Here is a 115,343-nt window from a genome sequence, read left to right as displayed (position 1 = left end):
TTACCCAAATGGGAAAATTGCAAGCTGACGTGCATGATGTTGTCGAGCAAACGCTGTACGCGATAGGGGGCGATTTGGCTGGTTTGTGGGTGGGTGGCGTAATATTGTAGGGATTGTTCGGCACCCAAAGTGGCGCGTTGCAATTTGGGGGCGTATTGGTAATGGTCGTTGTTTTGACGCAGGCTGGCTGAAAAGTCGGCACAGGCTTGGGCTTGCAAACGCAGCAATCTTTGTATGCGAAAAATCAAATCGGTGTGGCGCATTTGTTCGGCAAAGGCTTGATAATGCACATGGCTGGAACTAATCCGCTCGTGTATGTCTTGGGCGATGAAATAGTAGCGCAACATTTTGGTGGTGCGTGGGTGGCGGTGTTGTCCGCGCATACGGTAAAACAGGGCGTTGCGGCAGGTGTTGAAGGCGTTAATCACTTGCGTGTTTTTCATGGCAAGATTGATTTGTTGCTGTTCCAGATTGTCGGCTTCATCGGGGTCAAAAAAATCGGCTTTGGTGTTGAGATAATGCGACAGGGCTTGATAGGCATTTGCCATGCCGTCTTGCACGGGGCGATTGGGAAACAAAACGTGGGTCAGCAAACTGGACGCGCTGTACAGTAAAGTGCCACACAGCAACAATAAGGTATTGAAATAATTGCTGCTATTGGGTTGATGAGACAAACAGGTGTACACCGCCACCACCAAAGTGGCAAAGGCGATGGTGCGGTAGCGGTTGCCCGCCGCGCCAAAAATCGTAAAAATAAACGCCAAGGCGGTAAAGGTGCTGGTGAGCAAAATGGGCTGGTTGAAGGTGATTTGTACCGACAGCGATGAAATGCTGAATGCAATCACGGTAAACAAGATGTTTTTCAGCCTGCCTGTTAAGCCGTTGTCCAAATCTGCCAAACCGCCTGCAATCACGCCCAAAATGAGCGGCGATAAATAAGACAACCACGCACCATGATAATCCACCGCAAAAGCCACCAAACCTGTACTTAACATCACAGGCAGGGTGGCAATGATTTTGGGATTGATGGCTGGTGTACGCATGATGGGTGAGCTGAAAAATGAATTTCAGAACCTGTGTTTATAAGATTAATAGCTTGATTTTGTTGGTTATTTTTGCGAATACAAGGCGACTTTTCATGCCAATATGTCAATATTGGCTTGGAAAGCCAACGCAGTAGGCGCATGAAGTAGCGATAAAAGCAAGCTGTTAAGATTATGAACACAGGTTCTGGGGCAGCCTGAAAACGCAATCGCTGCCTGAAAACAGAAAAATGAACAATGCCATTTTAACGCAAAAATGGCTTTCAGGCAGCCTTTTTAGAAACAACGTTGTGTTGTTTTCAGGCTGCCTGAAACAATATTACACCACAATCACATCTTTATCGGTGGCGGTAATGATGCCGCCGCCCAAACAAATTTCGCCATCATACAATACTGCCGATTGCCCATGCGTTACCGCCCATTGTGGCGCGTCAAACCGCAATTCGGCAACATCATCAGACAGATAACGCAATTCACAAGCCGCATCTGCCATGCGATAGCGCGTTTTGCAAGTGTAGCGACCTTCGCGTGGTTTTTCAGGCAGCGTCCAGCTCAAATCGTGCATTTTCAGCGATTGGGTAAACAGCAAAGGGTGGTCATGACCTTGCACCACAATCAATTCATTTTTCGGCAGATTTTTGCCTACCACAAACCAAGGTTCGCCCGCCCCGCCTATTCCCAAGCCTTTGCGTTGCCCAATCGTGTAAAAGGTCAAGCCCAAATGTTTGCCCACGATTTTGCCTTCGGGGGTGAGCATATTGCCTTCGTGGGTGGGCAGGTATTTTTGCAAAAATTCGCGGAAAGGGCGTTCGCCAATAAAACAAATGCCTGTGCTGTCTTTTTTGGTGGCGGTGGGCAGCCTGAATTGTTCTGCCAAGCGGCGCACTTCGGGCTTTTCCAAATCGCCCAATGGAAATAAGGCTTTTTCCAACTGATGTGGCTGTAAGCGATAGAGAAAATAGCTTTGGTCTTTGTTGCCGTCCACGCCGCGCAGCAGGTGGTGTATGCCATCGCGCACGTCTTTACGCGCATAGTGTCCTGTGGCAATGGCTTCTGCACCTTGTTCAATCGCATAATCCAAAAAACATTTGAATTTGATTTCGGCATTGCACAACACATCGGGATTGGGCGTTCTGCCTGCCTGATATTCTTGCAAAAAATAGGCAAACACCTTGTCTTTGTATTGCGCGGCAAAATTGACGATGTCCATGTCTATGCCAATGATGTCGGCAACCGCCATCGCGTCCAGCGAATCCTGTTTGATGCTGCAATATTGGTCGTTGTTGTCGTCTTCCCAGTTTTGCATGAATACGCCGTGTACGTTTGCGCCTTGCTGTTTGAGCAGGGCGGCGGTTACCGAGCTGTCCACACCGCCCGACAAGCCGACAATAATATTTTGATTTTGATACATTTTTGGATTGACCTTCTTGAATTTAATCTGGGGGATTTTAGCATAATTGGCTTTTCAGGCTGCCTGAAAAAATGTGTTATCATGCACATTTGATTATTTTAAAAGGAAAAAACCATGTTGGGTGCAGCGATTGGCGACATCATCGGGTCGCGTTTTGAATTTAAAAATTATCGCGGTAAAGATTTTGAATTGTTTACCAGCGCAAGCCATTTTACCGATGACACCATTTGCACCGTTGCCGTAAGCGAGTGGGTGGTGGGCGGTTGCCGCTACGATTTGAACACGATTATGCAAAAATGGTGCAGACGCTACCCCAGCCCAATGGGTGCATACGGTGTGCGTTTCAATGAATGGATTTGGTCGGAAAATCCACAGCCTTATTTATCGTGGGGCAACGGTTCGGCAATGCGCGTGTCGGCAATCGGCTGGGCATTTGACAAATTAACCGATGTGCTGAATTTCGCCCATGATTCTGCTGCCATTACCCACAACCACCCCGAAGGCATTAAAGGCGCACAAGCCACCGCCGCCGCCATTTTTTGGGCGCGAACGGGCGAAAGCAAAACCTTTATCCGCCAAAACATTGCCGATTATTTTGAATACGATTTGAGTGCGACCTGCGATGAAATCCGCCCCAATTATGCCTTTGATGAAAGCTGTCAAGGTACGGTGCCGCAAGCAATAACCGCTTTTTTGGAAAGCGAAAATTTTGAAGATGCGATTCGTTTGGCGGTGTCGCTGGGCGGCGATTCCGATACGCTGACGGCAATTACAGGCAGCATTGCCGAAGCATATTATCGCGGTATTCCGCAACGTATTCTTGAACCAACGCTGCAAATTTTGCCCGATGAAATGGTGGAAATGTTATTGAAAATCAATACTTCATCACGTTATTAAAATAATGTGAACTCGGGATAAGTAACTGTCAATTTGCCAATAAAACAGCCCTCTTTCCTTGTGGGAAAGCGTTGGAGAGCGGGTTTGTTGAGCAGCATACCCTCTCCCCAGCCCTCTCCCACAGGGAGAGGGGGTAAAGTTACTTAAATTTATCAATCACTTTTATCTCGAACTCGCGTTAAAATATGGTATTAGGGTACAACAAGTTGCACTCTGCATCTTAAAAATATTTTCAGGCAGCCTGAAAACACAATTTTGATACAAATCCCAACATTTCTTTACATTTGCCGTATAATCGCATTTTGGTTTCATGATTGCCTTTGGAGAAAAATATGAAAAAAATCTTAAAAATGAGCGGTTTGATTTTGGGATTGAGCCTGTTGCCTCACGCGCAAGCCTATGAAAAAAACAAAACTTACCGTTTTACCGTTTTGCATGTGAACGACACGCACGGTCGTTTTTGGCACAACGATAAGGGCGAATATGGCTTTCCTGCCCAAAAAACCGTTATTGAACAAATCAAAAAAGAAGTGAAAAAACAAGGCGGCAGCGTGATTCTGTTGCATGCAGGCGATGTGAACACGGGCGTGCCAGAATCCGATATTCAAAATGCCCGCCCCGATATTGAAGCCCTGAACAATATGGGCTATGAAGCCATGACGGTGGGCAATCACGAATTTGATAACCCCTTTTCGGCTTTGAAAAATCAGCAGAAATGGGCAAAATTTCCGTTTTTGTCTGCCAATGTGGTGTGGCAAAATTCAGGTAAATTTGTGGCGCAACCCTACACCATTTTGCACAAAAATGGCTTGAAAATTGCCGTGGTCGGCTTGACCACCGAAGAAACCGCCACCGCAGGCAATCCTTTGCACACCAATGGCGTGGTGTTTAAAAATGTCCCCGAATCTGCCCAAAAAATCTTGGCAAAAATCCGCAAGCAACACGCGCCCGATGTCAAAATCGCTTTAACGCATTTGGGCTATGAAAATGCCAATCCCAACAGCCCTGCCACCAGCGATGTGCAACTGGCACAAAGGCTGCCTGCAAAATCGTTTGACATGATTATTGGTGGGCATTCGCACACTTTGGTTTGCATGGAAAATGGCAAATTGAAAACCCCATTTCAGGCAGGCGACAAATGTCAGCCCGATTTGAAAAACGGCACATGGATTATGCAAGCAGGTGAATGGGGCAAATATTTGGGTCGCGCCGATTTTGAATTTAAAAATGGCAAAACCAAATTGTTGAATTACCAGTTGATTCCCATTAACTTAAAGAAAAAAATCACAAGCGATGATGGCAAAACGCAATATCAATTCCATCAAAGCGAAATTGCGCCCGAACCCAAATTGCGCCAATTATTGCAACATTATCAAGACAAAGCCAATGCGCAATTATCAGAATCGGTGGCACAAATTCAAGGCGAATTTGACGGCAAACGCGAGACGGTACGCCATCAACAAAGTGCTTTGGCGCATTTGATTGCCCAAGCGCAAAAAGAACGTGTGAATGCCGATTTGGTGGTGGTGAATGGCGGTGGCATTCGTGCCTCTTTGCCCAATGGCACCATCAGCTACAAAGACATTTTGACCGTGCAGCCTTTTGGTAATGTGGTGTCGTATGTGGATTTGACGGGCGCGGAATTGCACGCCTATTTGCAAGAAGTGGCGCAATATCAAGCTGGCGAAGGTGGCTACGCCCAATTTTCCGCCAATGTGAGCATGACCGTTAAACGTGCTGAAAAAACCATTGACCATGTGCAAATTGACGGCAAACCACTTGATTTACAAAAAACTTACCGTTTGGCGGTGGTGGATTTTCTGGCTTTGGGTGGCGATGGTTATCCCAAACTCAATCAGCACCCCAGCTACATCAACACAGGTTTGGTGGACGCGGACACTTTGAAACACTTTTTGCAGCAACGCAAAACGGTAGATGTGCGCGATTTTGAACCGAAAAATGAAATTGTGTATCAATAAAATGGCTTTTCAGGCAGCCTGAAACCTTTGTCAAACCTTTTCAGGCTGAAACTTTTGCAAAACCCATTGTGAAACAGACGTAGGGGCGGATTTCATATCCGCCCTTTCCACAAATATTTGATAAAGTTAAAAATATTGACACATCAAAACAGGGCGGATATGAAATCCGCCCCTACGAATACAGTTTTGCAAAGGTTTCAGGCTGCCTGAAATTCAATCTTTCACATAAACCACTTGTACATCGTAATCGTCTTCGTTCCAATCGTCTTCATCGTCTTCAAATTGGTTTTGCCATTCTACTTCGTGGCTCAACGATGAATGCAAGCCGCTTTCCAAGCGCAACACCGACAACAAATGGTACATATCGGCAGGAATGGGCGTTTCAAATGCCACTTCTTCGCCCGATTTGGGGTGGATAAAGCGCAAACGATAGGCATGCAAAGCCTGACGTGCCAAGCCTTTTACCGCATCTTTCACAGGCTGCGAACAAACATGACGCGGATTGCCATAAACAGGGTCGCCAGCCAAAGGGTGTCGCGCCTCTTTCATGTGAACGCGAATTTGGTGGGTGCGCCCCGTTTCCAGTTCGCATTCAATGTAGCTGTGGGCGTGGTAGCGTTCCAGCACTTTAACGTGGGTAATTGCCTCTTTGCCGCCAAATTTCACGACAGCCATTTTCAGGCGATTGTGTGGGTCGCGCCCAATCAGCGTTTCAATTTTGCCATCAAATGGCACCACGCCATCTGCCACCGCACGATAAATCCGCTTGACCGTGCGATTTTGCAGTTGATTGACCAAATGCAGTTGTGCAGGCAGCGTTTTTGCCACCACCATCAAGCCACTGGTGTCTTTGTCCAAACGATGCACAATGCCCGCGCGTGGCACTTGCGCCAATTCGGGGCAATGCGCGAGCAAGCCATTGAGCAGCGTGCCCGTCCAATTACCCGCAGCAGGGTGTACCACCAAGCCAGCAGGTTTGTTCAACACCAGCACGGTGTCGTCTTCAAACACGATGTCCAAATCCATGGTTTCGGGTTCAAATGCCAGATTTTCTTGGCTTTCTTGAATTTGCACTTGCACCGTTTCGCCGCCAATCAGTTTGTCTTTTGGGGTGGTGATTTTGCCGTTGCACAACACGCCGCCGTCTTTAATCCAACTGCTGATGCGGCTGCGTGAATAATCGGGCAACAATTTTGCCAATGCCGCGTCCAAGCGCGAACCTGCCAAATCGTTGGGAATGGTCAGTTGGATATTTTCAGATGTTAAGGCTGCCTGAAAAGACAAATCTTCGCTATAATCATCGTTTTCAAAAATTTGAGTTGGGTTTTCCATGAAAAATTTTCTGTTGGTGATTTCGGTTGCGGCAGCTTTATCGGCGTGCGCAGCCAAAGGTACGGTTGATAAAGAAGCGCAAAAAACGCAAAACTGGACAATAGACCAGCTTTACAATGAAGCGCGTAACGAACTCAATGGCAACAATTATACGCGAGCCGTTACATTATATGAACTGTTGCGTTCACGCGAACCCGATGGGCGTTACGCCGAACAAGCAGGCATTGAAACCGCCTATGCCCATTACAAAAATGAAGAAAAAGAAAAAGCCTTGGCAGCCATTGCCCGATTCCAACAGCATTTTCCAGCCAGCGTGGACATGGATTATGCTTTATATTTGAAAGGCTTGGTGCTGTTTGATGAAGACCAATCATTTTTAAACCGTTTGGCATCGCAAGACTGGTCAGACCGCGACCCAGCAGCCAATCGCCAAGCGTTTTACGCCTTTGAAGAATTGGTCAAAAAATACCCACAAAGCAAATATGCCGATGACAGCCGCAAACGCATGTCGCAGTTGGTGGACGCGCTGGGCGGACACGAAATTGCCATTGCCCGATATTATGCCAAACGCGGCGCATGGGTTGCCGCCAACAATCGCGCCCAACGTGTGATTGAACAATTCCAAAACACCCGCTATGTGGAAGAAGCCTTGGCAATCATGGTGTTCAGCTACAAAAAAATGGACAAACCCCAGTTGGCAGAAGATGCCGAGCGTGTGTTGCAGAAAAATTTCCCACAAAGCCCCTATTTGCAAAAAGATTGGGTGCCTGATGATATGCCTTGGTGGCGTTATTGGAAATAATTGTTTGAATAATCCGCTTTCAGGCAGCCTGAGCAGCTTTCAGGCTGCCTGAAAATTTGGAAATGAAAGTGAAATCATGAAATTGAAAACATTTTTTTTGGCTGTGTTGTTGGCGAGTGGCATGGCACAAGCACAATCGTTCAGCGAAAAACAGGTTTACGATTACCGTGTGAATATGGCGCAGGCAGGCGAATTGTTGAAACAAAATCAATCGCAACAAGCCTTTGCCAAAATTTTGCCGTTTGCCCAACAAGGCTTTGCCGAAGCGCAATATGTGCTTGCCACGATGTATCACGATGGCGAGGGCGTGGCGCAAGATTTGGCGCAAGCCAAACATTGGTACACGTTGGCGGCACAGCAACAAGACAATCAAGCGGTGGCAGATTTGGCGCGTGAAGGTTTGTCGGATTTGCCATAAATCAATCGCACAAATGTTTTTCAGGCAGCCTTTCAGTACACGACATTTTTTGATATTACCACAAACCTGCCCCCTCCCCCTATGCAAGGGGGAGGGCTGGGGTGGGGGTTAGAAACGCAACGAGCCACCCCCACCCTAACCCTCCCCCGCCAGCAGGGGAGGGGACAGGTTGCAGACAGCCTGAAAGATTTGTGTCGTGTACTGTAAGGCTGCCTGAAAATGTTTTACAGCAAAAACACGGTCGCCAATCCCAAAAAGATTAAAAATCCACCCGAATCGGTAACGGCAGTAATCATCACCGAGCTGCCCAAAGCGGGGTCTTTGCCAAAACGCTCCATGGTTACGGGAATCATGACCCCCAAAACGGCTGCCAACAGCAAATTCAAAGTCATGGCAGCCACCATCACCAAGCCTATGCCCAAGCTGCCATAGAGCAACCACGCCACCAAACCCATTGCGCTGCCCCAAATAATGCCATTGACCAAAGCCACGCCCAATTCTTTTTTCAGCAAACGAATGGCTTGGGATTTGGAAATTTGGCTGTTTGCCAAGGCGCGTACTATCATGGTAATGGTTTGGTTGCCCGAATTGCCGCCTATGCCCGCCACAATCGGCATTAAGGCTGCCAACGCCACAATTTGTGAAATGGAATCTTCAAAAAAACCAATCACGCGGCTTGCCACAAACGCGGTAAACAAATTGATTGCCAACCAAACCCAACGGTTTTTCACCGAATCCCACACGGGGGCAAACAGGTCTTCGTCTTCTTGCAAACCTGCCATGTTCAGCATATCGGCTTCGGTTTCTTCGCGAATCACGTCCACCATTTCATCTACGGTAAGGCGGGCGATGAGTTTGCGGTTTTCGTCCACCACAGGGGCGGTTACCAAGTCGTAGCGTTCAAATGCGGCGGCGGCATCGGCAACATCGTCCAAAGGGCTAAATTGCACCACTTCTTTTGCCATCACGTTTTCAACCAGCTCTTCGGGGGCGGCAACGAGCAGTTTGCGTATGGGCAACACGCCTTGCAAAATGTCGTTTTCATCTACCACAAAAATTTTATCGGTGTGATTGGGCAGGCTATCAAAACGGCGCAAATAGCGCAACACCACTTCGCACGACACATCGGCACGCACGCTGACAATCTCAAAATCCATGACCGCGCCCACTTGCTCATCTTGGTAAGACATGGCTGCCTGAACTTGGGCGCGTTCTTCTTCATTCAAATCTTTCATCACTTCGGCGACCACGTTTTCAGGCAGCGTGTCGGCGAGTTCAGCCAATTCGTCCACGTCCAGATTTTCCACGGCGGCGACCAGCTCTTGGGTATCCATGTGTTCAATCAGGCTTTCGCGCACGGTGTCGGAAACTTCCAGCAGCACATCGCCATCGTCTTCGGGGGTGGCGAGCAGCCACACCAGTTCACGTTCTTTGGGCGGCAAGTTTTCCAGCACGGCTGCCATGTCGGCAGGGTGCAATTCTTGAATGATGCCCATCAGCATTTGCAGTTGGGCGTGAATGCGCGGTTCGGGCAGCGAAAATTGATGATTGGCTTCGGCTTGAATGTCGTGGCGAAACGGCAGTAATTGTTCTGCCAAAAATTGCACATCGGCGATGTCGTTTTCCAACTGTTCGGTTACATTGAGGTTTTCGTTTGTGTTTGCCATAAAAATGCGCTCCGCCTGCCTGAAAGGGGCAGGGCGCACATTTCAGACAGGATTAGATGTGTTTGTATTTAAATGAAAAATTGTTTATGGGGGAACTGGGGTGTTCGTCCATTTTGCAGAAAAACGGTTGTGAATAAAGAAACGTATTTTACACCGAATTGGCACGAAATTGGGGGAAATGCCATTTTCAGGCAGCTTTTTTTGCATTAAAAATCAACGATGTTATGGTGTAACATTTTGATTCAAAACAAAATATGTATCAAATTCGTTTGACGATTGGCAAGGTTGAGAGAATAATCACACCCAAGTTGATTTTTTCACAAACACAAAGGAATAGATAAATGAAAGCAATGGTTTACTACGGCGAAAACGACATTCGTTTTGAAGAACACGCCAAACCCACCATCATTGACCCCACCGATGCCATCATCCGCATTACCAAAACCACCATTTGTGGCACAGATTTGGGCATTTGGAAAGGCAAAAACCCCGAAATTGCCGCAGGTCGCATTTTGGGACACGAAGGCGTGGGCATTGTGGAAGAAATCGGCTCTGGCGTGAAAAACATCAAAGTGGGCGACAAAGTGATTATTTCTTGTGTATCAAAATGTTGCACTTGTGATAATTGCAAAACCCAGTTGTATTCACATTGCAGCAACGGCGGCGGCTGGATTTTGGGCTACATGATTGACGGCACACAAGCCGAATTTGTGCGTACCCCATTTGCCGACAACAGCTTAATCAAGCTGCCTGAAAATGTGAACGAAGAAGTGGCATTGTTGCTGTCGGACGCATTGCCCACCGCCCACGAAATTGGCGTGCAATACGGCGATGTGCAACCAGGCGACACCGTGTTTATTGCAGGTGCAGGCCCAGTGGGCATGGCGGCTTTGCTGACCGCGCAGTTGTACAGCCCATCAGCCATCATCGTGTGCGATATGGACGAAAATCGCCTGAAAATGGCAAAAGAATTGGGCGCAACCCACACCATCAGCCCCACAACAGGCGATGTGGCAACACAAGTTTTTGAGATTGTGGGTAAAAATGGCGTTGATGTGGCGATTGAAGCGGTAGGCATTCCTGCCACTTGGGATATGTGCCAAGACATCGTAAAAGCAGGCGGCAACATTGCTGTGGTAGGCGTTCACGGTAAACCTGTTGATTTTAAATTGGAAAAATTGTGGATTAAAAACCTGAAAATCACCACAGGTTTGGTTAATGCCAACACCACCGAAATGTTGATGAAAGCCATTTCCACCAGCAGCGTGGACTACACCAAAATGCTGACCCACCATTTCAAATTCAGCGAGTTGGAACAAGCCTATGATGTGTTCAAACACGCGGCTGAAAACAATGCGATGAAAGTGGTTTTGACTGCGGACTAATCGCCTAACAAAGCATTCAGGCAGCCTGAAACCTTCGCAAAACTCGGTTCGTAGGGGCAGATTTCATATCTGCCCTTTTTTCAATTTATTGATAACGCGATTTCGGGATAAAAGTGATTGATAAATTTAAGTCACTTTGCTCCCTCTCCCTTTGGGAGAGGGCTGGGGAGAGGGTATGCTGCTCAACAAGCCCTCTCTCCAACTCTCTCCCATAGGGAGAGAGGGCAGGTTTGTTGGCAAATTGACAGTGACTTATCCCGAGTTCACGTTATTGATAAAAATAAAAATTTCTGCAAGTCTAAACAAGGCAGATGTGAAATTTGCCCCTATAAACTGAGTTTTGCAAAGGTTTCAGCCTTGTTTTTTACAAATACACAATTTCCCCAGTTCTGCCACGACTTTGTGCGCTCAACCACCACACAAAATCGGGTGTGATGTCGCTCATATTGCGGCGTTCAGTTGCGGTTTCCCCAGGGTGGGTTTTGATGCGTTGGGGCGAATTGATTTTACCAGGTATCAACACATTGGCGCGCAAATGTGCAAACCGCGACCATTCATCGGCAATCACTTGGCACAAATAATTCATGCCCGCTTTGGACGCGCCAAATCCGCCCCAATAGGCTTGCGGCTGTGCGCCATGGCTTTCGCCCACCAAAATCACGGAAGCATCTGCCGATTCTTTGAGCATGGGCAAAACGGCGCGTGTTAAAGCCATGGGCGCGACCGCATTCACGCGATATTGTTTGACCCAATCTTCCACCGTTTGAAAATCCAATGGCGACAATGCGGCAAAATAACTGGCGCAATGCACGATGCCGTCCAATTTGCCTTGTGTTGCCAAGGCAATGGTGTCGGCGAGTTGGGCAAATTCTTTTTCTTCGGCAGTCATCAAATCAAAGCAAATGGCGTAGGGTTCGGGTGCGCCACTTGCCACGATTTCATCGTACACCTTTTCCAATTTTTTTTGGCTGCGCGACAGCAAAATGACGGTTGCGCCTGCTGTTGCTGCGGCTTGGGCAACTTGTTCGCCCAAGCCTTGCGATGCGCCTGTGATGAGAATGTATTTGTTTTCCAAAGGTTTGTTCATGAAAATCCTTTCAGGCTGCCTGAAAAATGGCAATAATAAAAAGCAGAGAAAATCACGCCAAAGTTTTTAAAATTTGCCGTGCTGCGTTCATGCCGCTTTGCACCGCCGTTTCCAGCGTGGCAGGATAGCGCGCACTGAAATAATCGCCCGCCAACAGCACGCCATATTGGGCAAATTCACGCGGATTGGGAATGGGGCGTTGCACATCGGCGGCAATGGTGGCGCGTTTTTCGGTAATCGTTTGCACGGCAATGGGCGCGGGCAAATCGGGCAATATGCGCTGCAAATCGGCTTGTACACGCTGCACCCATTGTTCGGGCGACAAGGCACCGTGCTGGTCGGACACGCTAATCACGGCAGCGATTTCATTTGCACCGTTGATTTGGCTGCGGTCTATCAACCATTGTGTGGTGCCGTCTGCAAAACCTGTGATGGCGGCTGGCAGGGCAACGGGGCGGTTGTAGCGCAAATAAACCGTTGTAATGGCGTGGTATTTAATCTGCGAAATGGCTGCCTGAAAGCTGGGGGTAAGCCAATTTTCAGGCAGCACATTCAACAAATGATAAGGCGCAACCGCCACAATCGCACGGTCAAAAGTTTCGCCAAACAATGCCAACTGTTGATTTTGATAAACCATTTTTTGAACGCGATGTTCAGGCAAATAACGCACGCCACGCGCCTGAACATACGACAAAGCAGGATTTGCCAACACCGCGCCCAAATCCACTTTGGGCAAACAATAGTTGCTGTTTTCTCGGCTGTGCCAAATGCCGTCTGCCAGCACATTTGCCAGCACGCGCAAACTTGCCGATTGCATGGGCGTGTTCAATGCGCCCCACACCAAAGGTTGCCAAAATTGGGCTTGCCATTTTTGGGAAACGTGTTGTTTTTCAAGCCATTGTGCCACCGATACATCGGGCAAATGCTGTTTTTTGTGCCACAAGGTCAAAGCCGTGATTTGGTGCAACAGCCGCAATTTTTCAGGCAGCCGTGCGCCTTTGGCTTGCAAAATGGCGGTCAATAAATGAAACGGTGCGGGCAACAATCGCCGCGCCCGAAATTGTACGCCATCGTGCAAATGCCATTGCATGGGTTGGCGCAGAAAAATTTCATGGTGGTTTACGCCAATTTTATCCAATAATTCAAAAACATGGCGGTATGCCCCAATCAACAAATGTTGCCCATTGTCCAAAAATGAAAAACCTTTGTCTGCCACGCCACGCGCTCTGCCGCCTGCCACGCGGCTGGCTTCAAACAGGGTAACATCGGCTTTGCCAGCCAATTCCACCGCCGCCGCCAAACCCGCCCAGCCTGCACCGATAATGGCAATTTTGCCGCGTTTCAGGCTGCCTGAACGCGCCATCATGGTTGAAAACCCAGCAGCCAAACACGCAGCGCAATGCGGATTTTGCGCGGATTGGGGATTTTGATTTTGTAGCGCAACACATTTGCCACACCGTCTGCCGCAATTTCGTGCAACAGCGCGTGGTAAATGCCGCCCATAATCAAGCCGACTTTTTGCGCTTTTTTATCGCATTCAGGCAGCAAATCAATGGCTTGGCGATAAGTTTCTTGGGCGCGTTGCACTTGAAATTGCATCAATTTTTCAAACTCGGGCGTGAGCGTGTACGACAAAATGCTTTGTGCTGGCACATTAAATTGCGCCAACTCATTGATGGGCAAATAAATTCGCCCCATACGCGCATCTTCGCCCACATCGCGTATGATGTTGGTCAGTTGTAAAGCCAAGCCCAATTTTTCGGCATATTCAAGCGTTTGCGCGTTTTGAAATCCCAAAATCCGCGCAATCAAACGCCCCACCACGCCCGCCACGCGATAGCAATAATATTGCAAATCGGCAAAACTGTTGTAGCGCACATGGTGCAAATCCATTTCCATGCCGTTAATCAGCTCTTCCAACTCATTGTGGGGTAAGGAAAATTTTGGCACGATTTGGCGCAGGGCTTGTTGAACAGGGTGTTCAGGCAGCCCGTTTGCGTCAAACACTTTTTGCAAATCGGCTCGCCACCAAGCCAGCGTGGTTTTGGCGACTTGTGGGTCGGTGCAATCGTCCACCACATCGTCCAGCTCGCGGCAAAAGGCGTATAAAACGGTAATGGCTTGACGTTTTTCGGTGGGCAAAAAACGAAATCCAGCCAAAAAACTGGACTGGCTTTCACGCGCTTTGTGTTCGCAATAATCAAAAGGGGTCATGGGATTGTGTTGAGTTGATTTTGTGGGGATATTGTAGCGGAAATTGCGTTATGCTGCCTGAAAAGGCGTTAAACCCTTATTTTTACAAAAAAAGGGCAGATGAAAAATCTGCCCCAGTTGCGTTTCAGGCTGCCTGAAAAATCAAATGCCGCCTTGTGCCTTAATTTTGTCCACACCGCTTGCCAGCTTGGACAATGCCGACAAATACGCCTTGCTGGTTGCCACCAACACATCAGTATCCGCGCCCTGACCGTTTACCACGCGACCGTCTTTTGCCAAACGCACGCTGGTTTCGCCTTGGCTTTCCGTGCCTTTGGTAACGGCGTTTACCGAATAAATTTCCAAAATTGCGCCCGATTGCGCCACGCTTTCAATCGCTTTGAAAATCGCGTCCACAGGGCCCGAACCCGTTGATTCGGCACGGTGTTCCACACCATCTATGCTGAACACGATTTCCGCGCGTGGCGATTCGCCCGTTTCCGTAACAATGTGTTGCGACACAAATTTGTAGGTTTCCGACAAATTGGACATTTCGTCCGACACCAGCGCGTGCAAATCTTCATCAAAGATTTCGCGTTTTTTGTCTGCCAATTCTTTGAAACGCGCAAAGGCGGCATTTAAGGCTTCTTCGCTGTCCAATTCAATGCCCAGTTCAGCCAGCTTGGTTTTGAAGGCATTGCGACCCGATAATTTGCCCAAAGTCAAACGGTTTGCCGCCCAACCCACTGATTCAGCAGACATAATCTCATAAGTTTCACGGTGTTTCAACACGCCATCTTGATGAATGCCGCTTTCGTGTGAGAACGCGTTTGCGCCCACTACCGCTTTGTTGGGCTGAACAGGGTAGCCCGTTACGGTGGAAACCAGTTTGGACGCGGTAACGATTTGTGTGGCATCAATGCCTGTTTCATAGCCAAACACATCGTGGCGCACTTTCAAAGCCATCACGATTTCTTCAATCGCCGCATTGCCCGCGCGTTCGCCCAAGCCATTGACGGTACATTCAATTTGACGCGCACCGCCTTGCAATGCCGCCAAAGAATTGGCAACCGCCAAGCCCAAATCGTTGTGGCAATGGGTGGACCAAATCACTTTGTCGCTGTTTGGCGTTTGTGCAATCACATCGCGGAAGAATTTTTCGGTTAAATGTGGCACCGAATAGCCCACCGTGTCGGGCAAGTTGATGGTGGTTGCGCCTGCTTCAATGACCGCGCCACAAATTTGTGCCAAAAAGCCGACTTCTGAACGCAGCGCGTCTTCGCAAGAAAATTCCACATCATCGGTGTATTCTTTGGCGATTTTCACGGCTTTCACGGCTGCCTGAATCACTTGTTCAGGCAGCATTTTGAGTTTGTGTTCCATGTGAATGGGGCTGGTGGCGATGAAAGTGTGAATGCGGCGTTTTTCGGCAGGGGCAAGGGCTTCCCCAGCGCGGCGAATGTCGCGTTCCACCGCGCGGCTCAAAGAGCAAATGGTTGAATTTTTAACGGTTTTGGCAATTTCGTTTACCGCAGCCCAATCGCCTTCGCTGGCGGCGGCAAAGCCTGCCTCAATCACGTCCACGCCCATTTTTTCCAGTTGGCGGGCAATGCGGACTTTTTCTTCTTTGCTCATGGCGGCACCAGGGGATTGCTCGCCATCGCGCAGGGTGGTGTCAAAAATGATGACGCGGTTGTTTGTGTTCATAATGGGGTGTTCCGATTCGTTTTGGGGTTGAATAAAATGGTTTAAATCCAATGTTTTGCCTTGATTTTGTGCCAGTTCGGTCAATTTGTTCAGTTGCGCCAAGGGCAAAGAGCCGCGCGTGCGCCATTTGTAAATGGCGGCGGTGCTGGGGGCGTTGTTGGGGTCGTGTTGTTTGAGGGCTTCGGCGAGGGCGTTTACGCCGCCAAAGTGGGCGATTAAGCGGTCAATGTCCAGTTGCATGATGGGTGTCTAAAAAAAATGAATTTGGCTGTGATTATACGGATTTTGGACATTTTGACAATATCTGTGTCGTAATTTTGTCTAAAAATTTTTTCAGGCTGCCTGTTGTGGACATTTTGTCTAATTTTGAGGTGTGAAAAACGGTTTCAGGCAGCCTGAAACCGTTTTGATGAAGGTCAATGGGTTTATTTCTCTTGTTTTTTTGCACCAAATGAACCGACTATATTGTTGCCATTGGCGAGTACATTGATATTATTGAATGTGCCACCCAATTCTTGGGCTTTATCGCCATAAAAATGCCCTTGCATTCTCATGTTGTTGTGGTCGCCTTTGAATGAATTGCCTGAAATGGTGCCGCGCAAATGGATGTTGTTGTTGATGTTGCCCACAATGGATTTGTTGGCGTAATTGACGGTAAAGTAAGACGTACCGCGAATGGAATTGGTAATGGAATCGCCTGTGTAAGTTGCGCTGCCTGTGGGGGGGACGCTACGGAGAGGGGTAATTTGTCCGTAGGAAACGGTGTAAGTGTTGATGATGTTGTCTTTTTGTGTTCGGTAAGTGCCAAAGCGCATATAGCTGAAATCATTGTTGATGATTTGACGGTTGTTTTCCGAAAACAATGAATTTTGTTTTAAATCAATGGCATGACCATCAACCACCACGCTGCTCAAATTGCTGCCTGAAATGTTGTTGATTTGTTTGCCCATTTCGGTGGTTTGTTGGCTTTGTGTGTTGTAGGTTGATTTTGTGGCAACACCGCCAAATGTGGTGGTGGTGTCGGTGCGCGATGAACTGTAACCGCCACCAGAATTGATGGGCAAATGTTTAAATTCATCTCGGCTTGCACCGCAAGCGGTTAAGGCAATGGCACAAGCGCATACGCTTAATTTGAAAAAAATGGGTTTTATCATGATTGGGGTTCCATGTTGTTGAGTGGGGCGGCAATAGGGGCTAATGACAATTCGTTTCGCGATTGTTTTTTCATCAAAATCGCCAACTTCTGCGTCAAAAATACGCGCCAATGGGTGGCATTGACTCGCATTTTTTCCTTGAATTTGACAGCGAAGCGGTGTTTGTCTGAAAAACCAACTTCGCACCCAAATTGTCATTAGCCCCTAATGTGCCACAGAATGTTATTCTGTCAATAAGTGTAAAGAATTGAAAATCAAATGTCAATTACACAAACAAATCTCCCTGAATTTGTGTGAGCCATTCGTTTAATGCGCTGCGGCGTTTGTCGGGGGTGTTGCAGGCTTTTTGAAAGCTGCTTTTGTTGCCACAATAAACAAATTTTTCTTTGGCGCGTGTGATGGCGGTGTAGAGCAGGGCGCGGCTGAAATCATCGTCTTGGCGTTGAGTGGGGGGCAGAAACCAAATTTCGCGGTATTCTGAACCTTGGCTTTTGTGTACGGTTAGGGTAAAGGCGTTTTCGTGTTCAGGCAGCCTGCTCAATGCGATGGGGCGAAAACGGTATGCGGTGTCGGGAAACCACGCTGCCAAACCGTATTCGTGTGGCAACACGATGCCCACATCGCCATTGTAAAGTTGGGTGCTGGGGTCGTTGCGCGTGATGATGAGCATTTGTCCTTTGAACCACGGCTGGTCGGGGTGGGCACGGCGGTGTTGATGCAGTTGTTGCAAATAGGCTTGATTGAGTGCGTGGGCATCGGCGCGTTGTGCGCTCAACACCAACACATCGGCTTGATGGGCAAAGGCGCGGTCAAGGTGGTTGTCGTCTATTGCTTGCCAATAGGCTTGGTGGGCGCGATAAAGCTGTTGGGCGATGTGGGCGATGTCGTGCTGATGGTGCGACAGGGTTTGTGGAAATTGGGTAAATTGCTGCCAAGCCTGTTCCGCCTCGCCTGAAACCACCGCGCGTGCCAAGCAACCTATGCCACTTTCTGCGCCAAAACGGTGGCTGATGGTCAATTTGGCGGTGCCTTGACGCAAATGGCGCAACTGAATTGATGGCAATAATTGCTGTAATTCGCGCACCATCGGTTCAGGCAGCGCGGCACTGCTTTGCATTAAAGCCGACAACACCGCCCCTGCGCTGACCGAAGGCAGTTGGTTTTCATCGCCCAACAAAATCACGCGACAGGAGTTGGGCAGGGCTTGCAATAATTGGTGCAGCAAATACAAATCCAACATACTGGCTTCGTCCACAATCAGAATGTCCAAAGGCAGGCGGTTGTCGGCATCGTATTCGGGCAGCATTTGGGGTGGCGTGAGTGCCAGCAGACGGTGTACCGTTTGCCCATTTAATTGGCGCAAATGTGCGGCGGTGGATTCAGGCAGCCCATCAATGCGTGTAACCGCATTTTTTAAGGCTTCCGACATACGCGCAGCCGCTTTGCCTGTTGGGGCTGCCAAAGCAATGCGCGGCAAGGTGTCGTGGCAGAGCAAAGCCAGCAATTTGGCAACGGTGGTGGTTTTGCCTGTTCCCGGCCCCCCACTGATGAGCATGAAATTGTGCAATAAAGTTAAAGCGGCGGCGGCTTGTTGGTCTTGGCTGCCTGAATCGGCAAACCACGCCTGTAATTGTTGTTGGATAAAATCCCAGCGTTCAGGCAGCCTGCGGTAATGCGACAGGCGATGAATTTCACGCGCCAAATGTTGTTCTAATTGCCAAAATTTGGCTAAAAACAAACGATTGCGATACAAAACCAAAGGCGATTGCGCGTCTGCCCCCACAATCGGTTGAGCGCGTGCCAACTGGGCGGTTTCTTCTTTATTTAAATAGATAAAGGTGTGTCCATCAGCCAAAGCCGCAAACAAGCGCGGCAAAAATGGCGCAACACAATCGGCGGCTGGCGCGTGCACATGGTGCAGTAAAGATAAAACATTATCGGCAATGTGGGCGGTGTCAGACATGATTTTACAAAACCATTGAACAAAACCCCATTATACTGGCGAACGCAGGGAGAAATTTCAGGCAGCCGAAAGTTTTTTGCTATAATCAAAAATTATTTAATTGAGCAGACTGTTTTCAGGCAGCCTTACCGTACACGACACAAATCTTTCAGGCTGTTTGCAACCTGTTCCCTCCCCTGCTGGCGGGGGAGGGTTAGGGTGGGGGTGGCTCTTTGCGTTTCTAACCCCCACCCCAGCCCTCCCCCTTACATAGGGGGAGGGGGCAGGTTTGTGGCAATATCAAAAAATGTCGTGTACTGAAAGACAGCCTGAAAACAGGGAGATTTATTTTTATGGATAAAATTTGGTTCAACAGCTACGAACAAGGCGTAAACCACGAAATTGACCCCAACCGCTACGAATCCATTATTCAAGTATTTGAACAAAGTGTAAAAAAATTCAGTCATTTAACCGCTTATTACAACGCAGCCCACCCCCTTATCAGCGAAGAATTGACCTATGGCGAAATTGGCGAGCTGGCGCGGGATTTTGCCGCCTATTTGCAAAACGAATTGCAACTGCAACGCGGCGAACGCATTGCCATTATGATGCCCAATGTATTGCAATACCCCATTGCCGTGTTTGGCGCACTCAAAGCAGGTTTGGTGGTGGTCAATACCAATCCACTCTACACCCCACGCGAATTGGAACATCAACTCAACGACAGTGGCGCAAGCACCATTGTGGTGCTGGAAAATTTTGCCAATACCTTGGAGCTGGTGTTGCCACGCACCCAAATCAAAAACGTGATTGTTGCCAATATTGGCGAAATGTTTGGCATGATTAAAGGCAGCGTACTGAATTTTATGGTACGCAAAGTCAAAAAACTCGTGCCCAATTACCAAATTGCCTCTGCCATTTCATTTAAAGACGCGCTGCACAAAGGCGCAAAACACAGCCTGAAAACGGTTAAATTGAACCGCAGCGATTTGGCATTTTTGCAATACACAGGTGGCACCACAGGCGTTGCCAAAGGTGCCATGCTGACCCACGGCAACATTTGCGCCAATATGTCGCAAGCCGCCGAGTGGATTAAAAACAAATTGCGCGATGGCGAAGAAGTGGTCATTACCGCTTTGCCTTTGTATCACATTTTTGCTTTAACCGTGAATTTGATGGTGTTTTTCAACGTGGGCGCGAAAAACATTTTGATTACTAACCCACGCGATTTTGATGGCTTTATTGAAGAACTGAAAAAACACCGTGCCACCGCCTTCATTGGTGTCAATACCCTGTTCAATGCGCTGTTGAACAAGCCCGAATTTGCCAAATTGGATTTTTCCACTTGGAATTTGAGCTTGGGCGGCGGCATGGCAACCCAACGCGCGGTGGCAGAAAAATGGGCAAAAACCACAGGCACACCCATTGTGGAAGCCTATGGTTTAACCGAAGCCAGCCCTGGTGTGTGTGTGAATCCGCTCAACATCAGCAATTATACAGGCAGCATTGGTTTGCCCATTCCCAGCACCGATGTGCAATTACGCGATGGTCAGGGCAATTTGGTGCCTGTGGGCGAAGCAGGCGAATTGTGGATTAAAGGACCGCAAATCATGAAAGGCTATTGGAATCGCCCCGATGAAACCGCCAAAGTCATGGACGCAAACGGTTGGCTGGAAACGGGCGACATTGCCGTGATGAACGAACAAGGCTGGCTGAAAATCGTGGACAGAAAAAAAGACCTGATTGTGGTGTCGGGTTTCAATGTGTACCCCAACGAAGTGGAAGACGTGGTTTCGCGCCACCCCAAAGTGCAAGAAGTGGCGTGCATAGGCGTGGAAAGCGCACAAACGGGCGAGGCACTCAAATTGTTTGTGGTGAAAAAAGATGCCAGCCTGAACAAAGATGAATTGATTGAATATTGTCGCACCCAGCTCACAGGCTACAAAGTGCCGCGTGAAATTGAGTTTCGCGATGAATTGCCCAAATCCAATGTGGGCAAAATCTTGCGCCGCGAATTGCGCGAAAAGAAAAATTGACCGCATTCAGGCAGCCTGAAACAATCGATACATGATTTTACAAAAAAGGCAAGTATTTTTTTTGTAATGGTGCTACAATGCAACACGTTATAAGAATAAATTTTGCAAGGTGGCGTGATTTTGCCCATTCAGGCAGCCTGAATCGCACAATCCGCCCCACATCATGATTGGGATAAAAAATGAACGCGATTGCATTACCCGTTTTAAGTGGACACGGCAGTTTGGAACAATACATTCACACCGTAAACAACATACCCATGCTGTCTTTGGAAGAAGAAAGCAGCTTGGCAGAACGCCAAATCAAAGGCGATTTGGAAGCCGCCAAAAAGCTGATTTTGTCGCATTTGCGCGTGGTGGTTTCCATTGCGCGTGGCTACGATGGTTATGGTTTGAACCAAGCCGACTTGATTCAAGAAGGCAACATTGGCTTGATGAAAGCCGTGAAACGCTTTGAACCCAACCACGGTGCGCGTTTGTTTTCCTTTGCCGTGCATTGGATTAAAGCCGAAATTCACGAATTTATTTTGCGAAACTGGCGTTTGGTGCGCATTGCCACCACCAAACCGCAGCGCAAACTGTTTTTCAATTTACGCAGTATGCGCAGCAGCCTGAACGCACTTTCTCCCAAAGAAGCGCAAGTGATTGCCGATGATTTGGGCGTGAAATTGTCGGAAGTCATGGAAATGGAACAGCGCATGACTGGGCATGACATTGCATTGCTGGCTGAAAACAACGATGACGATGACAACCAATTTGCCCCCATTGATTGGTTGAGCGACACCCACCACGAACCCAGCCAACAACTCATGCAAAAAGCCCACCACGCATTGCAAACCGAAGGTTTACAAAACGCTTTGGCGCAACTTGATGAGCGCAGTCGCCGCATTGTGGAAACGCGCTGGTTGCAAGACGATGGCGGCATGACCTTGCACGAATTGGCGGCAGAATATGGCGTATCAGCCGAACGCATTCGCCAAATTGAAGCGAAAGCCATGCAAAAATTGCGCGGATTTTTGGCAAATCAAGCCGATGATTTGGTTGTGGAATAAATTGATTTAAAAAACAATTCAGGCTGCCTGAAAAGCATTTCGCGCTTTTTCAGGCAGCTTTTTGTTGTTTTATCAAAAATGGTTTTGCTTTCGGCGACTACTTACTTTTTCAAAAAGTAAGCCAAATACATGAAAGCAGAACGGATTGTGTTTCAAAAAACATTTCAGGCTGAAACTTTTGCAAAACCTACTTTTAAACTGATGTAGAGGCGGATTTCATATCCGCCTCTTTTCAATTTATGTATATTCAGTTAAAATAAGAATAGGACACTAACGTATCAGTAAAATGCCTTCCACTAGGTAAAATGGCTCGCATATATCTCTTGATGTTTGCCCATGTCCGTTCTATGGGATTAAGCTCTGGTGAATAAGGTGCAAGCGGCAAGATTTTATGCCCCCATTTGTGCGCCATTTCACGCAAAATACCCATACGATGAAATCGTGCATTATCCAAAATAATGACAGATTTTTTATTTAAAATAGGCAATAAACATTGCTCAAACCATGTTTCAAAAAAAGCACTGGTCATTGTGTTTTGATAAATCATAGGGGCAATCAGTTTGTTGCCGACTTGTGCGGCAACAAGCGATAAGCGTTGGTACTTTTTACCACTGATTTGGGCTTTGATGACCTGCCCCTTTGGGCTACGCGCATAAGGACGAAATAAGTAAGTATCAAATCCCGTTTCATCCAAATAAACACGCTGATAGTCAAAAAATTCAGCCAGTTGATTTAAATAATCTTTTACTTTATTTGGGTCTTGTTCTTTGTATGTGGTGGTCTTTTTTTACGCGTGATACCCATTCTTTTGAGTGCATAAAAAATGGCTGATTTTGAACAATTAAAATGTTCAGCTATTTCATGCAAATAAGCATCAGGGTGTTGTTGTATATGTTCAGCCAATTTTTGGCTGTTCAATTTATTGGCATTTTGCCCCTTTACTTGATGATTTAAGCTGCCTGTTTGCGCTTTCAAGCGTATCCATAGGTAAAGCGTATTTCTGGATATTTGGTAAGCTTGGGCGACTTTACTGATATTTTTGCATTGTTCATAATAGCTTAATGCTTTATTTCGCAGTTCTGTTGAATGTGCCATTTTTTAATCCTAAAAATTAGGGTATTGTACTATTTTATTTTGAATTGACTATAAAAATAGGACAAGTGTAGGGTGCAACTTGTTGCACCATTTTCCTGATAAAACATGGATTTGGTGCAACAAGTTGCACCCTACATGGCGTCCCAAAAATAAAAATTTCTGCAAGTCTAAACAGGGCAGATATGAAATCTGCCCCTACGAATTGAGTTTTGCAAAAGTTTCAGGCTGCCTGAAATCATTTTTCCCTATTGTGATGATGTTGCACAATATGGTGGGCGAATGGTGTCCATTTGACCGCAGGTAATTGGCTGTTTTTCAGCCGAGCGTTTGTCCATGTGTTGCAAGTGTTCAACAGGCTGTAACGCCCATTGGCTTCGTAAAACGCATCGTTTGAACCGTAGTGGTGGTGGGCAATCAGTCGTGTTTTGCCGTGTTCATCGCGTTGAAATGTGGGCAAAATTTCGTTGAGTAATTGCCGATATTCCGTTTCGCTGATGTGCAACTGGACAACGTGTTCACTGGGTGTGGGGGCTTGGGCGTGGTAGCTGATGTGCAATGCGCTGCCGTTTAATCCGAATGCGGCTTTGAGTGCGGTGCTGGCGGTTAAATCTGCCCATGTGGGGGTGTTGAGATAAAAACCACGGTCGCCCCAGCCTATGCCAATGTATTGGGCTTGGGTTTGCGTGCCGCCTGCTGTGTCTTGCGGATTGACTTGGCTGTGCCAGTCAAACACGTCATGGCGCATGGGCAGGACGATGTCGGAATGCACCCCATTGCTGACGATGAAAATGGCGATGTTTTGCTTGTGGCTGGGGGTGCGTGTTTCGTTGGCGGTGGTGTTGCCCAAAAGCCAAGCGGCACCCAAATACAAGGCGGCAAACAGCGCAAAATTTGCCAAAATCAATAAGAGAAAGCGTGCGAAACGTTTGAAAATGGGTGGCATATTCTTGATTTCAGAAAATTCAGGCAGCCTGAAATTTGCGGTTCAGGCTGCCTGAAATGGGTTTTAGGCTTGCTGTTTGGCAGCCCATTCGGCTGGTGTGGCGGCTACGCTGATGGACAGGGCGTGCAATTCATTGCTGGCGAGCTGCTCTGCCAAACCGTCTTTGATTAAACGATGACGCGCCAAACGCATTTTGCCTTCAAATGCCGATGACACGATGATGGCAAAAAAGTGATGTCCATCGCCTTCCACTTCAATGTGTTGGCAGGGAACGATGTTTTCAATCAGGGCTTGGACTTGTTGGGGGTGTAACATGGTGGTTCCTTATTTTATTGAAAATCAATGGGATTGGGGTTTCAGGCTGTTTTTCATTGCCCTAAAAAAGTTTTTGCCTTCGGCGATTTACTTTTAAACAAGTAAGCCAAATAAATTCAAGCTGAACGGTTTGTGTTTCAAAAAACATTTCAGGCTGACTGAAAACTCATTTTTTCAAAATGTATTTGCGAACGGCTTCATTGTGTTCGCTCAAAGTTTTGCTGAATTGGCTGCGACCTGTGTTGTCCATGCGTGAAACGAAATAGATGTATTCCGCATCGCTGGGGTGGGCGGCGGCTTCCAAAGCGGCACGGCTGGGCAGGGCAATGGGGGTGGGGGTGAGACCTGCGCGTGTGTAGGTGTTGTAGGGGGTATCGCGTTCCAAATCGGCGCGGCGGATTTTGCCTTGATAGGCATCGCCCATGCCGTAAATCACGGTGGGGTCGGTTTGCAAGCGCATACCGATAATCAGGCGATTGCGGAACACGGCTGCCACGTCTTTGCGGTCATCGGGGTGTCCTGTTTCTTTTTCCACAATGCTTGCCATGGTCAGCAGTTCATAGGGGTTTTGATAGGGCAAATTGGGGGCGCGATTTTCCCAAACCTGATTGAGCTGCTTTTGCATATTGCGGTAGGCTGCCTGAAAAATCTGCAAATCGCTGCTGCCCACATCGGCTTCGTAGCTATCGGGAAAAAACAAGCCTTCGGGGTGAGACGATGGCGCGTTGGCATCAAGGGTTTGCAACAATTTTTCATCAGACCAATTCAGCGTTTCATGGCGCAAATTGGGGTTTTCGTTTACGGCTTGGCGCAAATCTTTAAAACGTTTGCCTTCCACCACGCGCACCACGGTGGTGTCGGGGCGTTGTTGTAAATGTTGCAACAAATCCCAAGTGGAAATTTGTGCAGGCAGCTTGTAATTGCCCACGCGCATTTTGTTTTGCATATTTTGTGCATAAGCCGCCACGCGCATGGCTAACGCGCTGTGTATCACTTTATCTTGTGCCAAACGCTGGCTCACTTGCGCCAAACCTTGACCTTTTTCAATGCGAACGCGGTAATTTTCAGGCACGGCAACGGGCGCAAACATCGCCCACGACAACATCGCCGCCATCACAATAAAAGGTATCACAAAGCCCAATAAAACTTTTTTAAACATAATCGCTCGTTGTAACCGAAAGCGCGAAGTATAACAAATTTTGGGTTTTTTGGATTCAGGCTGCCTTACCGTACGCGACAAAAAATAAAAAGTAAGCCAAATCAACCAAAAAACGAGGTTTACTTCCATTTCATTTAACGTGAACTCGGGATAAGTCACTGTCAATTTGCCAACAAACCTGCCCTCTCTCCCTATGGGAGAGAGTTGGAGAGAGGGCTTGTTGAGCAGCATACCCTCTCCCCAGCCCTCTCCCACAGGGAGAGGGAGCAAAGTTACTTCCATTTATCAATCACTTTTATACCGAAACCGCGTTATTTAAATGACTTCATCTTTTCAGGCAGCCTGAAATGTTTTTTGAACCACAAACCGTTCCGCTTTAATTTATTTGGCTTACTTTTTTAAAAAGTAAGTCGCCGAAGGCAAAACCGTTTGTTATCGCGTACTTGAATAAGGCTGCCTGAAATATGAAATCGGTTTCTTTTTTCAGACAGGCTTTTTTTGCTACAATTCGCCCAAATTCAATCACACAACAGGTCATCAATCATGAGCATTTTGGCATTGGAAAACGCCAGTTTCGCGGTCGGACACGTTCCGCTTTTGGACAAAACCTCGTTTCAACTCAATCAGGGTGAAAAAGTCGGCTTGATTGGGCGCAATGGCGCGGGCAAATCATCGCTGCTGAAAATTTTGGCAGGCGTGCAAAAATTGGACGATGGGCAAATCATTGTGCAAAACGGACTGAAAATCGTTTATGTGCCGCAAGAAAGTTTCTTTGAAAATCAAGATACTGTGTTTGATGTGGTGTCGGCGGGATTGGGCGAGTTGCGCGATGTGTTGCGCGAATATCATCGCGTGAGTTTGGCTTTGGAACAAAACCACGATGAAAATTTAATCAGCCAACTCAACGATTTGCAAAACCAAATTGAGGCGCAAAACGGTTGGCAATTTGACGCGGCAATCAAGCAAACAATCGGCGAACTTGGGCTGCCTGAAAATGAATTGATTGGGAATTTGTCGGGCGGACAAAAAAAGCGCGTGGCTTTGGCGCAAGCGTGGGTGCAAAAACCCGATATTTTGCTGCTGGACGAACCGACCAACCATTTGGACATTAACGCGATTATTTGGCTGGAAAACCTGTTGCAAGGCTTTTCAGGCAGCATGGTGGTGATTACCCACGACCGCCGTTTTTTGGACAACATTGCCAAGCGCATTGTGGAATTGGACAGGGGCATTTTGCGTTCGTACGAAGGCAGTTTCCGCCAATATTCGGAAAAAAAAGCGCAAGAATTGGCGGTGGAAGCCGAACACAATCGCCTGTTTGACAAATTCCACGCCCAAGAAGAAGTGTGGATACGCAAAGGCATTGAAGCGCGGCGCACCCGCAATGAAGGGCGCGTTCGCCGTTTGGAAGAATTGCGTAAACAACGTGCCGCGCGGCGTGAGCGCGTGGGGCAAGTCAATTTCAAACTGGACGCAGGCGAAAAAAGCGGCAAAATCATTGCCGAATTGGAAGACGCGAGTTTCCATTATCCCAACAAAAAAATCATGGAACGTTTCACGACCGTGATTCAGCGTGGCGACAAAATCGGCTTAATCGGTGCAAATGGTGTGGGCAAAACCACGTTTTTAAAGCTGATTTTGGGCGAATTGCAGCCGACTTTCGGCAAAATCCGCTTGGGCAGCAAGCAGGAAGTGGCGTATTTTGACCAATTCCGCAGCGCGTTGAATGAAAACGACACGGTGTTTTACACCTTGGGGCAGGGCAACGATTTTGTGGAAGTGGGCGGCAAGAAAAAACACGTCATGAGTTATTTGGAGGATTTTTTGTTCCACCCAGCGCGGGCGCAATCGCCTGTGTCATCGCTGTCGGGCGGTGAGCGCAATCGTTTGCTGTTGGCAAAATTGTTCACGCGCCCCGCCAATATTTTGGTGTTGGACGAGCCGACCAATGATTTGGACATTGACACGCAAGAATTATTGGAAGAATTGTTGCGCGATTACGCTGGCACGGTGTTTTTGGTGTCGCACGACCGCGAATTTTTGGACAATGTGATTACGCAAAGCATTGTGTTTGACGGTTCAGGCAGCCTGAAAGAATATGTGGGCGGCTATCAGGATTATGTGGACGCCAAACAGCGCGAAGACAAAATTCAGGCAGCCGTGTTGCCCAAAAATCAAACTGAAAATCAAGAAATTAAGGAAAAGCCGAAAGCCAATCGCACGGTCAAATTGTCATACAAAGAGCAACGTGAATTGGACGCGCTGCCCGATGAAATTGCGGCTTTGGAGGCGGAGCAAGCCGCATTAGCCGAACAGTTGTCCAATCCCGATATTTTCAAAGATTACGAAAAAGCTGGCAGCCTGCAAAGTCGTGCCGAAGAAATTGAATTGATTTTATTGGAAAAATTGGAACGTTGGGAAGTGTTGGAACAGAAACAAAATGGGGTGGTGTGATTTTCAGGCTGCCTGACAGTACACGACATTTTTTTGCCTTTTAAAAAAATATTTCAGGCAGCCTGAAAACTCAATAGCCCAAACGCTGACAAATGGTGGAAACCAAACCTGCCTGATTGAGCGTATAAAAATGCAAGCTGGGCGCACCTTCGCGCAACAAACGTTCACACATATCCGTTACCACGTCCAAAGCCAAGGCTTTAATCGCCGCCGTGTCATCGGCATACGATTGCAATTTCAGGCGCAACCAGCGCGGAATTTCCGCACCACAGGTATCGGAAAAACGCGCCAATTTGGTAAAGCTGGCAATCGGCATAATCCCTGGTACGATGGGAATGTCCACACCGCGCCCTTGCACATCGTCCACAAAACGGAAATAGGCATCGGCATTGAAAAAATATTGTGTTAAAGCCGAATCCGCGCCCGCTTTCACTTTGCGAACAAAGTGGTTCAAATCGTCTTCCGCGCTGCGGGCTTGTGGGTGAAATTCGGGATACGCCGCCACTTCCACATGAAAATCATTGCCGTGTTCGTTTTTGATTAACTCAACCAATTCATTGGCATAGCGCAAGCCATCGCCACCAAAACCAATGCCCGATGGAATGTCGCCACGCAATGCCACAATGTGTTTTACGCCCATGGCTTTGTATTCATTCAATAAAACTTTGATTTCATCTGCCGTCATGCCAATGCAAGGCAAATGCGGTGCGGCGGCAATGCCTTCTGACAAAATGTCTTGAATGGTTTGCAGCGTGCCTTCGCGCGTGGTGCCACCTGCGCCCGATGTGCATGAAAAAAAAGCAGGATTAAACTGGCTTAATTGTTTGCGCGTGATAACTTGTTTGGCGCGTCCTTGCTCGGTGCGGGTGGGGAAAAATTCAAAGCTCAGTTTTTTTTGATGTTGATGTGGGGCGTTCATGGTGTTTTTCTTTCTGATGATGTGGTTGCTTGCGATTGTACAAGCAGAGTGTGCATGAAATAAATTGAAAAATCTTGCCAATTTGTATCAAAATAATTCATGTTTCAAAAACAAAACACGCATGAACAATGAGATGGTGTTCATGCGTGTTTTTCAGGCTGCCTGAAATCAGAATTTCACAAAACGACTTGGGTCCACAGGCGTACCGTTTTCGCGTACTTCAAAATGCAGTTTCACGCCATTGCTGGAATCGGTTTGACCCATTTTCGCAATCACTTGACCGCGTTTAACCGATTCGCCCTCGCGCACCAACAAAGAATCGTTGTGTCCGTAAGCGGTTAAGTAGGCAGGCGTGTGCTGAATGATGACCAAATTGCCATAGCCACGCAAACCTGAACCACTGTACACCACTTGACCAGCCGCCGCCGCTACCACGTCTTGACCGCGTGTGCCAGCAATGTCCACGCCTTTGTTGTCGCCACCAAATGAGCGGGCAATTTTACCTGCCGTTGGTGCTTGCCATGTGATGTTGGCAACATTTTGCGTGGGCAAAAAGCTGTCGGTGTTGGGTTTCGTGGTGGGCGTGTTGTTTGCCGCAGGTGGGGTAACAACAGGCGCAGTAGGTGTAGGTGCAACAGCCACCACAGGTGCGCTTGTTGTTGCAGTTTGGGTTGTTGTTACCGCAGGGGGTGGGGTAACAACAGGTGCAGTGGCTGTTGGAACAGGCGCAGTTGGCACAACAGGTGCCGTAACCGCATTCACAACAGGCGCAGTCGGCACTGTTACAGGCGTGGTATTGCCGACTGTTTTACCACTCCCCGACTTTACGCGTAAAGTCTGACCAATGCTGATTGTGTTGCCCGATAAGCCATTTAATGAGCGCAAAGTGTCTTGGCTGATGCCATAGCGTTTGGCAATATTGTAAACCGTATCGCCTGCCTGAACGATGTGTGTGGCAGCAGATGTGTCCACAGGTGAATAGTTGGGCACATATTGACCGCCCACGCGACCGTATTGACCATTACCCACAGCCGCAGTGGGAACGTAAGGTGCAGGGGGTGGGGTGTAGGTGGCAGGTGCGCTTGGGGTGTAGGTGGTGCCGTAGGGATTGCCTGCAATCGCGCCATTCACGGCATTGTTCACATCATTGATGCCTGTGTTCAATGCGCCTGTTACTTGATTGTAAGCACCTGTTCCTGTGTTTACAGGCGCGGCGGCTTGTTGAGCAGCACAGGCACTCAATGCCAGCGCGGCAGAAATTGCCAGCAGTCGTGCATTCCATTGTTTAAACATGATATTTGAGCCTTAATTATGAGAGTGAAAAAAACGATGTAAAAAACAGGCGCAATCATAATCAAAATAAATCGGTTAGACAAGTTTTCCGCATACGCGCGGTGGTGTTCAGGCTGCCTGAAAACAACAGTACCTCATCTTTATTTTAAAAAATGTAAAATTGCTTTAAATCTTGACTTTTTTTGTCATGGTGTTTAAGGTTTGCGTTTTCTTTTGTATTGATTTCGGATTTGACGATGAGCGGAACACAAAATTTACGCAACAATCCTTATAAAGTTGCCATCGCGTCCATGATAGGCACGGCGATTGAATTTTACGATTATTACATTTACGCGGCGGCGGCGGTGTTGGTGTTCAACAGCCAATTTTTTCCCAAAGATGATGATGGTGCAGCCATGTTGTTGTCTTTGTCCACGTTGGCGTTGGCGTTTTTTGCGCGACCTGTGGGTTCGGCATTGTTTGGGCATTTTGGCGACAAAATTGGGCGCAAAAAAACCTTGGTTGCCTCATTATTGACCATGGGTTTATCTACGGTGGCGATTGGTTTGCTGCCCAATTATGAGCAAATTGGTTTGCTTGCGCCCATTTTGTTGTGCATTTTCCGTTTTGGACAAGGCTTGGGCTTGGGCGGCGAATGGGGCGGTGCGGCTTTGGTTGCCACCGAAAACGCGCCCGAAGGCAAACGCGCTTGGTTTGGTACGTTTCCGCAGTTGGGTGCGCCCATTGGTTTGTTTACGGCAAATGGCGTGTTTTTTATCATCAGCTCTGTGATTGGTCATGACGCGCTGGTGGCGTGGGGTTGGCGCATTCCGTTTGTGGCATCGTTGATTTTGGTGATTGTGGGCTTGTGGATGCGCATGACTTTGCACGAAAGCCACGTTTACAAAGAAGCCGAACAACAAGGCAAAACCAAAGATGCGCCTGTTAAAGAAGTGTTTAAAAACCACATGAAGCCGATTTTGCAAGGCACTTTCATTATGGTGGCAACTTATGTGTTGTTTTATTTGATGACGGCATTTGCCCAAGTTTATTCGCGTGGCAAACCTGTGCTGTCTGAATATGGACACGCCATGGGTTTGGGCATTCAACCCAATACGTTTACGGGCTTTTTGTTGATTGGTGCGGTGGTGTTTGGCATTTTTACCAGCGTATCGGGGGTGTATGCCGATAAAATGGGTCGCCGCAAATTTTTGATTATTGTAACCAGCGCGATTATTGTGTTTGGTTTGTGCATGCCGCTTTTCTTGCAAAACGGTACGCCAATGAGCGTGTTGGCATTTTTAATCATTGGTTTGGCGTTGATGGGTTTGACCTTTGGCCCGATGGCGGCATTGCTGCCTGAACTGTTCCCCACCGAAGTGCGCTATTCGGGCGCATCGTTGGCATACAATTTGTCGTCTATTGTGGGTGCGTCCATTGCCACTTTGGTGGCGATGAAGTTGAATCAGCATTATGGCATTATTGGCGTGGGGATTTATTTGGCGGTAAACGGTGTTTTAACCTTAATCGCTTTGATTTCCACCCACGAAACCAAAAATGTGGATTTGATTGCCATGAAATGATGTTTTTTTCAGGCAGCCTTTCAGTACACGACATTTTTTGATATTGCCACAAACCTGCCCCCTCCCCCTATGTAAGGGGGAGGGCTGGGGTGGGGGTTAGAAACGCAAAGAGCCACCCCCACCCTAACCCTCCCCCGCCAGCAGGGGAGGGGACAGGTTGCAGACAGCCTGAAAGATTTTTGTCGTGTACTGTAAGGCAGCCTGAAAACGGCTGCCTGAATCCCCCTTGTTTTTATTCAACCCCATTTTCATCTGATGATACGCGCATTTACCATTATTTTTGCTTGCTTGGCATCTGCCGAATTGCTGATTCACATGACCGCAATCAAGCTGCCGCCGAGCATTTTGGGTTTACTGTTTTTGTTTACGCTGCTGCAAACGGGCAAAGTGAAGGCCGAATGGTTCAAACCCATTACCGATTTTTTGATGCAAAATCTGATGTTGTTCATCATTCCACCCTGTGTGGCATTGGTACAATATCTTGATTTATTGGCAAAAGACGCTTGGGTGATTGTCATTTCATCGTTCACAAGCAGCCTGTTGGTGTTGTTTGCCACCGCCAAAACCCACGAATGGCTGCGTAAACGCCAAGCCCATTCACAAGCCAATAAGGAATCAAAATGAGTTCAAACACTTATGTGGCAGCCAGCCCTTTTTTGATTTTATTGCTGCTGGTGTGTGTGTATTGGCTGACCGTTACCATACGCAAACGCACAGGCAATCCCTTTGTCAATCCCATGCTGTTTGGCACGATTTTTTTCATTGTTTACCTGAAATTAACCGACACCCCATACAGCGAATTTGAAAAAACAGGCAAACTCATCGGCTTTTGGTTGCAGCCTGCTGTGGTGTGTTTGGCGATACCGCTTTATTTGCAATGGCAAAAAATCCGCGCCCAATGGCTGCCGATTATCGCCTCGCAAGTGGTGGGTTGTGTGGTGGGCATCGTGTCGGGCGTATGGATTGCCAACGCCTTGGGCGCAAGCCGCGAAGTGAGCGTGGCACTGGTTGCCAAATCCGTAACCTTACCCATTGCCTTGGAGGTTACCCAAGTTTTGGGTGGTGTGCCAGCCGTGAGCGCGGCAGGCGTGATTGTGGCAGGCTTAACAGGACAAATGGTCGGATTTGCCGCCATGAAATACGGCATACACAATCCCATATCCAAATCGGTGGCGCAAGGCACGGCATCGCACGCCATAGGCATCGCCACCTGCTTGGAAAAAAGCGGACGTTTTGCCGCCTACGCCACATTGGGCTTGATTTTAAATGGCGTAATGACCGCCTTTCTCGCACCGTTGATTGTGCCATTTTTAGCCATTTGAGCCATTTTCAGGCAGCCTGAAAGCGCAAGCTGCCTGAAAACAAAGTCCTTTAATTGTTCTGAACGTGGCGTTGCGCCGCCACACCCACGCTTTTCGGTGCTTGGCACATCACATTTTGCAGCCAGCATTTTCTTGATAAAATTTCCATTGCATTTTTGATTTGCCGCACCCCGTCCCCTCTCTCAATGGGAGAGGGTTAGGGAGAGGGTAAACCGTTCAGTTTCTGGCACGTTTTGCCCTCACCCCAGCCCTCTCCCACAGGGAGAAGGGGTAAATGTGGTGGCACGTTTTATTTTCAGGCAGCCTGAAACCCCATTTCCCATTCCATTCCCCTTATCCGAAAGGAACAAAATATGCAAAACTACCAAGCCCCCAATGAACAAGGCTTTTTTGGCGAACACGGTGGCGTGTACGTTGCCGAAACCCTTATCCCCGCCTTGCAAGAACTCGCGCAAGCCTACCAAGAAGCCAAACAAGACCCCGAATTTTGGGCAGAATTTCACCGCGATTTGGCAAACTATGTCGGTCGCCCCAGCCCCGTTTACCATGCGGCAAGGCTGTCTGAAAAATTGGGTGGCGCACAAATCTGGCTCAAACGCGAAGATTTGAACCACACAGGCGCACACAAAGTGAACAACACCATCGGTCAAGCCTTGCTCGCCAAACGCATGGGCAAAAAGCGCGTCATCGCTGAAACAGGGGCAGGACAACACGGCGTGGCAAGCGCAACCGTAGCCGCCCGTTTTGGCATGGAATGCCACGTTTACATGGGCGCGGACGACATTCAACGCCAAGCCCCCAACGTGTTCCGCATGAAATTATTGGGTGCGAACGTGGTCAGCGTGGACAGTGGCAGCCGCACGCTCAAAGACGCGATGAACGAAGCCATGCGCGAATGGGTGGCGCGTGTGGACGACACCTTTTACATCATCGGCACAGCAGCAGGTCCTGCGCCTTATCCCGAAATGGTGCGCGATTTCCAATGCGTGATTGGCAACGAAGCCAAAGAACAAATGCTCAAAGCCATAGGCAGGCAGCCCGATGTGGCGGTGGCTTGCGTGGGTGGCGGTTCAAACGCGATTGGTTTATTTTACCCATATATTTCAGAAACTTCGGTGCGTTTGATTGGCGTGGAAGCAGGCGGACACGGTGTACACACCCCCGACCATGCCGCGCCCATTACATCGGGCGCACCGATTGGCGTGTTGCACGGTTTCCGCAGCTATTTGATGCAAGACGAAAACGGTCAAGTATTGGGAACGCATTCGGTTTCCGCAGGTTTGGATTACCCTGGTATTGGACCCGAACACAGCCATTTGCACGATATTGGGCGCGTGGAATACCATGCCGCCAATGATGAAGCCGCTTTGCAAGCCTTTGATTTATTGTGCCAATATGAAGGCATTATTCCTGCGTTGGAAAGTTCACACGCGCTGGCGTGGGCGGTGGAAAATGCCCCGAAAATGGGCAAAGACCAAGTGATTTTGGTCAATTTGTCGGGGCGTGGCGATAAGGACATCAACACCGTTGCCAAATTGAAAAACATTGCGTTGTAAAAATAGTCAGGCAGCCTGAAATGTGTTTGAGCGCATTTTCAGGCTGCCTGAAATCCATTTTTACGAAAGGAAAAGCCATGAATAAAATACAAAAAATCGCTTGCTTGATTGGCATGATGGTTTTGCCAATGGGTTTGGCGGTAGCTGCACTTGATACAGCCACAGACCCCATACCCATTAGATTTGTCAATATGTTCAAGCTCACACTTTCGATTGCCGCAATTTATTTTATATTGCGCTTTGCTTATTTCAGACACAGTCTACGCTTGCATCACAATAATCAAATCACTTGGTTTACAATTCTTTGTAATTTTTTCTTATTGTTTGTGGACTTTTTCTTTCTCGCATCGACATACCTCGCTGTATCTTCATTTAGAGAAGAAGTTAAAAAACGCCAATCTCAAAACACCACGCCAGAAAACCGAATTATCCTTAATCAAGCACAACAAATTGCGGGCATTACCATGCCAGCAGGAACAGTACTGGAAACTGACACCAACATAAAACGCACACAATCTGACCCCAATCGGTTTATTTATGCCACATTTCCACAACCCGTAATTTGGCATGGTATCCCGATAAAAAGCATAAAACGACAACTGTATCTGAATCAAAAATGGGCAAATGCCCCTATGATTGAAACCCAGCCCGCTCAAACTATGGCAATAGGAAAATGGCTGTGCGATGAATTAAAATGGCAATTTCAACAAGAAAGCGTAAACAAAATTCCCTACACGCAATCGGCTGAACCTTATGTTTATTTACATACTTGTTTCTTAAAACAAGGGCAAACTGTTTCACTGCCTGCTTTTCAAACCACTTTCTCCGTAAAAAGCATTGAAAGACCAAATGACACATTCACAGGTGTCAAACAAGGCTTATGGCTAGCAACATTATCAAGAAACCCAGACCATTCACAAAATGACGATATGGATTTTTATCCGTTCAATGTTATGGTGGACAGTAATCAAGTGATACATTATTTTTTCATTGAATTAAAAAATGCACCTGATAAATATTGTGGCTTACCCGAAGGTACACTATTGGCATGGCGAAAATCTGAACCAGATGTCATTCAAGTGGTCAGTAACCCGCAATACATTCCACAAGCTTGTTGGGGTAAAAAATTGCAAGTGGTTTCCGTTGATGAAATGCAAAAAATCTTGCCACAATACGATTCATACCATTTCAAATATGCGAAAAGGCGTTTTAAACAAACATCAACACAATAAAAATTGGGGTTCAGGCAGCCTGAACCCCATTTCTCACAAATGCGGCAAAATGCGTGGCACGATTTTATCGGGTGTTGAACCATGGCTGTTTTCGCCAATCGCGTGCATTTTCCATTCCCCATTGTGGCGATACACTTTTGCCATGATTTGCGCGGTGTGGTTGCCCTGTGCCGACAAATTGTAACGCGCAATTTCTTGCCCATTTTCGCCATTGAGCAGGCGACAATAGGCATTTTCCACGCTGCTGAAATCCTGTCCTGTGTAATTGCTGACCGTAAACACCAGCGATTTGATGTTGTCGGGAACGCGATTCAATGCCACGGTAATTTGCTCATCATCGCCATCGCCAGCACCTGTGCGGTTGTCGCCACTGTGTTGGATTGAACCATCGTTGCTGTGTAAATGATTGAAATACACGATGTCTTGCAGTTCGCCTTTCTCATCAAACATCAGGCAAGATGCGTCCAAATCAATGGCTTTTTCACCGCCACCAAACAAGCCGCTTAAAAATCCACCTGATTTTTTTGCTGCGTCCCAACCCAAACCCATGATAACGGTATTGAGTTTGCTGCCTGCTTCTTTTTCCAAAGAAATTTTTTGACCTTTTTGCAAATTGACTGCCATGATTTTGCTCCTAAAAGATTATTTGCTGATTTGATTGCGAATTTCGGCAATGAAACTGTTCATGTTGCGCGAACAAATCACCACTTTGCCCACCCCTGAAAACCGCAATACCACACCTTCGCCACTGGTTATGCTGTTGATGATGTTGCCCAATACACTGCGATTTTGCCCTGTGCTTAATGAGATTTGGTAATTCAGGCTGCTGTCCCATGCCACCACATGACCGTTGTCTATGGTAATGGGGTTGTTGGGGGTAACGTCCAGCGTAAACAATGAGCCAAAACCGCATACCGCCACTTGCCCAGCCCCCGAAGTTTGCCCAACAAAAAAGCCACCCGTTTCGGCAAAAATGGCGGCACCCACGCGCTGTAATTGTGCGGTTAAACCCACACCTGATGTGGCTGCCAAATAGGCGGTGTCGGCAATTTTGTATTGCACCGCGCCCACGTCCAGCACTTCAATGTCGCCTGAAAATGGGGGCGCAAGCAAGCAATCGCCTGCACCGCGTGTGGCTTGAATGTGTTGCTGAAAAAAACTTTCGCCATTGACCAAACGCCGTGCCAATGCACCCAGCAAACCGCCTTGCATGTGGGCGGTTAAATCCAAATTGCTTTCCATCATGACCATGGCATCGCTTTCGCAAGAAATGGATTCGCCTTGCTGTAAACTGATGTGCAAAAAGGGGTCGTGTTCGCCTGTTACGGTTAAGGTGGGCATGGTTTGCTCCTTGTGTTTGGGGTGTGGTTTTCAGGCTGCCTGAAAATGTTTTTGACAATTCAGGCAGCCTGAAAAACGCATCACACGTTCACGCCAAAATGTTGTGCCAAAGCCGCTAAGCCGCCTTTGAAACCTTGACCAATGGCTTTGAATTTCCATTCGCCATTGTGGCGGTAAATTTCGCCAAAAATCATCGCGGTTTCCACCGATGCGTCTTCGGACAAATCAAAACGTGCCACTTCCACATTATTGTCGGCATTGACGCAACGAATGAACGCGCTGGCAACTTGTCCAAAATTTTGTTTACGCGCCTCCGCATCGTGAATGGTTACGGCAATGGCGATTTTTTCCACATTGGCAGGGACTTTGCTCAAATCCACCAAAATCACTTCATCATCGCCATCGCCTGCGCCTGTGCGGTTGTCGCCCAAGTGTTTGACTGCGCCCGTGTCGGACTGGCTTTGGTTGTAGAAAATGAAATCGGCATCGGAGCGTACTTTGCTTGTGTTGTTCAACAAAAACGCGCTGCCGTCCAAATCAAAACTTTCGCCATCGGTGGCACGAACGTCCCAGCCCAAACCAATGTGCATTTGGGTTAAGGTGGGGGCTTCTTTGCTCAAATTGATGTTGCCACCTTTTTGTAAACTGATTGCCATAATTGAACTCCTGATTTTGATAAAAAGACGCTTTCAGGCTGCCTGAAAGCCCTATGCCACATTCACACCATATTGTTGGCACAAACTCAACAATCCGCCTGAATAGCCTTGACCAATGGCGCGGAATTTCCAATCCCCATTGTGGCGATACACTTCGCCAAACACCATGGCGGTTTCCGTGCTGTAATCTTCCGACAAATCAAAGCGCAACACTTCCTGTCCCGTTTCGTGATTGACCAAACGCACAAAGGCATTGCTCACTTGCCCAAAATTTTGTTTACGCAAATCCGCATCGTGAATGGTAACGGTAACAAACAAAGATTTGATGTTGGCAGGCACTTTATCCAATTCAACCAAGACGCTTTCGTCATCGCCATCGCCGTCTCCCGTTAAATTGTCGCCCGTGTGTTGCACCGAAGCGCATGGCGAAACCAGTTGATTGTAAAACACAAAACATTCATCAGATGGCACTTTGCCCTGTTCATTGGTCATGAACACGCTCGCGTCCAAATCAAATGCCTGACCATCGCTGCTGCGCGCGTCCCAGCCCAAGCCGATTAAAATGTGTTTCAACAAGGGGTCGGTTTTGCTCAAAGAAACATTTTGACCTTTGCTTAATGTTACTGCCATAAATCAATACTCCCTGTTTGATTGTGAAGAAAAAAGCCGCCTGAAAACGCATTTTGCCGTGCATTTTCAGGCAGCTTACCCATTTTTTCAGGCTGCCTGAAAAAAGATTTTCAATATTATTCAGATGAATTCGGTTGGTTGTCGTTTTTTTCGGGGAAGACAAACGATGCCACCACGCCCAAAATCAACACCACCGCCACCACCACCAAAGACGCATTGGGCGAAATTTCAAACCCATGATGAAACAAATGATTGGTTGCCGCCAAACCCAGCTTAAATGCAATGAAAAACAGCAACACAATGACCGCCTTTTCCAAATGCACCAAATAGCCTTTTAAGGCTTCCAGCACAAAATACAAAGTTCGCAAACCCAAAATCGCAAACATCATTGCGCTGTACACAATCAATGGCTCTTTGGAAACCGCAATCACAGCAGGCACGCTGTCAAACGCAAACATCACATCAGACAATTCAATCACCGCCAAGCACAAAAACAAAGGTGTCGCAACCCATTGACCTGCCTTCATTGGGGTAGGGTGGCTGTTTTCAGGGTGATGCACATCTTCGCCAGCCAATTCCAGTTTCACATCGGGGTGGGCTTCACGCGCTTGTTGCAATTCTGCCGCGTTCAAGAAAAAATGGTGTCCATGCAAACGCGGAAACACAGGGAAAAATTTGTGTACCCAACGATAAGCCAAATGTTCCGAATAATCTTCGTTTTCATCTGCTTCATCGCCTTGTTTGAGCATCATCACGGCAGTCCAGCCCACAATCAGGGCAAAAATCAGCTCCACATAAGGACCCAAAGCCAACAATCCCGTGCCAATCGCCACAAAAATCATGCGGAACACAATCGCCCCAATAATGCCCCAATACAACACGCGATGGCGCAAACCCTCTGGTACTTTAAACCACGCAAACACCGCCATCATCAAAAACAGATTGTCCACCGACAGCACTTTTTCCAAAGCATAGCCCGTGAAAAACAGGCTAGCCATTTCGCTGCCGTGATGCACCCACAAAAACACACCAAATGCCACCGACACCAAAACCCAAAACAGCGACCACAAAGACGCGCTTTTTAAGCTCATGGGTTTGTTGTCTTTGTGGGCGAACAGGTCAATGGCAATTGCACCCACAGATAAAATCACAAAAACCGCCACGGTTTCTGCTGGAAAGCCCAAATGTTCATTCATCAAATCAAGTCCTTATTTTTCATTTCAATCAAATTAAACCACAAAAGTGATTGTAAATGATTTTGCCGAGTTTTGGGGAATTTTTTGATAAAAAAATTCATGGGTCAATCAGAATGTGGCTTTTTTTGCCAAATGGGTCTTGTAAAATCAAGGCAGTTATTCTAAAATCAAAAACGCGTTGCAATACTTTACTTTTTTTCAACAAAATCAACACAAAGGAAAGCAATCATGCGCCGCTTACCCGTTTATTTATTGGTGGATACTTCTGGTTCTATGCACGGCGAAGCCATTGAAGCCGTTCGCAATGGTTTGCAGGTTTTGGTATCCGCATTGCGTCAAGACCCTTATGCTTTGGAAACGGCTTATTTGTCTGTGATTACGTTCAGCAGCAATGCCCAGCAAGTTACGCCCTTAACCGAATTGATGAATTTTCAAGTGCCGCACATTGAAGCCAATGGCACCACCGCCATGGGCGAAGCATTGAGCTTGCTTGCCGATTGCATTAACCGTGAAGTGGTTAAAGGCAGCGCAGAAGTTAAAGGCGATTGGAAACCTGTGGTGTTTTTACTGTCTGACGGTTCGCCCACCGACAGTTTGAGCAAGGGCTTGAATGCGATGAAAGGCGTGAAAACAGGCACTTTTGTGGCGTGTGCCGCAGGTTCGTCTGCCGATACCGCCACTTTGAAACAAATCACGGAAACGGTGGTGTCTTTGGATACGGCTGATGCCACGTCCATTAAAGCCTTTTTCAAATGGGTGTCAGCTTCCATTTCGGTGTCCAGTCAAAAAGTGGAAAACGGTAAGGAAGTGAGTGGCTTGGACGAATTGCCACCGCCGCCACCTGAAATCAATGTGGTGATGTAATTCAATTTGAGGGGGAGGTAAAATATGGCAATTTCCTTGCGTAAAGGTCAAGGCGTGAATTTGCGTAAAGACACGGGTTTTGATTTGTCGCGTTTGAGTGTGGGTTTGAGCTGGGAAGTGATTAACAGCCAGCCTGAATACGATTTGGACGCGATTGCGCTGGTGTTGGACGAGCAGGATAAAGTCCGCAGTTTGGGTAAATTGAATGAAAATGGTCGCCCCACTTTGGTGGGTGGCGATGTGGTTTTTTACAATTCGCTGGTGCACCCAAGCGGCAAAATCCGTTTGAGTGGCGACAATCGCACGGGTTCCAGCCACGATATGGACGATGAAACGATTGAAGTGGATTTGGACAGTTTGCCCGCGCAATTTCATGCCATTGTGTTTTTGGTGGTGATTTTTAAGGGCAAGGAACGCGGTCAGTCGTTTGCGGGGGTGAATCGGGCGCGGATTTTGGCGCGTGATGCAAAAGGGCGCGAAATTTGTCGCTACGAAATTGGCGGCAATGCCGAAAATGCCCAACATTGTGCCATGACTTTTGCCCGTGCCGAACGCGATGGGCAGGGCGGCTGGGTGTTTCGCGCTTTGGGCGAATTTGCGCAAACCGACCGTTTTGTGGATTTGCTCAAAGCCAATCACATGCCGTATTGAGCATTTTCAAGTTGTGTAGGACTGTAAAAGGCTGCCTGAAAAGTGTTTTTTGTGTGTTTTCAGGCAGCCTTTTTGATAAGGAAAAACCATGTCGCGCCGATTGCTTACCTATATTTGCATAGACACTTCTGGCTCCATGCGGGGCGAACCGATTGAGGCGGTAAACACGGGTTTACGCGCACTCATGGCTTCATTGCGCCAAAATCCGTATGCGCTGGAAAGTGTGCATTTGAGTCTCATCACATTTGACAGCCAAATCAAAACTTTGCTTGCACCCACGCCTTTGGAGCAGGTAACGTTGCCTGAAATCGTGTGTCCTGAAAGTGGCGCAACGTTTTTGGGGGCGGCATTGGAACACGTTGTGCAAGCGGTGCAACGCGACCGCATTTTGGGCAATGCCCAGCAAAAAGGCGATTGGCGACCGATACTCATTATTTTAACAGACGGCAAACCCACCGATTTATTGGTGTACAGCGAAACCATTCCCAAAATCAAGCAGTTGGGCTTTGGCAACATTGTGGCGTGTGCCGCAGGCCCCAAGGCAGACGCGAGCTATTTAAAGCAACTGTGCGACAATGTGGTGGCTTTGGATACCATGGATGCGGTATCGTTTTCCCAATTTTTTCAATGGGTTTCGGCGGCGGTGGCGCAAAGCAGCGTGAGTATAGGCAACCCTTCTTTGCGTACACAATTGCCACCGCCACCTGCTGAAATCAATGTGGTTTTATAGGGATTTGATATGACAAAAGTTTTATCTGAATGGCAAAGCGTTTGGGCGCAATGTGCGGAAAATGAAACGCGATTTGCCGAATTTGTGGCGCAAAATCCCGAATTGGCGCAAACTTTTTGGCAAAAATGGCGGGATTTTTGTGAAAACGATACCACGGCGGCGTTTGAGGTGGCAAAACGCCTGAACGATGATGATGTACCGTTCAGGCAGCCTGAAAATGACCCCGATTCACCCGATTCAAATGAAATGGTGCATGAAAATGCCATTCAATCCACCCAATCCACCCCAACGCCACCTGAAACAACGATGACCAACCCAACCTTACCCAATGCGCGCAAAGGCGAAGTGTATTGCGTGGATTTGCCCGAAACCGCGCTTGATGTTCACATTACACCCGAATGCGGCTTGCAATGGGACAAAACCGCGCAACGCATATCGGGCATACCCACGCATTCGGGCGATGTGGAAATTCGCTATTATGTGCAAAGTGAAAGCACTTTCCGCCCCGTGTATCACAAAATTTACATCAATCCCGACCCCAAAGATTTGTGGACGAATATCCCAACCGACCCCAATATCCCCTTTTATAAGCCCGATAATCACAGTGAAATGCTTACCACCACGCATGGGGCATTGTTGGCGGCGCGTGTTCGGGGGCGTTCGCACGCGCACACGGGTAAACCTTGTGATGATGATTTTGCGATTCGCCATCATGAACAAACGGGTTTGCATTTGATGGCGGTGTCGGACGGTGCAGGCAGTGCGGCATTTTCGCGTTTGGGTTCACAGGTGGCGGTGGCGGCAGTAGCCGATTGCGTGTGGCAATTACTGAACAGCCAACAAGACAACTACACCCTTGCGCCACAGCAAACTTTGGCACACCAACAAAAAGTCTTGCTCAATTTGACCAATCAGGCAGCATATCAGGCAATGGTGGCTTTGCACCAAACCGCCAAAACAAACAACATTGAACTCAAACAGTTGTCGTGTACTTTATTGTTTGTATTGAGTTTGCCGCTTGAAAATGGCGTTTGGCTACACACCACCTATGGTGTGGGTGATGGCGCATTGGCAATTTGGCAGCCTGAAACGCAACACCTTCATTTTGTTGCCGAAAGCGACAGTGGCAGCTATTCGGGCGAAACGCGCTTTTTAACCGCCGATGAAACCACGGTGGCGGCACTCAAACAGCGAACGCGCATTCATATGAATGAACACGCCCCCATTTTGTTTGTCATGACCGATGGCGTGTCCGACCCCAAATTTGAAACCGATTTGCAGTTGAAAAATCCGCAAAAATGGCAGGATTTGTGTGCCGATTTGCAAGCGGTTTGGCAAAATGAGCAGCCTGAAATGGCTTTGCAAGAATGGTTGAACTTTTGGTCGGCAGGCAATCACGATGACCGCACTTTGGCGATGTTTGTGCCGCAAGCGCATTTCAGGCAGCCTGAAAATGCGGTTTCAGATGAAAATATTGCCGATTTGCCTGAAAATGCGCCTGAAAAAACCGATTTCAGGCAGCCTGAAAGCCCCAATCCCAGCCCCGAAAGTGAAACACCATGAGCCAAATCATCACACTCACCGCAAGCAATGGCGAAACCATACAATTTGTTAATGAAATCAAAGCACAAGGCGGCATGAAAGATGTGATGTTTTCGCCCAATAAAGATTATGTGGTGGCATTTTTCCGCGAACCTGCCAATGCTGCCACGCGCGACCGTTTGGAGCAAATCACAGGCTTGTATCGCCAACGCATTTTTGAACAAGAAGGCGGCGAATACCTGAAAAAATTGTATTGCTGGCCGACTGCCGTGGTGGAATACGATGGCAAATTGGGGGTGGTTGCGCCTTTTTATCGCGATTGTTTTTTCTTTGAACACGGCAGCCGCAACAACGATATGCTCAACATTAAGGGCAAAGACAAAGACGGCAAATGGTTTGCCAGCGCGTCCAACCGCAATCGTTTTCTTGACCCCAAAGAATTGGGCGATTGGATGACGCATTTGAAAATTTGCATTATGTTGGCGCGTGCGGTACGGCGTATGCACATGGCGGGTTTGAGCCACAGCGATTTGGGTTACAAAAATTGTTTGATAGACCCCGTAACAGGGCAAGCCTGCCTGATAGACATTGATGGTTTGGTTGTACCAGGTAAACACCCGCCCAGCGTGGTGGGTACGCCCGATTTTATTGCGCCCGAGGTGGTTGCCAGCGCACATTTGCCCAGCGATGACCCACAGCGCAAATTGCCCAGTCGCACCACCGATTTGCACGCTTTGGCGGTGTTGATTTACATGTATTTGCTGTATCGCCACCCCTTGCGCGGCGACAAAATCCACGACCCCAACGACCCACAACGCGATGAAGAATTGGGCATGGGCAGCCAAGCATTGTTTATTGAACACCCCACCGACACCAGCAATCGCATTAAAATCGCCAACTGCAAAAACAGCGATTTGCCATGGAAAGACACCCAAAAAATCCCCTATACCGTGTGTGGCAGCTACATCGCCGATTTGTTTAAACGCGCTTTTGTGGACGCGCTGCATCAACCGCAGTTGCGCCCCACCGCCGATGAGTGGGAACGTGCTTTGGTCAAAACGGTGGATTTGCTGCAACCGTGTGCCAATGCCAGTTGCGAGCAAAAGTGGTACGCTTTTGACAATTCGCGCCACCCTGTTTGCCCGTTTTGCGGTACGCCGCATTCAGGCAGCCTGCCTGTATTGAATTTGTATTCTGCCGCGCCCAATGGCAGCTATTTGCCTGATAATCATCGGATTATGGTGTACAGTGGACAATCGCTGTTTGCGTGGCATGCCAACAAAAATGTGTTCCCCAACGAACGCTTGTCTGCCGAAGATGCCAAGCGCGTGGGCTATTTTGTGCAACATCAGGGTAATTGGTGGCTGGTAAACGAAAGATTGCCTGAAATGTATGATGTGCAAAGCAAAACCGCCATTGGCGTGGGCGGTAAAATTCAGTTGCGTGAAGGCAGCCAAATTTTGTTGCAAAAAGGTCAAGGCGGTCGTTTGTTGATGGTGCAAATGGCAGGGCAGTAGTGCGGTTTCAGGCTGCCTGAAACGCCAATCGCCGCGCCCACAAAAACAGCAGCGCAAACGGCAAACTAATCAGCAGCAAACCCACCCCAAATTCGCGCCACACAGTCCGTTCCCTGTGCTGATACCACGCCAAAGTCTGTTCGGGCGACCAAAGTGTTTGATTGTCCACGCGCAGGGAAACGAGACGGGCTTTTTTTTGATTTTCAAAAATGTATTGGGCGGTGGCGATTTTGCCAGCGTGTTGGTAAATGTCTTGGCAGATGAATGTGTCCATTGTCTTTTTTGAATGCAGGTCGCATTGAAATTTCACGCCAGCCAAGTCCAAAAAATAAAATGTGCAACGTCCCCCTTTACCACATGGCTTGGTAAAACTGGATTTGCTTTTGGGAATGCTGCCTGAAAGGGTCTGGGTGGAATGATGGATAATGGCTTGTTTTGCCGTATCATATTTCACATAAACGACCATCGGTGCTACCAATAAAGCCATCGCCACCAATACATAAAGCCATTTGAGATGACGGTGTAAATCAGCAAAAATATAACAAGCCAGCAATGGTATCAACAAAGACCAAGATGAAAATTCTTTAAATATAACCATATAAGGCAAGATAATCATGCCAAAAAAGAACACGCGCCCAAAAGCAATGATGTGAGAAGTGGCTTGTTGTTTGAGCAAAGCAAACAAGGAAAACATCACGGTTAAAGCAGCAATCACTGCCAACATCATCCAAACTTCTGCACCCAACCATTTTTTAAAAAACAATGGCACAATGCTTGCTAAAAATAGGGCTAATAAAAACAATGGGTTTTCTTTCATTTTAGTCATTTTCCTACCTTTCAGGCTGCCTGAACATTCAAGCAGCCTGAAAAATGAAATCATTGAAATTATTTTAAATATCCCCTTCCGCCTTATCCCCTTCGGCTTCCATCCACGCGCGGCGACTTGCCGCTTCGCCCTTGCCCATCAGTTTCAGGAACACGGTTTCGGTGTGCGCTGTGTCTTGTGTGGGAATTTGCACTTGCAGCAGCCTGCGTGTGTCGGGGTGCAAGGTGGTGTCTTTCAGTTGGTCGGGATTCATCTCGCCCAAACCTTTGAATCGGCTGATGGAAAAACCATTTTCGCGGATTTTTTCGCTGCTCAATCGTTCCAAAATGGCTTTCAATTCGTTTTCGTCCAGCGCGTACAATTTGCGAGCGGGTTTGTTTTTGCCTTGCGCGTTCACGTCCACGCGGAAAAGCGGTGGTTGTGCCACATAAATGTTGCCATTTGCCACCAATTTCGGAAAATGACGGTAAAAAAGCGTCAAAAGCAACACTTGAATGTGTGCGCCGTCCACGTCTGCATCGGACAAAATGGCGATTTTGCCGTAACGCAAACCGCTCAAATCCACATCGTCATCGGCACCGTGTGGGTCCACGCCAATGGCGACTGAAATGTCGTGGATTTCGGCATTGCCAAACAGTTGGTCTTTGTGAATTTCAAAGCTGTTCAACACCTTACCGCGCAAAGGCAAGACTGCCTGAAAGCGTTTGTCGCGCGCCAATTTGGCTGAACCGCCAGCCGAATCGCCCTCTACCAAAAACAATTCGTTTTCGCGTACGTCTTCGCTTTCGCAATCGGTCAATTTGCCTGGTAAAACCGCCACGCCAGAGCCTTTTTTCTTTTCCACTTTTTTCACGGAACGCATACGCGCTTGGGCTTGTTTGATGGCTAGCTCGGCGATTTTTTTGCCCATTTCCACGTTTTGATTGAGCCACAATTCCAATGGGTCGGCACACACGGTGGCAACCAGTTTGAGCGCGTCTCGGTTGGTGAGTTTGTCTTTGGTTTGCCCTTGGAATTGGGGGTCAAGTACGCGCGCGGACAGCACAAACGCCACGCGGCTGAACACGTCATCGCTTTGCAATTTGATGCCACGCGGTAACAGGTTGTGGTGATTGATGAAATTGTTTACGGCATTGAACGTGGCTTGTTTTAAACCTGCTTCGTGCGTGCCGCCCAATGGCGTGGGAATGAGATTGACGTAGCTTTCGTTGGCGCAACTGCCTTCTTCCAGCCATGTGAGCGCGAATGCCGCGCCTTCGCCTTCGCGGAAATCTTCGTGGCTGCCTGAAATGTGGTTTTCGCTGGCGAAAATGGGGGCGATTTCTTGTGCGTTTACCAATAAATCGGCAAGATAGCTGCGTAAACCTTGCGGATAATGCCATGTTTGGGTGTGGGCGGTATTTTCAGGCTGCCCTTTGATGTGGCGCGTTAGCGACACGCTCACGCCTTGTAATAACACGGCTTTGGCGCGGAGCAGGCGTTCTAATTCGGTTAAATTGTAGTTGGCTTGTTCAAAGTATTTGGGGTCGGGGTAAACGCGGATTTCGGTGCCTGTGTCTTTGGGGCTGCATTTGCCGATTTCGTGTAGCGGTTCAAGCACTTCGCCATGCGCGAACACGATGCGTGAGATTTTGCCTTCGCGTTTGACGCTGACTTCTAAGCGCGTGGACAGGGCGTTGGTTACGGACACGCCCACGCCGTGCAAACCGCCTGAAAAGGCGTATGCGCCATTGCCGTCTTTTTTGTTGAATTTGCCGCCTGCGTGGAGCTGGGTAAACACCAGTTCCACAACGGGAATTTGCTCAATGGGGTGCAAGCCTGTGGGAATGCCGCGCCCGTTGTCGCGCACGGTAATGGAATGGTCGGGGTGGATTTGTACGTCAATTTGTGTGGCGTGTCCGCCCAATGCTTCGTCTGCGGCATTGTCTATCACTTCTTGAATGATGTGGGTGGGCGAATCGGTGCGGGTGTACATACCAGGGCGTTCTTTGACAGGCTCTAAACCTTTGAGAACTTTAATGCTTTCTTCGGAATAAGATGGATTTTTTGCCATTGTGTTTGGGTTTTGCAAAATAAAATAAAATGGGATTGTAAAGGAAAATGGGGTTTTCAGGCTGCCTGAAACCGTTTTTGTCCCTATAATTTTGCTTTTTTGAAAGCAAACGGTTCCACCATGCAAAGTTTACAAACCATTATGACGATATTATTGCCTTTATTTATTGGATTTTGCTTTAAAGTGCCAAAAGGCTGCCTGAAAAGGCTGGAACAGTTTTTGAATTATTTGGTTTACGCCATTTTGTTGCTCATCGGCATGGGTTTGGCGCAAACGGAAAATCTGTTTCAAGAATTGAATAACATTGTTTTTTATGCGCTTTTTTTGTTTGTTTTGTTGATGTTGTGCAATGTGGCTGCGTTGTGGGCGTTTGATGTTTACACGCGCCAACGCCACGTTCAGGCAGCCCAAAACGTGCAAGGCAAATTCAATTTTGCCGACAGCGCAAAACAAATTGCCATTTTGATTTTGGGCGTGATTTTGGGTTTCAGGCTGCCTGAAAACGCATTGCCACCGCATGATGCGGGTTTGTATGCGTTGATGATGTTGATTTTTGTGGTGGGGATTTTGTTGCGTGGCAACGGCATTTCACTCAAACAAGTGATTTTAAATCAATATGGTATGCAAATCAGTGTGGTGATGATGTTGTCTAGCGCATTGGCAGGGGCAATTTTTGCTGCGGTGTTGGACGATGTTTCGTGGAGCAAAGGTTTGGCGTTGGCATCGGGTTATGGTTGGTATTCGCTGTCGGGCATTGTGATGACGCAAGCCTATGGCGCAACGTGGGGCAGCGTGGCTTTGCTCAATGATTTGTTGCGCGAATTTTTTGCTTTGGCGTTTATCCCTTTGTTGATGAGGCGTTCGGCGGCTGCTGCGATTGGCGTGGGCGGCGCAACCAGTTTGGATTTTACCTTGCCGATTATTCAAAAATCGGGCGGATTGGCGGTGGTGCCTGTTGCCATCAGTTTTGGCTTTATTGTGAATGTGGCTGCGCCTTTGTTGATGGTGGTGTGGGTGGCGATGTGATTTCAGGCAGTTTAAACCACAATCACATCAGCCCCTGCCGCTTGCGCCAATTTCAGCAACACTTCATGTGGCATTTGCCGATGTGCCAACTGGCTGATGTTTGCCAACACGGGTAAATGGCTCAACTGCTTGGCGGCGGCAATCGCGTCCACGTCCAAACGCAAAGGTGCGCCGTGCCACGACAGTGTGCCTGATTCGCCCAAAATAACGTGTTGATTGCCGTGCAACACGATTTGTTCTGCCGCCATCAGCCAATCGCGCCAACTGTGGTGTGGGCTTTTGCACACCACCACGGGCGTGTTCAGGCAGCCTACGGTGTGCAAAATGTGCCGATTTGCCAACAATTCGCCACCCAAATACAGCACATCGGCTTGTGATGACAATGCCGCCTCCAAATGGCTGCTGTCGCGTACGCGAACCCATGCGATTTGTTGATTTTGATGTAAATGTTGAATATCGCTTTGCAATTTTTTGCTGGCGGCTTTTTCGTTCAGGCTGCCTGAAAGGGCGTAGGGATTGGCAGGGGCGTTGAATGGGTCAAGCAAAATCATCGCCAAATCGGACGAAACATCGCTTGCCACAAACTGTGTTTCGCCACCGCCCAAAGCCACACCGCGCACGGTAATCACGGTGTCTTGCGCCCATGCTTCGCGGCTGATGATGCGCCAATCGTGCATGATTTTCATGGCGCGTTCCACTTGTGGCAGGCGTTCAAATTCTGTCACGTCAAACACGCGCTCATCGCCCACCGCGCCAATGATGGTACGCTCTTTGCCGCGTGAAATGTGTTCGCTCAAACCGCGCTGGCGTATGGTTGCCACCACGCGCTCAATCGCGCTTTCATCGGCTTGGTTTTGCATGACGATAATCATGGTTTATCCTTATATGACATACGGTGTAGGGAGTAACTTGTTGCACCAAATCCATGTTTTGTCAGGAAAAATGGTGCAATGAATTGCACCTTAGGGGCTAATGACAATTTGGGCGCGAAGTTGGTTTTTCAGGCAAACACCGCTTCGCTGTCAAATTCAAGGAGAAAATGCGAGTCAATGCCACCCATTGGCGCGTATTTTTGACGCAGAAGTTGGCAATTTTGATGAAAAAACAATCGCGAAACGAATTGTCATTAGCCCCTACGCTTGTTCTACTGAAAAATCATTCCTCTTCGGGAATGCGTTCAATTTTCACGCGCTCAATTTTGTGTCCGTCTTTTTCCAACACGCTAAATCGCCAACCGTGAAATTCAATCGCATCGCCCACTTCGGGTAAATCGCCCATTTCTTCCATAATCAATCCTGCTACGGTGTGAAATTGGGTATCGTCTGTTTGCGGTGGCAAAGCCAGTTGCGGAGCGAGTTCCACATATTCCAATGCGCCATCAACGGTCAGGCTGTTGTCGGTGTGTTCTTGCAACATGGGTTCGTCTTGGCGTTCAAATTCTTCGGGAAATTCGCCTGCAATGGTTTCCAGCAAATCTTTCATCGTAACCATGCCCAGCACCGCGCCAAATTCGTCCACCACCAAAGCATAATCTGCGCTGTGTTGGCGAAACAGTTCAATTGCCATCAGTGCCGTTGCGCTTTCAGGCAGCATGAGCGGCTGTTTTAAGGCTGCCTGAATGTTGATTTCGCCCGTTTCCAACACATTGGCGAGTAAATCTTTTTTGTTGATGTAGCCCAAAGGTTCGTCCACGCCCGCCTTGCCCACCACCAGCATACGCGCATAGGGGCTGCTGATGAGTTTGTGTTTTTGTTCATCTTTGCTTTGCGAAATGTCCAAGCGTTCAATATCGCTGCGCGGAATCATCACGCCAAAAATGGGGCGTTCAGCCAGCGTCAGCACGCTGCGTATCATGGCTTTTTCGTTGTCCTCAAAGCGGGTTTGGTCGGGCGATTGTTCTTTTGCCAACAGCGTTTCGCGTATGCCCATCATGCCCAACACATTTTCAGCCGTGCGTTGTCGCCACGAGCTGCCAATGTATTCTTTTTTCTTGGTGTTTTTTTGCGAAATTTGGTTAAAAATCTCAATCAAAATGGAAAAGCCGATTGCCGCATACAAATAACCTTTCGGAATGTGGAAATGAAAGGCTTCGGCAATCAAGCTGAATCCAATCATCAGCAAAAAGCCCAAACACAACATCACCACTGTGGGGTGTCTGTCCACAAAATCGGTAAGCGGTTTGCTGGCTGAAATCATGACCGCCATTGCCACCACCACCGCCGCCATTGCCACCACAATGTGTTCCACCATTGCCACGGCGGTAATCACGCTGTCTATGGAGAATACCGCGTCCAGCACCAAAATTTGCGCCACCACGCCCCAAAAAGCCGCGTGTTTTTTGTGGTGGTCGGCAACGTGAAATTGGTTTGCGCCTTCCAAGCGTTCGTGCAATTCGGTGGTGGCTTTATACAGCAAAAACACGCCACCGCAGAGCATAATCAAATCCTTGCCCGACACATTTTGCCCCCACGCGCTGAACAAAGGTTCGGTGAGCGTGATGATTTTCGCCATAAAAGCCAACATCACCAGCCGAATCGCCACCGCCAAGCCCAAGCCCGTCATACGCGCCTTATCGCGCAAAGACGGTTTGACCTTATTTGCCAAAATCGCCACAAAAACGAGATTGTCTATGCCCAACACCACTTCCAAAATCAACAAAGTGGCAAAACCTATCCAAGTTTGCGGCTCGGCAAGCCAGCTTAAATCCATGATTGCAGGTATCCTTCAAATAAAATAATAAAAAAACAACAACAAAAAGCTGCCTGAATCAACGTCAAAGTGGCGTTTCAGGCAGCCTGAAAAAAACAAATTGTGATAAAGCCGAAGTGTCAGCGTTTTGCATAACAGCCAAATCAAAATGAAAACCTTGCAAGTTTAACAGCTTGCCCCCAAAATGTAAAATTTCAGCCAGCCTGAAAATCATGTTAAAATGCAAACATGATTGACTGCTACCCTGCGGGGTAATGTTTGTGATGACAACACGTTTTACAACCAAAATGCTGCCCTTGTGTGTTGCAGTAACCGTATTATTGTCTGCCTGTGGCGCGTATTTGCCAGCGTCAGGTCCCACCGCAAAAGGCGTGAACGAAATCAATGTTTCAGCCAGCGAAAACCCAGCCGCTTTACCCAAAGTGGAAATCATTGATGTTGATGATGCCCTGTCTCAACAACTCTACTTATCGCAACCCAAACAAAGTTTAGCCGATTTGGGCAACGCCACCGTGGGGTCAGCCGATGTGGTCAATGCAGGCGATGTGTTGGAGATTGGCATTTGGGAATCGCCACCTGCTTTGTTGTTTGGCGGTGCGCTCAATTCCATGGGTTCGGGTACGGCGCAACACATCAATTTGCCACCGCAAATGGTCAGCGAAAGCGGCAAAGTTTCCGTTCCCTTTTTGGGCGCGATTGTGGTGCGCGGCAAAACCCCAGAGCAAATCCAAAAAGACATCGTATCACGCCTCAAACGCATGGCAAATCAACCACAAGCCTTGGTGCGCGTGGCACAAAACCATTCAGCCAATGTTACCGTGATTGGTGCAGGCAAAAGCGTACGCATGCCACTGACCCCACACCGCGAGCGCGTTTTGGACGCGATTGCCGCCGTGGGTGGCACCAACAGCGATGTGCGCGATGTGTCGGTGCAATTCACACGCCAAAATCAGGTTCGCACCGTTTCTTTGGAAGATTTAACCGAAAGCCCTTCGCAAAACATCTATTTGCGCCCCAATGATGTGATTACGCTCAAAACCAATCCATTGAGTTTTACCGCATTTGGCGCATTGGGCAGAAATCAACAATTCCGCTTTTCCGCCAAAGGCTTGAATTTGGGCGAGGCATTGAGTACCGCAGGCGGCTTGCTCGATAATCGTGCCGATGCCAGTGGTGTGTTTGTGTTCCGTCATCAGCCGCTTTATGCCTTGCCGCAGCAGGCGCAACAAAATTGGCTGGCACAAGGCTATCGCGCCAATATGGAAGTGCCTGTGGTGTATCGCCTGAATTTGCGCAATGCCCAATCGCTGTTTTGGTTGCAACGTTTTCCCATTCAAGACAAAGACATGATTTACGTTGCCAACGCGCCCGCGTCTGAATTGCAAAAATTCTTGCATTTGATTTTCTCGCCCATTGTGGGTGGCGCAAACAGCGTACAAAATTTGAGTCATTAAACATTTTTTCAGGCAGCCTGTTTGGATTTTTCTGCTGCCTGAAAAGTTGTTTTTCATCAAAAAATCTTTTTCAGGCAGCCTGAAAAACCCAAACCGAAAGTTTCATTCAAATGGCAGAAACCGAAAACAAAGACACGCAAATTGACGTGGTTACCCAAGCACAACAGCGCATTCAAAAAAAACGCAAACGCCGCAGCCGATTGTTCAATCCCTTGTTGTGGCTGTGTGTGATTTTGCCCACTTTTTCAGCCAGCATTTATTTTGGCGGCATCGCGTCCGACCAATACATTTCCGAATCCAGTTTTGTGGTGCGTTCGCCTTCTGGCTCATCATCGGGCATGGGTGGTTTGGGTGTGCTGTTTCAAGGTTTGGGCGGCATGTCTCGCGCCCAAGATGATAACTACACCGTGCAAGAATACATGCGTTCACGCACCGCTTTGGACGCACTGATTGCCGAAAAAATGCCTGTTCGCAGCTTTTATGAGCAAAAAGGCGATGTATTCAGCCGTTTTAACGGTTTTGGTTGGGAAAATTCACACGAAGCCTTTTACCAATATTATCGCCAAAAAGTGGGCATCAGCTTTGACGCGGTTTCAGGCATTGCCACTTTGCGTGTTCGCGCGTTTGACCCCAAAGAAGCCAATCAAATCAACCAAGCCCTGTTGCAAAAAGGCGAAACCCTGATTAACCAACTCAATCAACGCGCCCGCAGCGACACCATCGCCTTTGCACAAGAAAACGTCAAACAAGCCGAAGAGCAAGTGAAACAAATTGCCGATAAATTGATGACTTATCGCATACAACACGGCATTTTTGATTTGAAAGAGCAATCATCGGCACAATTAAGTTTGGTTTCCAAATTGCAAGATGAATTGATTGTGATTCAAACCCAGCTAGACCAAGTTCGCGCCATCACGCCCGATAATCCCCAAATTTCAGGTTTGGAAACCCGCGAAAAAAGTTTACGCGCCGAAATCAAAAAACAAAGCGATTTGATTGCAGGCAGAAACAACGCATCCATGGCAAGCCGCGCCGCCGAATACCAACGCCTGATGTTGGAAAACGAGCTGGCTGAAAAACAAATGGCAGCCGCCATGACTTCCTTGGAAAGCGCAAAAGCCGAAGCCGACCGCCAACAACTTTATTTGGAAGTGGTTGCCCTGCCCAATGTTCCCGATATGGCACAAGAACCCAAACGCCTTTACAACACTTTGGCAACTTTTGTGATTGGCTTGATGTTGTATGGCGTATTGAGCTTGCTGCTTGCCAGCGTGCGCGAACACAAAAACTAAAATGGGTATGGCGATGAAAAATTTGCATGAAACCAGTTTGCGCGAATCGTGGCAGATTCAAAAGCGCGTGATTGGCGCATTGCTGATGCGCGAAATCATCACACGCTATGGTCGCAGAAACATCGGTTTTTTGTGGCTGTTTGTGGAGCCTTTGCTCATGACTTTATTTATGGTCATGATGTGGAAATTTATGCGTGCCGACAAATTTTCCAGCCTGAACATGGTGGCTTTTGTGGCAACAGGTTATCCTTTGGCGATGATGTGGCGCAATGCTTCCAACCGTGCCATTGGTGCGATTGCGGGCAATATTGGTTTGCTTTACCACCGCAATGTGCGTGTGTTGGACACGATTTTTGCCCGCATGATTTTGGAAATTGGCGGTGCAACCATTGCCCAAATTGTCATCATGACGCTTTTGATTGTGATTGGTTGGATTGATTTGCCTGCCGACCCCATGTACATGATATTTGCGTGGTTGTTGATGGCGATGTTTGCGGTGGGATTTGGCTTAATCATTTGCTCGGTTGCCTTTCATTTTGAAGTGTTTGGCAAAATATGGAGTGTGTTGAGTTTTGTGTTGTTTCCCATTTCTGGGGTGTTTTTCTTTGTGAATTCGCTGCCTGCACCTGTTCAGGAGCTGGCTTTACGCATTCCCATGATACACGGCACGGAAATGTTTCGGCACGGCTATTTTGGCAGCAGCGTCATTACCTTGGAACAACCGTGGTTTTTGTTTTTGTGCAATTTGGCTTTGCTGCTTTTGGGCTTGTTGATGGTACGCGCATTCAGCGATGGAGTTGAACCCGAATGATTTCCGTAGAACACGTTTACAAACGCTATAAAACCAATTCAGGCTGGCGCATGGTGTTGGACGACATCAATTTTAAATTGCAAAAAGGCGAAAAAATTGGCATTTTGGGGCGCAATGGCGCAGGCAAATCCACCCTGATTCGCCTGTTGAGTGGCGTTGAAGCCCCCACCGCAGGACAAATCAAACGCCAAATGAGCATTTCTTGGCCTTTGGCGTTTTCGGGCGCATTTCAAGGCAGCCTGACGGGTATGGACAATTTGCGTTTCATTTGTCGCGTTTACGATGCAGATGAAGATTATGTCCATGATTTTACTGAAAGTTTTTCAGAGTTGGGGCGTTATTTGTACGAGCCCGTCAAACGCTATTCATCGGGCATGAAGGCGCGTTTGGCGTTTGCCTTGTCGCTGGCGGTGGAATTTGACTGCTATTTGATTGATGAAGTGATTGCGGTGGGCGATTCGCGTTTTGCCGATAAATGCAAATATGAGCTTTTTGAACGCCGTCAAGACCGCTCCATCATTTTGGTGTCGCACAGCCACAGCGCGATGAAGGAATATTGCGACAATGCCATGGTTTTGGACGAAGGCAAAATGCACCAATTTGAAAACATGGAATTGGCGTATCAATATTACAATTCACGGTTGTGAATGAATCAAAAGCTGCCTGAAAACCGATTCCAGGCAGCTTTGGTTTCAGTGGGTGCTGTTGATTTTGATTTCATTCAAAACATCATCGCGCGTTTGTTTCACTTGGCTCAAATGCTGTTTCAAAGTTGCTGCCCGATTGGCGGTAATGGGTGTGCCGTCTTTGTCCCAAGCGGAGATTTGGTTGTCCACCAATTCCAAAGCCGTTTGCCCATTTTCGTGGAAAAACGCGATTTTGTTTTCCGTATTTTGGTAGTAAAGCTGACCGTTTTCGTGCCAAATTTGGCTGTCGCCATTTTGTTGTGAGAGCAGGCGCATTTGCCCGTTGTTGTACCACGCTTGCAAGTTTAAGCCGCTCACATGAATTTTGGGCGAACCGCCTTCATAAAACAGTCACATGGATAAATTATCTGAAAAATCAAGCATTTTGCTTAATGAACCTGTTTCATCAAAATGATAGACCTTGTTTATGCGTTGGTTTTCGTCAAACAGCATGACTTTTTCAGGCAGCCCTGTTTCACGATACCACGCCAACGCCGCAGCCTGAACGCGCCCCATAATCGCCTTGCGTTTGGGATTTTGCTTTTTGGGCAAAATGTAAGCCGATGTCATGGGCTGATTGTCGTTGTCATCGTGCAGATAAAAATCTTGCAAAATGAAATCGCCATTGGCATTTTTGCCCCATAATTTGCGTACAAATTGGCTGTTTTGCCGTGGTTTGGTGTGGATTTTTGCGGTTTTTGCATCAAAATAGCCGATGATTTGCATTTCGGGTTCGCCATCTATTTGGCTCAGAACCTCATTTTCGCTTTGTTTGATGTTGATGCTCAAATCGGTTAGGGTGGGTGCGTGTGTTTCAACATCGTCCGCATAAACCGTCAGCGACCAGCCCAATAATGCCAGCCACAAATAATGCCAAAATTTCAAAACATTACCCCTTATGGTATTGAAAGGCAGCCTGAAAAAATTTTCGGGCTGCCTGTTTTTGTTCAATCAGAATGTGCGACCGCTTTCCACGCCGCCTTTGATTTCGCCATACATTTGGCTGCTGCCTGAACCTGTGCCAGAACAAGCCGCCAATGCACTGGCGAATAAAATTGCCAAAATCATGTTTTTCATCATGTTTTCCTTATTTAACCAATTTGAGATTTTTCTTTTTGGGTGTGTCTGTGGTGGGTTCGGTGGCAGGGTTTGGGCTGCCTGAATCGGCTGGTTGATGGGGTTCCACCTCAAAACCCATGCCTTCGCCCGTTTCTTTGCTAAACAGGCTCATCACATGACCAACAGGTACCCAAATTTCGTGCGACACACCACCAAATCGCGCATGAAAATTAACCCATTCATTGTCAATCAACAAATCTTTGGTGGCGGTGGGGCTGATGCTCAACACAATTTGCTCATCTTTCACAAATTGTGCTGGCACGCGCGTATGCTCGTTTACCCACACGGCAATGTAGGGCGTGTAGGCATTGTCCAAACACCACTCATACAAAGCGCGGAGCAAATACGGTTTTTGTGAACTTGCCATGGTTATTTTCTCATTGCTTTTTCGGCTGGGGTCAGCGCGTCAATAAAGGCTTGGCGTTGGAAAATGCGTTCAGCAGATTTCAAAATGGGCGCGGCGGATTTGGGCAATTTGATGTCGTAATGGTCAAGTCGCCACAACAATGGGGCAAGTGCCACATCAATCATGGAAAAATCATCGCCCAAAACGTATTTGTTTTTGGCAAAAGCAGGCGCAATCATGGTTAAACCGTTGGCAATGGCTTCACGCGCTTTGCTTTGTTCTTTGCTGCTGGCGTTGGTGTTTTCCAAAGTTTGCACATGAATGAACAATTCTTTTTCCAAACGATGCAGCACCAAGCGTCCGCGACCGCGCATAACAGGGTCGGCGGGCATCAGTTGGGGGTGGGGAAAACGCTCGTCAATGTATTCGTTGATGATGTTGGATTCGTACAAAATCAAATCGCGTTCCACCAACACAGGCACTTGGTTGTAGGGGTTCATGACCGCCAAATCTTCGGGTTTGTTGAACACGTCAATGTCTTTGATTTCAAAGTCCATGCCTTTTTCAAACAACACAAAACGGCAACGGTGGCTAAATGGGCAAGTAATGCCTGAATAAAGTACCATCATAATGGGCGTATCCTTTTGAAAAAATGCGTTCAGGCTGCCTGAACAAAAAAACAAAGCCAAATCATAGCCGATTTTGCTGCGTTTGGCTAGAAAATCAATATAATGATTTGATTTTAAAATGCTTTATCCAGTTCCACAAACACCTGCTGTTTGCGATAGCGATACAAAACATGGTTGCTGTTTTGCTTGCTGGCGCGCCACGCCAATTTGGGCATGAAACCGCGCCATTGGATTTTGTTGTGGGCAAGGGTCAGGTAGCTGCTGTATTCGCGGTCTTTGCGGCGTTGGTTGAGAAACCAGTCTGCGCTGTCGTAGCGGCGTGTGGACGCGGTTAAATGCACCGAAGTTTCCAAGCCTTTCCAACGGTTTACCCAACCCACACGCGCTGCTTGGCGAAAGCTGGCTGAACTTTTGTCTCGCGCATTTTCGCGCAACAAATCTGCGCCCACAATCAAAGTGTTGCGCGGATTGACTTGATACTGAAAACTTTGTGAGGCGGAAAAGCTGCTGCCGTCCAAAAAATCGCGGTGCTTGTGTTGGGTGTAGGCGGCGCGGACGCTGCTGAAACTGTGCCATTTGCGATTTAAGGCGCGGTTGTGTTGCACGCGCAAGCCGTATTGTTGCGAATAGGGTTTGCCGCCAAACCAGCGTTTTTCGGCAAGGGGGGTAATGCGCCATTCGCGTTTGATGTTGCGGTGCGATACGCCTGCGCTCACGCCCAAGTTCAAATCGTTGTAGCTGTGTTTTTGCGGATAATGCTTGCCGTAAGCCTGTACGCCCAGTTGTGCCGACCAGTTGCCTTTGAGCGGGATTTTTTTGTCGGCGGCAAAATCGTAGGACACGCCACGCGCTTTTTCGGGTGGGGAAAACCGCCAAGTGCCTGTTTCGGTTTCCAAAACGGATTGTTTGGGGGCGTTGTTGATGTTGTCTTCTTGAATGTAATTCAGGCTGCCTGAAAGCCGCCATTTGTGCTGCTGACGCAAATAAGCCTGTTGTTCTATCAATACATTGTTGATTTCTTGGGGTAAATTTTCGTCTTTTTGCAAAAGGGCGATGTGTTTTTTCGCATCATGATGGCGCGAATCTTGCAACAAGGTTTGCACCAAATCAAAACGAACGGGAGCAGCCTCTGGTTTTTGGGCAACAATATTTTCATACAAAGCAATGGCTTGTTGGGTTTTGCCATCGGCTTGCGCCACACGCGCTTGGGCGTATTGTGCCAAAATTTCGTCTTTATCATCAAGCTCATTGTAAATGGGCGCGAGCAAGCGCACCGCATCTTCATTGCGCGTCATGATGGCGGAATCCAGAGCGTGTTGCAGCAATTCGGGATTGTGGCGCAAATCTTGTGAGCTGATGTGGCGCACACTTGGGTCATTGCTGGGCTGGGCAGGGGCTTGGGGTGGCGCAATATTGGGGTGTTTTTCAGGCAGGGCGGTGTCAAAATGTTCGCTGGGTTGCGCGGGCAAATCAATGGGGGTTTGTGCCGCCACCACACCGCAGCTTGCCGACCACACCAAACACGATAACATTTTTATTTTCATGATGATTTTCCACAAAAGAAAACGATTTCAAGCAGCCACGTTGTGCCACGCTGCCTGAAACCGTTTTTAAATGAAAAGCAAATTATTTCGCTTTTTTTGCGCCAAATGCACCCAAGATGTCGTCATTTTCACGGCTGTTGAATACGCCACCCAATTCAGCAGCATTAGGACCAAAGAAACGACCTTTCATTTCCACGTTCACATCTTTGCCATTGTATTTTTGGGCTTTTGAGCCTTCAAAGCTGTTGCCATCAATTTTACCTTGCAAAGCAATATCAGCAGCTTCTTTGGCATCGTCTTTAATCGTACCTGTGATGGTTTTTTCACCATAATTCACATCAAATTGGGTGGTACCCAATTTTTTATCGGGGTCGATTGGTAAAATGCGATTTGATTTATCTGTTGCAGGGAAACTGGGTACACCATTGGTATAGTAAATGGCATGACCATTGTATTTGGCAGTGCCTGTGGTAGGGACTTCTTCTTTGGGTGTCAATTTACCGTGGGCAATCATGGTATCAATGTGTTCGGTTGTGCCATCCTCCCATTTCACATCTTCGCGAGGTTTATTGATGATACCGAACCAAGTGTAGCTGTAACCACCGCGTGTGGATTGGTGAACCGCATTGCTGTATTTGCGAATTATTTGACCATCTACTTCTTCATCTTTGATACCACCACTGGTCATCACATTGATGCGTGGTGTGTGCGTGGCTTTAAACAACATGATTTCTTCGCCATCAACCACCACTTTATCCAATTGACCACCACTCAAAACGTGTTTGGTATCACGCAAATGGGGTTGTTGGGTTGCTACACCGCCCCATTGGAAACCATCGTCAAAAGTCATGTTTTTGCTGAATGGTGTATCTTGATATTGAATAATTGTTTCTGTTTTGTTTTCAGAAGTGTTGCCTGTTGTGTTACCAGTTGAACCTGTGTTGCTGGTATCGGTACTGTTATTGCTGCTGTTGGTATCTGTTGTGCTGGTATTATCTGTGGTTGTGCCAGCATTGTCTGTGGTTGTGCTGACGCTGTCTGCCGTGGCTGTGCTGGTGCTGTCGGTTTTTTCTGTTGTGTTGGTGCTGCTGATGGCAACATTAACAGGCAAATCTTTGGGGGCGCTGCTGCTGCCGCAGGCTGCCAACAATACCGCGCAAGCACATGCGCTCAACTGCCAAGTGAATGGTTTTGTCATGATGTTTCGTCCTATTTTATGTTAATGGAAAAAAATGGGCATGGGCAATTGTCCTGCCCACGATTTTCATGTTGTAAACTGCTGTGCCGATTATAGCGTGAAATTTTGTGAAATCCAAATGTTTGCCTTGACAATGTGCAATTTTGCGACATTTTTGTTTCAGGCTGCCTGAAAATCAGGCGCGTGGGTGAAATTGTAACACCACATTTTTCAAGCGTTCATTGGCAACGTGGGTGTAAATTTGCGTGGTGGAAATATCGGCATGCCCCAACAGCATTTGTACCGTACGCAAATCTGCCCCGTGATTGACCAAATGGGTGGCAAAAGCGTGGCGCAAACTGTGGGGCGACAAATGGTTAATGCCCACTTGTTGCGCATAATTTTTCACAATCAACCAAGCCAGTTGGCGCGTCATGCCGCCCTTTTTTTGGCTGACAAACAACTCATCACACGGCACATCTTTCAATAATTGTGGACGCGATTGTTGCACATATTTGTCTATCCAATATGCGGCTTCTTCGCCCAAAGGCACGATGCGCTGCTTGTTGCCCTTGCCGATGGTATTGACCAAACCATTGTTTAAATGGATTTCATTCAGGCGCACACCCACGGCTTCGCTGACGCGTAAACCTGTGGCATACATCAATTCCAACAAGGCTTTATCGCGTAAACCATGTGTGCTGCTGGTGTCGGGGGCGTTGAGCAAATCGTCAATTTGCGTTTCGGTGATGATTTGTGGCAGCGTTTGCCCTGTTTGAATGGTTTTGAGTTCACGGGTGGGGTTGTCGTGGCGTTGGGCGGTTTCAGCCAGCCAGCGATACAGGCGCTTGCAGGCGGATAGGGCGCGACTTTGCGAACGGGCTTCTTCGTGGGGCGTGTAAATGGCGGCTGCCAGTTGCTGACGATTGGCGGTGAGAAAATGCAATTGTTCGGCGTGCAAGCGTTGGGCGATTTTGTGTAAATCGCGGCGGTATGCGTCCAGCGTGTTTTGCGACAGGCGTTCTTGCAGCCACAAATGTTCCAATAATAAATCAATGAGGTCATGGTCGTTCATATTGAATTGATGTGGATGGGTAATGTGGATATGAAATAGTTTTTTGCTATAAATTAATTTGTTTTTCAAAATGAAAAGGGGTTTTTTAGAGCGCGGTATTTAAATTTTTATTTATTTTTGTTAAAATTTGTTTTCCATGCCAACATTATTTTTTAAACAAAAAGGTGCTCTTATGAAAAAACATTTGACATTTTTGACCGCCATTGCCGCAAGTTTGATTTTGGTAGCGTGTGGTGAATCCAACACAACAGGTACTCGTAAAGCATCAGAGCCAACGCCAACGTCCGAAGTAACCACCACCAAACCCACAACGCCTGTGGCACCTACTGTGGCTGCTGCAAGCAATCCCGATTATCCCACTTATTTGGTGGGTTCGGAAATCAACTATGAACCTTTTGAGTTTAAACAGGAAAATGGTATGCCAACTGGCTTTGAAGTGGAATTGCTTCAAGCGATTGCTGAAAAAGCCAAATTTAATGTAACGTTTATTCACACGCCGCGCAAGGATTTGGTGGATACTTTGAATAACGGTAAGTTTGTCATTTGGGCTTCTGCCATTTCCATTACGCCCGAGCGCATGGAACAAATGGATTTCAGCCAACCATTTTTGGATTTTAGCCGTGAAATTTACATTTTGGATAAACCTGAAAACGCCAATCTGAAAACCGCACAGGATTTTAAAGGCAAAAAAATTGCTGTCAATGGCAGCAGCAAAAGCAATGTTACCACAGCGCAAGAGTTGACAGGCGCACCTGAAAATGTGATTGCAGCAAACAGTTTTTATTTGTCGCTGGCAGAAATGTATAAAGGCAGTGCTGATGGCACTTTGGGCGACAGCCGCATTTTGCAATATTATCAGTTGAAACAAAAAGACATCAAAACCCGTGTGGTACCAATTGGTGATAAGAAAAAAGATTTGGCGTTTGCGGTGAGAAAAGGCAATACGCAAGTGTTGAAACAAATCAACGATGGTTTGGCTGCGGTTAAGGCAGATGGCACTTACGATAAATTGTTGGAAAAATGGTTTGGTCAAGTGAAATAATTGTGAACCTGTATTCAGGCAGCCTGTTGTGTGTGGGCTGCCTGAATTTTTTATGGTTGCTAGGGGCTAATGACAATTCGTTTCGCGATTGTTTTTTCATCAAAATCGCCAACTTCTGCGTCAAAAATACGCGCCAATGGGTGGCATTGACGCGCATTTTTTCCTTGAATTTGACTATTTTGCCTGAAAAACCAACTTCCCGCCCAAATTGTCATTAGCCCCTATCAAAACGGTTTGCGTTGCCACCATTTGCGTGATGTGATTTGGGCTGCCTGAAACCACGCGCAATACGCAACTTTTTTCGTTGTCATCATCGCCCATTTGTTCGGGTGGGGGTGTGAGCCATTCAAAAATCACGTTGTCCATTTTGAAATGGGTGCCGCCTGTGCAATGTTGGGCGTGGCGGTAAAATTCGGGTTGCCCTGCGTACAGGTTTTTGATGGGAAGTTGTTTTTGCACGATGGGCAAGCCGCCTGCGTGGTCGTCATCGTGGTGGGAAACGATGAGCGCGTCCAAGCGTTTGACACCCAAAGCGTGCAAATTGGGCAAAAGTTGCGTGCTGGCTGCTGCGGCGGTGGCGGTATCAAACAACACATTGTGCTGCGGTGTTTGCAGCAGCACCGCCAAACCTTGCCCCACATCAAAAACGTGCATTTTCAGGCTGCCTGAAACGGGCGGACGATAAACCGCAAACGCAATAATCGCCACCACCGCCAAAGGTTTCAAACGCAAACCCTGCGGCAACAGCAACACCAATGTTGCCAAAATCGCCAACAAAAACAAGGGAAACGGTGCATGAGCAAAATACCATTCAGGCAGCCTGAAACCCAGCCACATTAAAGCATTCATGACCCATTCGCCCAAAGCCGCCGCCGCATGAATCGCCCATTCAAATGGCAACACCGAAACCCCCAAGGCAATCGGCACCAGCAGCCACGAAAACACAGGAATCGCCACCGCATTCACAAGCGGGCTGTACACCGCCAAGGCGCCAAATCCATAAATCGTCATGATGCCGCCCAGCAAAGTGGCTGCCCATTGTGCAATAATGGCTTGTTTTAAAGCATGAATTTTGTTTTTAAGACGCGATTGTCGCTGCGGCTGCAAACGCGCCACAAAAGTCCAAAGCAAACCGCCCACCAAACCAAACGACAACCAAAATCCCACCGACAACACGGCGGCTGGCTGAAACAACAATACCCCAGTGAGTGCCAACCACCAAATCCGCCACGCCCCCCAATCGCTGCGAAACGCCCAAGCCCACGCAAACAGCGACAACATCAACAAACTGCGTAAAGCAGGCACTTCAAATCCCGCCAAACCTGTGTAAACAAAAGCAAAAAATCCACCCACAGCCAGCACCAACACGCGCGGTCGCGCCACGCGCACAGGCAAATAAAACGCAATTTTGCTGGCAAGCCATGCCGCCAGCAGCCCCACCATGCTGATGTGCAAACCCGAAATGCTGATTAAATGATTCAAACCCAAAGGGCGAAATGCCGCCCAATGTTCAGGCTGCAAACCGCCACGATTGCCCACCGCCAAGGCTTGCATGAGTGCCACACCTTGTGGATAGGGCTTGCTGGCACTTTGCCAATTTTGTGAAATTTTGGCGCGTAAAACATTGAAATTGAACCACGAAAAGCGATTTTCAGGCAGCTTTTGCGCGTTTTTGGGGACATTTGCCAAGCCGTCAATGCCATTTGCCAAAGCCCATGCTTCGCGGTCAAATCCCACCGCATTGTGTGCGCCAATGCTGGGGCGGATTTTGGTTTGCATTTGCCACACATCGCCCACTTGCCAAGTGCGCTGCGCGTTGTAATCGCGAAATTGCAAGCGATGGGTTTTGCCCGATTCGGTTTGAGCCACGCCAATGAATTGGGTGCGACCGTGTTCATCGCGTTCAGGCAGCCCCACCACGGTAACGCGCAAACGGACAGATTCGCCCATTTTGCTGGCTTGCCATTGTTGATTGAGGGCGATTTGGGTGCGTGCCACGCCATAAGTCGCCCCAAATAAAGCACAAATCAAATAAAAAGCCGCTTGAAAAAGCCATTTTCGGCACGAAAAATGCGCGAAAACCGCCAATCCAAGCAGCACAATCCAAAGTGAAATCCACAACCACACATCGCCACGTTGCGGCAGGGCAAAGCTCAACATCACGCCCAATGAAAACAAAGCCAATGGCATAATCCGCAACATTTTTCAGGCAGCCTTTTTTGTGGAAAAAGGGGCATTTTAACGTATGTTTGCCTTCGGCGATTGATTTTTTTAAAAAAAGTAAGCCAAATACATTAACGTGAATTGGGGATAAGTAACTGTAAATGGGAAAGCGTTGGAGAGAGGGGTTGTTGAGCAGCATACCCTCTCCCCAGCCCTCTCCCAAAGGGAGAGGGAGTAAAGTTACTTAAATTTATCAACAACTTTTATTCCGAATTCACGTTGCATTAAATATCAACAGGGCAGATATGAAATCTGCCCCTGCGAACCGAGTTTTGCAAAAATCAAATGATTATGCTGGTTTGCGCCCATTGCGCGGTTTGCCACCTTCTTTGCGGAAACCGCCATCGCGTCCACCTTCACGTTTGCCGCCAAACGATTTTTTCTCGCCATACGGTTTGCGTTCGCCCGAACCATTGCGGTTGGACCAACGGTCGCCCTCGCGTTTGCCACCGAAACCGCCTTTACCGCGCGGTTTGCGGTCGGCATTTTTGTTGCGTTTGCGCGTGGGTTCCAAGCCTTCAATCACGGTTTCAGGCAGCTTGCGTTCAATGTAACGCTCAATTTTATGCACCGCCATGTATTCGTTCACTTCGGCAAAGGAAATTGCCAAGCCCGTGCGTCCCGCGCGTCCTGTGCGCCCAATGCGATGCACATAATCTTCCGCTTGTTTGGGCAAATCGTAATTGATGACGTGGGTGATTGTGGGAATGTCAATGCCACGCGCTGCCACATCGGTTGCCACCAAAATTTTGCAACGCCCTTTACGCAAATCCATCAGCGTGCGATTGCGCCAACCTTGCGGCATATCGCCATGCAAGCAATTTGCGGCAAAGCCTTTTTCGTACAATTCATCTGCCAGCACTTCGGTCATGGCTTTGGTGGACGTGAAAATCACGCATTGGTCAATGTTCGCATCGCGCAAAATGTGGTCAAGCAGACGGTTTTTGTGATTTTTGTCATCGCAATACAAAAGTTGCTCTTCAATTTTGCCTTGTTTGTCTTCGCGTTCAATGTCAATGATTTCAGGGTTTTGCGTTAATTTACGCGCCAATTTGCCCACTGCACCGTCCCAAGTGGCGGAAAACAGCAAAGTTTGGCGGTCGGCAGGTGTGGCGGCAACAATGGTTTCAATATCATCAATGAAACCCATGTCCAACATGCGGTCGGCTTCGTCCAACACCAGCACTTCCAAGCGGTCAAAATCAATGCGACCACTGCGCATGTGGTCCATCAAGCGACCTGGGGTTGCCACAATCACGTCAATGGGGCGACTCAAAGCCTTGATTTGCTGACCAAAAGATGAACCACCCACCAAAGTGACGGTGCGTACCCATTTCATGTTTTGCGCGTAAATTTGTGCGTTTTTTTCCACTTGGGCGGCGAGTTCGCGTGTGGGGGTCAGCACCAAAACGCGAGGACCTTTGCCTGATTTTTCGCTGCGTTTGGTGATTTTTTGCAAACTGGGCAACAAGAATGCGGCGGTTTTGCCTGAACCTGTTTGGGCGGAAGCCATGATGTCTTTGTCTTGCAAAGCGGCGGGAATGGCTTGCATTTGAATGGGGGTGGGGCTGTCGTAGCCTGCTGATTTTAATGCGGAAAGAATGTTTTTATCTAAATTTAAATCGGCGAATTGAATCGTCATGTTTTTGCCTAATGGGGAAACAACAACATTCTGCCTGATGGGGTTGCAGGCAGCCGCAGAAGCATGGGAACTTGGGAAATTTGTGGGCGAAAATGCGTTCAGGCAGCCTGAATGTTTCGCGCAAAATTGAGCAGTAAAGTTGTCGCAGCGAATACGCTGTAAATTACATCGCGGACAACCTGCAAAAAGAAAATGCCCTGATTGAATTGGGGCATCATGTGTTTTGGTTGAAAACGATGGCTTCAATAAAACACGGAATTGTAAACCATTTTTGCATTTTGTCAAGCACAACCGTTTAAAATCCAAATGGCGCAGCGTTCACAAAAAGGCTGCCTGAACGGGCATTTTGCCATTTTCAGGCAGCTTTGGCTTTTTACAGCAACATTTCTTGCAACAAAATGCGTCCCCATTCAAAATTGGGGTCGGTGTGCAGCCGATGTTGGGCATGGGAAATGGGAAAGGGGCGCGCTTGCCACACAAGGGCTTGATTTTGCGCCCAATCGGGTGGGCAAGATGGGTTGTCATCGCGGTTGAAAATCAGCGCGGTTTTGGGTGTGAAACGTGTGCGTTGTGCCACTTCTGCCATTTTGCCGTGCATCAAATCCGCGTAAATGGGCGCAATCAGCAATATGGCTGCCACTTTGCGGTGTTGCGCCATGTGCAGTTGGTCGTACCACGCCAGCGTGGCGGCAACGCCTTTGCCGTGTGCAATCAGGGCGATTTGGTCGGTGGGCAACTGCGTGCAGGCAGCCTGAATTTGCTGTTGCCATTGCGTGTAAACCGCCTCATCGTGTGCCGCAGGTGTCAGCACATCAACTTGCACCGTTTCAGGATAGCCATGCGCCCAAGTGTGCAGCCACGGGGTGTTTTGTTGGGGGTCGTGAACCAGCAGCAAACCCACATCTTGCATTACCACCACCCCCACGGACGATGAAAACCACGCCACGCATACCAATCGTCGTAATAATCGCGCATTTGACGTAATTGTTGTTGCGAAACATGGGCTTGCCAAGCCATTTTGTAGCACGATTGAAAAATGGGGTCGTTTACCTTGTCCAAATATTTCAGGTTAAAATCTTGACGTGCTTTTTCATTGGCAAATTCAGGCTGCCTGAATTTTTGTGCCATTAAATCAGCCGTTTCTTTGTCGCATTGTTGTGCCAACATGATTTGCAGATTTTGTTGATAGGCGATTTGGGCGGCGTGTTGTTTGGCTTGTTGTTCGGGCGTGAGCGCACAGGCTGCCAAAGCGCAACTTGCGATGACAATGATGATTTTGTTCATGATTGCCCCATCAGCCAAGTTTGCAAAGCGATGAGCGTTTTGGCATCGCAAATTTCATTGTTGGCAATGGCTTGACGCACCTGTTCGGCGGAATACAGCACCGTTTCCACAAATTCATCGGCATCGGGTTGCAAAGTGCTGTTGGCTTGCACATTGATGGCGCGATAAACGTGCAGCACTTCATCGCAAAACCCCGGTGCGCTGTAAAAATGCAAAATCTTTTCAACACGTTCGGCAGAATAGGGGGTTTCTTCGGCTAATTCGCGCAGGGCGCATTGGGCGGGGTCTTCGCCCTCGTCCAGTTTGCCAGCAGGAATTTCCAGCAGAGCCTGACCTGTGGCATAACGCCATTGGCGCACCAAAACCACCTGATTTTCAGGCGTGATTGCCAACACACACGCCGCACCAGGGTGGCGAATGACCAAACGCTGGCTGCTGTTGCCATTGGGCAGGCGGATTTGGTCTTGGTACACTTTTAAAAAGCTGGCATCGTGAATGGCGGTGCTGCTGATTTGGGTTTCGGTTAAATCCATGTTTTTGTGCCTTGAAAAGGGGAGAAAATCGCAATATAGCGCGTTTTCAGGCAGCCTGAAAGGGCAAAATGGAAAATAATGCTTGCGGTTTAAAAAAATGTGCTATATTGCCAGTTTGTAATAAATTTACATTTTTTGGCAACATCACTTTAAGGACAAACACCATGTCATACCAACCAGTCAAAAATCAAGCCATGCTCATTACCTATTCCGACAGCTTGGGCAACAATTTAAAAGATTTAAAACACGTTTTGGAAAAACATTTACAAGGCGTGATTGGCGGCGTACACATTTTGCCGTTTTTCCCATCATCGGGCGACCGTGGCTTTGCGCCCATGGACTACACCAAAGTGGACCCAGCCTTTGGCGATTGGAATGACATTCAGGCTTTGGCAAAAGATTATTACCTGATGTTTGATTTTATGGTGAACCACATTTCCGCCCAATCGCCTTATTTTAAAGACTTTTTGGCAAAAAAAGACGCATCCGAATACCGCGATTTGTTCATTCGCTACAAAGATTTTTGGAAAGATTTTGGCGGCGAACCCACCGAAGAACAAGTGGATTTAATCTACAAACGCAAACCCCGCGCCCCTTATCGCATGGCAGAATTTGCCGATGGCACATCAGAAAAAGTATGGTGTACCTTTGACGAGCAACAAGTGGATTTGGACGTAACCACCGCCACCACCAAAAAATTCATCAAAGACAATCTGGAATTTTTGAGCAAACAAGGCGCAGCCATTATCCGTTTGGACGCTTTTGCCTATGCCAACAAACGCATTGGCACAAATTGTTTCTTTGTTGAACCCGATATTTGGGAAACGCTGAAAGAATGCACCGATGTGTTGGACGCGCACAATGTTACCGTGCTGCCTGAAATCCACGAACACTACACAATCCAGTTGAAAATTGCCGAACACGATTATTATGTTTACGATTTTGCCTTGCCCATGCTGGTGTTGCACACCCTGTTTAGCGGCAATGTAGACCGTTTGGTAAACTGGATGGCAATCTGCCCACGCAAACAATTCACCACATTGGACACCCATGACGGCATTGGCGTGGTGGACGTGAAAGATTTGATGACAGACGAAGAATGCGAAGCCACACGCGAAGCCCTGTACGCACAAGGCGCAAACGTGAAGAAGAAATACAGCTCCGCCGAATACAACAATTTGGACATTTATCAAATCAACTGTACCTATTATTCGGCTTTGGGCAACAACGACCAAGCCTATATTTTGGCGCGTGTGTTGCAATGTTTCGCACCGGGGATTCCGCAAATTTACTATGTGGGCTTGCTGGCTGGCGAAAACGACATTGAATTGCTGGAACGCACCAAAGAAGGTCGCAACATCAACCGCCATTACTATTCTTTGGCAGAAATTGATGAAACGGTACAACGCCCAGTGGTGCAACAACTGTTCAATTTGCTGAAATTCCGCAACACTTCTGCCGCGTTTGATGGCGCATTCAGCGTGAAAGCCTTGGGCGCGAAAGAGTTGGAAATCGTGTGGGACAATCAAGCCGCAGGCGTATCCGCCAAATTGGTGGCAAACACCGAAAACCGCACCTTCCAAATTACCGAAACGGCAAATGGTGTAACGCGCGAAATCACGTTGTAATGTGATTTGATTCAATTCAGGCAGCCTGAAAAGTCTTGGATAGGGGTTTTCAGGCTGCCTTTTATCGTTGATGGCATTTTTAATGTTAAAATGCGCCCATTTTGGTACTTTTGAAAGCAAAAGCATGAAAATCGCCACTTGGAACGTCAATTCGTTCAACGTTCGCCACGAGCAAGTGATGGACTGGCTGCACACCCATTCGCCAGATGTCCTTGTTTTGCAAGAATTAAAAATGGAGCAAGACAAATTTCCAGCCGCCGCGCTCAACATGATGGGCTGGCAAACCGCGTGGAGCGGACAAAAAACCTACAACGGCGTGGCAATCATCAGCCGCCACGCCATTGAAAATGTGCAAATGGGGCTGCCGCAAATGCCCGATGACCCCCAACGCCGCGTGATTGCCGCCACCATCAATGGCGTACGCGTGATAGACGTGTATTGCGTGAATGGCGAGGCTTTGGACAGCGAAAAATTTGTTTATAAAAGACAATGGTTTGCCGCATTAACCCATTTTGTGCGCGAACAAATGGCGCAGTATCCCGAATTGGTTTTATTGGGCGATTTCAACATTGCGCCTGCCGATGATGATGTGTACGACCCCGTGAAATGGCACGAAAAAATCCATTGTTCCAGCGAAGAACGCAGTTGGTTCAAAGCCTTATTGGATTTGGGCTTGTGCGACAGTTTGCGCCAAATCCACCCCACAGGCGCACACTACACATGGTTTGACTATCGTGGCGGCATGTTCCCCAAAGGTTTGGGCTTACGCATTGACCACATTTTGGTGTCGGCAGCCTTAAAAGCGCGTTTGCGCGATGTACAGGTGGATTTGAAAACCCGCGCCAACGAACGCCCCAGCGACCACGCGCCCGTGTTTGCGCTGTTTGATTGATTGGCGTATCATTTCGTGGCTTTCAGGCTGCCTTTCAGTACACGACAATTTTGGACGTTGCCACCCATCTAACCCCCTCCCCCTATGCAAGGGGGAGGGAACAGATTTCAGGCAACCCAAAAGTTTTTGTCGTGTACTGTAAGGCTGCCTGAAAAATGAAACTTTTGACCCATAAAAATTGAAGGATTGCATTATGGCAAACATTTTAATTATCCCAACTTGCGCCCATGTGAACGTGGCAGAAGTGGCACAAAGCGTGGCATTGGCATTGCCCGATGCCAAAGTGTTCAACCCATTGGCAAATTTGGAACGTGCCGAAAACCTGATTGCCGCAGGCAAAGCCGATGATTGGTTGGACGCTCTGGTGGGCGAAGTGGCTGAAATTCAAAGCCAAAATGTGGTGATTCAAGGCATTCCAGCCGATGCCGAGCGCGTGTTTTTGGCGGCATACAATGTGGCATTGGCAACATCGTTCAACGCCCAAGTGATTTTTGCCGTGTCTAATGAAAAAGGGGCGGAGAAACATTTGTCTTTGGCAAAACAAGCCTTTGCCAATGCCAGCGTGAATTTGGTGGGCGTGGTGGGCAACGAGGCTGCCGCTTTGTTGAACGATTTGCCCGTGTTGGGCAAAGCCAGCGATTTGAACACAGGCGCATTGGCACAAATTGCCGAGTTCAAAACCGACCGCATTTCGCCCGCGCAATTCCGTTTCAACATGATTGATTTGGCGAAAAAAGCCAATAAACGCATTGTTTTGCCCGAGGGCGCAGAGCCACGCACCGTTCGCGCAGCCGTGATTTGCCACGAAAAAAACATTGCGCGTTGCGTGTTGCTTGCGCCACGCGATGAAGTGGAGGAGGTTGCCAAAGCCCACAATTTAAAGCTGCCTGAAAGTTTGGAAATCATTGACCCAGCCACTTTGGTGGAACAATACGTTGCGCCCATGTGCGAATTGCGTAAATCCAAAGGCTTAACCCCCGAGCAAGCGCGTGAGCAATTACAAGACACCGTAGTTTTGGGCACCATGATGATGGCACAAAACGATGTGGACGGCTTGGTTTCAGGTGCGGTACACACCACCGCCAACACGATTCGCCCTGCTTTGCAACTGATTAAAACCGCGCCCAATGCCAGCATTGTGTCCAGCATTTTCTTTATGCTTCTGCAAGGTCAGGTGGTGGTGTATGGCGATTGTGCCGTGAACCCCAATCCCAATGCGGAACAGTTGGCGGAAATTGCGATTCAGTCTGCCGACAGCGCAAAAGCCTTTGGCATTGAGCCGCGTGTGGCAATGATTTCTTATTCCACCATTGATTCAGGCAGTGGCGTGGACGTGGATTTGGTGATTGACGCCACCAAATTGGTGCGCGAAAAACGCCCCGATTTGGCGGTAGATGGACCTTTGCAATACGATGCGGCAGTGGTGGAAAGCGTTGCCAAATCCAAAGCGCCCAATAGCCCTGTGGCTGGCAAAGCCAATGTGTTCATTTTCCCGAATTTGAGTACGGGCAACTGCACCTATAAAGCGGTGCAACGCAATGCGAATGTGTTGAGCGTGGGCCCGATGTTGCAAGGTTTGCGTAAACCCGTGAATGATTTGTCGCGTGGTGCTTTGGTGGAAGACATTGTGTACACCATTGCTTTAACCGCCATTCAAGCAACGCAAATTTAATCGGTAAGAATGTTTTCAGGCAGCCCAATTCAGATTTTGGCTGCCTGAAATTTTTGATTTGTGGGATTTAGAACCTGTATTCATAATCTGAAACCTTTGCAAAACTCGGTTTGTAGGGGCAGATTTCATATCTGCCCCGTTTAGGTTCGCAGAAATTTTCATTCTTATCAATAAATTGAAAAAAGGCGGATATGAAATCCGCCCCTACGTCAGTTTATAAAGTAGGTTTTGCAAAGGTTTCAATCTTATATCGCTTGCTTTTATCGCTACTTCACAAGAATTATCCATCAAATCAAGCCATCAATCTGATGAACACAGGTTCTTATTCGCCTGCCACCGTCATGTTCCCCACATAAATTGAACCGATTTTGCTGGACGCGCGGCGCAGGCTGTCGTTGGCAATGCCGCGAATATTCAATAACATATCACGCAAATTGCCTGCCACGGTAATCTCGTTTACGGGGTGGGCAATCACGCCATTTTCCACCCAAAATCCTGCCGCGCCACGCGAATAATCGCCTGTGAGCATGTTCACGCCTTGCCCCAAAAATTCGGTTATCAGCAAGCCTGTTCCCATTTCGCGCAACAAGTCGGCTTGGCTTTCGTGCGTGTGCGACAAGTGCAAATTGTGTGCGCCACCTGCATTGCCTGTGCTTTTCATGCCCAATTTTCTTGCGCTGTAACTGCTTAAAAAGTAGCCTTGCACCACGCCTTTTTCAATCACAAAACGCGGTTGGGTTGCCACGCCTTCGCTGTCAAAATAGGTGCTGCCCAAGGTGCGCGGTATGTGTGGCTCTTCGCGTAAATCCACAAAATCGGGCAAAATGCGTTTACCTAAACTGTTGAGCAAAAAGCTGTTTTCGCGATACAACGCGCCGCCGCTTAATCCGCCCACAATATGCCCAATCAGGCTGCCTGCAACCATGCGGTCAAAAATCACGGGATAGCTGCCTGTGGCAATGGGTTTTGCGCCCAATCGTGCCACGGTGCGTTGTGCGGCGGTTTGTCCGATTTGTTGGGGCGAATCCAATTGTGCGGCATCGCAAGACACATCGTACCAATAATCGCGTTCCATGCCTTTGCTGTCGCTGGCGACCACGCTGCACGATAGGCTGTGGCGTGTGCCTTGTTGGTGTTGCAAAAAGCCGTGCGTGTTGCCATAAACATATTGAAAATGGCTGGTTTGAATGCCTGCGCCTTCGGAATTTTGTACGCGCGGGTCAAAATCCAATGCGGATTTTTCACATTGTTTTGCCAAATCAATGGCTTGTTGGGTGGTTAAATCCCATTGGTGGTATTTGTCCAAATCGGCAACGTGTTTTGCCATCAAATCGGCATCGGCAAGCCCTGCAAATTCGTCTTGCGCGGTGTAACGGGCAATGTTTAGGGCTGCCTGAACGGTGTCTTCAATGGCGCGTGGCGAAAAATCGGCGGTGCTGGCTCTGCCTTTGCGTTGCCCCACATACACGGTGATGTCCAGCGATTTGTCTTGTTGATGTTCAATTTGTTCAATGTCTTGCAAACGGATTTGGACGTTTTGTCCAATGGATTCGCTCACGTCCACTTCGGCTGCGCTTGCGCCTTTTTGTTGGGCAAGATGCAGGGTGTGGGCTGCCAATTCGGATAAATCTGCGGCTGGGTGTTGAAACATGATTTTGGCTCAAAAATAAAAAAGAAAAGCATTCTACCTTTTTTCAGGCTGCCTGAAAGCGATTTTTGCGTTAAAATCTGCGCCAATTTTGTTGATTTTTCACATTTGGGGGGATTTGATGGACATTTCTTTAAACAAAATTTATTCGGGCAAAGTGCGCGATTTGTACGAAATTGACGCAAAAACCATGCTGATTGTCGCCAGCGACCGCCTTTCTGCGTTTGATGTGATTTTAGACCAACCCATTGTGGGCAAAGGCGAAATTTTGACGCAAATTTCCAATTTTTGGTTTAATAAATTGTCGCACATCATGCCCAATCATTTTACGGGGCAAACCGTGTTTGACGTGCTGCCTGAAAACCAAGCCGCGTCCATTGAAAAACGCGCGGTGGTTACCAAACGCCTGACGCCTGTGAAAGTAGAGGCGGTGGTGCGCGGCTATTTGAGCGGAAGTGGCTGGAAAGAATACCAAAAAACGGGCGCGGTTTGCGGTATCAGGCTGCCTGAAAATCTGCGCGAAGCGGAAAAATTGCCCCAAGCCATTTTCACGCCCTCAACCAAAGCCGAAGTGGGCGACCACGATGAAAACATCACATTTGAACAATGCGTTGAAATCATCGGCAAAGATTTGGCAGAACAAGTCCGCGCCAAAGCCATTCAACTCTACACCGAAGCGGCTGAATACGCGCTCACTCGCGGCATCATCATTGCCGACACCAAATTTGAATTTGGGCTAGACGAAAATGGCGTTTTAACCTTGATGGACGAAGTTTTGACCCCCGATTCCAGCCGTTTTTGGGCGGTGGCAACTTATGAAGTGGGCAAAAATCCCCCATCTTTTGACAAGCAATTTGTGCGCGATTGGCTGGAACAAAGCGGTTGGAACAAACAGCCACCTGCACCCCAAGTGCCAGATGATGTGTTGGCAAAAACGGTTGAAAAATATCAGGAAGCGTTGGCTATTTTAACAAAGTAAATGCTTATTATTAAAAAGGAATACATCATGAAAAACATATTCGTACTCTACACAGGCGGCAGCATTGGCATGACCGAAAGCCCCGAAGGTTTGCAACCCGATACCGCGATTGTGGACACCGCCCTCGCGCCGTTTTCAGGCAGCCTGAATTTCACTTGGCACGTTTGTCAGCCTTTGATTGACAGCTCTGCCGTGTCGCCCCAACATTGGGCAGAGTGGCTGGACATTTTGCAAACCGAATTGCCCAAATACGATGGCGTGCTGGTGTTGCACGGCACCGACACGCTCGCCTACACCGCCAATGTGCTGGCTTTGACGCTGAACACGCAAGGCAAACCCGTGATTTTAACAGGCGCACAAAAACCATTTGGCACACCCAATAGCGATGCGCCCTTAAATTTGGCAACCGCCGTGAATGCCTTGCAACGCGATGATGTGAAAGAAGTTTTGTTGTCGTTCAATGGCGATTTGTTTCCAGCCATTGGCACGACCAAATGCAGCACCATGGTGGACGCGGGTTTTGCCAATCATCATTTTGGCACTTGGCAGCCTGAAAAAGCCGCCCCCGCGTTCAACCATTTGCCACGCCGTTTTGACCCCGACCAGCGCGTAGGCACATTTTTCCTTACCCCTGGTATTGGCGTAAAAGCCGCAGCGCATACTTTACAAACTTTTCCATTAAACGCTGCCATTTTAATGACTTACGGACACGGCAATGCACCAGCCGACATTGAATTGATGGGCGCAATCCACCAATTCACCCAAAATGGCAAACGCCACATTTTGAACATCAGCCAAGTACCAGAGGGCGAGGCAGCCGCGATTTACGCGCAAGGCAGCCGTTTACGCGCATCAGGCGCAATCAACGGTGGCAAATGCAATGTGGAAACGGCAAGTGCGCTGTTGCGTTTGGCAGCAAGCAACGATTGGACGGTTGATGATTTGCAAAGCGAATTGCAACGTTTGCGTTTGATTTAAAAGGAAAATGGGCGCATCGGATAAATGGAAATCGCGATGCGCCCCCATTTTTTCAGGACTTCGCGGATTCAAAATATTCAGGCAGCCTGACCCTGAATTTATGCGGTAATTTTCAGGCTGCCTGAAAATATGAAATAAATAAAAGGATTTTCTATGCTATCCGCAATTTTACACGGCAAAAAAACAGGAACAGGCTTTGCAGGTGTACGCCTAAAAATCGGCGAAACACAAGGTGCAGAAGATGTACTGACTGCCAGCGTTTTTGAACGCATTGCTTACTTACCTGATGAAATATTCATTCAATTTATCAAAAATTTAATCTGTCAAGACGATAATATTAAAGAATTGGCAGAAATAGAGTTTTGGACAACATGGACACTCAATCACGAAAGCAGAGTTGAGCCTGATGTTGTTTTAAAAATGAATAATGGGCAAACCATTATCGTAGAAGCCAAACGTTATGATTTTTTGCAACAACAATATAGGGCTCAGCTTGCTAACCAAATTATCGCTGCATACGAAAATGATATTATCAATCCTATCATGCTGACCGTAGGCGGTTTAAATGATTACACCGCAAAAACGCGCCAAATATTACAAGACGGTATCAATGTAATTTTAGAAAAAACAGATTTACAACTGGAATATCAGTTATATAGCGTCAGTTGGCAGCAAATTTATTTAGCATTGGAAAAAGCCATACAAATACATAACGGGCAATATTTGCAACGAATGTTGAGCGATATTCGTCAAGCCTATGATTGGCATGGTATTCGCTACCAGCCTTATCGTTGGTTGGAGGAATTAACGCCACAATCTATTGCCCATACACAATTACCGACAATTTTTAAACACAAAAATTCTTGGACAGCGTTACAACCAGTCGGTTTAATTCATCAACATTTTCCATCATTTTTAGGAAGATAAAATGCAAAAAGAAGAAATGAATTTGGTCTTGCAAGATGTGCGTAAAGCATATCGTTTATTGGCGGACTATCAACAAAGAATTATTGAACTGCTTGATTTTATGAAAAATGAATTAGGTGCGGAGCATTATTATCACTATAGACCTCATAATTATGATTCACGCTCAATTCATAAAATTTATACCGATTTAAATGCAGGTAAAAATTTTTTGCCCATGTTGGATTTTCATTTGTTATGGCATAGAACTAAAAATATTCCTGAAAATGAAGAATGGCAAAATAATCTGATGCAAGGAGATTTAGTATTCCACATTCTCATTCCAGACAATCAAGAAGATATTCATAGTGAATTGCATATCTATGTTTATCAGTGTGTTAAGTATAAAAGAAAGAATAATTGGTTTGCTGATGTTTGGTGGCAGTCTGAATATCCTGAATTTAAAAAAGTCGGCAAATTTAAAGATAATACAGGAAAAATTGAATATAACATCTATGGCGAAGCTCTTGATTTATCAGATTTATACAACGAAGCAGCAGTCAGAAAAGTATTAAATGCGTTTAGAAAACGTGCGAGTAAAGCATTAAATCAGGAAATTTAACGATTATTCTATTTTCAGGCAGCCTGAAACCCCATTTATTTTTTAATTTTTACGAGAAAAAAACATGAACATCTCCCAAATCATCGCCACCGAACTTGGCGCACAAGAAACCCAAATCCAAGCCGCGATTACCCTGCTGGACGAAGGCGCGACCGTCCCCTTTATCGCGCGTTACCGCAAAGAAATGACGGGCGGTTTGGACGACACCCAGCTCCGCACCCTTGCCGACCGCCTGCAATATCTGCGCGAACTGCTGGAACGCAAAGCCACCGTGCTCAAAAGCATTGAAGAACAAGGCAAACTCACGCCCGAACTCGCCCAGCAAATTGAAGATTGCGACAACAAAACCGCGCTGGAAGACCTGTATTTACCCTACAAACCCAAACGCCGCACCAAAGCCCAAATCGCGCGCGAAAACGGTTTGCAGGATTTGGCAGACACGCTTTTCAGGCAGCCTGAAACCGACCCAGAAACCTTCGCCCAATCATTTTTAAACGAGCAAGTTCCTGATATTAAAAGCGCATTGGACGGTGCGCGCGCCATTCTCATGGAACAATTTGCCGAAGACGCGGAACTGATTGGGCGTTTGCGCGAAAAATTGTGGCACGAAGCCGAAATCCACGCCCAAGTGATTGATGGACAACAAGAAACAGGCGAAAAATTCAAAGATTATTTTGACCACCGCGAAGCCATCGCGCGTATGCCCAGCCATCGTGCGCTGGCGATTTTGCGCGGTCGCAACGAGGGCGTTTTGCAGGCAGCCTTAAAATATCAGCCAGACGAAACGCCCATTACCGAGCAATCCGAATACGAAAAAATCATCGCACAACACTTTGGTTTGCAAGACAAAAATCGCCCAGCCGACAAATGGTTGCGCGACACCGTGCGCCTGACTTGGCGCGCCAAAATTTTCCTGTCGCTGGAATTGGAAGCCTTTTCCAAGCTCAAAGAATTGGCAGACACGGACGCGATTACCGTTTTCGCCAAAAATCTCAAAGACTTATTACTTGCCGCGCCTGCTGGTCGTTTGCCGACTTTGGGTTTAGACCCTGGTTACCGCAATGGCGTGAAATGCGCGGTGGTCAGCGACACGGGCAAATTGCTGGATACCGTGATTGTGTATTTACATCAAGAAAACAATATGTTGCAAACCTTGTCTGCCCTGATTAAAAAACACAGTGTGAAACTCATCGCCATCGGCAACGGCACCGCCAGCCGCGAAACCGATAAAGTGGCAGGCGAATTGTTAAAACTGTTGCCGAACATGGGCTTACATAAAATTGTGGTGTCGGAGGCGGGCGCGTCCATTTATTCCGCGTCCGAGCTGGCGGCGGCGGAGTTCCCCGATTTGGACGTGAGTTTGCGTGGCGCGGTGTCCATTGCGCGGCGTTTGCAAGACCCGCTTGCCGAGCTGGTCAAAATTGACCCCAAATCCATCGGCGTGGGGCAATATCAGCACGATGTGAACCAAAGCGCATTGGCAAAATCGCTGGACGCGGTGGTGGAAGATTGCGTGAACGCGGTGGGCGTGGACGTGAACACGGCTTCCGCGCCTTTGTTGGCAAGAATTTCTGGTTTAAATCAAACGCTTGCAAAAAATATTGTCGCCTATCGTGATGAACATGGCGCGTTTCCCAATCGCAAAACTTTGTTGAAAGTGCCGCGTTTGGGCGAAAAAACCTTTGAGCAAGCGGCAGGTTTCTTGCGCGTTTTGGGCGGCACCGAGCCTTTGGACGCGAGCGCGGTTCACCCCGAAGCCTATCCTGTTGTTGCCAAAATGTTGGCAAAACAAGGCATTACCGCCCAAGAATTGATTGGCAAACGCGAGCTGATTTCGCAAATTAAAGCCGTTGATTTTATTGATGAACGATTTGGCTTGCCGACCATTATGGACATTTTGGCGGAATTGGAAAAACCCAACCGCGACCCACGCGGCGAGTTCAAAATCGCCAGCTTTGCAGAAGGTGTGAATGAAATCAGTGATTTAGAGGTGGGCATGATTTTGGAAGGCGTGGTGTCCAACGTGGCGAATTTTGGCGCGTTTGTGGATATTGGCGTGCATCAAGACGGTTTGGTGCACATTTCGGCTTTGTCCAATCGGTTTGTGTCCGACCCACGCGAAGTGGTCAAGGCGGGCGATGTGGTGAAAGTGAAGGTGCTGGAAGTGGACGCGGCACGCAAGCGCATTGCGTTGAGTATGCGGTTGGACGATGATAAAACTATTGAAAAATCAGGGGAAAAACGCGATTTCAGGCAGCCTGAAAAGTCATCGCGCCAAAATAATCCGCGTGAAAAACAACCACAAAATTCAGCAATGGCAGATGCGTTTGCGAAGTTGAAACGATAGAAAGTACAGGCTGCCTGAAAATGCCGTCTGAAAGGATTTCAGGCAGCCTAAAAATATTAAAAAATTAATTTTTAATTATTTGTAATCTCTTGATTTTCATTAAAGGAAATTTAATCATGGTAAAAAATTATAATATTTTTATTAGTCATTCTTGGGCACATTCAGATGATTTGATTGCATTAAAAAATTTATTAGCTAACAGAGGATATTTTTATCACGATACTTTAGAAGTACCTAAATCTCAACCTATCGACTCTCAAAATGAAGCATACATTAAAAAAGTATTAAGAGTACGAATTAATAATTCAAATATTTTGTTAGCATTAGCAGGGATATATGCAAGTCATAGTGATTGGATGCAATGGGAGATTGAAACGGCTAAATCTTTAGGTGTGCCTATTGTAGGAATTATTCCGCGTGGTCAAGAAAGAATCTCTCAATTCGTTTATAGTAATTCTATTATAGATGTCCATTGGAATACTGAATCCATTGTTAATGCAATTAGAACTTATGCAAAATAGGAAATTAATATGGAAGAACAAGATTTCCCTGCTCTGTATCGTGATGCAGATGCACTTTCTTTAAAATCACAAAAGCATTTTTTCAGAGCTTTAATAATTCATCTATGTGTTTTAGTTATTGGTGCAATTTTATCCATATTTAGCTCGAGTTATTGGTGGACAACAATAGCTCAATGCATTGCATTGTTATGTGCATTAGCTTGTTCTATTTATTTATTTATTTATTTACGCAACGACCAGACCGTTATTGGTATGCAGGAAGAGCTGTTGCGGAATCAATAAAAACTTTAACTTGGAGATATATTTGCAAAGCAGAGCCTTTTCAAATAGATGATAAATTAGCAAAAGCTGAATTTAGAAATAAATTAAAGCAAATTTATGAACAAAATAAGGATATTTGTCAGAAATTGACTGAATACGTAGGTGAGAAACAATTTACAGAAAAAATGGACGAAATAAGAAAGTCTTCCTTAAGTGAAAGGATAGATTTTTATAGAGAAAGTAGGATTAAAAACCAGTTGTCTTGGTATAAGAAAAAAGCTAATTTTAATAAAAATCGTGCTAATTTATTTTTTTGGTTACTAATTTTGGCAAATGCTTTTGGTTTACTTTTGTCTTTATTAAAAATTAAATTTAACGATTTTATTTTGCCTACTGATGTAATGATTGCTATCGCTGGTGGTTTATTAAGTTGGATACAAGCAAAACGATTTACGGAACTTTCTGCTTCTTATGCATTGACTGCCTATGAAATTAGTTTAATAGATGAACAATCAGATAACTTTGATAATGATGCAGATTTTTCTATTTTTGTAGGCGATGCAGAAAATGCTTTTAGTCGTGAACATACACAATGGGTTGCCCGCAGAGATGTTTAAATGAACATTGAAACCCACCCACTCCCCCCATTTTTGCCCGAAAACGCCAAAATCTTGATGTTGGGCAGTTTTCCGCCACCCCAACACCGTTGGAAAATGGATTTTTACTACCCCAATTTCAACAACGATATGTGGCGCGTTTTCGGTTTGGTGTTTTTTGGCGATAAGGATTACTTTGTTGATTTGGCAAACAAAACCTTTCACGAACAAAAAATCCGCGATTTTTTAAACGAAAAAGGCATTGCCATTTACGACACGGCTTATCAGGTGCAGCGTTTGCAGGACAATGCTGCAGATAAGTTTTTGCAGATTGTTGAAGCGGTTGATTTAACGAAATTATTGGCGCAAATCCCACATTGTCAAACCATCATCACGACAGGCGAATTGGCAACGCAAACCTTGCTTGCCCATTTCAGGCTGCCTGAAACGCTGAAAATCGGCACGCCACTCGCGTTTTCGCACAATGGGCGTGATTTGACGCTGTGGCGTATGCCGTCCACCTCACGCGCTTATCCTTTGGCTTTGGCGAAAAAGGCGGAAAGTTATCGGCTCGCGTTTCAGGCTGCTTGAACAGAAAAATTGTTGCCATTCCCACCTGAATGGAAATAACGGCATTAAGAAACTGTGTTCATAATCTTAGGGGCTAATGACAATTTGGGCGCGAAGTTGGTTTTTCAGGCAAAATTGTCAAATTCAAGGAAAAAATGCGAGTCAATGCCACCCATTGGCGCGTATTTTTGACGCAGAAGTTGGCGATTTTGATGAAAAAACAATCGCGAAACGAATTGTCATTAGCCCCTAATGGTTTGTTTACGGATACGGCTGCTAAAAATTTCCGCAGTTTTTTAAAAGTTTCAGCCTGATTTTATTTGTCAATGGGCAAAATATGTTGATGAAATTGTGCCAGCGTATTGCGGTGTCCCACGCTCACAATCATGCTTTCAGGCAGCCTATCGCGGATAAGGCGATACAAATGGGCTTCTGTGTTTTCGTCCAATGCAGCAGTGGCTTCATCAAGCAAAATCAATTTGGGTTTTGCCAACAAAATCCTTGCAAAAGCAATGCGTTGTAATTCGCCCAAAGACAATCGGTGTTGCCAATCTTGTTCATTTGCCAACTCGGTTTGCAAATATGACAAACGACAATCTTGTAAAACCGCAATCAATTCATCATCTTGTGGATTGAGACTGGGGTAGCAAATCGCTTCACGCAATGTGCCTTGTGGCACATAGCTGCGTTGCGGCACAAACAGGGTTTCGCTGTGATGTGGCGCAAACACGCTGCCTGAACCGCCAAATGTCCACAAATCTGCCAAAAATCGCAATAAAGATGTTTTGCCACAACCCGATGCGCCTTGTATCAACACACTGTCGCCCGATTGAATGGATAAATTGATGTTTTCCAATAGTTTTTTGCCATTTGGATGCAGCAATGCCACGTTGGTCAATTTCAGGCTGCCTGAAACCGTTTCGCGTTGTGTGGTGTGCTTGTTTGGCGTATCCATACTGCTCAAAAATCCGCTCAAACGCGCCAAACGTGCACGATATGCCGTGAATTCTTCATAAAATAAGCGAAAAAACGACAATGACCTTTGTAATCGCGCAAACACTTGCACCGTTTGTTGCACATCGCCCACTTTAATTTCTTTGGCAAACACGCGTGGGGCTTGCAAAATCACGGGCAGCAATTGCACGCTTTGACTGAACATGTCATTGAATCCACTCAAAAATACGCTTTGTTTGGCAATGCGCCAACGGTTGCGGATAATCGCGGCAAAGCTGGCTGAAAGTTGCTGCTGCTCGTGTTTTTCGCCAGCGTAAAAGGCAATGCTTTCGGCGTGGTCGCGCACGCGTATGAGTGAATAGCGGTAGTTGCCGTTCAGTTTTTCATTTTCATAATTGTGTTTAATCAATGGTTTGCCTATCCACATTGCCAATAAAGTTGCCACAATCACAAAAACAAACACAAAATAAACCAAACCTTTGGGAATGTGTATGCCGCCCAGTTGCAGCACACCAGCCAATCCCCACAATACAATCGCAAATTCCATAGACGAAATCACGGAATTGAGCATGCCACGCACAAATTCTATGGTGCTGACGATGAAATCTTGCACATCTTGTTGAATGCGTTGGTCAATGTTGTCGGGTGTGTGCTGTTGCATTTGTAGGCGATAGTAATTTTTGTGATTCAGCCAGCGCGAAACCAACACGGCATTGAGTCGCTCCGACCATTTAATCGCCACAGTTTGGTCAAGAAAATCATTCAGCACACCATTGAATGTCCGCAACAAAACCACGCCTGCGTTCATGGCAACAAATGCCCAAAATACGGTGGCATTCAAATCTTGTAGTGCATTGAGTAAACCTGCGGTCATGAAAGTGCTTAACACGTTCAGCCGTACTTCTGTGAGCAACAATACCATGCATAAAGACAGCAAAATCATCAATTTAAACGCACTTTTCTTATCCAAACAGGGTGATAAAACTTGATGAAATTGTCGCCCGAATCGGGTTTGGCGCAATAATGCCAGCAACACGCCCAAAATCAACAGCAAACCGCCAAAAGTTTGCAATAACCACAAGGGCGTGGCGTAGAGTTCAATTTGCCATTTTTGCATGATTTTTTTAGATTGGGATAAAGTACACGTTTATAGGGTGGACAGTGTCCACCCTACACGTTTTCAGGCTGCCTGAAACCGCATTTTCAGATTAGAAATTCAATTTTGCGCTCACGCCAATTTCACGCGGATTGGCAATTTGCAAATGTTCCATTGTGGCGGTGGTGTGGGTGGTGAAATAACGCTTGTTGCCCAAATTTTTGCCTGTTAAACGCAGGTTCAAATCTTTGCCTTTTACTTTGGTGTCGTAGGAAACGAAAGCGTTGTAAGTGGTGGCAGACGGCATTTTGACCCAGTTGCCATTGTAATTGAAACCCCATGAGCCGCGATAGTCTATGCCAGCACCTGCACGCCAATTACCACCAGCCGCATGCCCAAAATCGTAATTCAACAGCACGCCCCCCATGTGTTTGGGAACGCTGTCAAAGGCTTTGCCCACTTCGGTGGGGTCGGCAAGATTTTGTTTCACTTTCGTGTCTGTAAGTGTGTAGTTGGCGGAAATTTCCAATTTGGGCGTGATTTTGCCATTCACATCAATTTCCACACCGCGTGAACGGTCTTTGCCTGCAATGCGAATCACTTGTTCATTGCTTATGGGGTCGGTGTAGCGTTTGGCGGTGTCTTTTTTGTTGATTTGGAATAAGGCGATGTTTGCGCTGATGTTTTCGCCATTGTATTTGCTGCCAATTTCAAATTGTTGGGTTTTTTCCAATTCAATTTTTGCGCCATTGTAATTCCAAGAGCGAGACGGATTGGGTTTTGCGGACATGCCCCAGTTGCCATACAGTGAAACATTGGGCTTGATGAAATACACTGCCCCAAATTGTGGCAAAATATTGAAACCACTGTCGTTGTTGCGGAACCATGCCGTGCCACGACCTTGCCCAGAATGGATTTTGTGGTATTGGGCGCGTACGCCACCAGCCACTATCCACTTGTCGCCCAAATAGGCTGAATTTTGCAATAATAAAGACGCGGTTTTGTATTGTTCTGTCATGTCGCTGCTGGCGGCATTGGCGGTGCTGGCTGCCTGATTTTTCTTAATCTCATCAGAACCATAAGCCGAACCGTTTACCAAATTTGCCAATGATACGCTAAATGGGTTGCTGCGTTTCAAATCGCCCAAAGCCAATTTGTAATCTTGTAATTGCACGGACGCGCGGAATTTGTGTGTGATGTTTTCATTTTGGTCAAGCAAGCCGTTCAGAGATGTATTGAAACTGTGAATGCGCAAATTGGACGGGTCGGTGCTGTCTACGCGCTGACGAATCACACCTGCTTTTTCGTCTGCGGCATTGTGGCGCACAACACGCGCTTGCCAATCGCTGTAATGGTTTTTGCTGAAACCGTATTCGGTTTTGGCTGTCCAGTTGGGCGAGATTTTGTGTTTGCCTGTTAATTGCAAGGTGTGGGAATAGCCATCTGTTTGGTTAATGGGGTCGTCCAAACGTGCTTTGAGTGGCGTGTTCATTGCTTTCAAATAATTCAGGCTGCCTGAATTGGTGTTTAAGAATGTGCCACGGTCAAAATCGCCCAAATAATTTTGGTATTCGTAGCTGGCTAAAATTTTGCTGGTGTCGTTTTGCCAAGATAAAGATGGGGCGATGATGTATTCCGTGTTTTGACCAAAACTGCGCCATGAATTTTTCTTTTTATAATCAGCAATAAAGCGGTATGCCAAGCCTGTGTTGCCAATGGGGGCAGTGGTATCCAAACCGATTTGGCGATGGGCGTAACTGCCGTAGCTGATGTTCAGGCTGCTTTGACGGGTTTGGTGATTGGGTTTTTTGGTCACGACATTGACAATGCCCCCCGCGTCTTGCAAACCGTACAACACGGACGCTGAACCTTTCAGCACTTCCACGCGTTCGGTGGTGGCGGTTAAGTTGCGTGCCAACGCGCTGCCCATGCCGTTTCGCATGATTGAGCCATCGCGGTTGGTGCCGTAGCCGCGTCTTACGATGGTATCAATCGTGCCAGCCAAATTGTTGCCTGAATTTAAACCGCTCACCCCTTTTACGGCTTCTTCCAAGTTTTCAGGCTGCTTGTCTTGCAATTGCTTTTGGGTAACCACATCAATGCTGTATGGTGTATCCAAAATGGAAGTATTCACACCAGTGATGTCGGTGCGTTCGGCTTTGTAGCCTTTTTCATTGACCACGCGTTTGGTGCGAACGTGGACTTCGTCCAAATTTTGTGCCACATCGTCTGCACAAGTGTACGGCAGCATGGCAGCAAACAGTAAAGATAGCGTAATTTGATTTAATTTCATGATGTTTGGTTTGCAAAGCGTAAAAATCCCAATTATACCATTTTGTGAAAATCATTATCATTTTTTATTGGGTAATGGCTTTCAGGCAGCCTGAAACCTTTGTAAAACTGCGGATATTTTTAATACAGCCGTGTAGGTAGGGCTCTCAGAGCCGACCTAAGTGTTTTACAAAGCTTGGTTTGCAGGGGCAGATTTCATATCCGACCTGTTTGGGTAGAGATGTTGGCATTTGCACTCTGTTGCCGAAGGCAAAAACATCATTCCGTTGCCACATCAACGCTTTGGGCTTGCAAACTGTGCAGCGCGTTGGGGGAAAGCGACACCAAAAAGCCGCGTTTGCCACCGTTGATGTAAATCAGGGGCAAATCCCAAATGCTGCGTTCCACAAACACGGGCAGGGCGGTTTTGCTACCAAATGGGCTGGTGCCGCCCACCAAATAGCCTGTCCATTTGTTGGCTTGGTTGGGGTCGGCGGGGTCGATGTGTTTCATATTGAGCTGTCGCGCCAAATTGCGTGTGGAAATTTGCTTGTCGCCATGCATCAGCACAATCAAGCCTTGCTTTTTTTCATTTTGTAAAACAATGGTTTTGATGACGCAATGTTCTTCCACACCCAAGCATTGCGCGGAATGTGCCGTGCCACCGCGTTCCACATAATCGTATAAATGGGGTGTGAAATCAATGTGTTGTTCACGCAAAAAACGCACGGCTTGGGTAATGGGGTAATCGGTTTTTGCCATGATTCAGTTTTCCGTTTCAAAATGGGTGGTGGGGGCATTCATAAAATCGGCGATGGCTGCCTGTAAATCGGGCAGGGTGGCGAAATATTGCCGCTTTTCGTGTTCAATAAAACCCCATTCATCGTTCACTTGCATGGTGGTCAGAACGTAAACGCGCTCGCTGTGGGCGTATATGGCATCAAAAATGAATTGGGCATCGGGCGATGCGCCGCTTGCCAATGTGCCTTTGGGGGGACTTGTGGGGTTTTCAGGCAGCCTGAAATCGGTTTGCCAATGCGATTGGGTCATTTTTGTGATTGTAAACAATATAAAAAAGTGCGTTCTTGACTGCGGGCAAATGCCAATGGGTCGTTGGGGTCGTGGGCTTTGGGGTGGCTGGCTTGGGTTTGGGCGATGTGGGCGATGTGCCAATGATTTTGTGCCAATATGTGTGCCAATTCATCTTTTTGGCGCAAGCCCAAATGTTCCGCCAAATCAGACATGATGAGCCACAACTCGCCATGGGGTTGTAAATGCGCGTGGGCGCGTTGCAACACGGCTTTGAGCATGGCGTGTTTGGGGTCGTAGAGTGCGGTTTCAATGGCAGATGTGGCTTGCGCGGGCAGCCAAGGTGGATTGCACACAATCAAATCCACACATTCATCGGCAAATAAATCGCATTCACGCAACTGAATGTGTTGGCTCAAACCCAAACGTTGTACATTTTGCTGGGCGCAAGCTATGGCGCGTGGGTTGTTGTCGGTGGCGATGATTTTGCCCACGCCGCGTTTTGCCAAAATTGCCGCCAACACGCCACTGCCTGTGCCAATGTCTTGTGCCGATTGGCAATTTTCAGGCAGCCGCGTTTGCGCCACCAATGCCAAATATTCGCCACGAATTGGCGAAAACACCCCAAATGGCACATGAATTTTGTCGCCCAACTCGGCAATGTCCACGCCTTTTTTGTGCCACTCGTGTGCGCCAATGAAACCCAGCAACTGATTGAGTGGCAACAAGAAACTTTCGCCATTGCTCGCACCAAAAACATCGTTTAAGGCTGCCTGAACATCGGGCGCACGTTGTGCATTCACGGTGTAATCGCCTGCAATTTCCACCAGCAGCATATTGATGATTTGGCTTTGTTGCGCCTGCGCCATGCGGTGTTTGTGAAACGCTGTGGCAGGGTCAGATTCGGCTTTCATTTTGCGGCGAACGCGCTTTTTGATTGCCGCCAAAACCTGTTTGGCATTGTGAAAATCGCCTTGCCACACCGTTGCCGTATGCTGGTGTGCCGCTTTGATGATGCGCTCTGCCGAAGTTTCCTGTACCGCCAGCGCGTGTTGAGGCGGCTTTTGTTTGCTGCTGTTGCGATACGCCATGGGCGTGTGATGAAATAAAACGGTTTGCATGAACACGGTTTCCCAAAATGCAATGAGCAGCCTGAAAACCCATTTCAGGCTGCCTGAAAAACAGAATCAATCAAATAAACTGTTGCAAAATGCCTTTTGCCAAATTGTAGAATTGGCGGTATTTTTCCGTTTTGTTGATTTTGTCTGCGTCCAAACTGATTTCAATAATCGTGCCGCTTTTGTTGCCATACAGCACCACATTGTGAATTTGGAACATGGTTTTGCCATTTTGCACAATCGGCACCAAAAAGGCTTGCATCATTTCGCCACTCGGCACATTTTGCAAAATCAGCGTTTTTTTCACATTGGGGGGCAAATCGCCACTCACATATTGAAATGGATTGCTGCTGATGTCCACAATGCCATTGAAACTGTAAATGAAAATTTGGTGCGCCAATTTGGGGTTGTTTTTCAAATACAATTCCAATAATAAAGCGCGTAAGTCTTCTTTGTTGTCTTCCATAAGGTTCTCCTTGTTTCAGGCAGCCTGAAAATCAAAATTTATACAGATTGAATCGGAATGATTTTGTTGGTGGCGCGTTTTTTGCCGCCTTCGCCATAATTGGTTTCAACATATTCTTGCACAATCGCCAAAAATTCCTGCGCCATATTGTCGCCTTTTAGGGTAACTTTGCGCTCGCCGTCCACATACACAGGCGCAACAGGCGTTTCGCCCGTACCTGGGAGTGAAATGCCGATGTCCGCCAATTTGCTTTCGCCCGGACCATTGACCACACAGCCCATCACCGCCACATTCAAACTTTCCACCCCAGGGTATTGCCAACGCCACACCGACATTTGTTCACGCAAATAATGCTGAATATCACGCGCCAATTCTTGAAAAACCGTACTCGTGGTGCGCCCACAACCAGGGCAAGCCGTAACCATGGGCGTGAACGAACGCAAACCCATGGTTTGCAAAATTTCTTGTGCCACAATCACTTCTTGCGTGCGTGAAGAATTGGGTTCGGGCGTGAGCGAAATGCGGATTGTGTCGCCAATGCCCTCTTGCAACAAAACCGACAAAGCGGCGGTGGACGCGACTATCCCCTTGCTGCCCATGCCCGCCTCGGTCAAACCCAAATGCAAAGGATAGGCGCAACGCGAACCCAAATCGCGGTAAACCTGAATCAAATCTTGCACATTGGATACTTTGCACGACAAAATGATTTTGTTTTCAGGCAGCCCCAAATCCACCGCCTTTTGTGCCGATTCCAAAGCGGAAACAATCAAGGCTTCTTTCATCACCGCTTCGGGCGATTGTGGTTGGGCAGATGCCAAATTCGCGTCCATCATTTTTTTGGCAAGGCTTTGGTCTAAACTGCCCCAGTTCACGCCAATGCGAACGGCTTTATCGTGTTCGGCGGCGGTGCGTATCATGTAGGCGAATTTCTCATCGCCTTTTGCGCCTTTGCCCACATTACCCGGGTTGATGCGGTATTTGGACAAGGCTTTGGCACAATCGGGAAATTCCGCCAACAGGCGTTCGCCATTGAAATGGAAATCGCCCACCAAAGGCGTGTTGCAGCCCATGTCGTTCAAACGGCTGCGGATTTCTGCCACTTTGGACGCGGCTTCGGGCGAATTAACCGTAATGCGCACCATTTCCGAGCCAGCGTCAGACAATTCTTTGACTTGTTGGGCGGTGCCTACTGCGTCTGCGGTGTCGGTGTTGGTCATGGATTGAACCACCACAGGGGCTTGCGAACCGACTGTTAAATGGTCAATTTGCACTTGGTGGGTGGCGCGGCGTGTGATTTGGGGCATGATGTTGTGTTCTCAAAAATGGGGTTTCAGGCAGCCTGAAAAAATCGGGGCGCAAATGCGGGTCAATAAAGGGGCAAAATCATTGTGCAGGTGCAGCTTCACCTGCGGTAAACGAAACCGACTTGCCGCCTTTGCGTTTGGCATCAAGGTCAATCGCTTGACCGTTGAACGATGCCACCGCACCAACCGCATAGCCAATACGCACATCAAAAGGCGCACCTTCTTTAAAACGGTGTTCGCTGTTGGCAGGCACAATGGTGTTCATCAAAACTTTGCCGCCAATATCGGTAACGGTAAGCATGGTGCGGTATTTGGGTGTGACCACCAATTCGCCAGCCACGCCCATCACAGCAGGCACATTGCTTGCCGCATTGCCCGCTTGGGTGGCAGCGTGGGCAGATGAAGGGGTGGTGGCTGTGGCGGTAACGGTTTCGGTTGCCGTGTCGCTTGCCGTCATCGGTTTAACCAAAACGTTGTTGCCATTGACATTTTCTTCACTGGGGCTTGCCACATTTTGGCTGATTTGGCTTTCTTGCTTGGCGGTTTCGTCAGCCGATTTCATTTGCCATGCGTACACACCAGCCGCCAGCACCGCCACAGCCAGCACCCCAAAAATCCATTTGGGAAACGCTTTTTTCACGCGCGTGTTGCTGTAATTCACACCGCCTTTGCGTTTGTTTTGCTGATACGCTTGTGTGATGGGCGAAATGTTTGCCAAATATTCATTCAAACGCAGCTCATTCATGTCCAAAAAACGCCCATAGCTGCGCAAAAAACCACGCACAAACACGGGTTCAGGCAGCCCAGCATATTGCCCCTGTTCCAAAGTTTCAATTTGACGTGCAGGCAATTTCAAACGCGCCGCCACTTCTTTTATGCTCAAACCTTTCTGTTCGCGCAACAAGCGCAATTCACGACCCAAAGCCATGGTCAATTCAAGGGCAGATTCGCCAGTTTGTTGCGTTTTTTTATCGGCAGATTTTTTTTGTTTCATCATTATTGGCTGCTTCCTGTGGTAATGGATTGCAATTCATCTGAATAGGGGAAATTGGCACGCAGTTGCGCTTCATATTCGTAAGCGGCTTGGCTTTCGTCTTGTGCCTTGGCAATGCGCCAGCCCAAAAGCAAATCATCAGGCAGCAAAGGGTTGATTTGGCTTTGATATTGGCGGAACAAGCGGTCGGCTTCGGCAATGTCGCCCATATCCAGTTTGTTGCGCGCGCGTTCCTTGATGGCTGGTAAAAAATCGGGACTCATCGCCAAAGCGCGTAAGAAATAAGCGTCTGCCAAATTGTGCTGTTTCATGCGGCTGCTGCAAATGCCTTTGTTCAAATTGGCGGTTTCGGGCGTGGGGTAGGTGGGGTCTGCCAAAGCCTTGTCAAAATAGGGCAGGGCTTGATTGGGCTGCTTTAAGGCATCGCACAAAAACCAGCCATAGTTGTTGTTCAGTTCCGCGCTATTGGGGGTTAGGGCAAAGGCGCGTTGGAAACTTTCTTTGGTTTTGTCATACACTTTCAAAAATTGGTAAATTTGGGCGCGTACCAACCAAGCCACAGCATATTTGGGGTCAATTTTCAAGGCTTCTTCAATGGTGGCGGTGGCAGAACGGTAATCGCGGCTGCGCATGTATTCAATCGCCAATTCGGTTTTGATTTTGACGGCATTTTCTTGGCGTTCTTGGCGCGAGGCTTCTTTGAGCTGTACGGTTTCAGGCTGGCTGAATTGCACACGCGCTTGTCTTCTTTTGCCGCCATCGGCGCTGGAACAAGCGGCTAATGCGCTGCCCAACACCGTCAGCACCATCATTTTGGCAAAAACCGTTTTCATCATCATTGTTTCTCCAAATAAATTTGTTGCCATTTGGCTTGACGCTTGGTTTTGTCCTGAACTTGCCCTGCTAATTGTCCGCAGGCTGCGTCAATGTCATCGCCGCGCGTTTTGCGTACGGTGGTAACAATGTCTGCTTCCATTAAAATATCTTTGAAAATATTGATGTTTTTATTGGTTGAGCGTTCATAACCCGAATTGGGAAAGGGGTTGAACGGAATCAAATTGAATTTGCATGGCGTGTCTTTGACCAAATCAATCAATTCACGCGCGTGTTCGGGTTTGTCATTCACGCCGTCCAACATCACATATTCAAATGTCACGAAATCGCGTGGGGCTTTTGCCAAATAGCGGTTGCAGGCTGCCATCAATTCTTTGAGCGGATATTTTTTGTTGAGCGGAATAATCTCATCGCGCACTTTATCATTGCTGGCGTGCAACGATACCGCCAATGCCACGGGCATGTCTTCTTTCAATCTGTCCATTTGCGGCACCATGCCCGATGTGGACACGGTAACGCGGCGGCGCGACAAGCCGTAACCGTGGTCATCCAGCATAATGGAAAGGGCGGTAACGACATTGTCGTAATTGGCAAGCGGTTCGCCCATGCCCATCATCACCACATTGGAAATCACGCGCTCATTTTTGGGGGTAACGCCCAAAGCCTTGTTCGCCCACCACAGTTGCCCAATGATTTCTGCCGCCGATAAATTGCGATTGAAACCTTGTCGCCCCGTGCTGCAAAAGGTGCATTCCAAAGCGCAGCCCACTTGTGATGAAATGCACAAAGTGCCACGTTCGGTTTCGGGAATGAACACGGTTTCCACGCCATTGCCCGTGCCAACGTCCAACAGCCATTTGCGTGTGCCGTCTTTGGATTCTTGCGCCGCCATCAAATCGGGAATGCCAACAACGGCTTGTTGCTCCAATTTGGCGCGAAGTGATTTTGCCAAATCGGTCATTTGTTCAAAATTTTCTGCTCCACTTTGGTGTATCCAGCGCATGACTTGCTTGGCGCGAAAGGGTTTTTCGCCCATTTGCGCGAAATGGTCGGTTAATTGGGCGAGGTCGTAGTTGAGCAGATTGTGTTTGGTCATGATGTGTGTTTTTCGTTGTTTTAAAATGTTTTTTCAGGCAGCGTCATGTTTTCAGGCTGCCTGAAAGCCAATTTGCCCCTTTATTGCGGACGTGCCGAATTGGGCCAATATTTGTTGTATAAAGCATCGTAAGTGCCATCGCTTTTGGCTTGGGCTAAACCTTGGTTCAATTTTGCCAACAATTCGGTGTTGCCTTTTTTGACTGCCCAACCATAATGCGAAATTTTGGCATCGGGTTCATAAATGATGTGAAATTTCTTTTCAGGGTGTTGATTTTTATAGTATTCTAAAGTAATGCTTGCGCCCACCATGGCATCGGATTCGCCATCAAGCAGGCTTTTTACTTGCCCCCACACATTGTCGGGGTAAACCATGTTTTTGCCATTGTCGGTGCTGAATAGGGGGACGAGTTTTTCATACACCGTATTTTTGCGTAAATTCACGCGCTTACCGCGCAAATCGCTGAATTTTTGCGCATCCAAAAAGGCAGGCTGAACCATCAAACCCGTTTGGTAGGGCAACACCGATTCGGTAAAATCCATGCTTTGACGGCGTTCATCGGTAATCGTTACCGAGCCGAGCAGAATATCGGTTTCGCCCGAAGTGATTTTTTTCAACAAACCTGCCCAGTTATCAATATTGTATTCAATTTGAAAGCCTTGTTTTTTGGCGATTTCTTGCAACAATTCGGCTTCAAAGCCGCTCACGCCACCTTGCCCATCGTGCATGACCACAGGAAATTTGGTCAATTCGCTGGTAACGCGATACACTTTTTGTGCCGATTCGCTGGCTTGGGATTGGGCATTTTGGCTTTCAGGCTGGCAAGCGGTTAAAGCCAATGCGCTTAATGCACCCAGCCACCAAGTCATTTTGTGTTGGATTTTCATTGTTTTCTCCTGAATTTTATTGATGTAGAAAGGCTGCCCAAATACGCTGTTCAGGCAGCCTGAACGGTTTCAATTAGCGTGTGCGTGGGCAAATTTCGGTTTCGGCAAAGAAATAGGCGATTTCAATCGCGGCATTTTCTGCGCTGTCTGAACCGTGTACCGCATTTTCGCCTACGCTGTCGGCAAAGTCTTTGCGGATTGTGCCTTCATCGGCATTGGCGGGGTTGGTTGCGCCCATGATTTCGCGGTTTTTGGCAACGGCATTTTCGCCTTCCAAAACCTGAATCATCACAGGACCGCTAATCATGAAATCCACCAATTCGCCAAAGAAAGGGCGTTCTTTGTGTACGGCGTAAAAGCCTTCGGCTTCGCGGCGGCTCAAATGTTTCATTTTGGCGGCAACGATTTTCAAGCCGTTGCTTTCAAAGCGGTCGTAGATTTTACCAATGACGTTTTTGCCTACGGCATCGGGTTTAACGATGGAAATGGTGCGTTCAATAGCCATAATGGTTATTCCTTTGAAAAGAAAAGATTTAAGTGGATTTTGCCCCTTGTTGGGTGCAAAGTGTTTTTGCAAAACAAAAACCGACTGTATTCTAACAAATTTTTGCTTGGCTAAACAGTAGGGGGCATTTCAGGCTGCCTTGCGTGAAAGGGTGCTGGCGTTTAATGCAGCCATGTGGTGCCAAATTTTAAAGCCAGTTGGTCTTGATAAAAACTGTTGCCATTGCGTTCATCAAATTGTTTGGCAACTTGTTCGGCTTCGCGCAAGCCTTCATCATTAAATGGGGCAACCGCAAGCAAATAATACCAATAATACAAACGGTTATTGTGGGATAAATCGAGCAATTCATCGTTGTATTCGTCCAGCAGGGCTTGGGCGGTGTGTTTTTCATCAACGCGGCTGCACAGGGCAATCAGGGGCGCGAGCAAGGGCAAATGTACATCTATTTCATCGGTAATCAAATCAATGGCTTGAAGTAAAATTTCGCGTGCTTTTTCGGTTTGATTCAGGCGAATCAGGCTGTCAATCACCCATTGATAGGTAATGTGTGGCACTTCGCCACAACGCATTTCGCCCGATAAAATCGGCTGCGCCAATTCCACCACACGCGCATAATCGCCAATAAAATGGTGGTATGCCACCAAGCTGTCTTGTTCGCAAGCGGGGCAATCGCTGCCAATGTCGTTTGAGCTTGCTTGCCATGCCTCAAAATGCCGTTTGGCTGCCTGAACATCGCCCATGTGCAAATTTTGGTGCATGAGCGTTTTGGCAAGTGCCGATGCGCCAAAATCAAAATGTTCATAAAAAGATGTCATCAATTCATTGGCTTGTTGGATTTCTGCCAAAGTCATGTTGATGTCGTAGGGCAAACGCGCAATCACCCATTTGAATTTCCACAACACGTCAAACAGCTTTTCCAAATACAGGTCTTCTTCGGGGCTGTTGTCGGGGGTTTGGCTGTATTGTTGATGATAATGCCGCGCCAACCACGTTAAGCAATGCCATTGAAATCCCAATGAAAATGTGGCATTCAACTGCTCATCGCCAACCACGAATTCGGAAAGGTCTATCGCGGTGGCGGTGTCGTCATTTTGCATGGCTTGATTGAATTGTTCTATGGCAAGCGATTGGCGTTCGCGGCAATCCAAAGGCGCAAATTGTGCGGCGATAAATTGAGAAGGTTTCATCATCATGCCTTGGGTTGGGTTTTTGAAAAAATCAGGCTGCTGGCTGGGGTGGCGCAGGCAGCCTGAACACATTACAAAGCACCGATTTTCATTTCCAAAAATTCGCGTCCCAAAGCATTTTCAGGCAGCGTGTCCAAAGCAGCTTGATAGGCTTGTTTGGCTTCGGCGGCTTTGCCTTGTGCGGCATACACATCGCCCTTGATTTCATTGATGGCAGGGGCAAAATGCGCGTCAATCGGATTATTGAGCAAAGCCAAGGCTTCATCAAATTTCTTTTGTTGCAACAACACATTGGCTAAATTTTGCGTGGCGGCTGCCTGAAAAAGCGGGGCTTTGTGGTTGTCCAAAACCCAACGGTAGGCGGTGGCGGCTTCGTCCAATTTACCATTGTCAAACAACGATTTGGCGGTTTCCAAAGTGGCTTGTGCGGTGGCAGATGATGCGCTGTGCGATTGTTGCAAAGCCTGCAATTTGGCGGTGTCGCCCTTGATTTGGGCGGCAAGCGTGGCGGCTTCCTTGTTTTTGCTTTCCACCTGACCTTGATAAATCACATTGACCAAATAGCCCAAAGCAGCAGCCACCAAAGCGACCACCACCCATTTACCGCCTTTGTTCCAATAATATTTAACGTTTTCAATTTCTTGTAATTCTTCGTGATGTGCTGACATTATGCTTTCCATTCATTCAATTTTGAAATTAATTCATGAGCGGGAATCGTGATTTGCCCACGCTCGCCACGCAAGTCTTTAAGGGTAACTTCTTGATTTGCCAATTCACTTTCGGCAATAATCAAGGCAAATTGTGCGCCCGATTGGTCGGCACGTTTGAATTGATTTTTCAATTTGGTGCTGCCTGAAAATTGCGCCACGTCAAAACCGTTTTCGCGCAAAATTTGGGCGTATTTCATCGCTTGCAAAGTTGAGCCATCGCCTTGCTGCATGATGAACACATCGGGCGCGTCTGCCACATTCAGGCTGCCGTGTTCGCGTACCAACAGCAACAAACGCTCAATGCCCATCGCAAAACCAATGGAGGGCGTGGGTTTGCCGCCCAATTCTTCAATCAAACCATCGTAGCGACCGCCACCGCATACTGTGGCTTGTGCGCCCAATTTGTCGGTTGTCCACTCAAAAACGGTGTGGTTGTAGTAGTCCAAACCGCGCACCAAACGTGGATTTTCCACAAATTGAATCTCCAAACCCGTCAGCAAATCTTTGAATGTTTGATAATGTTTTTTGGAATCTTCGCCCAAATAATCAATCAAACGCGGCGCATTGTTGCAAATTTCTTGCAAATCGGAGTTTTTTGTGTCCAAAACGCGCAATGGGTTGGTGTGGAGACGGCGTTTGCTGTCTTCGTCCAATTTGTCTTCAAATTCAGTCAGATAAGCGACCAAAGCGGCACGGTGGGCGGCACGTTCTTCGCGGTTGCCCAAGCTATTGATTTCCAAAGTTAAATGTTGCAAAATGTCCAATTCGCGCCACAAGTCGGCACACATCGCCACCATTTCTGCGTCAATATCGGGGTCGGCAAAACCGAGTGCTTCCACGCCCACTTGATGAAATTGGCGGTAACGCCCTTTTTGTGGGCGTTCGCGGCGAAACATGGCACCCATGTACCACAATTTGCGTGGGGCTTCGTGCAGCAGATTGTGTTCCACCACCGCGCGCAGGCAGCTTGCCGTGCCTTCGGGGCGCAGGGTAAGGCTCAATGTGTCGTTGCTGTCGGCAAAGGTGTACATTTCTTTGCCAACCACATCGGTTTCTTCGCCAATGGAGCGCACAAACAGGCTGGTTTGTTCCACAATGGGGGTGCGGATTTGCTTGTAATCAAATCGGCGTGTCCATTTTTGAATTTTGTTTTCAAAGGCTTGCCAATAAGCCGATGTGAGTTTGAAATCTTTTTGTTCGGTGGGCAGAAGGTCGTTCATGCCTTTTACGGATTGGATTTTTTGTCCCATGGTTTTGTTTTTCCAGTAAAAATGGTTTTTCAGGCTGCCTGAAAATTAAATTAAGGTTAAAACGTGTTGAATGTCTTTGGTTAATGCTTGAATTTGGTCGGCATTGGCTTGTGTGGGCTGACCGTAAATTTCATATTTATCGTGCTTTAAATGACTTAATGGGCTACCTTCGTGGTTGATGATGGCAGCGAGTGTGTTGCCATCTTTAATGTGTGCGACACGCTGGTTTTCGCTCAAATTGTTTTCAAGCAATTGGGTAAACAGTTTGGGGTGGCTGTGCAAAATTTGCTTGACCAAACGGGCAATTTCATCGGCATGATATTGAAATGCTTTGGTTGCGCTTTTATCCAATGAACGCGAGCGGTTTTGGATAAATAAATGCACTTTGGGCAAACTTAAAGTGGATTTTTCCACATTTTCATAAAAATCAATAAATTCATCGCTTAATGGTTTGTTTTCTATGGAAACATTGAACATTAAACTGAACAGATTTTTGATACCGCGAATGGAGGCGGCATCTGCCGTGCAGGGAATGATGACGCGATTGGCGGCTAAAATGGCATTTTCGGTGTAGTTGGCAAAGCTGGGGTTGCAATCTATGAAGAAAGTTTGTGGTCTGTTTGACTCCAATTTTCGTGCATTTTCAAAGGATTCAATCAAATCTTTCAAAAGTGTTCGGCTGTTTTCCCATGCTTTGCGAACTGGGCTGATGCCCATGTGGTTAATCAATTGTGAACAAATGTCCAAATCCATATCGCCACACAATAAATGCACATTTTCGGGCATTTTGTGATTGAATCGCTTGGCGTGAATGAAATAATGGGGTTCGCTGCCCAATTTGGCTTGTGGGCTGCGATTGAAACGTTCTTTGATGTAGCCTGCGATGGTTAGACCTTTGTCTGCCAATTCATTGACTTTTTCTGCGCCTGCCCCATTTCCGCCCAAAATCATTTCGGAAACGTTGGTTTGGGGGCAGGCATCTACCACTACGACATCTTCTTCGGGGTGCAAAATGGCATATTCTATCGCTAGGTTGTAGCTTAAAAATGTTTTGCCCACTCCGCCTTTGTTGTTCCAAAGTAAATAGCGTTTGTTGTCCATGGTTTATCCATTTTGGGATGCAAAATCCCATTGATAAAAATGCTGGAATTATAACCGATTTTCCTGCTTTCAGGCTGCCTGATTAGCGTACCCAAGACAGGGGGTTGATGGCACGGCTGCGATAGCGAATTTCAAAATACAAGCCTTGTTCGCCAGCCGACAATGTGCCGCTTGTGCCTATGCTTTGGCGTGCCGCCACTTGGCTGCCTGAACCCACGCTCACGCCCGATAATCCCGAATAAACAGACATATAGCCATCGCCATGGTCAATCACGACCGTGGTGCCATAGCCGCGTAAATTGGCAACATAAGCCACTTCGCCAGCCGCAATGCTTTGTACCGAGGCGGGTGTGGTGGCAATGAAAATGCCGCGCCAAGTGCCACCGCTTTCACGCGCTTGCCCAAAACGCCCCGCAATGCTGCCTGAAACAGGTTTGCGCAAAGTGCCTTGTAAACGGCTGAATCCACGCGCATTTTGCACTTCACCGCCACTGATTGCCAAATCTTCTGCCGTCAAATTGCCTTTGGGTGGACGTGCAGGCGCAGGTGCAGATGGGTTATTTTTGGTTTGGGATTTTGCCGCTTGTTGTGCTGCCAAAGCGCGTTCTTTGGCGGCTTTGGCGCGTGCTGCTGCTTCGGCTTTGCGTTTGGCGGCGCGTTGCTGGGCAATTTGCACCAAAATGGCATTTAAACGGCGTTCGTCTTCACGCAAATGGGCGATTTGGTTGTTTTGTTTGTCAATTTCAGCCGTCAATTTCAGGCTGTCTGAAACCGCAAGCTGGTGTGATTTGCCCAAGGACAAAACCTTTGCTTTGGCAGCCGCCATGAGTTTTTGCAATTTTTGCAATTCGGCTTGAATTTGTTGTTCTTGGTTTTGTAATTGGGCTTGTTGTTCTGCTAATTGTTGCAAAATTTTGTCGTTGGCGGCGTTGATGTATTTGCTGTATTGCAAATAGCGGCTTTTGTCTGCCGCGTTCGCGTTTTGCAAAAACAACACAATGGCACTGGGTTGTTGATTTTTGTAATTATTGACCAGCAAACGTGCCACTTGTGCTTTGGTGCCAGCCACTTCCGTTTGCAAACGCGACAATTCCTGTTGCAATTTTTGCAATTTTTGCCATGAAATTTTTTGCTGTTGGTGTAATTGTGCCAATTCCGCTTTGGCTTGTTGCAAGGCGATTTGGGTTTGGCTGATGACCTGTTTGGCGCGTTGATGTTGCGCTTTTTTGGCGTTGAGCGACTTTTGTGCGGCAAACAATTCCTGTTTCACATCTTTGAGTTGGGTGTCGGTTTTTTGTTCGCTGGCGGTTTCGTTTGGGGCGGCAAATTGGATTTCGGGGGCTGCCTGAACGCCACCCACCAAACACATCGCCAAAGCCATAACCGTGAATTTTGTACGCATGATTTTCGGTTCGCAAAATAAAGAAAAATTCCCGAATTATAGCGGATTTTTTGCTTGATTTTGGCGATTGGGCTATTATTTGCGTTTTTCAGGCAGCCTAAAACCCCATTTCACAACAGGAATTGACCATGACCACCGTTCACTTACAATTTGAAGACTACGACCCACTCGCCCTGCAAAGACTGTGTGGCGCGTTGGACGACAATTTGAACACCCTGTCCCGAATTTTGGACACGCAAATCAGCCGCCGATTTGACCATTTCACCTTTTCAGGCAGCCACGCCCATGCCGCCCGAAACGCACTCGTCAATTTAATGGACATTGCCGAGCAGCGCGAATTGTCAGACGAAGACATCAACCTTGCCGCCGTAGAAGCCAAAACCGCCGACAATCAACACATTGAAAAAACAGATAAAAACCACGCCTACTATTTCCACACCAAACGCGGCAGCATAGGCGGACGCACACCGCGTCAAAACGGCTACATACGCGCCTTGCTCAATCACGATATCGTGTTTGGACTCGGGCCCGCAGGCACGGGCAAAACCTATCTGGCGGTGGCGGCAGCAGTGGACGCAATGGACAAACACCAAATAGAACGCATTGTTTTGGTGCGACCCGCCGTAGAAGCAGGCGAAAAATTGGGCTTTTTACCAGGGGATTTGGCACAAAAAGTGGACCCGTATTTGCGCCCACTGTATGACGCGCTCTACGATTTGATGGGCTTTGACCGCGTTACCAAATTGATGGAAAAAGGGCTGATTGAAATCGCACCGCTCGCCTATATGCGCGGACGCACGCTCAATGGCGCGTACGTGATTTTGGACGAAGCGCAAAACACCACGCCCGAGCAAATGAAAATGTTTTTAACGCGAATTGGCTTTGGCACAAAAGCCGTGATTACAGGCGATTTGAGCCAAATTGACTTACCGCGCAACATCAAATCGGGTTTGCGCGATGCCAACGAAAAATTGCGTGATGTGGAAGGCTTGTATTTCCACACCTTTACCAGCGAAGACGTGGTGCGCCACCCACTTGTGCAAAAAATCGTGGAAGCCTACGAAGCCGCCGAAAACGAACACCCCGAATTGCATTTGGCAAAATAAAATGACATGAACTCGGGGTAAGTTACTGTCAATGTGCCAATAACCTAGCCCTCTCTCCCTGTGGGAGCGCGTTGGAGAGAGGGAGGGGCAGTAACCCTCTCCCCAGCCCTCTCCCACAGGGAGAGGGTGTAAAGTTGGGCGGATTGTTGCTCCGCCCTTTTTGATTTTTGGGTTCAATTTTGTTTGCTCATGTGCAAAATTTCCACCAAACCCAAGCCAATGCGCCGTGCGTAATTGATGTCGTTCATCAGCGATGAAATTTGCCAACTGTCCAATTCATTTTTGCGTAATTTGACCAAGGCACGTTGGCGATGTGATTCCAAATTCTCGGTATCATCATGAATTTGCTGAATATGTTGCTGCCATTCGCTTGAATCTGCTGCCACTTGGCTGGCGCAATGAAAATGCCGCAACATGGCAAAAACCTGTTCGCGCAAATGGCGGTAATCTTGGCAAATGCTGGTGTGGCAATCGCTCAAATAATGCTGCATGTTTTTTTGTAAATGCTTGCTTTCTTTTACAATTTCTACAATTTGAAAGGCAATCATGTGGGCGTTGGTCAGTTTTTCAGCCTGCTCGCTTTGATTTTGTACGTCCATTTTGCTGGTAAAATCCAAAATTTCGCTGTATAAGGGTTTGATTTGCCATTCATAAAATGTTTGGACGTTGCTTTCAAATGGCGGTGTGGGTTCAGGCAGGCTGCCTGAATGGTCATGTAATTGCTGGCTTGGCACGAAAATGGCATGGCAAATCACTTCCAAGCTCACTTGGCTTAAATGTTGAATTTCTTGGGAAACGGCGCGCATGGCGGTGTCGCCCAATGCCAACATGTTTTTGTTTAAATACAAAGATTTGACGGCATTGCTGTCGTTGGGTAAAAGTTTGGCGGATTTTTTTTCAGGCAGCCAAATGGATAATTTTTCTGCCAGCCAAGTTTGCGGTTGCCAAAAAATCGCCACGCCCAAAGCGTTGAACAAAGTGTGAAACAGAGCCAGTTGCAACAAAGGCGACCATTGCAACCACAGCCCCATTTTGGCAACCAAATGCGTGAGCGGCACCCACAAAATCAACGACAATAAAGTGGTAACGCTGTTGAACAGCAAATGTGCCAATGCCAAACGTTGTCCATTGCGTTCGCTGCCGAGCATGCCCACCAAAGCGGTGGTGGCACTGCTGCCCAAATTGGAACCGATGGCAATGGCAAAACCTTGTGCCATGCTGATTTGTCCGTTTGCCAATGCCGCCAAAGTCAAAATCAAGGTGGCGTGCGATGATTGCAACACGCAAGTCAGCACGAAACCAATCAGGCTAAACAGCAAAATTTCGCCTACGCCACCCATTTTCAGGCTGGCAAAATCCACTTGTCCGCCAAAGGCTTGAAAGCCGTTTTTGATGGCGTCAATGCCCATAAAAATCAAGGCAATGCCGATGAGTACGCGCCCAATGGCTTTGGCGGTGGGGTTGAAAAAGCCAATCACAATGCCCAACACAAACATCGGCACGGCGGCTGGCGACAAACTGACGCTCTGCCCAGCCAATGCCAAAAACCAAATGCCGCTTGTCGCGCCCAAATTCGTGCCGAAAATGACCGCCAAACCGCCTGCCAGCGTAATCATGCCCGTGCTTAAAAAGGCGATGGTCAGCAGCGACATTAAGGTGCTGGATTGCAAGACAAATGTTGCGCCTATGCCAAACAGCAAACCTTTAACGGGCGTGGCGGTGCAGCGCGACATCATGCGTTCCAGCGTGCCACCTGCGGCGTTGTGCAAGCCTTCTTCAATGCATTGCATGCCAAACAGAAACAATGCCAAACCATAGCACAGTTGCAACCACGCATGGCTTTGCCAAAATGAAAATGCCAACGCCAACAAAACAAGCATTGGCAGGAGCTGTTTAATCGGTTTTGATTGGGTAAACATGATGATTTTGTTTGTAAATGACAATGGGGGGTAATTGTAAAAGCAAAAAGGCTGCCTGAAAACCTTAATTCATGATTTATGGGCAATGTGAATGCTTTTACGCGAGCGATTTGGGCAGGGCTTTATCATTTGGCGAAAACGGTTTATGCTTATCCTGTTGCAGGCTTTCAGAGGGTGTTTTGACGCACATGGGGTTTGACCTTTTTCTCTGTTGTCTGCAACTTTTTTATCAATTTATTGAATTTTGGACAGCAATGCGCGTAGGTGGAAAGTCATCAATCCAAAAAACACAGGGAAGATTATGCAAAAACACATTTTATTGGCAATCACAGGTGGCATAGCCGCCTACAAATCATGCGAATTGGTACGCTTGCTCAAAAAACAAGGACACCACATCACGGTTGCCATGTCGCAAGCCGCCACCGAATTTGTTGCGCCACAAACGTTTCAAGCATTAAGCGGCAATCCCGTTTTGACCGAACAAGGCGGTGCAGGCAACGGCATGGCGCACATCAACGCCACACGCGCTGCCGACATCATGCTCATTGCCCCAGCCACCGCCAACACGCTGGCAAAAATTGCACACGGCATTGCCGACAATTTGATTACCGAAATGGTGGCAGCGCGGAATTGTCCGCTCGTGGTTGCGCCTGCCATGAATGTGGAAATGTGGCACAATCCAGCCAATTTACGCAACATCAAACAGTTGGCTCAAGACGGTGTGCATGTTTTACAGCCAGCCGCAGGCGAACAAGCCTGTGGCGAAACAGGCGTAGGGCGCATGCAAGAACCCAGCGACATTGCCGAATTGTTGCCCGATTTTTGGCTTGATAAACCCTTGTTGGGAAAGAAAGTTGTGCTGACCGTGGGCGCAAGCTACGAAGCGATAGACCCCGTGCGCGGCATCACCAATATTTCAAGCGGGCAAATGGGCGTGGCATTGGCGCGCGCGTGTCGTCAAGCAGGGGCGCAAGTGGACGTGATTTACGCCAATTTGCAAGTGCCTTTGCCCAAAGGCATGGCATACACCGAACAAGCCCAAAGCGCACAAGCCATGTATGACGCGGTGTTCAGAAGATTGGATTTGGGGGCAGATGTGTTTATTGGCGTGGCGGCGGTGGCGGATTATCGCGTGAAAAATCGCGCCACACAAAAGTTGAAAAAAGACGGTTCAGGCAGCCCTCCCGTGATTGAATTGACCGAAAATCCCGATATTTTGCAAGCCGTAGCCCAAAGGGAAAATGCCCCATTTTGTGTGGGTTTTGCCGCAGAAAGCGAAAACGTGTTGGCATACGCGCGCGCCAAACGTGCCAAAAAAGGCGTACCGCTTTTGGTGGCAAACGATGTTTCGGTGGCAATGGGTCAATCCAGTAATCAAATCATCATGTTAGATGATGAACAAGAAACCGCGCTGCCTGAAATGAGCAAAGACGCAGCCGCACAAGCGATTGTGTCGCGTTTGGCGACATTGTTGGCGCGGTCGTCAGATTGATGGCTTGATTTGACGAACTTTCAGGCAGCCTGATTTTCGCGTACAATATCGCCCAAAATTCAAAAGGAATCATCATGCCACACATCTCCCCCATCACCGACATCATCGCCGACATCAAAGCGGGCAAAATGGTCATCATCACCGATGCCGAAGACCGCGAAAATGAAGGCGATATTGTTATGGCAGCCCAATTTGTTACGCCCGAAGCCATCAATTTCATGATTAAACACGCGCGTGGCTTGGTGTGTTTGCCTATGGAAAACAAACTCATAGACAAACTCGGCTTGCCCATGATGACGCAAAAAAACGGCGCACAATACGGCACCAATTTTACCGTGTCCATTGAAGCTGCACACGGCATTTCCACAGGCATTTCTGCTGCCGACCGCGCCCACACCATTCAAACGGCTGTATCGCAAAACGTGCAGCCTGACGATATTGTGCAACCAGGGCACATTTTCCCACTTCGCGCCCAACAAGGCGGTGTGCTGGTTCGCGCAGGACATACCGAAGCGGCGGTGGATTTGGCGCAAATGGCAGGTTTGTCGGGCGCAGGCGTGATTTGCGAAATTTTGAATGATGATGGCACAATGGCGCGCATGCCCGAATTGATGCAATTTGCCGCCCAACACGGCTTGAAAATTGGCACGATTGCCGATTTGATTGAATACCGCAGCCGCACCGAAAACCTGTTGGAAGAAATGGGCGATACCACCGTGCAAACCCCTTGGGGCGAATTTCAACAACACGTTTATGTGGACAAATTGAATGGCGACACGCATTTGGCTCTGGTTAAAGGCAATCCCGAAACCGCCAGCGAAACTTTGGTGCGCGTGCATGAACCGTTTAGCGCATTGGATTTCATTCAATTTGACCCCAACCACAGTTGGCATTTGCCCGATGCTTTGGCGCGGATTCAGGCAGCCGAATGTGGCGTGATTATTTTGCTGCACCGCACCGAAGATGGCGCGGCTTTGCTGGAACGCACCTTACCCAAAAACCAATTTCAAATCAAAAAATGGGACAAAAAAACCTATGGCATAGGCGCACAAATTTTGGCTGGCTTAAAAGTGAGCAAAATGCGCGTGTTGGGCAAGCCCTCTAATATGAATGGCTTAACGGGCTTTGGTTTGGAAATTGTGGGATTTGAAGAAAATTGATTCGCACAAATGGTTTCAGGCAGCCTGAAAACGCGCTGCCTGAAACTTCATTTTAAAAATTCATAAGAAAAATATGCTTTTATCATTGGACAAACATTGGCAAAAACCCTTGCCCTATTTTTTAACGCTCAGCACTTTGGCGGTGGCAACGCCATTGGCATTTGCGCCTTATTACTATTTTTGGCTCATGCCTTTTTTGTTTGGCGGTTTGATTGTTTTAACAGAAATCAAACCCCATAGGCGCATTTCATCGGCATATTGGTTTGGTTTGGTGGGCTATACCACACAATTTTGGTGGATACACACCGCTTTGCACGATGTATCGGGTTTGCCCAATCAATATGCCATTCCTTTGACTTTTTTGCTGCCTGCATTTTTGGCGTTGTTTCCTGCTATTGCGTTTTGGCTGTATGGCAAAAATCATCTGCCGCGACCTTTGGCGGTGGGCGTGTTGCTGCCTGCGTTGTGGACGCTGACCGAATTTGCCCGTGAGCGCGTGTTCACAGGATTTGGTTGGGGCGCATTGGGTTACAGCCAAATTGCCGATTACAGCCCATTGGCGGCATTTGCCCCCATTGGTGGCATACATTTGGTTACGTTTGCCACAGCCGTGTTCAGTTGTTGGCTGGTGTTGGTGATTCGCAATCGTTCATTGATTCAGCGTGTGATTTTTGCCATGCTGATGTGTTTTTTGTGGGACAAAGCCGCCGATTGGCGCGCCATCAACTACACCGAAAAAGAAAGCAACCAGCCTGTAAGCGTGGCATTGTTGCAGGGCAATATTCCGCAAAGTTTGAAGTTTCAAGAAGAAAATTTGTTGCCCACTTATCAACGCTATTTTGACCAGTTGTCGTCCACCAAAGCGCAAATTGTGGTGCTGCCTGAAACCGCCTTTCCCCAATTTTTGCAACACACCGACAAGGCAATCGTGGCGCGATTTGCCGAACAAGCCAAGAAAAATGGCAACGCCTTGGCAGTGGGCATACCCGCTTTCACGGCAGATGGCAAAGGCTATTTGAATGCCATGATAAACCTGACCAATTTCAACCCCGAGCAGCCTGAAACCATGCAGGTTTACGCCAAAAATCACTTGGTGCCATTTGGCGAATTTAAGCCCCTTGCCCAATTAACCGAGCCTTTGTACGAAAAAATGAACCTGCCTTTAACGGATTTCAAACGTGGCGGTTTGGGGCAAGAGCCTTTTAATATGAATGGCTTACAAGTTGCATTCAACATTTGCTATGAAGATGGATTTGGCGATGAATTGATTGATTCTGCCAAAAAATCATCATTGCTTGCCAATGCCAGCAATATGGCGTGGTATGGCAAATCCAACGCGATGTGGCAGCAATTACAACAATCGCAAGCGCGCGCTTTGGAATTGGGGCGTTACATGATACGCGCCACCAACACAGGCGCAAGTGCCATCATTTCCCCACAAGGGCGTGTGTTGAAATTCAGCCAGCCCAATGTCGCCACCGTGTTGGAGGGCGAAGTGTATGGCATGTATGGGCAAACCCCTTATATGCGTTTGGGGCATTCGTGGGTGGTCATTTATTCATTGTTGTTTTTGGCGGTGATTTTGTTCTGCTACCCAGCCAAAACTTTGGCAAAATGGGGTGCAAAACACAAACGCAAAGCCAGCACGTCTCCCGTTGTGCAGCCTGAAAATGCCGCCGTGCCAGTTGCCCAGCAAGCCGTTCAGCAGCCTGCGCCAATGCCAGCCAGCGAGCCGATTGTCGTTCCCAATGCTGCCGAAAGCAAGCAGCGTTTGCACGATGTGATTGAAGCCGATAAAGAAATTTTGGCAAACAGCCATACTGAAACCAGCGAATCGCCCGAATCGCCACCGTTGGACAAAGCCACACCGCCACAGCAGGCAGGCAAAAACCCAACACGCAAACGCAATAACAAGCGCAAAAAAGGCGGCAAAAAACGCCGTTGAATCCCAGCAAAAAAGCAGCCTGAAAATCATTTTTCAGGCTGCTTTAAAATATCGGTTTTAATTGATAATGCGACAATTCGTATCGCTGCGTCCCGTGTTTTTGAAAACCGCATCGCGCGTATCGCAAGATGATTCGCTGTTTTCACAAATCATCAACATGTGGTCTTGGTTAATGCTCAATACGCGCGGCTCGTGGTTTTTGTTGAATGCCACCGCTTTGATGGTGAATTTGTCATCGTTGGCACCACGCGCATTGCCTTGCATTTTAATGCAAAAATGCGATGTGGCATTGAGCGACAAATCCGCCCAAGTGGTGCTGTTTTTCTTGTAAGAATGATGTTTATTGCGGTGTTGTTCCAGATTTTGGGCATTGATGATTAAGGCGCGTTGTGCGTCATTCAGTCGCCCATTTTTCACATAATTGACGTAGCTGGGATAAGCAATGGCGGTTAAAACCGCCAAAATGCCCATTACCACCAGCATTTGTGCCAGCGTAAAACCGCGTTGTGAGAGAGGGGTTTTCATGGCTGATGACATTTACATGATGCTGCAACCATCGCCTGCATTTGGGCTAGAGGCGGCGTTTAAGGCAGCCTCAAAACCTGCTTTTGTGCATTTGACAAAGCCAGAACCATTTGAATAATAAAGTAAATAAACTTGTTTGTTGGTTTTGGTGTTTTCTGAAAACTTGGCTTCATTATTGGGTTCGCTGGCAATGATGTAACTGTTGCCGCCACCACCGTTAAATTTATCGGGTTTGATAGAGATCTTATAGGTGTCTGCTGCTGTACTGGCAACAGGGGTAGGCATGGCAGAGCATGTACCATCTGTTTCTGTCTTGCCACACATGGTGCGATTTTTGGTGTAAAACTCTTCCATCATCTTGATATTGTCCATCATTTCGCCACGCGCGGACTCAATATGGCTGCGGATAATGAAGTTTTGATATGTGGGGTAGGCAATGGCTGCCAAAATCGCCACAATGCCAATCACAATCATCAATTCAATTAAAGTGAAGCCAGATTGTTGGGTTTTGTTTTTCAACATGATGTCGTCCTAGTTTAAATTTTTTATAAAAAAGCAATTTCTGTACCAAAATGCGCCATTTTCGCGCCATGCCAACATAATTTAACAAAAGGCTTGCATTGGCAAACGCTTTGCGCTATCTTTACCGTTTCTTTTCACAAACCCAACATTAAAGCTGCCTGAAAAACATTTGGCTGTTGTCGTGTCTGCACGGTGCGCGTACCCTAAATCGCTGCCCGTTCAGCCAGCATTATCGGTGCATGGGCAAGACGTTTGTTTTTCAATCGGTTTTTTGTTATTTAAAAGAGGTTGTCATGCAAATTTCAGGCGCACAAATTCTTGTGCAAAGTCTTAAAGCGGAAAATGTGGAATACGTTTTCGGCTATCCTGGTGGCGCGGTATTGGAAATTTACGATGCCATTTTTCAATTACACAAATTTGAACACATTCTCACACGCCATGAACAGGCTGCCGTTCACGCTGCCGATGCTTATGCGCGGGCAAGCGGCAAAGTGGGTGTGGCTTTGGTAACATCGGGACCTGGTGCAACCAATGCCATTACGGGCATTGCCACCGCCTACACCGACAGCGTGCCTATTGTGGTGATTTCAGGGCAAGTGGCTTCGCCTGCCATTGGTTCGGACGCGTTTCAAGAAATTGACATGATTGGCATTTCGCGCCCATGTGTGAAACACAATTTCTTGGTAACGGAAATTGAAGAACTTGCCCCCACAATCAAAAAAGCCTTTCAAATTGCCAAAACGGGTCGCCCCGGCCCTGTGGTGGTGGACGTGGCAAAAGACGTTACCCAAGCACACGCCAAATTCAGCTATCCACAAGAAGACATTTTCATTCGCTCGTATCAGCCTGTGGTCAATGGGCATATTGGGCAAATCAAAAAAGCCTTGCAAATGCTGGCGGCGGCAAAACGCCCCTTGCTGTATTTTGGCGGTGGGGTGGTGTTGGGCAATGCCAGTCAGGTATTGACGGAATTTGTCAGAACTTTGGGTATTCCTTGTACAGGCACGCTGATGGGCTTGGGGGCGTATCCTTCGCGCGACCGTCAATTTTTGGGTATGTTGGGTATGCACGGCACTTATGAAGCCAATCTTGCCATGCAAAATGCCGATGTGGTGCTGGCAGTAGGCGCACGTTTTGACGACCGTGTGGTATCGGTACCTGCCAAATTTGCTGAAAATCCGAAAAAAATCATTCACATTGACATTGACCCATCCAGCATTGCCAAGCGCGTGAAGGTGGACGTGCCGATTGTGGGCGATGTGGGCAATGTTTTAACGGAAATGCTGGGTTTGTGGCAAAAACAGGAATTGATGTTCAACCCCACTTCTTTGGATAAATGGTGGAAAACCATTGAAAATTGGCGCAGCCGCGATTGTTTAAGGCTGCCTGAAACGGAACACAGCGAATTGATTTTGCCACAATATGTGGTACAAAAATTGGCGGAAATTACCCATTATGACGCGATTGTTACCTCTGATGTGGGTCAGCACCAAATGTTTGCCGCGCAATATTATCCCTTTGAACGACCACGCCAATGGCTCAATTCGGGTGGCTTGGGCACGATGGGTGTGGGTTTGCCCTATGCCATGGGTGCGTATCTTGCCGAGCCGAGCAAAGATGTGTGCTGCATTACGGGCGAAGGCTCAATTCAAATGAACATTCAGGAATTGAGTACCTGCTATCAGTATAAATTGCCGATTAAAATCATCTGCTTAAATAATGGCTATTTGGGTATGGTGCGCCAATGGCAGGAGCTGTATTACAGCAATCGTGAATCGGAAACCTATTTTGATTCGCTGCCTGATTTTGTGAAATTGGCGGAAGCCTACGGTCATGTGGGCATGCGGATTGAGAAAAAATCCGATGTGGAAGGCGCATTGCGCGAAGCCTTGGCGATGAAAGACCGTTTGGTGTTCATGGATTTCATTACCGACCGCAAGCAAAATGTTTACCCTATGGTGGGCAATGGCAAGGGTTTGAGTGAAATGGTGTTGCCGCCACATATGCGTGAAAGCAAAGCCGATTCCGATGTGAATGATGTGAATGACCGCGATTACGATACAAGGAGTGTGCCATAATGCGACACATTTTATCTATTTTGATGGAAAACAAATCAGGGGCGATGAGTCGCGTGGTGGGTTTGTTTTCGGCGCGTGATTACAATATTGACAGCCTTTCGGTTGCGCCCACCGAAGACCCCACTTTGTCGCGCATGACCATTGTTACGCGCGGCGACAGCAGCGTGATTGAGCAAATTACCAAACAACTGAACAAGTTGATTGAAGTTGTGAAAGTGGTGGATTTGAACGAAAGCCGCTATGTGGAACGCGAGTTGATGTTGGTTAAAGTTCGCGCGGTGGGCAAAGACCGTGATGAAATTTTGCGTTTGTGCGACATTTATCGCGGGCAAGTGATTGATGTGAGCGACAAAAGCTACACCATTGAAGTAACTGGCACCAGCGAAAAATTGGACAGCTTTTTGGAAAACATCAACAACAGCCTGATTTTGGAAACCGTGCGCACGGGTGCGGCTGGCATTGGTCGCGGCGAACGCATTTTGCGTATTTAAATAGTGGGTTGTGGTTTTCAGGCTGCCTGAATGAAAATGGGATTCAGGCAGCCTGAAACTTTATTTGTTTTCATCAACGGAACAATCATGCAAAAAATTTATCAAAATGCGCGTTTAACGGGCATACGCCACATTCACACCGAAGACAAGCTGGTGTTGAGTTTTGACAATGCGCCCGAACGCGAATTCACCAGTGTGGTGGATTTTGTCATGCACGGCTTTTATCCACACAATATTTTATTTGATTTGTATGAATACGATTTAAGCACGCTGCCACCGCGCATTGCGGCAGAATTTCCCAATTTATCGTATTACATGCACAGTGGCGATAATTGGCAAATTTTCTATTTGTCGCCGCAAGCGGGCTTGGGTGGCGTGATTGTGTGCGCGACTTTGTGAGTTTCAGGCAGCCTGAAAAAAATACACGATAAAAAATGGTTTTGCCTTCGGCGACTTACTTTTTAAAAAAGTAAGCCAAACACATGAACGCTGAACGGTTTGCGGTACAAAAAACATTTCAGGCAGCCTGAAAAGGTTAAACCATTGAATAAAATGTAATTAACCCTTGTTTTTTGGTTTATTTGGCTTACTTTCTTAAAAAGTACACCTAGCGGTGGGCAACAGTCGCCTGCACGGCGATAGAGCGTCAATCCTAAATATGCCCCTATTGCATTTTTTCGTGTACCGAAAGGCAGTCTGAAAAATAGTGCCTATTATCTAGCTGCAAATATCGGTAAAAATCCGCGTGTTTCGTGGTAAAGAAAGCGCAATTTCTTTACAATACAGCTATCTTTCAATCAATCAGCAAGTGGTTCAAATCATGGCAAGAAAATATTTCGGTACAGACGGTGTTCGCGGTCAAGTTGGACAATTTCCCATTACCCCCGATTTTGTGATGAAATTGGGTTGCGCTTTCGGTAACGCATTGATTAAACACGATACCGACCACAAACCCACCGTCATCATCGGCAAAGACACGCGTATTTCAGGCTATATGCTAGAAACGGCATTGGTGGCAGGCTTAACGGCGGCTGGTGTGAATGTGATTCAAACAGGTCCTTTGCCCACACCTGCCATTGCTTATTTGACACGCGCTTTTCGCTTGGCTGGCGGTGTGATGATTTCCGCATCGCACAATGAATTTTCCGATAATGGCATCAAATTCTTTGCCGAAGGCGGCGTGAAATTGACCGATGAATTGGAATTGGCCATTGAAGCCGAATTGGATAAAACCATGATAACGCGCCCATCTATTGAATTGGGACGCGCCAAACGCATTGAAGGCGCACAAGACCGCTACATTGAATTTTGCAAATCCACATTCCCCAACCATTTGAATTTGCACGGTTTAAAATTGGTGGTGGACACCGCAAATGGCGCAGGCTATGCCACCACACCCAAAGTGTTTCACGAATTGGGCGCGGAAGTGATTGAAATTGGCAACCAACCCAATGGCTACAACATCAACGACAAAGTGGGCGCAACTTACCCCAAAACTTTACAGGCAGCCGTGTTGAACCACGATGCCGATTACGGCATTGCCATTGATGGCGATGGCGACCGCCTGATTATGGTGGACAAACAAGGCGTGGTGTATGACGGCGACAAGCTGATTTATGTGATTGCCAAAGCGCGTGCCGCCAAAGGCATCATGCAAGGTGGCGTGGTTGGCACGGTGATGAGCAATCTGGCAATGGAAAAAGCCCTGAATGCGCGTGGTGTGGCATTTGCCCGCGCCAAAGTGGGCGACCGCTATGTGTTGGAACAATTACATGAACACAACTGGCTGATTGGTGGCGAATCGTCTGGACACATTTTGTGCATGGACAAACACAATACAGGCGATGGCACGATTTCTGCCTTGCAGGTGTTGGCGGCATTGTGCGATTTGAAACAGGATTTGGCGAGTGCAGTGGATTGGCAGCCTTATCCACAAACCATGATTAACGTGCGCATGCCCAATAAGGATTTGGATTGGCAAGGCGTGTCTGCGGCGGCATTGGCGGAAGTGGAAGCCGAATTGGGCGAACGCGGTCGCGTGGTTTTACGCGCATCGGGTACTGAACCTGTGGTGCGCGTGATGGTGGAAGCCGATGACGCGGCTTTGGCAGAACGTTGCGCCAAACACATTGCGGCAGCAATTCAATCGGCAGCGTGATTGGGTTTCAGGCTGCTTTTCAGTACACGATATTGCACCAAGCAAAATAAACAAAAAAACAAGGGTTATTGCCATTTTATTCAAGGGCTTAATCTTTTCAGGCAGCCTGAAATGTTTTTTTGAAACACAAACCGTTCAGTAATGTATTTGGCTTAACCGTTTTTTATCGTGTACTTTCAGGCTGCCTGAAAAAGTTGGGGGGCTTTTTAAGGTGGCTTTTTGCCCATTTGCCTTGTTTGCAAATCATCAAAATGAGAACAATAATTTATGCTTGGATTGCTTGAATCGTTTTTTGTGGATTTTGGCTACACCGCCGTGTTTTTGGTGCTGGTGCTGTGTGGCTTTGGCGTGCCGATTCCCGAAGACATTACCTTGGTTGCAGGTGGCGTGATTTCGGGATTGGGCTATGCGAATGTGCATACCATGTTTGTGGTGGGCATGTTGGGCGTGTTGGTGGGCGATGGCATCATGTTTATGCTGGGGCGCGTTTATGGCGAAAAGATTTTGCGTTTCAAGCCTGTGGCGCGTTTAATGCCGCCCAAACGCTATGCCCAAGTGCAACAAAAATTTGACCAATATGGCAACCGTGTGCTGTTTGTGGCGCGATTTTTACCTGGCTTGCGTAGCCCGATTTTTTTAACGGCAGGCATGAGCGGCAAGGTGTCGTTTTGGCAATGGCTGTTGATGGACGGCATGGCGGCGTTGATTTCTGTGCCGATTTGGGTGTATTTGGGCGGTTATGGCGCGGAAAACAAAGATTGGCTCATGCAGCAAGTACACCGTTTTCAACACGGTTTGTTTTTTGTGTTGGGTGTGGGCTTGGCGGTGATTGTGTGGTTTTGGTGGCGCAAACGCCAAAGTTTGGTGGCGCGTAAACACGCTTTGCTGGAAAAACGCCGCAATCGCAAATTGGCACGTCAGCAAAAGAAAGCCCAAAAAGCAGAAAAAAAACAACAGGCTCAACACATTTCATCTTCATGATTTCTTTTTCAGGCTGCCTGAAAGCCTTTCAGGCAGCTTTTGTCAATGTGATTAAGGTTTGATATGCGTTTTCGTCAGCTTGTTGCCCAACACGCGCAAAAAAAATGGTTGCAGCTTTACACGCCGATTGCCACTTTGCCAGCTCATTCGGTGGATTGTCCCGAATGCGGCTTGCGTGTGCAATTACCCAAATTGCGGCAGGGGCAGGAAGCCTGTTGTCCGCGTTGCCATCATCAGTTGGTGCGGGTGGAGTATCATGCGTTTCAAATGCCGTTGGCGTGTGCTTTGGCGGCGTTGATTTTGATGATTTTGGTGTACAGTCAAACCTTTGCGGTGGTGATTTTGGGTGGCATTTACACGCATTTGTCGCTGCCTGAAATGGTGTTGGATTTGATGGTGCGCGATTTCAACTTTTTGGGCAGCGTGTTGTTTTTGATGACATTTGGTGCGCCTGTGTTGTTTTTGCTGTTGAGCGTGTATGTTTATGCGTCTTTGTTGAGCAATGCACCGTTTCCCTATTTGCTTTATGCCACGCGCATTTTAACGCGCTTGCAGCAATGGATTATGATAGACGTGTTTTTCGTGTCCGCGCTGG

108 protein-coding genes (2 of these 108 only partly in view) are annotated in these 115,343 nt (G+C 47.6%); 48 read left to right on the top strand and 60 right to left on the bottom strand.

The genetic code is table 11. From position 1 onward, the window contains the following. Both yccS and mnmA read right to left on the bottom strand, forming a co-directional pair. On the bottom strand, positions 1–1,043 hold the beginning of the coding sequence (gene yccS / locus H3L97_RS09390; protein ID WP_097114572.1) for a YccS family putative transporter. The gene continues 1,156 nt to the left of window position 1, outside the view; only the first 1,043 of its 2,199 coding nucleotides appear in the window; it begins with the start codon at positions 1,041–1,043; its stop codon lies off the left edge, out of view. A gap of 319 nt (positions 1,044–1,362) precedes the next feature. Beyond that, positions 1,363–2,454, bottom strand: coding sequence for a tRNA 2-thiouridine(34) synthase MnmA (gene mnmA, locus H3L97_RS09385; RefSeq protein ID WP_097114571.1), 1,092 nt, complete (start codon positions 2,452–2,454; stop codon positions 1,363–1,365). Between the two features lie 114 nt (positions 2,455–2,568). On the opposite strand from mnmA, the gene H3L97_RS09380 reads away from it, so the two are divergent. Beyond that, complete coding sequence (locus H3L97_RS09380; RefSeq protein WP_097114570.1) at positions 2,569–3,351, top strand: ADP-ribosylglycohydrolase family protein; 783 nt, start codon at positions 2,569–2,571, stop codon at positions 3,349–3,351. Between the two features lie 332 nt (positions 3,352–3,683). Beyond that, positions 3,684–5,330: a bifunctional UDP-sugar hydrolase/5'-nucleotidase UshA gene (gene ushA / locus H3L97_RS09375; RefSeq protein WP_097114569.1), complete on the top strand. Its 1,647-nt coding sequence runs from the start codon at positions 3,684–3,686 to the stop codon at positions 5,328–5,330. Between the two features lie 213 nt (positions 5,331–5,543). On the opposite strand, the gene rluD is transcribed toward ushA, so the two are convergent. After that, positions 5,544–6,662, bottom strand: a complete 1,119-nt coding sequence (gene rluD, locus H3L97_RS09370; protein WP_097114568.1) for a 23S rRNA pseudouridine(1911/1915/1917) synthase RluD — start codon at positions 6,660–6,662, stop codon at positions 5,544–5,546. On the opposite strand from rluD, the gene H3L97_RS09365 reads away from it, so the two are divergent. Further along, a complete protein-coding gene (locus H3L97_RS09365) occupies positions 6,661–7,464 on the top strand; it encodes an outer membrane protein assembly factor BamD (protein ID WP_097114567.1) in 804 nt (267 codons plus the stop codon). The two genes, rluD and H3L97_RS09365, sit on opposite strands and share 2 nt — an antisense overlap. A gap of 76 nt (positions 7,465–7,540) precedes the next feature. Then, positions 7,541–7,882: an SEL1-like repeat protein gene (locus H3L97_RS09360; protein ID WP_097114566.1), complete on the top strand. Its 342-nt coding sequence runs from the start codon at positions 7,541–7,543 to the stop codon at positions 7,880–7,882. 224 nt (positions 7,883–8,106) lie between these two features. Here H3L97_RS09360 and mgtE read toward each other — a convergent pair whose 3' ends face one another. Then, positions 8,107–9,549: a magnesium transporter gene (mgtE, locus tag H3L97_RS09355; RefSeq protein WP_097114565.1), complete on the bottom strand. Its 1,443-nt coding sequence runs from the start codon at positions 9,547–9,549 to the stop codon at positions 8,107–8,109. A gap of 341 nt (positions 9,550–9,890) precedes the next feature. Here mgtE and H3L97_RS09350 point away from each other — a divergent pair, with 341 nt between their 5' ends. After that, positions 9,891–10,934: a zinc-dependent alcohol dehydrogenase family protein gene (locus H3L97_RS09350; protein WP_097114564.1), complete on the top strand. Its 1,044-nt coding sequence runs from the start codon at positions 9,891–9,893 to the stop codon at positions 10,932–10,934. Between the two features lie 364 nt (positions 10,935–11,298). Here H3L97_RS09350 and H3L97_RS09345 read toward each other — a convergent pair whose 3' ends face one another. The 7 genes from H3L97_RS09345 to recD form a co-directional block, all read right to left on the bottom strand. Beyond that, complete coding sequence (locus H3L97_RS09345; RefSeq protein WP_097114563.1) at positions 11,299–12,021, bottom strand: SDR family oxidoreductase; 723 nt, start codon at positions 12,019–12,021, stop codon at positions 11,299–11,301. 52 nt (positions 12,022–12,073) lie between these two features. Continuing rightward, entirely contained in the window at positions 12,074–13,387 is a 1,314-nt protein-coding gene (gene hpnE / locus H3L97_RS09340) for a hydroxysqualene dehydroxylase HpnE (RefSeq protein WP_224446359.1), read from the bottom strand. Then, complete coding sequence (gene hpnD, locus H3L97_RS09335) at positions 13,384–14,235, bottom strand: presqualene diphosphate synthase HpnD (RefSeq protein ID WP_097114562.1); 852 nt, start codon at positions 14,233–14,235, stop codon at positions 13,384–13,386. The genes hpnE and hpnD overlap by 4 nt, the downstream gene beginning before the upstream one ends. A 141-nt stretch (positions 14,236–14,376) precedes the next feature. After that, positions 14,377–16,161, bottom strand: a complete 1,785-nt coding sequence (locus H3L97_RS09330; RefSeq protein ID WP_097114561.1) for a 2-isopropylmalate synthase — start codon at positions 16,159–16,161, stop codon at positions 14,377–14,379. Between the two features lie 185 nt (positions 16,162–16,346). Further along, positions 16,347–17,075, bottom strand: a complete 729-nt coding sequence (locus H3L97_RS09325; protein ID WP_097114560.1) for a transferrin-binding protein-like solute binding protein — start codon at positions 17,073–17,075, stop codon at positions 16,347–16,349. Beyond that, the gene (locus H3L97_RS12090; protein WP_257011003.1) at positions 17,072–17,206 is read right to left on the bottom strand and encodes a hypothetical protein; all 135 of its coding nucleotides are present in this window, start codon (positions 17,204–17,206) and stop codon (positions 17,072–17,074) included. Before H3L97_RS12090 ends, H3L97_RS09325 begins: the two co-directional genes overlap by 4 nt. 134 nt (positions 17,207–17,340) lie before the next feature. Then, positions 17,341–19,038: an exodeoxyribonuclease V subunit alpha gene (gene recD, locus H3L97_RS09320; RefSeq protein WP_097114559.1), complete on the bottom strand. Its 1,698-nt coding sequence runs from the start codon at positions 19,036–19,038 to the stop codon at positions 17,341–17,343. 332 nt (positions 19,039–19,370) lie between these two features. On the opposite strand from recD, the gene H3L97_RS09315 reads away from it, so the two are divergent. Both H3L97_RS09315 and rpoH read left to right on the top strand, forming a co-directional pair. Next, positions 19,371–21,053 carry an AMP-binding protein gene (locus H3L97_RS09315; RefSeq protein WP_097114558.1) on the top strand — a complete coding sequence of 561 codons (1,683 nt, stop codon included), beginning with the start codon at positions 19,371–19,373 and terminating at the stop codon, positions 21,051–21,053. 179 nt (positions 21,054–21,232) lie between these two features. Continuing rightward, positions 21,233–22,102 (top strand): RNA polymerase sigma factor RpoH, encoded by an 870-nt coding sequence (gene rpoH, locus H3L97_RS09310; RefSeq protein ID WP_097114557.1) that lies wholly within the window; start codon positions 21,233–21,235, stop codon positions 22,100–22,102. Between the two features lie 247 nt (positions 22,103–22,349). On the opposite strand, the gene H3L97_RS09305 is transcribed toward rpoH, so the two are convergent. The 4 genes from H3L97_RS09305 to mltG form a co-directional block, all read right to left on the bottom strand. Further along, positions 22,350–23,197 (bottom strand): IS630 family transposase gene (locus H3L97_RS09305; RefSeq protein WP_182073065.1). Its coding sequence is split into 2 segments (ribosomal slippage): positions 22,350–22,882 and positions 22,882–23,197, totalling 849 coding nucleotides; the frame shifts between segments, so codons are not numbered across the junction. A gap of 235 nt (positions 23,198–23,432) precedes the next feature. After that, positions 23,433–24,140: a TIGR02117 family protein gene (locus H3L97_RS09300; protein ID WP_097113273.1), complete on the bottom strand. Its 708-nt coding sequence runs from the start codon at positions 24,138–24,140 to the stop codon at positions 23,433–23,435. A 63-nt stretch (positions 24,141–24,203) separates the two neighbouring features. Further along, a complete protein-coding gene (locus tag H3L97_RS09295) occupies positions 24,204–24,455 on the bottom strand; it encodes a BolA family protein (protein ID WP_097113272.1) in 252 nt (83 codons plus the stop codon). 166 nt (positions 24,456–24,621) lie between these two features. Beyond that, a complete protein-coding gene (gene mltG / locus H3L97_RS09290) occupies positions 24,622–25,614 on the bottom strand; it encodes an endolytic transglycosylase MltG (RefSeq protein ID WP_097113300.1) in 993 nt (330 codons plus the stop codon). Between the two features lie 543 nt (positions 25,615–26,157). Here mltG and H3L97_RS09285 point away from each other — a divergent pair. After that, complete coding sequence (locus H3L97_RS09285; RefSeq protein WP_097113271.1) at positions 26,158–28,068, top strand: ATP-binding cassette domain-containing protein; 1,911 nt, start codon at positions 26,158–26,160, stop codon at positions 28,066–28,068. A gap of 70 nt (positions 28,069–28,138) precedes the next feature. Here H3L97_RS09285 and metF read toward each other — a convergent pair whose 3' ends face one another. Next, positions 28,139–28,987: a methylenetetrahydrofolate reductase [NAD(P)H] gene (metF, locus tag H3L97_RS09280; protein WP_097113270.1), complete on the bottom strand. Its 849-nt coding sequence runs from the start codon at positions 28,985–28,987 to the stop codon at positions 28,139–28,141. A 168-nt stretch (positions 28,988–29,155) separates the two neighbouring features. Beyond that, positions 29,156–30,280 (bottom strand): peptidoglycan DD-metalloendopeptidase family protein, encoded by a 1,125-nt coding sequence (locus tag H3L97_RS09275; protein ID WP_097113269.1) that lies wholly within the window; start codon positions 30,278–30,280, stop codon positions 29,156–29,158. A 236-nt stretch (positions 30,281–30,516) separates the two neighbouring features. Between H3L97_RS09275 and H3L97_RS09270 the strand changes: the two genes are divergently transcribed. The 5 genes from H3L97_RS09270 to H3L97_RS09250 all read left to right on the top strand — a co-directional run bounded on the left by H3L97_RS09270 (position 30,517) and on the right by H3L97_RS09250 (position 35,952). Beyond that, positions 30,517–31,842, top strand: coding sequence for an MFS transporter (locus tag H3L97_RS09270; protein WP_097113268.1), 1,326 nt, complete (start codon positions 30,517–30,519; stop codon positions 31,840–31,842). A gap of 255 nt (positions 31,843–32,097) precedes the next feature. Continuing rightward, positions 32,098–32,466 (top strand): CidA/LrgA family protein, encoded by a 369-nt coding sequence (locus H3L97_RS09265; protein ID WP_097113267.1) that lies wholly within the window; start codon positions 32,098–32,100, stop codon positions 32,464–32,466. Beyond that, complete coding sequence (locus tag H3L97_RS09260; protein ID WP_097113266.1) at positions 32,463–33,164, top strand: LrgB family protein; 702 nt, start codon at positions 32,463–32,465, stop codon at positions 33,162–33,164. The genes H3L97_RS09265 and H3L97_RS09260 overlap by 4 nt, the downstream gene beginning before the upstream one ends. A gap of 353 nt (positions 33,165–33,517) precedes the next feature. Beyond that, the gene (trpB, locus tag H3L97_RS09255; RefSeq protein WP_097113265.1) at positions 33,518–34,720 is read left to right on the top strand and encodes a tryptophan synthase subunit beta; all 1,203 of its coding nucleotides are present in this window, start codon (positions 33,518–33,520) and stop codon (positions 34,718–34,720) included. 77 nt (positions 34,721–34,797) lie between these two features. Then, the gene (locus tag H3L97_RS09250) at positions 34,798–35,952 is read left to right on the top strand and encodes a hypothetical protein (RefSeq protein ID WP_143269083.1); all 1,155 of its coding nucleotides are present in this window, start codon (positions 34,798–34,800) and stop codon (positions 35,950–35,952) included. Positions 35,953–35,985: 33 nt separating this feature from the next. Here H3L97_RS09250 and H3L97_RS09245 read toward each other — a convergent pair whose 3' ends face one another. The 5 genes from H3L97_RS09245 to H3L97_RS09225 all read right to left on the bottom strand — a co-directional run bounded on the left by H3L97_RS09245 (position 35,986) and on the right by H3L97_RS09225 (position 39,775). Beyond that, positions 35,986–36,576, bottom strand: a complete 591-nt coding sequence (locus H3L97_RS09245) for a TerD family protein (RefSeq protein ID WP_097113263.1) — start codon at positions 36,574–36,576, stop codon at positions 35,986–35,988. Positions 36,577–36,594: 18 nt separating this feature from the next. Continuing rightward, entirely contained in the window at positions 36,595–37,293 is a 699-nt protein-coding gene (locus H3L97_RS09240; protein WP_097113262.1) for a TIGR00266 family protein, read from the bottom strand. 80 nt (positions 37,294–37,373) lie between these two features. After that, the gene (locus H3L97_RS09235; RefSeq protein WP_097113261.1) at positions 37,374–37,949 is read right to left on the bottom strand and encodes a TerD family protein; all 576 of its coding nucleotides are present in this window, start codon (positions 37,947–37,949) and stop codon (positions 37,374–37,376) included. Positions 37,950–38,000: 51 nt separating this feature from the next. Next, positions 38,001–38,579: a TerD family protein gene (locus H3L97_RS09230; protein WP_097113260.1), complete on the bottom strand. Its 579-nt coding sequence runs from the start codon at positions 38,577–38,579 to the stop codon at positions 38,001–38,003. A gap of 116 nt (positions 38,580–38,695) precedes the next feature. Continuing rightward, entirely contained in the window at positions 38,696–39,775 is a 1,080-nt protein-coding gene (locus H3L97_RS09225) for a TerC/Alx family metal homeostasis membrane protein (RefSeq protein WP_097113259.1), read from the bottom strand. 228 nt (positions 39,776–40,003) lie between these two features. Between H3L97_RS09225 and H3L97_RS09220 the strand changes: the two genes are divergently transcribed. The 5 genes from H3L97_RS09220 (at position 40,004) to H3L97_RS09200 (ending at position 45,079) form a co-directional block, all read left to right on the top strand. Next, positions 40,004–40,639: a vWA domain-containing protein gene (locus H3L97_RS09220; protein WP_097113258.1), complete on the top strand. Its 636-nt coding sequence runs from the start codon at positions 40,004–40,006 to the stop codon at positions 40,637–40,639. Between the two features lie 24 nt (positions 40,640–40,663). Beyond that, positions 40,664–41,290 carry a TerD family protein gene (locus tag H3L97_RS09215; RefSeq protein WP_097113257.1) on the top strand — a complete coding sequence of 209 codons (627 nt, stop codon included), beginning with the start codon at positions 40,664–40,666 and terminating at the stop codon, positions 41,288–41,290. Between the two features lie 88 nt (positions 41,291–41,378). Next, positions 41,379–42,020, top strand: a complete 642-nt coding sequence (locus H3L97_RS09210; protein WP_097113256.1) for a vWA domain-containing protein — start codon at positions 41,379–41,381, stop codon at positions 42,018–42,020. A 9-nt stretch (positions 42,021–42,029) separates the two neighbouring features. Beyond that, the gene (locus tag H3L97_RS09205) at positions 42,030–43,583 is read left to right on the top strand and encodes a PP2C family serine/threonine-protein phosphatase (protein WP_097113255.1); all 1,554 of its coding nucleotides are present in this window, start codon (positions 42,030–42,032) and stop codon (positions 43,581–43,583) included. Continuing rightward, positions 43,580–45,079, top strand: a complete 1,500-nt coding sequence (locus tag H3L97_RS09200) for a helix-hairpin-helix domain-containing protein (protein WP_097113254.1) — start codon at positions 43,580–43,582, stop codon at positions 45,077–45,079. The genes H3L97_RS09205 and H3L97_RS09200 overlap by 4 nt, the downstream gene beginning before the upstream one ends. 7 nt (positions 45,080–45,086) lie before the next feature. Here the strand turns inward: H3L97_RS09200 and H3L97_RS09195 are convergent, their stop codons facing one another. Next, complete coding sequence (locus H3L97_RS09195; RefSeq protein ID WP_143269082.1) at positions 45,087–45,905, bottom strand: hypothetical protein; 819 nt, start codon at positions 45,903–45,905, stop codon at positions 45,087–45,089. A gap of 64 nt (positions 45,906–45,969) precedes the next feature. Further along, positions 45,970–47,958, bottom strand: coding sequence for a DNA topoisomerase IV subunit B (locus H3L97_RS09190; RefSeq protein WP_097113299.1), 1,989 nt, complete (start codon positions 47,956–47,958; stop codon positions 45,970–45,972). Between the two features lie 120 nt (positions 47,959–48,078). Here H3L97_RS09190 and H3L97_RS09185 point away from each other — a divergent pair, with 120 nt between their 5' ends. Further along, positions 48,079–48,984, top strand: a complete 906-nt coding sequence (locus tag H3L97_RS09185) for a LysO family transporter (protein ID WP_097113252.1) — start codon at positions 48,079–48,081, stop codon at positions 48,982–48,984. Positions 48,985–48,995: 11 nt separating this feature from the next. Here H3L97_RS09185 and H3L97_RS09180 read toward each other — a convergent pair whose 3' ends face one another. Both H3L97_RS09180 and H3L97_RS09175 read right to left on the bottom strand, forming a co-directional pair. Then, entirely contained in the window at positions 48,996–49,856 is an 861-nt protein-coding gene (locus H3L97_RS09180; protein ID WP_097113251.1) for a 3-deoxy-D-arabino-heptulosonate 7-phosphate synthase, read from the bottom strand. A gap of 283 nt (positions 49,857–50,139) precedes the next feature. After that, positions 50,140–51,693: a TerC family protein gene (locus tag H3L97_RS09175; protein ID WP_097113250.1), complete on the bottom strand. Its 1,554-nt coding sequence runs from the start codon at positions 51,691–51,693 to the stop codon at positions 50,140–50,142. Between the two features lie 263 nt (positions 51,694–51,956). Here H3L97_RS09175 and H3L97_RS09170 point away from each other — a divergent pair, with 263 nt between their 5' ends. The 4 genes from H3L97_RS09170 to H3L97_RS09155 all read left to right on the top strand — a co-directional run bounded on the left by H3L97_RS09170 (position 51,957) and on the right by H3L97_RS09155 (position 55,897). Beyond that, complete coding sequence (locus tag H3L97_RS09170; RefSeq protein ID WP_224446360.1) at positions 51,957–53,147, top strand: polysaccharide biosynthesis/export family protein; 1,191 nt, start codon at positions 51,957–51,959, stop codon at positions 53,145–53,147. 110 nt (positions 53,148–53,257) lie between these two features. Beyond that, positions 53,258–54,439: a capsule biosynthesis protein gene (locus H3L97_RS09165; protein ID WP_097113249.1), complete on the top strand. Its 1,182-nt coding sequence runs from the start codon at positions 53,258–53,260 to the stop codon at positions 54,437–54,439. 13 nt (positions 54,440–54,452) lie between these two features. Next, positions 54,453–55,250 (top strand): ABC transporter permease, encoded by a 798-nt coding sequence (locus H3L97_RS09160; RefSeq protein WP_179655755.1) that lies wholly within the window; start codon positions 54,453–54,455, stop codon positions 55,248–55,250. Continuing rightward, positions 55,247–55,897, top strand: coding sequence for an ABC transporter ATP-binding protein (locus H3L97_RS09155; RefSeq protein ID WP_097113248.1), 651 nt, complete (start codon positions 55,247–55,249; stop codon positions 55,895–55,897). The genes H3L97_RS09160 and H3L97_RS09155 overlap by 4 nt, the downstream gene beginning before the upstream one ends. Positions 55,898–55,942: 45 nt before the next feature. Here H3L97_RS09155 and H3L97_RS09150 read toward each other — a convergent pair whose 3' ends face one another. The 8 genes from H3L97_RS09150 to xerD all read right to left on the bottom strand — a co-directional run bounded on the left by H3L97_RS09150 (position 55,943) and on the right by xerD (position 61,826). After that, complete coding sequence (locus tag H3L97_RS09150) at positions 55,943–56,254, bottom strand: hypothetical protein (protein ID WP_097113247.1); 312 nt, start codon at positions 56,252–56,254, stop codon at positions 55,943–55,945. Positions 56,255–56,287: 33 nt separating this feature from the next. Next, the gene (locus H3L97_RS09145; RefSeq protein ID WP_143269081.1) at positions 56,288–56,821 is read right to left on the bottom strand and encodes a hypothetical protein; all 534 of its coding nucleotides are present in this window, start codon (positions 56,819–56,821) and stop codon (positions 56,288–56,290) included. Between the two features lie 66 nt (positions 56,822–56,887). After that, entirely contained in the window at positions 56,888–57,016 is a 129-nt protein-coding gene (locus tag H3L97_RS12085) for a hypothetical protein (protein WP_263480785.1), read from the bottom strand. Positions 57,017–57,023: 7 nt separating this feature from the next. Further along, positions 57,024–57,422: a ClpXP protease specificity-enhancing factor gene (locus tag H3L97_RS09140; protein ID WP_097113245.1), complete on the bottom strand. Its 399-nt coding sequence runs from the start codon at positions 57,420–57,422 to the stop codon at positions 57,024–57,026. A gap of 2 nt (positions 57,423–57,424) precedes the next feature. Further along, complete coding sequence (locus H3L97_RS09135; RefSeq protein ID WP_097113296.1) at positions 57,425–58,030, bottom strand: glutathione S-transferase N-terminal domain-containing protein; 606 nt, start codon at positions 58,028–58,030, stop codon at positions 57,425–57,427. A gap of 113 nt (positions 58,031–58,143) precedes the next feature. Next, positions 58,144–59,574, bottom strand: coding sequence for a surface lipoprotein assembly modifier (locus tag H3L97_RS09130; RefSeq protein ID WP_097113244.1), 1,431 nt, complete (start codon positions 59,572–59,574; stop codon positions 58,144–58,146). An 82-nt stretch (positions 59,575–59,656) separates the two neighbouring features. Further along, complete coding sequence (locus H3L97_RS09125) at positions 59,657–60,772, bottom strand: transferrin-binding protein-like solute binding protein (RefSeq protein WP_097113243.1); 1,116 nt, start codon at positions 60,770–60,772, stop codon at positions 59,657–59,659. 175 nt (positions 60,773–60,947) lie between these two features. Further along, positions 60,948–61,826 carry a site-specific tyrosine recombinase XerD gene (xerD, locus tag H3L97_RS09120; protein WP_097113242.1) on the bottom strand — a complete coding sequence of 293 codons (879 nt, stop codon included), beginning with the start codon at positions 61,824–61,826 and terminating at the stop codon, positions 60,948–60,950. Positions 61,827–61,998: 172 nt separating this feature from the next. Between xerD and H3L97_RS09115 the strand changes: the two genes are divergently transcribed. Further along, on the top strand, positions 61,999–62,868 hold the full coding sequence (locus tag H3L97_RS09115) for a transporter substrate-binding domain-containing protein (RefSeq protein ID WP_179655754.1): 870 nt from the start codon (positions 61,999–62,001) through the stop codon (positions 62,866–62,868). 174 nt (positions 62,869–63,042) lie between these two features. Here H3L97_RS09115 and H3L97_RS09110 read toward each other — a convergent pair whose 3' ends face one another. Both H3L97_RS09110 and H3L97_RS09105 read right to left on the bottom strand, forming a co-directional pair. Continuing rightward, entirely contained in the window at positions 63,043–65,070 is a 2,028-nt protein-coding gene (locus tag H3L97_RS09110; protein ID WP_097113239.1) for a DNA internalization-related competence protein ComEC/Rec2, read from the bottom strand. A 310-nt stretch (positions 65,071–65,380) separates the two neighbouring features. Next, on the bottom strand, positions 65,381–66,733 hold the full coding sequence (locus H3L97_RS09105) for a DEAD/DEAH box helicase (protein WP_097113238.1): 1,353 nt from the start codon (positions 66,731–66,733) through the stop codon (positions 65,381–65,383). Between H3L97_RS09105 and H3L97_RS12080 the strand changes: the two genes are divergently transcribed. After that, positions 66,732–66,863, top strand: coding sequence for a hypothetical protein (locus tag H3L97_RS12080; protein ID WP_257010968.1), 132 nt, complete (start codon positions 66,732–66,734; stop codon positions 66,861–66,863). The two genes, H3L97_RS09105 and H3L97_RS12080, sit on opposite strands and share 2 nt — an antisense overlap. Positions 66,864–67,106: 243 nt before the next feature. Here the strand turns inward: H3L97_RS12080 and H3L97_RS09100 are convergent, their stop codons facing one another. Genes H3L97_RS09100 through H3L97_RS09090 form a run of 3 tightly spaced genes read right to left on the bottom strand, consistent with a single transcriptional unit; the run spans position 67,107 to position 68,550 of the window. Then, a complete protein-coding gene (locus H3L97_RS09100) occupies positions 67,107–67,679 on the bottom strand; it encodes an alpha/beta hydrolase (RefSeq protein WP_143269080.1) in 573 nt (190 codons plus the stop codon). Beyond that, positions 67,643–68,017 carry a hypothetical protein gene (locus tag H3L97_RS09095; protein ID WP_097113236.1) on the bottom strand — a complete coding sequence of 125 codons (375 nt, stop codon included), beginning with the start codon at positions 68,015–68,017 and terminating at the stop codon, positions 67,643–67,645. The genes H3L97_RS09100 and H3L97_RS09095 overlap by 37 nt, the downstream gene beginning before the upstream one ends. Further along, positions 68,014–68,550 (bottom strand): NUDIX hydrolase, encoded by a 537-nt coding sequence (locus H3L97_RS09090; protein WP_097113235.1) that lies wholly within the window; start codon positions 68,548–68,550, stop codon positions 68,014–68,016. The genes H3L97_RS09095 and H3L97_RS09090 overlap by 4 nt, the downstream gene beginning before the upstream one ends. Before the next feature lie 164 nt (positions 68,551–68,714). Here H3L97_RS09090 and gtfA point away from each other — a divergent pair, with 164 nt between their 5' ends. The 3 genes from gtfA to pta all read left to right on the top strand — a co-directional run bounded on the left by gtfA (position 68,715) and on the right by pta (position 72,742). Beyond that, a complete protein-coding gene (gene gtfA, locus H3L97_RS09085; protein ID WP_097113234.1) occupies positions 68,715–70,178 on the top strand; it encodes a sucrose phosphorylase in 1,464 nt (487 codons plus the stop codon). Positions 70,179–70,302: 124 nt separating this feature from the next. Next, a complete protein-coding gene (gene xth / locus H3L97_RS09080; RefSeq protein ID WP_097113295.1) occupies positions 70,303–71,070 on the top strand; it encodes an exodeoxyribonuclease III in 768 nt (255 codons plus the stop codon). A 193-nt stretch (positions 71,071–71,263) separates the two neighbouring features. Next, entirely contained in the window at positions 71,264–72,742 is a 1,479-nt protein-coding gene (gene pta / locus H3L97_RS09075; protein ID WP_097113233.1) for a phosphate acetyltransferase, read from the top strand. A gap of 322 nt (positions 72,743–73,064) precedes the next feature. On the opposite strand, the gene pmbA is transcribed toward pta, so the two are convergent. Then, entirely contained in the window at positions 73,065–74,396 is a 1,332-nt protein-coding gene (gene pmbA / locus H3L97_RS09070; RefSeq protein ID WP_179655759.1) for a metalloprotease PmbA, read from the bottom strand. A 115-nt stretch (positions 74,397–74,511) separates the two neighbouring features. On the opposite strand from pmbA, the gene H3L97_RS09065 reads away from it, so the two are divergent. From H3L97_RS09065 to H3L97_RS09025, 10 genes are all read left to right on the top strand, one after another. After that, a complete protein-coding gene (locus H3L97_RS09065) occupies positions 74,512–75,369 on the top strand; it encodes a phosphoribosylaminoimidazolesuccinocarboxamide synthase (RefSeq protein ID WP_371271208.1) in 858 nt (285 codons plus the stop codon). 27 nt (positions 75,370–75,396) lie between these two features. Continuing rightward, the gene (locus H3L97_RS09060; protein WP_097113293.1) at positions 75,397–76,347 is read left to right on the top strand and encodes an asparaginase domain-containing protein; all 951 of its coding nucleotides are present in this window, start codon (positions 75,397–75,399) and stop codon (positions 76,345–76,347) included. A gap of 153 nt (positions 76,348–76,500) precedes the next feature. Continuing rightward, the gene (locus H3L97_RS09055) at positions 76,501–77,274 is read left to right on the top strand and encodes a hypothetical protein (RefSeq protein WP_097113231.1); all 774 of its coding nucleotides are present in this window, start codon (positions 76,501–76,503) and stop codon (positions 77,272–77,274) included. 1 nt (position 77,275) lies between these two features. Then, positions 77,276–77,872, top strand: coding sequence for a hypothetical protein (locus tag H3L97_RS09050; protein ID WP_097113230.1), 597 nt, complete (start codon positions 77,276–77,278; stop codon positions 77,870–77,872). Positions 77,873–77,936: 64 nt separating this feature from the next. Next, positions 77,937–80,219, top strand: coding sequence for a Tex family protein (locus H3L97_RS09045; RefSeq protein ID WP_097113229.1), 2,283 nt, complete (start codon positions 77,937–77,939; stop codon positions 80,217–80,219). 116 nt (positions 80,220–80,335) lie between these two features. Next, a complete protein-coding gene (locus H3L97_RS09040) occupies positions 80,336–80,740 on the top strand; it encodes a TIR domain-containing protein (RefSeq protein ID WP_097113228.1) in 405 nt (134 codons plus the stop codon). Between the two features lie 9 nt (positions 80,741–80,749). After that, positions 80,750–81,022 (top strand): SLATT domain-containing protein, encoded by a 273-nt coding sequence (locus tag H3L97_RS11955; RefSeq protein WP_244958349.1) that lies wholly within the window; start codon positions 80,750–80,752, stop codon positions 81,020–81,022. Then, on the top strand, positions 80,941–81,618 hold the full coding sequence (locus H3L97_RS09035; protein ID WP_244958348.1) for a DUF4231 domain-containing protein: 678 nt from the start codon (positions 80,941–80,943) through the stop codon (positions 81,616–81,618). Before H3L97_RS11955 ends, H3L97_RS09035 begins: the two co-directional genes overlap by 82 nt. Beyond that, positions 81,619–82,188: a uracil-DNA glycosylase family protein gene (locus tag H3L97_RS09030; RefSeq protein WP_097113227.1), complete on the top strand. Its 570-nt coding sequence runs from the start codon at positions 81,619–81,621 to the stop codon at positions 82,186–82,188. A gap of 134 nt (positions 82,189–82,322) precedes the next feature. Next, positions 82,323–82,481, top strand: a complete 159-nt coding sequence (locus H3L97_RS09025) for a hypothetical protein (protein WP_179655753.1) — start codon at positions 82,323–82,325, stop codon at positions 82,479–82,481. Between the two features lie 2 nt (positions 82,482–82,483). Here H3L97_RS09025 and H3L97_RS09020 read toward each other — a convergent pair whose 3' ends face one another. The 17 genes from H3L97_RS09020 to H3L97_RS08940 all read right to left on the bottom strand — a co-directional run bounded on the left by H3L97_RS09020 (position 82,484) and on the right by H3L97_RS08940 (position 100,371). Further along, entirely contained in the window at positions 82,484–84,238 is a 1,755-nt protein-coding gene (locus H3L97_RS09020) for an ABC transporter ATP-binding protein/permease (protein ID WP_097113226.1), read from the bottom strand. 91 nt (positions 84,239–84,329) lie between these two features. Continuing rightward, complete coding sequence (locus H3L97_RS09015; RefSeq protein WP_097113225.1) at positions 84,330–86,510, bottom strand: TonB-dependent siderophore receptor; 2,181 nt, start codon at positions 86,508–86,510, stop codon at positions 84,330–84,332. A gap of 257 nt (positions 86,511–86,767) precedes the next feature. Further along, the gene (ybaK, locus tag H3L97_RS09010) at positions 86,768–87,250 is read right to left on the bottom strand and encodes a Cys-tRNA(Pro) deacylase (RefSeq protein WP_097113224.1); all 483 of its coding nucleotides are present in this window, start codon (positions 87,248–87,250) and stop codon (positions 86,768–86,770) included. A 3-nt stretch (positions 87,251–87,253) separates the two neighbouring features. Next, a complete protein-coding gene (locus H3L97_RS09005) occupies positions 87,254–87,538 on the bottom strand; it encodes a hypothetical protein (protein WP_097113223.1) in 285 nt (94 codons plus the stop codon). Then, positions 87,535–88,638, bottom strand: a complete 1,104-nt coding sequence (locus tag H3L97_RS09000) for a methyltransferase (protein ID WP_224446361.1) — start codon at positions 88,636–88,638, stop codon at positions 87,535–87,537. The genes H3L97_RS09005 and H3L97_RS09000 overlap by 4 nt, the downstream gene beginning before the upstream one ends. A gap of 70 nt (positions 88,639–88,708) precedes the next feature. Continuing rightward, complete coding sequence (locus tag H3L97_RS08995) at positions 88,709–89,101, bottom strand: hypothetical protein (RefSeq protein WP_179655752.1); 393 nt, start codon at positions 89,099–89,101, stop codon at positions 88,709–88,711. Between the two features lie 38 nt (positions 89,102–89,139). Continuing rightward, a complete protein-coding gene (gene ispG, locus H3L97_RS08990) occupies positions 89,140–90,405 on the bottom strand; it encodes a flavodoxin-dependent (E)-4-hydroxy-3-methylbut-2-enyl-diphosphate synthase (RefSeq protein ID WP_097113222.1) in 1,266 nt (421 codons plus the stop codon). Positions 90,406–90,484: 79 nt separating this feature from the next. Beyond that, positions 90,485–91,402 carry a helix-turn-helix domain-containing protein gene (locus H3L97_RS08985; protein WP_224446362.1) on the bottom strand — a complete coding sequence of 306 codons (918 nt, stop codon included), beginning with the start codon at positions 91,400–91,402 and terminating at the stop codon, positions 90,485–90,487. Continuing rightward, positions 91,402–92,238: a type IV pilus biogenesis/stability protein PilW gene (pilW, locus tag H3L97_RS08980; protein ID WP_224446363.1), complete on the bottom strand. Its 837-nt coding sequence runs from the start codon at positions 92,236–92,238 to the stop codon at positions 91,402–91,404. Before pilW ends, H3L97_RS08985 begins: the two co-directional genes overlap by 1 nt. Then, positions 92,235–93,329, bottom strand: coding sequence for a dual-specificity RNA methyltransferase RlmN (rlmN, locus tag H3L97_RS08975; RefSeq protein ID WP_097113221.1), 1,095 nt, complete (start codon positions 93,327–93,329; stop codon positions 92,235–92,237). The genes pilW and rlmN overlap by 4 nt, the downstream gene beginning before the upstream one ends. Positions 93,330–93,409: 80 nt before the next feature. Then, positions 93,410–94,216, bottom strand: coding sequence for a substrate-binding periplasmic protein (locus H3L97_RS08970; RefSeq protein WP_097113220.1), 807 nt, complete (start codon positions 94,214–94,216; stop codon positions 93,410–93,412). Positions 94,217–94,289: 73 nt separating this feature from the next. After that, the gene (gene ndk / locus H3L97_RS08965; protein WP_097113219.1) at positions 94,290–94,721 is read right to left on the bottom strand and encodes a nucleoside-diphosphate kinase; all 432 of its coding nucleotides are present in this window, start codon (positions 94,719–94,721) and stop codon (positions 94,290–94,292) included. A 161-nt stretch (positions 94,722–94,882) separates the two neighbouring features. Continuing rightward, a complete protein-coding gene (locus H3L97_RS08960) occupies positions 94,883–95,908 on the bottom strand; it encodes a hypothetical protein (RefSeq protein WP_143269079.1) in 1,026 nt (341 codons plus the stop codon). A 71-nt stretch (positions 95,909–95,979) separates the two neighbouring features. After that, complete coding sequence (locus H3L97_RS08955) at positions 95,980–96,576, bottom strand: YfgM family protein (protein WP_097113217.1); 597 nt, start codon at positions 96,574–96,576, stop codon at positions 95,980–95,982. Beyond that, positions 96,576–97,868, bottom strand: coding sequence for a histidine--tRNA ligase (gene hisS / locus H3L97_RS08950; protein ID WP_097113216.1), 1,293 nt, complete (start codon positions 97,866–97,868; stop codon positions 96,576–96,578). The genes H3L97_RS08955 and hisS overlap by 1 nt, the downstream gene beginning before the upstream one ends. A gap of 45 nt (positions 97,869–97,913) precedes the next feature. Beyond that, positions 97,914–98,969: a ParA family protein gene (locus H3L97_RS08945; RefSeq protein ID WP_097113215.1), complete on the bottom strand. Its 1,056-nt coding sequence runs from the start codon at positions 98,967–98,969 to the stop codon at positions 97,914–97,916. Positions 98,970–99,051: 82 nt separating this feature from the next. After that, positions 99,052–100,371 carry a murein hydrolase activator EnvC family protein gene (locus H3L97_RS08940; protein WP_224446364.1) on the bottom strand — a complete coding sequence of 440 codons (1,320 nt, stop codon included), beginning with the start codon at positions 100,369–100,371 and terminating at the stop codon, positions 99,052–99,054. 128 nt (positions 100,372–100,499) lie between these two features. Here H3L97_RS08940 and H3L97_RS08935 point away from each other — a divergent pair, with 128 nt between their 5' ends. Continuing rightward, positions 100,500–101,477, top strand: coding sequence for a PhoH family protein (locus H3L97_RS08935; RefSeq protein ID WP_097113214.1), 978 nt, complete (start codon positions 100,500–100,502; stop codon positions 101,475–101,477). 173 nt (positions 101,478–101,650) lie between these two features. On the opposite strand, the gene H3L97_RS08930 is transcribed toward H3L97_RS08935, so the two are convergent. Continuing rightward, positions 101,651–103,396 (bottom strand): Na/Pi cotransporter family protein, encoded by a 1,746-nt coding sequence (locus tag H3L97_RS08930; RefSeq protein WP_097113213.1) that lies wholly within the window; start codon positions 103,394–103,396, stop codon positions 101,651–101,653. 301 nt (positions 103,397–103,697) lie between these two features. Between H3L97_RS08930 and coaBC the strand changes: the two genes are divergently transcribed. The 3 genes from coaBC to lnt all read left to right on the top strand — a co-directional run bounded on the left by coaBC (position 103,698) and on the right by lnt (position 107,993). Continuing rightward, entirely contained in the window at positions 103,698–104,888 is a 1,191-nt protein-coding gene (gene coaBC / locus H3L97_RS08925) for a bifunctional phosphopantothenoylcysteine decarboxylase/phosphopantothenate--cysteine ligase CoaBC (RefSeq protein WP_097113212.1), read from the top strand. 74 nt (positions 104,889–104,962) lie between these two features. Beyond that, positions 104,963–106,048: a bifunctional 3,4-dihydroxy-2-butanone-4-phosphate synthase/GTP cyclohydrolase II gene (gene ribBA, locus H3L97_RS08920; RefSeq protein ID WP_097113211.1), complete on the top strand. Its 1,086-nt coding sequence runs from the start codon at positions 104,963–104,965 to the stop codon at positions 106,046–106,048. Positions 106,049–106,121: 73 nt separating this feature from the next. Continuing rightward, on the top strand, positions 106,122–107,993 hold the full coding sequence (gene lnt / locus H3L97_RS08915) for an apolipoprotein N-acyltransferase (RefSeq protein ID WP_097113210.1): 1,872 nt from the start codon (positions 106,122–106,124) through the stop codon (positions 107,991–107,993). Between the two features lie 57 nt (positions 107,994–108,050). Here the strand turns inward: lnt and H3L97_RS08910 are convergent, their stop codons facing one another. Beyond that, positions 108,051–108,530, bottom strand: a complete 480-nt coding sequence (locus H3L97_RS08910) for a type IV pilin protein (RefSeq protein WP_244958347.1) — start codon at positions 108,528–108,530, stop codon at positions 108,051–108,053. Further along, a complete protein-coding gene (locus H3L97_RS08905) occupies positions 108,531–109,040 on the bottom strand; it encodes a type IV pilin protein (protein ID WP_097113209.1) in 510 nt (169 codons plus the stop codon). A 293-nt stretch (positions 109,041–109,333) separates the two neighbouring features. Between H3L97_RS08905 and ilvB the strand changes: the two genes are divergently transcribed. From ilvB to H3L97_RS08875, 6 genes are all read left to right on the top strand, one after another. After that, positions 109,334–111,118, top strand: coding sequence for a biosynthetic-type acetolactate synthase large subunit (gene ilvB, locus H3L97_RS08900; RefSeq protein WP_097113286.1), 1,785 nt, complete (start codon positions 109,334–109,336; stop codon positions 111,116–111,118). After that, entirely contained in the window at positions 111,118–111,609 is a 492-nt protein-coding gene (gene ilvN / locus H3L97_RS08895; protein WP_097113208.1) for an acetolactate synthase small subunit, read from the top strand. Before ilvB ends, ilvN begins: the two co-directional genes overlap by 1 nt. An 87-nt stretch (positions 111,610–111,696) precedes the next feature. Then, positions 111,697–112,008 (top strand): hypothetical protein, encoded by a 312-nt coding sequence (locus H3L97_RS08890; RefSeq protein WP_097113285.1) that lies wholly within the window; start codon positions 111,697–111,699, stop codon positions 112,006–112,008. Positions 112,009–112,429: 421 nt separating this feature from the next. Next, complete coding sequence (gene glmM / locus H3L97_RS08885; protein WP_097113284.1) at positions 112,430–113,767, top strand: phosphoglucosamine mutase; 1,338 nt, start codon at positions 112,430–112,432, stop codon at positions 113,765–113,767. Between the two features lie 267 nt (positions 113,768–114,034). Further along, a complete protein-coding gene (locus H3L97_RS08880; protein ID WP_097113207.1) occupies positions 114,035–114,748 on the top strand; it encodes a DedA family protein in 714 nt (237 codons plus the stop codon). A 63-nt stretch (positions 114,749–114,811) separates the two neighbouring features. Next, a protein-coding gene (locus H3L97_RS08875) for a paraquat-inducible protein A (RefSeq protein ID WP_097113206.1) crosses the window boundary here: on the top strand, positions 114,812–115,343 show its start. 770 nt of this gene lie beyond the right edge of the window; the window shows 532 of its 1,302 coding nt (coding positions 1–532); it begins with the start codon at positions 114,812–114,814; its stop codon lies beyond the right edge, outside the window.

The sequence above is a fragment of the Alysiella filiformis genome, from assembly GCF_014054525.1.
Taxonomy (GTDB): domain Bacteria; phylum Pseudomonadota; class Gammaproteobacteria; order Burkholderiales; family Neisseriaceae; genus Simonsiella; species Simonsiella filiformis.
Note: the sequence above shows the minus strand (reverse complement) of the source record. Positions and strands in the feature narration are given on the sequence as shown.

Coding starts and splice junctions, on each gene's coding strand:
- H3L97_RS08930 (WP_097113213.1), bottom strand. CDS start 103,396: ATGTTTACCCAATCAAAACCGATTAAACAGCTCCTGCCAATGCTTGTT.
- hpnD (WP_097114562.1), bottom strand. CDS start 14,235: ATGACCCCTTTTGATTATTGCGAACACAAAGCGCGTGAAAGCCAGTCC.
- H3L97_RS09200 (WP_097113254.1), top strand. CDS start 43,580: ATGAGCCAAATCATCACACTCACCGCAAGCAATGGCGAAACCATACAA.
- pilW (WP_224446363.1), bottom strand. CDS start 92,238: ATGATGATGAAAACGGTTTTTGCCAAAATGATGGTGCTGACGGTGTTG.
- H3L97_RS09065 (WP_371271208.1), top strand. CDS start 74,512: ATGGACATTTCTTTAAACAAAATTTATTCGGGCAAAGTGCGCGATTTG.
- H3L97_RS09130 (WP_097113244.1), bottom strand. CDS start 59,574: ATGAAAATAAAAATGTTATCGTGTTTGGTGTGGTCGGCAAGCTGCGGT.
- xth (WP_097113295.1), top strand. CDS start 70,303: ATGAAAATCGCCACTTGGAACGTCAATTCGTTCAACGTTCGCCACGAG.
- H3L97_RS08905 (WP_097113209.1), bottom strand. CDS start 109,040: ATGTTGAAAAACAAAACCCAACAATCTGGCTTCACTTTAATTGAATTG.
- H3L97_RS08970 (WP_097113220.1), bottom strand. CDS start 94,216: ATGAAAATCCAACACAAAATGACTTGGTGGCTGGGTGCATTAAGCGCA.
- lnt (WP_097113210.1), top strand. CDS start 106,122: ATGCTTTTATCATTGGACAAACATTGGCAAAAACCCTTGCCCTATTTT.
- H3L97_RS09270 (WP_097113268.1), top strand. CDS start 30,517: ATGAGCGGAACACAAAATTTACGCAACAATCCTTATAAAGTTGCCATC.
- rpoH (WP_097114557.1), top strand. CDS start 21,233: ATGAACGCGATTGCATTACCCGTTTTAAGTGGACACGGCAGTTTGGAA.
- pta (WP_097113233.1), top strand. CDS start 71,264: ATGGCAAACATTTTAATTATCCCAACTTGCGCCCATGTGAACGTGGCA.
- xerD (WP_097113242.1), bottom strand. CDS start 61,826: ATGAACGACCATGACCTCATTGATTTATTATTGGAACATTTGTGGCTG.
- ilvB (WP_097113286.1), top strand. CDS start 109,334: ATGCAAATTTCAGGCGCACAAATTCTTGTGCAAAGTCTTAAAGCGGAA.
- H3L97_RS09090 (WP_097113235.1), bottom strand. CDS start 68,550: ATGGATTTAACCGAAACCCAAATCAGCAGCACCGCCATTCACGATGCC.
- H3L97_RS12085 (WP_263480785.1), bottom strand. CDS start 57,016: ATGATGAAAAACATGATTTTGGCAATTTTATTCGCCAGTGCATTGGCG.
- H3L97_RS09110 (WP_097113239.1), bottom strand. CDS start 65,070: ATGTTGCGGATTATGCCATTGGCTTTGTTTTCATTGGGCGTGATGTTG.
- H3L97_RS09345 (WP_097114563.1), bottom strand. CDS start 12,021: ATGAACAAACCTTTGGAAAACAAATACATTCTCATCACAGGCGCATCG.
- H3L97_RS09265 (WP_097113267.1), top strand. CDS start 32,098: ATGATACGCGCATTTACCATTATTTTTGCTTGCTTGGCATCTGCCGAA.
- H3L97_RS08880 (WP_097113207.1), top strand. CDS start 114,035: ATGCTTGGATTGCTTGAATCGTTTTTTGTGGATTTTGGCTACACCGCC.
- ushA (WP_097114569.1), top strand. CDS start 3,684: ATGAAAAAAATCTTAAAAATGAGCGGTTTGATTTTGGGATTGAGCCTG.
- H3L97_RS09225 (WP_097113259.1), bottom strand. CDS start 39,775: ATGAATGAACATTTGGGCTTTCCAGCAGAAACCGTGGCGGTTTTTGTG.
- H3L97_RS09025 (WP_179655753.1), top strand. CDS start 82,323: ATGCGAGTCAATGCCACCCATTGGCGCGTATTTTTGACGCAGAAGTTG.
- H3L97_RS09275 (WP_097113269.1), bottom strand. CDS start 30,280: ATGTTTAAACAATGGAATGCACGACTGCTGGCAATTTCTGCCGCGCTG.
- ndk (WP_097113219.1), bottom strand. CDS start 94,721: ATGGCTATTGAACGCACCATTTCCATCGTTAAACCCGATGCCGTAGGC.
- H3L97_RS09185 (WP_097113252.1), top strand. CDS start 48,079: ATGCAAAGTTTACAAACCATTATGACGATATTATTGCCTTTATTTATT.
- H3L97_RS09360 (WP_097114566.1), top strand. CDS start 7,541: ATGAAATTGAAAACATTTTTTTTGGCTGTGTTGTTGGCGAGTGGCATG.
- H3L97_RS08985 (WP_224446362.1), bottom strand. CDS start 91,402: ATGATGAAACAAAAAAAATCTGCCGATAAAAAAACGCAACAAACTGGC.
- H3L97_RS09180 (WP_097113251.1), bottom strand. CDS start 49,856: ATGATTATCGTCATGCAAAACCAAGCCGATGAAAGCGCGATTGAGCGC.
- metF (WP_097113270.1), bottom strand. CDS start 28,987: ATGAACGCCCCACATCAACATCAAAAAAAACTGAGCTTTGAATTTTTC.
- H3L97_RS09215 (WP_097113257.1), top strand. CDS start 40,664: ATGGCAATTTCCTTGCGTAAAGGTCAAGGCGTGAATTTGCGTAAAGAC.
- H3L97_RS09135 (WP_097113296.1), bottom strand. CDS start 58,030: ATGATGGTACTTTATTCAGGCATTACTTGCCCATTTAGCCACCGTTGC.
- ribBA (WP_097113211.1), top strand. CDS start 104,963: ATGCCACACATCTCCCCCATCACCGACATCATCGCCGACATCAAAGCG.
- ybaK (WP_097113224.1), bottom strand. CDS start 87,250: ATGGCAAAAACCGATTACCCCATTACCCAAGCCGTGCGTTTTTTGCGT.
- glmM (WP_097113284.1), top strand. CDS start 112,430: ATGGCAAGAAAATATTTCGGTACAGACGGTGTTCGCGGTCAAGTTGGA.
- H3L97_RS09175 (WP_097113250.1), bottom strand. CDS start 51,693: ATGGATTTAAGCTGGCTTGCCGAGCCGCAAACTTGGATAGGTTTTGCC.
- H3L97_RS09245 (WP_097113263.1), bottom strand. CDS start 36,576: ATGGCAGTCAATTTGCAAAAAGGTCAAAAAATTTCTTTGGAAAAAGAA.
- H3L97_RS08910 (WP_244958347.1), bottom strand. CDS start 108,530: ATGTCATCAGCCATGAAAACCCCTCTCTCACAACGCGGTTTTACGCTG.
- H3L97_RS09330 (WP_097114561.1), bottom strand. CDS start 16,161: ATGCAACTGGACATTGACCGCTTAATCGCCCACTTTGGCGGCGTAAAC.
- recD (WP_097114559.1), bottom strand. CDS start 19,038: ATGTCTGACACCGCCCACATTGCCGATAATGTTTTATCTTTACTGCAC.
- H3L97_RS09030 (WP_097113227.1), top strand. CDS start 81,619: ATGAACATTGAAACCCACCCACTCCCCCCATTTTTGCCCGAAAACGCC.
- H3L97_RS09220 (WP_097113258.1), top strand. CDS start 40,004: ATGCGCCGCTTACCCGTTTATTTATTGGTGGATACTTCTGGTTCTATG.
- H3L97_RS09350 (WP_097114564.1), top strand. CDS start 9,891: ATGAAAGCAATGGTTTACTACGGCGAAAACGACATTCGTTTTGAAGAA.
- H3L97_RS09285 (WP_097113271.1), top strand. CDS start 26,158: ATGAGCATTTTGGCATTGGAAAACGCCAGTTTCGCGGTCGGACACGTT.
- H3L97_RS09155 (WP_097113248.1), top strand. CDS start 55,247: ATGATTTCCGTAGAACACGTTTACAAACGCTATAAAACCAATTCAGGC.
- H3L97_RS09105 (WP_097113238.1), bottom strand. CDS start 66,733: ATGACGATTCAATTCGCCGATTTAAATTTAGATAAAAACATTCTTTCC.
- H3L97_RS09315 (WP_097114558.1), top strand. CDS start 19,371: ATGGATAAAATTTGGTTCAACAGCTACGAACAAGGCGTAAACCACGAA.
- H3L97_RS08935 (WP_097113214.1), top strand. CDS start 100,500: ATGACCACCGTTCACTTACAATTTGAAGACTACGACCCACTCGCCCTG.
- H3L97_RS09020 (WP_097113226.1), bottom strand. CDS start 84,238: ATGCAAAAATGGCAAATTGAACTCTACGCCACGCCCTTGTGGTTATTG.
- H3L97_RS09325 (WP_097114560.1), bottom strand. CDS start 17,075: ATGATAAAACCCATTTTTTTCAAATTAAGCGTATGCGCTTGTGCCATT.
- gtfA (WP_097113234.1), top strand. CDS start 68,715: ATGTCATACCAACCAGTCAAAAATCAAGCCATGCTCATTACCTATTCC.
- H3L97_RS09170 (WP_224446360.1), top strand. CDS start 51,957: ATGACAACACGTTTTACAACCAAAATGCTGCCCTTGTGTGTTGCAGTA.
- H3L97_RS11955 (WP_244958349.1), top strand. CDS start 80,750: ATGGAAGAACAAGATTTCCCTGCTCTGTATCGTGATGCAGATGCACTT.
- H3L97_RS09230 (WP_097113260.1), bottom strand. CDS start 38,579: ATGGCAGTAACATTAAGCAAAGGTCAAAATGTTTCTTTGAGCAAAACC.
- H3L97_RS09300 (WP_097113273.1), bottom strand. CDS start 24,140: ATGCCACCCATTTTCAAACGTTTCGCACGCTTTCTCTTATTGATTTTG.
- H3L97_RS09140 (WP_097113245.1), bottom strand. CDS start 57,422: ATGGCAAGTTCACAAAAACCGTATTTGCTCCGCGCTTTGTATGAGTGG.
- H3L97_RS09240 (WP_097113262.1), bottom strand. CDS start 37,293: ATGCCCACCTTAACCGTAACAGGCGAACACGACCCCTTTTTGCACATC.
- H3L97_RS09250 (WP_143269083.1), top strand. CDS start 34,798: ATGAATAAAATACAAAAAATCGCTTGCTTGATTGGCATGATGGTTTTG.
- H3L97_RS09015 (WP_097113225.1), bottom strand. CDS start 86,510: ATGAAATTAAATCAAATTACGCTATCTTTACTGTTTGCTGCCATGCTG.
- H3L97_RS09295 (WP_097113272.1), bottom strand. CDS start 24,455: ATGTTACACCCCCAACAAGTCCAAGCCCTGATTGAAAACATCGTTCCC.
- H3L97_RS09045 (WP_097113229.1), top strand. CDS start 77,937: ATGAACATCTCCCAAATCATCGCCACCGAACTTGGCGCACAAGAAACC.
- rluD (WP_097114568.1), bottom strand. CDS start 6,662: ATGGAAAACCCAACTCAAATTTTTGAAAACGATGATTATAGCGAAGAT.
- H3L97_RS08940 (WP_224446364.1), bottom strand. CDS start 100,371: ATGCGTACAAAATTCACGGTTATGGCTTTGGCGATGTGTTTGGTGGGT.
- H3L97_RS09115 (WP_179655754.1), top strand. CDS start 61,999: ATGAAAAAACATTTGACATTTTTGACCGCCATTGCCGCAAGTTTGATT.
- H3L97_RS09160 (WP_179655755.1), top strand. CDS start 54,453: ATGAAAAATTTGCATGAAACCAGTTTGCGCGAATCGTGGCAGATTCAA.
- H3L97_RS09040 (WP_097113228.1), top strand. CDS start 80,336: ATGGTAAAAAATTATAATATTTTTATTAGTCATTCTTGGGCACATTCA.
- trpB (WP_097113265.1), top strand. CDS start 33,518: ATGCAAAACTACCAAGCCCCCAATGAACAAGGCTTTTTTGGCGAACAC.
- hpnE (WP_224446359.1), bottom strand. CDS start 13,387: ATGATGGCGCGTTCAGGCAGCCTGAAACGCGGCAAAATTGCCATTATC.
- rlmN (WP_097113221.1), bottom strand. CDS start 93,329: ATGACCAAACACAATCTGCTCAACTACGACCTCGCCCAATTAACCGAC.
- H3L97_RS12080 (WP_257010968.1), top strand. CDS start 66,732: ATGTTTTTGCCTAATGGGGAAACAACAACATTCTGCCTGATGGGGTTG.
- H3L97_RS09205 (WP_097113255.1), top strand. CDS start 42,030: ATGACAAAAGTTTTATCTGAATGGCAAAGCGTTTGGGCGCAATGTGCG.
- H3L97_RS09000 (WP_224446361.1), bottom strand. CDS start 88,638: ATGCAAACCGTTTTATTTCATCACACGCCCATGGCGTATCGCAACAGC.
- H3L97_RS09060 (WP_097113293.1), top strand. CDS start 75,397: ATGAAAAACATATTCGTACTCTACACAGGCGGCAGCATTGGCATGACC.
- H3L97_RS08890 (WP_097113285.1), top strand. CDS start 111,697: ATGCAAAAAATTTATCAAAATGCGCGTTTAACGGGCATACGCCACATT.
- H3L97_RS09235 (WP_097113261.1), bottom strand. CDS start 37,949: ATGGCAATCAGTTTACAAAAAGGTGGCAACATCAATTTGAGCAAAGAA.
- H3L97_RS09055 (WP_097113231.1), top strand. CDS start 76,501: ATGCTATCCGCAATTTTACACGGCAAAAAAACAGGAACAGGCTTTGCA.
- mltG (WP_097113300.1), bottom strand. CDS start 25,614: ATGTTTAAAAAAGTTTTATTGGGCTTTGTGATACCTTTTATTGTGATG.
- H3L97_RS12090 (WP_257011003.1), bottom strand. CDS start 17,206: ATGCGAGTCAATGCCACCCATTGGCGCGTATTTTTGACGCAGAAGTTG.
- mnmA (WP_097114571.1), bottom strand. CDS start 2,454: ATGTATCAAAATCAAAATATTATTGTCGGCTTGTCGGGCGGTGTGGAC.
- ispG (WP_097113222.1), bottom strand. CDS start 90,405: ATGCCCCAAATCACACGCCGCGCCACCCACCAAGTGCAAATTGACCAT.
- H3L97_RS08955 (WP_097113217.1), bottom strand. CDS start 96,576: ATGTCAGCACATCACGAAGAATTACAAGAAATTGAAAACGTTAAATAT.
- hisS (WP_097113216.1), bottom strand. CDS start 97,868: ATGGGACAAAAAATCCAATCCGTAAAAGGCATGAACGACCTTCTGCCC.
- H3L97_RS08995 (WP_179655752.1), bottom strand. CDS start 89,101: ATGGAAGACAACAAAGAAGACTTACGCGCTTTATTATTGGAATTGTAT.
- H3L97_RS09195 (WP_143269082.1), bottom strand. CDS start 45,905: ATGACTAAAATGAAAGAAAACCCATTGTTTTTATTAGCCCTATTTTTA.
- H3L97_RS09050 (WP_097113230.1), top strand. CDS start 77,276: ATGCAAAAAGAAGAAATGAATTTGGTCTTGCAAGATGTGCGTAAAGCA.
- H3L97_RS08960 (WP_143269079.1), bottom strand. CDS start 95,908: ATGAAACCTTCTCAATTTATCGCCGCACAATTTGCGCCTTTGGATTGC.
- mgtE (WP_097114565.1), bottom strand. CDS start 9,549: ATGGCAAACACAAACGAAAACCTCAATGTAACCGAACAGTTGGAAAAC.
- H3L97_RS09190 (WP_097113299.1), bottom strand. CDS start 47,958: ATGGCAAAAAATCCATCTTATTCCGAAGAAAGCATTAAAGTTCTCAAA.
- H3L97_RS09095 (WP_097113236.1), bottom strand. CDS start 68,017: ATGAACAAAATCATCATTGTCATCGCAAGTTGCGCTTTGGCAGCCTGT.
- H3L97_RS08945 (WP_097113215.1), bottom strand. CDS start 98,969: ATGGACAACAAACGCTATTTACTTTGGAACAACAAAGGCGGAGTGGGC.
- H3L97_RS09125 (WP_097113243.1), bottom strand. CDS start 60,772: ATGACAAAACCATTCACTTGGCAGTTGAGCGCATGTGCTTGCGCGGTA.
- H3L97_RS09380 (WP_097114570.1), top strand. CDS start 2,569: ATGTTGGGTGCAGCGATTGGCGACATCATCGGGTCGCGTTTTGAATTT.
- H3L97_RS09260 (WP_097113266.1), top strand. CDS start 32,463: ATGAGTTCAAACACTTATGTGGCAGCCAGCCCTTTTTTGATTTTATTG.
- H3L97_RS09210 (WP_097113256.1), top strand. CDS start 41,379: ATGTCGCGCCGATTGCTTACCTATATTTGCATAGACACTTCTGGCTCC.
- H3L97_RS09165 (WP_097113249.1), top strand. CDS start 53,258: ATGGCAGAAACCGAAAACAAAGACACGCAAATTGACGTGGTTACCCAA.
- H3L97_RS09005 (WP_097113223.1), bottom strand. CDS start 87,538: ATGACCCAATCGCATTGGCAAACCGATTTCAGGCTGCCTGAAAACCCC.
- coaBC (WP_097113212.1), top strand. CDS start 103,698: ATGCAAAAACACATTTTATTGGCAATCACAGGTGGCATAGCCGCCTAC.
- ilvN (WP_097113208.1), top strand. CDS start 111,118: ATGCGACACATTTTATCTATTTTGATGGAAAACAAATCAGGGGCGATG.
- H3L97_RS09365 (WP_097114567.1), top strand. CDS start 6,661: ATGAAAAATTTTCTGTTGGTGATTTCGGTTGCGGCAGCTTTATCGGCG.